This window comes from Halopiger goleimassiliensis, assembly GCF_000455345.1.
Classification (GTDB): domain Archaea; phylum Halobacteriota; class Halobacteria; order Halobacteriales; family Natrialbaceae; genus Halopiger_A; species Halopiger_A goleimassiliensis.
Window position 1 is genome coordinate 819742 of the sequence record NZ_HG315690.1, and the last position, 112577, is coordinate 932318.

A 112577-nucleotide genomic window follows, 5' to 3' on the forward strand; every position below is an offset into this window, starting at 1 on the left:
GGACCGAAGTTCTTCGAGCGCAGCGTCGCCAGCACCTCGGACGTGGTGGACTGTTTCGCGCTCTCGCTGGTCCCGAGCGCCCGAACGAAGTTCGGGAACGCCTCGTCGCGATCCACCACGCGTCGTTCCTCGTGCCAGAAGACGAGCCCGGGAATCAACAGCGGCAACGTCGCGATTGGCAGATACATCAACAGCGGGATCGCATCGAAGTTGATCGACGACGCTCCGGGGAGCAGCCCCAGGAAGCCCAGCGTGAGGACGATGACGATCAGCGCACACAGCGTGAGTCCAACGGCCGTCGAAGCGAGCAGTCGTTTCTGCGTCGTCGTCCGGTAGCCGTCTTCGAGGTACCAGATCGGATCGTCCGGAACGATCGCCCGGATCAGGAAGAAGAACCCGATCTGGACGAACACGAACAACACGATGACGATGCTCGTGGTGAGCGTCGGATCGTTCCCCGTCAGCAACGGGAGCACGACCGCGAACACCAGCGCGAAGGTCATCGAGATAATGATCGACAGGTAGAGGTCCTTCAGCACGTCCAGGTTGCTGAGCGACTGGCGATACACCGTCGAGTACTCGTCGATCAGGACGTCCTGTTCCTGAAAGAGGAACTCGTCGAGTTCCTGACCGGCCTCGAGCGTGTAGGCCATCCGCTCTAAGAGGTCCTCGACGGACTCGCTCGGGACGGCCTTCGCGCGCCGGCGACAGGCGTCGCCGAGGCTCAGGTGCCAGACGTCGACCAGGTCGACGACCCGTTGCATCTCCGTCGCGAGTTCGCCGTACTCCTCCTCGGCGGCGAGCCGGCGCAACACTTCCATCCGGTCGATGTTCGTCGTCGACAGGATCGTCATGTGGATGATGAACAGATGGGAGCGATTCTCCATCTCGATCCGGCGCTGGTCGAGCGCGAGGCGCGGATAGGCGACGGCGGCCAGGAAGACCAACAGGCCAAGCACCGGGAGCAACAGCTGGACGAGGAAGAAGACGTCCAGCACGACCGCGCCGACGATCGTGAGCAGGAAGATCAAAAACGCCGGGATCAGGATCACCAGGGCGTAGATCCTGGTCGGGAGTTCCATCTCGTCGTACGCCCGAATGATGGACTTCCCGAATTCTCCAGCGGCCGCGGATTTATCCGTTATCCCCATAGTACACCGGTCGTTCGTCGGATCAGTCGACGAGATATCGGTCGCCGACCGCGTGCCGGTTCTCGAGCACTACGTCTCGATGGACAGCATACAAAACTTCTGGCCCGCCGTCGGTCGATCAAGCGGCGTCGACGGAATCGATCGCCGACTCGAGGGCCACGTCCCGTCCCTTCTCGGGCGTCGCGATCGCCGAGATGTACTGCAAACTCCGTTTGTGTTCGCTCACCTCGAGCGCCGAGCGCGGTTCGGGATCCTCCTCGGGGACCGCTCCCTCGTCGCCGAACCCGCGCAGTAGGGATCGAAGGTACGTCGCCACCGGGTCGGAGATCCAGCCGATCGACTCGTAGTAGGCGACCGTTCGTGCCGCGCCGTCCACTCCCGCCGTCTCGACGAGATACTGCATCCAGTCGAGGGTCGCGATCTCCGCCCCGTGTCGCGAGGGATGGCGCACCAGATACGGCGGCTCGCCGATCTCGCCGTTGACCTGGTCCTCGATCGATTCCACGTCGCTGGACGTCTCGGTCGATTCGAGTGGGTCCGCTTCGGTCTCGACCGACTCGTCGAGAGCGTCCCCGGTTTCGTCGGCGGACTCCTCCTCGCCGTCGTCTTCGTCCGGTGCGAACGAGTCGTCCTCTTCGTCCGGCAGGAACTGGGTCAGATCCTCGTCGTCCTCCTCGTCCTCCGGTGGCTCGTCGTCCTCGAGGTCGTCCAGTTGCTCGTCCTCGAGCGGTTCGTCTTCGAACTCCACTTCCTCGTCCTCGAATTCGTCCATTTCGTCCTCCATATCGTCCGTTTCGAACTCGTCTTCCAGTGGATCCTCGTCAGCTGTTGCCATCTCGTCATCGAGGTCGTCGAACTCCTCGGCCGCCTCCTCGTCGTCGATCGGCAGATCGTCCTCGAGGAGGTCGTCGGCGTCGGCGTTGGCGATCTCTTCGTCGACCTGGTCGTCGGGATCGTTACCGACGAGTCCACCCTGGCCGGTCGCGCTCTCGAAGGCGTCGCCGATCTCCTGTTCGGCCGCGAAGGGGTTGACGCCGTGGGTGACGATCTCGTAGAGGTCGACCAGTTTGTCGACGTTCTGTTCGACCGTCTCGATCTCGTTGCTGATCTTCTCGTTCTCGCCGCGGACCGTCTCGACCTTCCCCTGGAGGGAGTCGATCTCCTTCTCGACCTCGTCGAGCCGGTAGTTGAGTTCCGAATCGTCCGCTTCGCCCCCATCGTCGTCGTCGAAGAGCTCGTCGCCCCCGGTGAGGCTGTCGTCGCCGCCGGCGAGGAGATCGTCCGCCTCGCCCGCCTCCTCGTCGTCATCGTCCGGTTCGCCGCCGAGTTCGCCGAATAATAACAGTACCATTGTTCGATCAGGTCAGCTCCCGTCGTAGTAGAACGCGATCGTGTCCTCGTTCCCGTCCGCGATGACCGTCACCGTGGTGTCTCCGCTCACCGTCGACTCGGGCGTGATCGTCAGTTCGACGACCCCACCGGGACCCCAGTCGTCGGTTTTATCGACGTCTACCCGCTCGTATTCGTACGTGTTCGTATAGGACCCGTCGACGAGGACGTCGATCTCGGTCCGCGGAATATCGCCGTGTCCGATGTTCTTGGCGAGGATCGTGACTTCGTCACCGCCGTCCGATACGAACGTCTCCGACTGTGATTCGTCGCTGATGATCGCGACGTCGGTCTCGATTTCGTCCGCGATCGACGTCCCTCTCACCTCAATCGTGTCGCTCACCGAGCCGATCTCGACGATGACCGTACCCGCGACTGCCGACGCGATCACGAGACTGCCGATGAACATGATCAGATGGGTCGCTGAAACGCTTGACATTCGTTAGTATCCTCCGTCAGGGCTGGACGTCCTCGAGCTCGGCCGAGTCGGCGATTCCGTACTCGGTCGTCACCTGCACGCGGTCGTCGTGTTCTCCCTCTTCTTCCGTGTCGGGGTCCGCGTTGGGATCGAAGTTCTCGAGGTCGTTGGCCACGATCTCGACCTCGAGGTGCGTGTCGGGGGCCCAGATATTCGTCTCCGTACGCACGTCGTTGCCGTCGACGATCCGGGTGTCGTCCTCGTAGCCGTCCGTCCGATAGTACTCGCCGTTGACCAGCACGTCCGTATCGTGGATCGAGAGCGACTCGGTGCCGGTGTTCGTCACGTTGACCACGGCGACGGGGTCGTCGGGATCGGTGTTGTCCTTGAGTGCGAACCGTTCGACCTCGAGAGCGACGTTCTGCTGTTCCCGTAACTGATCGTGTTGGGCAGCGAACGCCTCACCGGTCTCCGCACCAACGGTAAACAGCGTCGGAACGAGGACCCCGAGCGCGGCGAGAATCCCGATCAGGATGACCAGGACAGCGCCGCTCGTACTGAACCCCATTGGTTCTTCCTGATGCAGCAACCGGTCAAAAGCGTGCTGGCCACCAGGGTCGGAACCGGTCGGCGGTGTCCAGTGACGCGACAGGCGCGGCTGCTCGAGCGAGACGCAATCGCAGCGACGAGCCGTCGCTTCGGCCGCCGTTACAGGCGAACCCCTTGGCCGTCTTTCTGGAACAGGTCCGGGGCCGACAGTTCGACGGAGGTCACTGCGGACGATGGCGAGACGATGTCGAGGGTCGCGTCCTGACTCTCTCCCATCGGACCATCCTCGTTAGCGAACGGTTCCGATTCGGCGTCGAAAACCAGGATGTACTCGCGGTTTTCGTTGTTGAGTACGGCATCGTCACGACCGACGGGATTCATGTCGAGGTCCATCGCGACGAACTCGTCTCCATCGGGAGAAGCGGGATCGGACGCGTACACGAGATTCTCCTGGCCGCCGGGTCCGGTGACCTGGACCACGGTGTCGACGAGGTTGATCTCGCTCGCGCCCGGCGCGGCGGAGACTCCCACCCGGATCTCCGTGAGGTCGCCGTTGGCTTCGTCCCCGACGATTCCGACGGCAGTGTTCGCAGTGAGTCGCTCCGAGACGAGTTCCGTACTCTCCTCACCGGTCGCTTCAGCCTGCGCCTGCAACATGCCCCCTGTATCGATAACCACACCGGCTGCGATTGCAGCGACCAGCACCATCGCGATGAAGATGATGAGGACGCCGATACCAACCTGGCCACGGTCGTTAGAGTCGTAGGGGGTGAACGTGTCTGTCATGGATACCACCTGACGATCGCCCACTCGGGAACCGGCACAGCGGCGAGAGCTGATCTCGAGCTGCCGTGCCAGTTATACGATCAGTTCGGTTGGATGATTCGTTCGAACCGTCTTAGTACTGTTGGCTACCGTACTATTCGAAGACGTGGTCTTCGTGCTAACACTCGACTCAGGCCGTGATACCGACAGCTATCGCCGTCGCTATGCGACGTGATAACCCAAAAGAAAAACGACCGTTCGATCGCGGCGGTCAGTTACAGTCGGACCGCTTCGCCGTCTTCGCTGAACAGGTCGGGTGCGCGGAGTTCGACCTGCGTCGTCGCCGACGCCGGCGAGACGACGTCGATCGTCGCCGTGTCACTCTCGCCGTACGATCCGAATGGGCCCGCGTTGGGGTTGAACACGAGGATGTACTCCCCGTTGTCCGCCGACAGAACCGCGTTCTGCCCGTCGACGACGGTAGTGGGGTCGTTCGGATCGACGACCGCGAACTCGTCCCCGTTGTCCGGGACGGTGTTGGTCACGTCGTCGTCGGTGAACGTGAGCGTATCCTGTCCGCCGGGTCCGACGACTTGCACGATCGTATCCACGAGTGCGATGTCGTCAGCACCGGGTGCAGCGGTCACGCTGACTTCGACCGATCCGAGCTGGCCGTTGGTCGCATCGCTAACGATACCGACAGCACCGGTCGCATCGATCCGCTCGGAGACCAGATCGGTCGAATCTTCACCGGTCGCTTCCGCCTGGGATTGCAGGAATCCCGCCGTGTTGATCAGGACGCCCGCGGCGATCGCGGCGACCAGCACCATCGCGATGAACACGATGAGTGTACCGATCCCTACCTGACCGCGGTCGTCGTCGTTAGTTTCCTTCCCGAACATTGTTACAGCCTCACCGATTCGTCGTCGTCAGTGATCGTCGTCGGAACGCGAAGCTCCGTTTCCGTCGTCGCGCCGGAGTCGGTGGTGAAGACCACCGTCAGTCGTTCACCTTCGTCGAGTTCCGTGTAACCGGTCACGTCGGATTCCAGGTTGAAGGTGACCTCGGCACGGTCGGTGCTGTCCTCGAGGACGGTATCGCTCGAGCCCTGCACCATCTCGATGTTCGTGATGTGCTCGACGGGCGCACCGTCAGAGCCGATGAACTGCACGGTCGTCTGCTCGAGGTCGATCGAGTCCGAACCGGGTGCGGTCGCGGTCAGGAACTCGAGGTCGGTCACGATGTTTTCAGCCGGGAGAACGTTACCGAAGCCGGTCGCGACCTGACTGATGGCACCAGTACTATCAACCGTGAGAGCAGTGTCAGCGACGGTGATGCCCTCCACGTTTCTGATTTCGACGTTGTAAGTACCTTCGTCTATATCCACGTCCGACGGGACGTTGAACTGAGCGTCACCGCTGGCAATCTGGTCGAAGTCGAGTTCGACTTCGTTTTCAGACATTACAACGACCTCGAGGTCCTCGGCGTCTTCCGCTTCCAGCGTCGTTTTGCCGTCGACTTCCGTTACCGTGGCGGCGTGGGTATCTGCGTTGGCACCCGCCGCGGGACCATCAGCAATGTCACCAGCAGTGAAGACGGTGACGTCTGTTCCGACATCAGCTTCGGCAATCGTTTCGGTAACGGCGATAACGTTCTCACCGTCCAGCGTAATTTCGATGTCTCCCGCGTTATTCGGAAGTTCGAATTCGGGGGTCGTAGCGAACGTACCATCGGCTTGGACCGTGATATCTTCTTCGACGGCGACGACCTCACCATCAGCGTCACTGACGGCAGCTCTGATCGTCACGACCTCGTCACTCGCGAGGTTAGTACCGTCGTCACCTGACGTCAGGGTGGTCACCTCGGTTTCTGAATCATCGAAACTCACTGGGTCCCCACCGCCGACGTCACCGGAGACGCTCAGCACTTGCAATCGATCGCTCACCTGTTCTGTACTCTCCTCACCCGTGGCTTCAGCCTGCGTCTGCAGGAAGCCAGCGGTGTTGATCAATACGCCCGCGGCAATAGCAGCGACCAGCACCATCGCGATGAACACGATGAGCGTGCCGATCCCCACCTGACCGCGCTCTCGGTCTGCATCTGTTTCGAACATGTTTCGTAGGGGGGAACACCCGAATCGCTCGGGCGTCGGCATACACTCTAAACGGATGGGTATTAAAGCTGAGCCAGTATTTTCATGTGTGGGAACGGTCGCTCTCGGCGGACAGACCATCTGTACTAAGTATTACGGCCAGTCCGCTACCGCCCCCTGTCGGACCCTCAACCGTTGATTGACCGACACGACCGCCGTCCCTGACCGCGTCGCGAACCCCGTCTCCAACGCTCGTTTCCCGCACGCCCACCCGAGTCCCGGCCATCGCCGAGCCCAGCCGAACCCGCGTCCTCGAGCCTCGAGGAGCCGATTCCCAACGGTGAAAACGGCCGCTCCCGCGGTCCGAATCGGCAAGTACGGTTATGTGGGTCCGGTCGAAAGGCAGGCGCATGGACCCGACCGAGCTCCTGAACACGCTGGGGCAGAAGTACAGCCCCGACATTCTCCGCTCGGCGGACGAGCCCAAGTCGGCCCAGGAGTTGAGCGACGAACTCGACGTTCCCGTCACGACCAGCTACCGACGGGTCGAAACGCTGACCGACCTCGGACTGCTCGAGGACGACGAGGACGACCCCTCGTTCGGTGAGACCGGCCAGAGCAAGACGCTCTACCAGCGCAACGTCTCCGAGATCGTCATCCGCTTCGAGGGCCAGGAGATCGAGATCGAATCGAAGGATCGCGAGGTGGCCGACCAGTCCCTGGCCAGCGTCTGGGACGACCTCAGCCGCAGCGTCGGTGGTGACGACTGAATGCAACTCCTCGAGGCCCTGTACATCGTCTTCAGCGGGACCGTGATCGCGTCCGGACTCGTGATGGCGGGCATGGCCGTGCAGGCGTACGCGGAAACGAGACGACAGTCGATGGTCTACCTCTCGATCGGCTTCACGCTGATCGTCGCCGCCGCCACCGCGACCACGATCAGCGCGTTCGTCAACGACTTCCAGAACCCGCGGACGCTGCTGACGGTCAACTACTTCGTGACGACGCTCGGCTTCACCGCCGTAATCATGAGTCTGTACGCCGATTGACGTGCATCCCTTCCGTTCGCAGTCTGGACTATCCGGATCGATCCTGCTCGAGCGTGTCCACCCAGGCCGTCGATACACCGCGTTGCCCTGCTGCTTCACGTAGCGCGCTGTCCTCGGTCACCAGCGTGAGGGCGTCCCGCCGAGCGACCGCGAGATAGGCTGCGTCGTAGACCGTCAGCCCGGTCTCTCGTGCTACGTCCATCGTCTCCACCCCAGTCGGGCGCTCGATAATCAGTTCCCGCTCGAGTCGATCGAGAATATCGATCGCGTCAGCCATCGCCGAATCGGATAGCTCGTTCCGGACCAGCCCGAGTTTCCGGATCGCGTTGCCCGCTTCGTACCGAGTCAGGTCGAGCACGTGTTCGTCGAACAGGGCGTCGATCGTATCGTCCGCGTTCCCCCGCCCGAGAACGATCGTCACGACCGAACTCGCGTCGAACAGATAGGCCACTCGTTATCGTTCCTCTCGCGTCTCCCGGACAGCCGACACGATCGCGTCCCGTTCGATGTCGTCGCCGAGTGCATCTCCGAGTGAGGCGGCGTCAGTCCGAAGGCGGTCGCGTCTGCGTTCCCGTAGTTCCTCCTCGAGGGCATCTCGGATTACTTCACTGACGTTGATATCCTCGTCTTCGAGGTCCGATTTCAGATCGTCGGGGATTTTCGCGGAGACCGTCGAGTCATACTGTTCCGTACTACGACTCAGTAATACAAAAGTCTTCTTCGGGGGCGTGGACGGATCAGGGCGACGTCGAACCGCCACAGAGCTGCTCGATCAGGGGTCGGGCGTCGAGTGAGCGACTTCGGTGGTTCCATCACGTTGGGCCACGACTCGACGGCCCCTAGTGATCGAAACCCAGCGGCAAGCCGGACGTCGCGGCGACTGTCGTCCGCAGTCACGGTCGTCGGAGCAGGGTATTTCAGTCGACGATTGATCACTCGCCTGACCGGACGAGCTGGAGGGGTTCGGCCGGGACACTTATCCCACCCTCGGAACCAATCTTGCGTCATGAATATCGTAGACGGCGATAAGATCGAGTGTAGCCGCTGTGACGATATCGTCTCTCTCGACGACGCGAACATCCTCGGCAAATCCCACAACCGGAGCTACGCGAAACCGCTCTGTGACGAGTGCCTCGAGAAGGTGGGCGTCCCGCAAGGATACGAACTCGAGCGGGACGTTAGCTACCTCAAAGAGGACTGACATCCACGAGTCGACGCCCGACTGATCCGTTCGGATAGCTAGTCGAACTGTTCTCCGCTCGAGTGCCCCGTTCTGGGCGAGCGTTCCCACGTGTCGAAACCGATCCGCTGCGTCGGATCACACGATCCGTCACGGAATCGGCCCGCAGCGGTCGGTTCGGCCGATCCGAAGCTATTTCGGTCCGGGCAGCGTTCGTAGTATCTATGTCGATACAACGCCGTGAGTTCGTCGCGGCTATCGCGAGCGGTGGTGCCGTTGGGGTCGCCGGCTGTGCGTCATTGACGGGCGACGGTGACGGGGACGACACCGAGGCCGGAATCCGCGGGGAGACGCTGACGCTCGCGACGACGACGAGTACGTACGATACCGGGCTGCTGGACGAACTCAACGCCCCGTTCGAGGACCGATACGGGGTGTCCGTGCATACGATCGACCAGGGAACGGGAGCGGCACTCCGGACCGCACGCAACGGCGACGCCGACGTCGTGATGGTCCACGCGCGCTCGCTCGAGGACGAGTTCATGGAAGCGGGCTACGGCATCAATCGACGCGATCTCATGTTCAACGACTTCGTCGTCGTCGGCCCGCCGGACGACCCGGCCGGCGTCGCCGACGACGAGAGCGTGGAGGCTGCCATGACGTCGATCGCCGAGACGGAGGCGACGTTCGTCTCCCGGGGCGACAGCTCGGGGACGCACACGAAGGAACTCGCGCTGTGGGACGCGGCGGGACTGACCGTCGAGACGTTCGGCACGTGGTACGTCGACGGCGGGGGCGGGATGGGCGAGATCCTGACCCAGGCGAGCATGCAGGCGGCGTACACGCTGGCCGATCGGGGAACCTTCCTCGACATGCGAGACGAAATCGATCTCGAGATCCACCTCGAGGGACCGATCGAGGATGGCCCGGACGAACTGATGAACCCGTACGGCATCGTCGCCGTCAACCCGGCCGTCCACGAGCACGTGAACTACGACCTCGCGATGGCCTACATCGGGTTCGTCACGAGCACCGAGGGACAGGCGATCGTCGAGGACGTCTCCTCGGACGGCGAACAGTTGTTCTTCCCGGAAGCGCTGTCGGCGGAGCCGAACTTTCAACAGTACGTTCCCGAAGGATGGGACCCCGCGAACGGCGAGTGAACGACGACCCATAGCATGACACTCGAGCCCGGTCTCCTGCCGCCGCTGCTGACCGAGTTTCCCTTCGAGTGGCACTACATCCGGAGCATCGTCCGGGTCTCCCTCTACGTGAGCCTGACTGCAGTCGGGCTGAGTACGGTGGTCGGCCTGCCGATCGCGCTTCTCCTGGGGTTCAAGGAGTTTCCCGGGAAGACGCTTCTCACCGCAGTCATCAATACGGGAATGGGGTTTCCGAGCGTCGTCGTCGGCCTCCTCGTCCTGTTCGCGGTGTCGAATCAGGGGCCGCTCGGATCGTGGGACCTCGTCTTTACGACCGAGGCGATGATCCTCTCGCAGTTCGTGCTGGCGCTGCCGGTCGTCACCGGCGTCAGTCTCGCGGCGGTCAGCAGCGTCGACGAAACCGTCCGGGACGCGGCGTACGCGATGGGTGGAACCCGAGCAGACGTCGCCCTGGTCACGATCAAGGAGGCACGGGCCGGAATCGCGACCGCAGTCCTGGCGGGGTTTGGCCGTGCGATCAGCGAGGTGGGCTCCGTCCTCATCGTCGGCGGCAACATCGCCGCCTCCGACGGCACGTCCATCACGCGCACCCTCACGACCGCGATCCAACTCGAGGCGCGACAGGGCCGCTTCGAGACGGCGCTGGCGCTCGGTGCGATCCTCGTGGGACTCGTCCTGATCGTCAACGCCATCGTCGTCCGACTCGGAAACGGTGGTGGTCGGTACGGATGACCGTAGAGGCGATCGACGTTCGCCACGGCTACGGGGACGAGACGGTGTTCGAAGACGTCTCGCTATCGATCAGGTCGGGGGAAGTCGTCGCGATCATCGGCCCCTCGGGCGTCGGGAAATCCACGCTGTTGCGATTGCTGGCTCTCTTCGAACCTCCCGAAGCGGGTGCGATCACCTACGATGCCGAGGACGTCTGGCACTGTTCGGATCGACGGCGACTCGCGTACCGCCGGCGAATCGGCATGGTGTTCCAGGAGGCGAGCCTCTTCGACGCGAGCGTCCGTCGCAACGCGGCGTACGGGCTTCGGGTTCGCCGATCCTGGCCGGATCGGATTCGACAGGCCCTCGCCCGGCTGTTCACCACGCCGAACGGAACCGGCGACGCGCTCGAGGCACTCGAGACCGTCGGGATGCGGGAGCAGGCCGACCAGCAGGCCGCCTCGCTGTCGGGCGGCGAGGCCCAGCGAGTCGCGATCGCACGCGCGCTAGCATACGATCCGGAGGTGCTGTTGCTGGACGAACCGACCTCGGAACTCGATCCGCGAAACACGGCCGTCATCGAAGACGCCGTTCTCGCGGCGAAAAACCGCGGCATCGGTGTGGCACTCGCGACCCACGACATGCACCAGGCCGAGCGGATCGCGGATCGCGTCGCGGTCTTTCTCGGCGACGGCATCATCGAGGTGGACGACGCCGAAACGATCTTCGAGAACCCCGCGGACGAACGCACCCGGAAGTTTATCGAGGGCGAACTGATATACTGATGGCACCACCGATGGATCGGCCGCCGTCACACGCTCGAGGTATCCACCGATGACGATCGAACGGGAGTACACCACGAAACTCGCCGTCGACGGCGTCACGATCGACCGTCGCGACGTCGAGATGCTGGACGCGATCGACCGACACGGCTCGATGCACAAGGCAGCGGAGGCCCTCGGCCGCTCCTACGCGCGACTTCAGAACCGCGTGGTCGAAATCGAGGACGCCGTCGGCCCGATCACCGAGCGTCAGCGCGGCGGCAGCGGCGGTGGGGGGACCGAGCTAACGGAGACCGCACGCGAGTTGCGCCGGCAGTTCGATCGCCACGACGCAGCCCTCGGAGGCGTCGCAGGGATCACAGAGTCGGTCTTCCCAGGTACCGTTCGGGATCGAACCGGGGAGCTCGCGACCGTCGAGACCGAGATCGGATCGATCCTCGCGCTGGTCCCCGACGACGCGACCGAGGTCCAGATCAGCGTCCGCTCCGACGCCGTCGTCCTGACCGACCCCGAGGAGACGCCTCGAGCGGACGGCACGAGCCTCCGGAACCAGTTCACGGGGACCGTCGAGGGGATCGAATCCGGCGACGCGATCACCAGGGTGACGATCCGATTCGCGCCCGAAGGGATGATTCAGGCGCTCGTCACCAACGCCAGCGTCGACCGACTCGCGCTCGAGTCGGGCCAATCGATCACCGCCTCGTTCAAGGCGACCGCCGCGCGGGGCGTTCGACTCGAGCCATCTGCCGACGAGTGACTTCCGGCAGACTCGTGGTGGCAACTGCGACGGACGTTCGACGTGTCACAGAAGCGTGCTCCGTCTGGGATTTGAACCACGCGAAACGCTCGCTGTCGCTCGCGTTTCTCTACTTCAAATCCCAGAGCGTGCGCTTCCTTCTTCACTCACGACGTTCGTTCAGAAGAGTGCTCCGTCTGGGATTTGAACCCAGGTCATCGGCTCGAAAGGCCGAAATGATTGGCCGGACTACACCAACGGAGCTCGTACTGCGTTCGCGTTCCGGGCCTCGACGGACGCGCCGTCGCCCGTGAAACGTACGCACTCAACCGTTGCCGAGGGCTAGTAAAAAACGTTCCGTTCCGAACCGAGGGTGAGATGAGGTGACGCAGTTGGATCCCTGCGGAACGTCGACAGTACCCGACCGAGCTGACGACACCGACGTATCGACGATCGAGATCAGTTTCGGTGTCCGCAGCAGCTAGTGACCGCGTCCCCGCAGGTCGCAGCGCCCCGGAGCCTGACGACGCGAATGTGTTCTCGAGTCCGGAGGGTCCGCAATCGAGACCCGACTCGAAAATCCGACGGCTCGTCGCCGACCGAGTCCGGCTCAGCCGTCGGGGCCGTCGGTTTCGTTCGTCACGTCCGCGTCGGACTCGGTTCCGTCGTCGGACGGGACATCGGCATCGCCGTCGACGGGTTCGGTGTCGTCGCTGTCGGCGGTTTCGTCGTCCCCGTCGGAGTCGTCTCCGCTGGGGAACGCCTCCCCCTCCTCGTCGTCGTCCGGCGCTTCCTCCTCGGGATCTCCCTCGCCGACGACGAACGTGTCCTCAGGTTCGGGGACGGATTCTCCCTCCTCCGCGGGGACGATCTTGTAGATCTCGCCCGTCTCGGGCTCCGGTCGGAAGTCCGTGTTCGCGAGGACGTACAGTTCCCCCTCCTCGTCGCGCTCGATCGAGTAGACGTACCGGTTCAGCGACTCGCCCGCCGCCCCCTCGAACCGGAGTTCGGTCAGGTCCCAGCGCCGGGTCTCGACGAGGTCGCCGTCTCCGGCATCGGTCGCTTCGTCGCCGTCGGGCTCGACCGCCACGAGGACTTCGCCGTCGGCCTCGGCGACCCCCTGGCTGCTCCAGTTGCCGAATACGAAGGCGTCCTCGAGTTCCGGGATCGCCCGGCCGGCGTACCGGTGGCCGCCGACGACGACCGAACTGTCGATGAACGCCTCTGAGATCCGCGTGTGCTGGTACTCGGCGATCGGGTCCCGCAGCGACTCCCCGGCACGCAGGTCACTGACGTCGGCGTCCTCGGGGACCTGGTCGGGACAGTTTTCGATCTCCTCCAGCGGTGAAGCGGGACTGAAGCAGAACGATCCCTCCTTGACGTTCCAGCTGTAGTTGCCGCCCGCCTCGACCGCGTAGAGAGACTCGTAGCGGTGCTGGCCGGCGTCGGAGACGAACACCCGCCCGTCGTCGTCGATCGACATCCCCCACGGGTTGCGAAAGCCCCAGGCCCAGTACTCGTCGCGATCCCGGTCGGAGCCGACCAGCGGGTTGTCGTCCGGGACGCCGTACGTGCCGAACTCGCGGTCCTCCTCGACGTCGACGTCGATCCGGTGGACACCGCCCAGCAGGTTCTCGGTCGTATCCTGGCCGTTGCCGCCCTGGTTCTCGTCGTACCAGTCGTCGACGTGACCGATTCCGATATCGTGGACGTTGCCGCCGTCGCCGTACGACGCGTAGAGGTAGCCGTCCGGACCGAACGCGAGCGGTCCACCGTTGTGGTTGTCCTGGGGCTGGGGGACCTCCATGATCGTCCGCTCGGTGTCCGGATCGGCGCGCTCGAGGCTCTCGTCGGTCTGGAACTCCGCGAGCACGTCGGTGTGATCGTAGCCGAGCCCCTCCCGCTCCGGCGCGCTGTAGCGGACGTAGAACCGACCGTTGTCGGCGAACTGGGGGTGGAGCGCGAAGCCGAGCAGGCCCCGCTCGTCGTAGCCGCCGAGTTCGCCGATGCCGAGGCTGACGAGCCGATCCCCGATGTCGAGGAACAGCTCCATGTCGTCGGGCGTCAGCGCCCCGCCGTCGGCCGGCGCGTCCGCTGGTTCGTCGTCCCCATCTTCCGCCGGCTCGTCGGCCGCGTCAGCCTCCGATTCCGCCTCCTCGACCCGAATGCGCCCGGTCATCGTTCCCGGGTGGACCTCGCAGACGTACCGGTCCATCTCCGGGGTCGCCTCGAACTCCAGGGTCTGAGTTTCCCCGAGTTCGCGAACGATCGCCGTCCGCTCGAGAATGTCGTCGTTGGCGTCGAGGATGACGACGTTGTGCGGCTGGCCGTCGCCGTTCTCCCAGGTGAACCGGTAGGTCTCGCCCGCGGTCAACTCGAGGGTCGGGTTCTCGGTGCCGTCGATCTCGGCCGGCTCCATGCCGAACCAGCCGGGGATGACGCCGTTGAAGACGAACTCACCGGCCCCGTCGTCCGCGGGTGCGTCCTGGTCCGACCCGTCCGCGGCCGCGTCGTCCTGATCGTCGACGTCTGCTTCACCGCCTCGGGTCGCGTCATCGTCTACCCCGGCCTCGTCCGGTTCGTCCGGGGACGCGTCGTCCGCATTCTCCGTCGACTCACCCGCTGTCCGTTCGTGGACGTTGGTCGCGAACACCTGTCCCGTCTGCGTGACGACGAAGTGACGAACCTCGCCGTCTATCTCGACGTAGTCGAAGTCCGTCGGAGCCGGCAGGTCCGCCGCGACTCTCCGCAGCCCGACGGTCTCTCCCGCGGGGAACTCACCCGCGACGGGGACGTCGTCCGCCGCGTCCGCCTCGTCCTGCGCGCCGACGGCCCCGGTCAGGCCGCCGAACGCGGCGACGGATCCCGAGGCAGCCAACGCCTGCAGGACCGTCCGTCGCGAGTGGCCACCGAATCGCGTATCGGCTGTGTGGTTCGTTGGATTCATAGGATGAACGGGGCGGGATCAAACGGTCGGCGCGCGAGGGCAGCGGTAACGCTCGCACCGCAGTGGCGTCGGCCGCCCCGACGGGACCGACGGGCCCCGGTCTCACTCGGCGTCGATTCGGCCGCCGGTCCGCCCGCCGACCCCGAACGACTCGCCCCGTCATGGGTCGTGGTAACACGGTAATAAAGCGCGAGAACCGTTCCGCGCACAACCGGCTCTTGCGTTCCGTTTCACGGGCTAACCGCGAGTTGGAACCGCACGTCGATCGCCGACTCCCCACGGCAACGGCCGGACCGGTACCGTCCGACGCGGTGGGACGTTGCAGTCGAGGACACGCCGACGCGAGACGACCGGTACGCGGCGCGACGTGTAAACGCAATCATTCTCACCGATTCGCGGACGGGCCGTCTGCCATCTCAACGTTTTTCACCCCGCGACCCGACCGCACGCCCATGAAATACGTCCGGTTCCGCGATCCGGCGGGCGCGGTACGACGCGGTGAGTACGAGAACGGGCAGGTCCACTTCGGAACGGAGAGCTACGCGCTCGAGGACGACGCGATCGACGTACTCGCCCCCTGCGAGCCGTCGAAGATCGTCTGTATCGGGCGCAACTACGCCGATCACGCCGACGAGATGGGGTCGGACGTGCCCGATCGGCCGCTGCTCTTTCTGAAACCACCGAACGCAGTCGCGAGCCACGGCGATACGATCACGGCACCCGCGGGCAAGGAGCGCATCGACTACGAGGCCGAACTCGGCGTCGTCGTCGGCGAGCAGTGTCGCCACGTCCCCGAGGACGAGGCGATGGACGTCGTCGAGGGATTCACCTGCGTGAACGACGTTTCGAACCGTGACGACCAGCGCCAAGAGAAAAACTGGATCCGCGGGAAGGCCTTCGACGGCGCAGCACCGCTCGGTCCGGTCCTCGCGACGCCCGACGAGGTACCCGACGACGCTGCGGTGCGCTCCCGCGTCAACGGTGAACTCAAACAGGACGGCCACCGCGGACAGCTCATCTTCCCCGTCCCCGAACTGATCGCCGAGATCACGACCTACCTCACGCTCGAGCCGGGCGACGTCATCGCCACCGGCACGCCCGAGGGCGTCGGCCCCCTCGAGGACGGCGACGAGGTCGAGATCGAAGTCGAGGGCGTCGGTACGCTCGAGCATACCGTTCGGATTCCCTGATTTTCGGACCCGACAGTCGGGTTCACTGGCTCCGAACGCCGGATCGATCGTCCACGGGGAGGGCCGCGATCGAGGAACACGAGAGAAAACCGGTTTTCGTTCCGTCGGTGGCGCTGTTCGAAGCGTACCGCGGTGAGCCGTGTGCCGACGGGAGTGCGGGCGTCCAACGTGTCGCATCGGGACTCGACTGGGCCGACCCGCTTCCGCTAACCGAACCGATGATTCGAGAGGCGGCGGTCATCGAGGCCGAACTGCTCGAGGCCGGCGAGCGGGTCAACCTCGACGAGACGCTTATCGCCGGAATCTGTCGCCACAACGGGGCTCAGGTCGTCACCCGGGACGGCCACTTCGAGCAGATTCCCGACCTGGACGTGCAGTCGTACTAACCGACCGTCACTCGACCGTGAACAGGTGCCCCTCGGTGGGTACGTCGAACAATCCTACGCGTGCGCCCGCGTCGAGCCACGCGTGGCCGTAGGAAAACGACGCCAGGGCGTTGACCGGATCGTCGTTCTCGCGGAAGTGCCGGCCGTCCGCGAGGTAGGACTCGGCCATCTCGTAACACTCCGCGGCGGCCTCGGCCATCGGCGTCCCCGCCGGCGGCGCGACCGTCGCCTCCTCGAGGGCCTCCGCGAGCAGTTTCCCGTAGCGGTCCGTCTTCTCCTCGAGATCGGCGGTCATATCGGATCCTGGTGCGGACCAGCCGTAAACCCGTTGCCATCGCGGGAACGCGCGCACCACCTCGGTACCCCGCGTCGAAGACGGACTACGGACCTGCTGGGAACGCAAGTCGTATACCCCTCGTATCCTTATTCGTGAGCATGAGCGACCAGCCGCGCGTCGAGATTTACACCAAGGAGGACTGCCCCTACTGCGAGAAGGCGAAGGACCTCTTCGACAGCAAGGGGATCGAGTACGAGGAGTACAACGTCACCGGCGACGACGACCGCTTCGAGGAGATGGTCGAGCGTGCGAACGGCCGCAAGACCGCCCCCGAAGTCTTCATCGACGACGAACTCATCGGCGGGTGGGACGACACGAGCGCGCTGAACGAGACGGGCGAACTCGACGAGAAGTTAGGTATTGCAGACGACAGCGACGACGAAATCGTCGAACACCGCAAGCTCATCATCGCGGGGACGGGGATCGCCGGCCTGACCGCCGCCATCTACGCCGGCCGCGCGAACAACGAGCCACTGGTCATCGAGGGCGACGAGCCGGGCGGCCAACTCACGCTCACGACGGACGTTGCCAACTACCCGGGCTTCCCCGAGGGGATCGGCGGCCCAGAACTGGTCAACAACATGAAAGAGCAGGCCAAACAGTTCGGTGCCGACCTGAAAAACGGCATCATCGAGTCCGTCGACGACTCCCAGCGGCCGTTCCGCGTCGAACTGACCAACGGCGACGTCTACACCGCCGACGCAGTCATCGCCGCCTCGGGCGCGAGTGCCCGCACGCTCGACATCCCCGGCGAGGACGAACTGATGGGATACGGCCTCTCGACCTGCGCCACCTGTGACGGCGCGTTCTTCCGCGGCGAGGACATGCTCGTCGTCGGCGGCGGCGACGCCGCGATGGAGGAGGCGACCTTCCTGACGAAGTTCGCCGACACCGTCTACATCGCCCACCGCCGCGAGGAGTTCCGCGCGGAGGACTACTGGGTCGACCGCGTCCAGGAGAAGGTCGAGGAGGGCGAGATCGAGATCATGAAAAACACCGAACTGATCGAGGTCCACGGCTCCCAGGAGGAGGGCGTCGACTACGTCACCCTCGTCGAGAACGAGAAGGGGCACCCGACCGACCGCCTCGACGACCCCGAGACCAACGAGTTCGAGTTCGACGTCGGTGCCGTCTTCCTCGCGATCGGACACACGCCCAACACCGAGTACCTCGAGGACACCGGCGTCGAGATGGACGACGAAGGCTACCTCGAAACACAGGGCGGCGACGGCGGCGGCCAGACCGAGACGGCCGTTCCCGGCATCTTCGGTGCCGGCGACGTCGTCGACTACCACTACCAGCAGGCCGTCACCGCCGCCGGGATGGGATCGAAGGCCGCACTGGACGCCGACGAGTACCTCGAGGACCTCGAACGCGCCGACTCGAGCGCCGAGGAGGCGGAGCCTGCGGCGGCCGACGACTGATCGCGGCCGCTCGAGTGCTGCCGGGCGACGCACGGCCGAGTCGATCGACGCACGATTCGCTTTTTCGATGCACCGCTCGCTTCCCTCACAGCCTGCCGTCGGGTCGTCCGGCCCGACCCGTCGACGAGGACCGCGAAACCCGTCAACGCGCCGGACAGTGCGGGAGCAGGTTGGCCGTGTGAGTTATGTGGGCAGAATCGAAACGAGCCACTCGAATGGCGGGACCCGCTCGGCTCTGCGTGACAAATCAAAAGGGAGGCGTCGGAAAGACCACCGTCGCGATCAACCTCGCCGGTGCGTTGAACGAACTCGACCGCGAGGTCCTGTTCGTCGACCTCGATCCACAGGGGAACGCGACGGAAGGGCTCGGCTTGCTCGAGGCCTACGACGCGGAACCGCCGACCCTTCTCGATGCACTGGTCGAACCGACCGACGTGTCGCGTTCGGAACTCGTCTACGACCACGAGGAGATGGACGTCGTTCCGAGCAACGTCGACATGAACGCGGCCGAGGCGACGCTCGCGCCCGAAGACGACGGGGCGACGCGACTCGATACCCTGTTGACGGAGCTCGAAACGGGGTACGACGTCGTCGTCGTCGACTGTCCGCCGAACCTCGGACAGGTGACCGACAACGCCCTGATCGCGACGGAGAACCTGGTCATCCCGGCGCTGGCCGAGTCGACCAGTAAACGGTCGCTGGAACTGCTCTTCGATTACGTCGGCGCATTGGAGATGGACTACGACGCCGAGATCGAACCCCGGGCGCTGGTCGCCAACCGGATCGAGACCACGCGCGAAGCCGACGAGATGCTCGAGTGGTTCGACGAGGCGCTGCCGGACGTGCCCCTCTATCGCATTCGGAAACGCGTCGCCCTCCAGCGGGCGTTCGCCGAGGGGACGTCGGCCTTCGCCGTCGAGGAGGAGATCGACATGTGCGAGCGGTTCCTCGAGCTCGCCGACCAGCTGGTCGAGACGCTCGAGCCGATGGAGGTAAACGCATGACAGACGACCGAGCACGCCGAATACGAGACCTGCGGAACCGACGGGCGTCGAGTGACGACGACGCAGCCGACGACGAGCAGACGTCGTCGGCGGACGAACAGCCAGCAGTCGCCGACGGGGACGGATCGGATCCGTCCGACGGCTCGACCACCGAGACCTCCGAGACCGACGAATCCGACGAGGCGGAATCCGCGGCCGACGACGCTCCAGAGCGAACCGATGCGGACGACGATCCGGCGGTCGACGAACAGCCGGAGTCCGAGCCCGCCGAGGCGACCGACGGAGCCGAGGAGACCGACGACGCGGAGACGGATCCCGAGCAGGTTCCCGAAGCCGGATCGGAACCCGACGACGCGGATGACGTGCCCACCGAAGCGGTGGCTGAAGCGACCACGGCGGCGGCACCCGCACCGACGGACGCGGACGGGGAGGCGGGCCAGTCGCTCTCGTTCGAGGAATCGGCGGCGATCGGGACCCCGGACTCGAGTGCCGGCGACGGCCTCCAGCCGATGGTCGACGCCGACCAGGCGACCCAGTCGGCGTTCGGCGGTGCGATCGCCAGCGACGACGTCCTCTCGGAGTTCGTCGACGACGTCGGCACGGAGGGCGCGGGAGGCGGAGCGGCGGCGGTCGAGGCCGGCGGCTACGGCAGTCGCGGCGCGGCCGTCTTCGAGCAGGGCGACACCCTCGTCGCGTCGGCACACGACGACGAGGCGATCCAGATGCTCGAGTTCTACCTCAACGACAACCGCTACGCGATCGAGATCGATCGAATCAGCGCGATCGTCGAGATGAAAGAGATCACGCGGTTCCCGCGCGGTCCCGACGCGATCGACGGCGTGACCGACCTGCGCGGCGAGATTACGGCCGTTCTCGATCCGACGGCCCTGCTCGACGTCGAGCGAAACGAACTGAGCGACGACCAGTACATCGTCGTGCTGGAACGCGACGACGACAAGCAGAAGCTGGGAATCCGCGTGACGGACGTCTCGCAGGCGGTCACCTATCGCGAGTCCCAGATCGACGAGACGGCAGCGGCGATGGACTCGGCGAACGAGAGTCAACACGAATTCATCAACGGCATCGTCAAGAAACCGATCGACGACCGGACGGCGCTGGTCACGTGGCTCGACATCGACGCCATCATCGAGAACACGGACTGAGCCCACCACTACTATCACACAATGGCTACGACGAAATCGACAGCGGACACGAGCGAGAGTACGCACGTGCTCGAGTTCGACCTCGGGGAGAATCGGTACTGCGTCGACATCGGCTACGTCGCGGAGATCGTCAACACCGACGAGCTGACGCCGATTCCGAACACCCCGTCACACATCGAGGGCGTGATGGATCTGCGCGGCGAGACGACGAAGATCGTCAACCTGCGGGAGATCTTCCGTGACAGGGCAGGTGACGGCGACGACGTCATCGGAAATCGGATCATCGTCTTCAAGCGCAAGCGCGACTCGAACGAACGGATCGGCTGGTTAGCCGACGAGGTCCACCAGGTTCGAGAACTCCAGACGGACATCGTCGATACCGCCGTCGAAGGCTCCCAGATCGCGGGGATCGTCCGCCGCGAGGACGAGTTCGTGCTCTGGATCGATCCGACCGCCGTCAGGGTGTAGCGCGGGACCATCGACTTCTTCGGTACCGTTCGACACGCTCGACCAGTAGTAGCGGGTCCGTCCTCGATCCGAAGGGCCGTGGGCGGGCGATGGATCGTCGCCCCTCGAGAGCGAAAACCGCAGGCGGGCTCGCGGAATCGGCCATGAGAGCTATAAAACGAACCCCTATTCATGGGTGTAATGGGAACGTCCGTTTCCGACTACAAGATCGACGACGAGAAGCGACGAACTGTCGACGGCGCAGCGCTCACCGACGAACTCGGGATCGACCGCCGCGAGATCGAACGGCGCAAGGCGTTCACCCGATTCGACGACGCCGACGCCGAGCGGCTCGAGTCGCTCGCGCCCATCGTCGAGGAACTTGCCGACGACCTCGTGGACGACTTCTACGATCACCTCCAGTCGTTCTCCGACTCCGCGGCGATTCTGGACTCCTCCTCGAAGGGGCTCGAGGCGCTCGAGCGGACCCAACGCCAGTATCTGACGGATCTCGTCGGCGGCGAGTACGGGCAAGGGTACTTCGATCGACGGGCCCGCGTCGGGAAGATCCACGACATGCTGGACCTCGGGCCGAAGTTCTATCTCGGGAGTTACACGATCTACTACGACGGCATCATTTCCGCGATCGGCGACGACGCCACGGAACGGCTGGATGCGGCGGCCAGCCACGCCGAGGCGGACCGACTCGAGGGTCCTGACGGCCGCAACGGAGCCGACCGACTCGAGCGAGCAGCCGAGCAGAACGCGGCAGAGCAAGCCGAGGGCGACGCCGTCGTCTCCCTCGAGGACGCCCAGCGCGTCGTCGACGACGTCGTCGCGGACGCGCTCTCGGTGCTGAAGCTTCTCACGCTCGATCAGCAGACGGCGATGGAGACCTACATCCACTCCTACGCCGACGTCGAGGCGGAACTCGAGCGACGGCGACAGGTCGCGGAGAACGTCTCGACCGAGGTGACCGAACTCCGGGAGGACTCCGCGGACGTCGGCGACCGCTCGGCCGAGATCGCCGACCTCGCGGACGACCAGTCGGAGACGATGGCGGAGGTGGCGACGGAGGTCTCGAACCTCTCGGCGACGGTCGAGGAGATCGCCTCGAACGCCGAGGAGGTGAGCGCGACCAGCGAGCGCGCGGAGACGATCGCGACGGAGACGGTGGAGACGGCGACGGCGGCCATCGAGCGGATGGAACGCGTGGAAACCGCGGCGGCCGACGTGACCGACGATGTCGAGGAACTCCGAGAAGGGGTCGATCGGATCGACGAGATCGTCGACGTGATCAACGATATCGCCGACCAGACCAACTTGCTCGCGCTGAACGCCTCGATCGAGGCTGCCACAGCCGGCGAAGACGGCACAGGGTTCGCCGTCGTCGCGGACGAGGTCAAGTCGCTGGCCGAAGAAGCACAGGACGAAGCCGCGGAGATCGAACAACTCGTCGGCACGATCCAGGAGAACACCCGCGAGACGAGTCGGAGTCTCGAGACGGCGACCGACGAGATTTCGGCGGGCGTCGATGGCGTGAACGAGACCGTCGAGAACTTGCGGCGGATCGAGGAGACGATCGAGGAAGCCAGCGTCGGGATTCGGGAAGTCGCGACGGCGACGGACGAACAGGCCGCCGGCACGGAGGAGGTCGCGAGCGCGACCGACGCGGCCATGCAACAGGCCGAGGAGGTCGCCGAGGAAGTCACGGCGATCGCGAGCGCCAACGAGCGACTGCGCGAGTCCATCGACGAGATCGACACCGAGGTAGGGCGACTCACGGGCGATGACGACGGGGGTTCCTGATCGCAGGCGGGGTCGGGGCAGGGTAGCCGTCGGGCGGTTCCGGTCCGACTCGTGCGGAACTCGCACGCGCAGTGTGGGGACTTGTCATCCCGTTCCCCAGTGTAAAGAGATATATATGTCGATCCCCGAATGACGGTAACGAACCCTTCACGTTCGTCGCGCAGTGAGTTGACACCGGACCGAACTATGACAGAGGACATCGTCGCAGACTTTACCGCCCGATTCGTGCTGAACGAGGGAGCGGACGGTGCGGGCACGCCGGTCAACGGGCGGATCATCACGACCAAGCGACGACTGGTCCTCGCGACCGGTGACGACAAGACGACGATTCCGCTGTCGAACGTGATCGACATCAACGTCGGATCGGTCCCCAGCCACGTCAAACAGTTCTTCGACGACACGGTTACCATCGGCTTCGAGGGGCCGACCGGCGTCAGGAGCGTCGTCATCGAGAGCGAAGGTGACACGCTCGAGACGTTCGTCGCGATCCTCTTTCGGGTCCTGTTGAACGGCCGCACGGTCGCCGTGAAACACCCGGCACGGGTCGGTGGTCGCGTGAAGGACAGTCCCGTCACGAAGGGGAAACTCCGGATCAAGAAGCGCTCGATCGAGGTCGCGACGAACGGCGAGCGGCTCCGGTTCGCCGTCGAGAGCGTGATGAACATCAACCGGGCGAACAAACTCGGCGAGCGGGACGACCGCGTCACGCTGGTCGTCAAATGGGTCGACGACGACGGCCTGACGAAGACATCGCTGATCGCGCCCGCGAAGAGCCAGTACGTCAATCTGCTCGCTCGGTTCCTCCGCCTCGAGTTCGACGAACTCCGCGAGGAGATCGAGGAGATCGAACTGACCAACCCCGAGAAACGGGTGCTGGTCAGCGTCCACGCGACCGGCGGAGAGATCGACTTCACCAACCTGCTCGACGGCGATCCGGCCTACGTGACCAACGTGTTGAACTCGGTCAAGAACAAGGACCTGATCCTCGAGAACGGCGACGGCATCACGCTGACGCCGAAAGGACGGATCATCGTGAGCCAGCGGATCGAAGACGTCAACGCCTGACCGGCCACCCGGGAGCGTGAACGCATCGGAACGTTTAGCAACCGCAAGCCCGGACGGTGTGATATGGGGCTGCTCGACGCGCTGTTTCGCTCGAACGAAATCCTCGGCATCGCCGAGGAGACGCTCGAGTTCGCCCTCGAGTCCTCGGAGGCGGCCCATCCGAACGAGTACATGGGGTTTTTGCGAGGAACCGAGGCGGACCAACTCGGTCTGGACCGGGACGGACTCGTCATCACGGACGTGCTCGTGATCCCGGGGACCGAATCGAACAGCGTGAGCGCGACGGTCAGGACGAACCAGATCCCGAACGACGTCAAGGCGCTGGGCAGCGTCCACTCCCACCCGAACGGCGTCATCGAGCCGAGCAGTGCGGACCTGGGGACGTTCGGACGGGGCAGCGTCCACATCATCATCGGTGCCCCGTACCGGCGACGCGACTGGCGGGCGTTCGACTCGTCGGGGGAACCGACGAACCTGAACGTAATAGACGTCGAACTGCCCGACACCGAGGAGTTTTTCGACTTCACACAGGAGGACATCGACGAGGAGCTTCGGGGATGATGCGACACCGTATCGCTCGACGCGAGCACGACGGATGGGGTGACGGTCACGAATCAGCGTTCGCCCGACAGGGAACCGACAACCCAGTCGTAACTGGTTCTCCGAGGTGGCGACCGTGACGCGGACGGTCATCGCCCAGGGTACCTTCGACATCCTGCACCCTGGTCACGTCCACTATCTCGAGGAGGCGGCCGCGATGGGTGACGAACTGATCGTTATCGTCGCCCGCAAGGCGAACGTCGACCACAAGGCGAAACCGATCTGTCCCGCCACGCAGCGACGGGACGTCGTCGACGCCCTCGAGGCCGTCGACGAGGCGATTCTGGGCCACGAACGGGACATCTTCGTCCCGATCGAGGAGATCGATCCCGACGTCATCGCGCTGGGACACGACCAGCACCACGACGCCGACGCGATCGAGGCCGAACTCGAAGCGCGCGGCGTCGACTGTACGGTCGAGCGAGCCAGCGCCCGCGAACCCGCGAGCGAGGACGAACTGCTCTCGACCCGACTCATCGTCGACGAGATCCTCGAGCGGCGTGGCTGATCCGCAACCCCCACGTAGATGGGTCCCAGAGAGCGCGTCGCGAACAGTTCGTTCGATTCGGGACCCGGCCCGTTCAGTTCTCGAGGATCTCCGGCGGCGGGAGCCGAAGCGAATCGACGGCGTGGCCCGTCTCGACGAAGTGCTCGATCGCCTGCTTCGACACCTCGGCTTCGGAGTAGCCGTCCGACGTCGACACCTGCCAGCCACACTCGAGACAGTACTTGTACATCCCTCTCGTCGTAGTCGGTGATAGGGGCCGGAAAGGTCAGTGCAGGAAATCGAAGGGAACGAGCCTGCGGTTCCCGATAATGGGTGTGATCGACCTCGATCGACGCCGGGGTTCGGTCGGTGACGCTCGAGCAGTGATCGAACTCCTCGATGGTGGCGGACCATCCACGAAGAGGGTATCCCCGAAGATATTCGCCGGAGAGCGCCGGGATCGTTACGGCATCCGGGGCCTTTATGCGCCGAGGTTTCGTCGCTGTTCGTATGAGCCAGGAGTCACAGGGGGACTCGCCCGTGGAGGGCAAACCCGACGATCTACCGAGCAGCGAAGTCACGGAGGGGACCGAACGGGCACCCCACCGTGCGATGTTCCGGGCGATGGGCTACGACGACGAGGACCTCTCCTCGCCGATGATCGGCGTCGCGAACCCGGCGGCCGACATCACGCCGTGTAACGTCCATCTGGACGACGTCGCGGAGTCGGCCTACGAGGGGGTCGACGAGGCCGGCGGGATGCCCATCGAGTTCGGGACGATCACCATCTCCGACGCCATCTCGATGGGCCACGAGGGGATGAAAGCCTCGCTGATCTCCCGAGAGGTCATCGCCGACTCCGTCGAACTGGTCGCGTTCGGCGAGCGCATGGACGGCCTCGTGACCATCGGCGGCTGTGACAAGAACATGCCGGGCATGATGATGGCCGCCATCCGCGCGGATCTGCCCAGCGTCTTCCTCTACGGCGGATCGATCATGCCGGGCGAACACGACGGTCGGGAGATCACGATCCAGAACGTCTTCGAGGGCGTCGGTGCCGTCGCCGACGGCGACATGAGCGAGGACGAACTCGACGAGATGGAGCGCAACGCCTGCCCCGGCGCTGGAGCCTGCGGCGGGATGTTCACGGCCAACACGATGTCCTCCATCTCCGAAGCGATCGGGTTCGCCCCCCTCGGTGCGGCCTCCCCGCCGGCCGAACACCACGGCCGGTACACGGTCGCCCGCGAGAGCGGGAAACTCGCCGTGGAGGCCGTCGAGAAGGGCATCCGGCCCTCCGATTTCCTCTCCCGGGAGTCTTTCGAGAACGCCATCGCCTTGCAGGTCGCCGTCGGCGGCTCGACCAACGCCGTGCTCCACCTGCTGGCGATGGCCGCCGAAGCCGGCGTCGACCTCGACGTCGAGGACTTCAACGAGATCAGCCGACGTACCCCGAAGATCGCCAACCTCCAGCCCGGCGGCGAGAAGGTGATGAACGACCTCCACGAGGTCGGCGGCGTCCCCGTGGTGTTGCGGGAACTGCTCGAGCACGACCTGCTGCACGGCGACGCGCTGACGGTCACCGGCGAGACGATGGCCGAGGCGCTCGAGCGCGACGACCCGCCCCGCATTTCGGACCTCGACGCCGACTTCCTGCACACCGTCGACGATCCGATCCACGAGCGCGGTGCGATCCGCATCCTGACGGGCAACCTCGCGCCCGAGGGTGCGGTCATCAAGATCACCGGCGAGGACCACCTCCACCACGAGGGGCCGGTCCGCATCTTCGAGAACGAGGAGAACGCGATGAAGTACGTCCAGGAGGGGCGCGTCGAGACGGGCGACGTCATCGGCATCCGCAACGAAGGCCCCCGAGGCGGCCCCGGCATGCGGGAGATGCTCGGCGTCACCTCAGCCGTGGCGGGCCAGGGGCACGCCGAGGACGTGGCGCTCTTTACCGACGGCCGGTTCTCCGGCGCGACCCGCGGGTTCTCGATCGGCCACGTCGCACCCGAGGCCGCCGTCGGCGGTCCCATCGCCGCCCTCGAGGACGGCGACACCGTCACCATCGACATCGACGACCTCGAACTCTCAGTGGACCTCAGCGACGAGGAGATCGAACGCCGACTCGCGGAGCGGGATCTCCCCGAACCGCAGTACACGAGCGGCGTGTTGGCGAAGTACGGTCGCGACTTCGACTCCGCGGCGAACGGTGCCGTGACGAACCCCGCGGCGAAGCGCGACGACTGACGAGACCGATCCGATCGAGTCAGGCTGATGGTAATTCCAGACATCTCCCCTGCGATCCCCGACGACGCCGACGCGCTCGCCGCCGTCTACCGGAGCGCGTACCGGGAGAACCGGGAACTCGGCTTCCCCGCGAAGGCGGAGTCGGTCACGGCCGCGATCGTCTCGACCTGGATCGCGGAGGCGCGCGTCTACGTCGCTACCGTCGAGGACGAACTCGTCGGTGGCGTCCGGATCGAGGAGACGGCCCCGGACCGGGCGAAACTCAGCCGACTCGGCGTCCACGAGGAGTGGAAAGGCAACGGGATCGGGAGCGAACTCGTCGACCACGCCGAGCAGGCGGCTCGAGACCGCGGCTTCGATACGGTGTGGCTGACTACCCCGCCGGAGCACCCGTTTCTCCCCGCGTTCTATCGCGGCCGCGGCTACGAGAAGACCGGCGACTACCCGCTCGAGTACCGCGACTACGACGAGATCGTCATGGAAAAGCGGCTCCGATAATCGAATCGGCTCACCCCTCGGAGCGATCTCCATCCTGCTCGAGTCGTCGCCGCACGTCCTCCAGTTCCGTCCGCGTCTCGACGCTTTCGAACGTCGCCGGACCGACGCAATCGAGGTCCTGCTCGGAGACCGTGACGGTCTCGAGGCGATCGACCGCGTCGAAGACGCGCTCGTCGTCGGACTCGAGGACCTGCTCGCAGGCGGCCCGCATCGCGTCGGTCCGGTAGACGGCCTGGAAGGGTTGTCGGTAACCATCCGTGAGACGAACGAGCGCGCCGTCGTGGCCTCGCGCTCGCTCGGCCAACACCTCGAGCAGGTCCGGATCGACGAAGGGCATGTCGCAGGGGACGACGGCGGCGTACTCCCGGTCGATCGCGGCCAGACCCGCGTGAACGCCGGCGACCGGGCCACGATCCGGAACCCGATCGACCGAGAACCGTACGTCGGCGTGGCCGGCCAGCGCGTCTCGGAACGGATCGACCTGCGCCGGGCGGCAGTTGACCACGACCGGGGCTGTGACCCGAGCCAGTCGGCCGACGACCCGTCGAACTAGCGGTTCGTCGCCGATCCGCGCGAGCGCCTTGTCCCGGTCGCCGAAGCGCGTCGAGAAACCGCCGGCGACGACCAGCCCGGCGAGCGATCGATCGGACGTCACGTCACCGCTTTCCGAGGAACGAAAGATAAGCGTTGGTGATACGTTTCACCATATCGATAGGTTTCGGCGGACGCTCGGGTCGAATCGATAGACTGCGGCGAGTCGTCGCCTCATCTCAACTGTGAGAATCACGGATATTTACACTCTCGAGGGGCTAATTCCCGCGTTCTTACCGTTTCTCGAGCAAGAAAGCTTATACCGACCGATTCGACTCATCGAAGCATGGCACGCGATACTCCGGTACGCAGCCAGACAGCACAGGACGACGACGCACTCCCGAATCTCGTGACAATCGTCGGTCGCGGCGTTCCCTCGAAGTTCGAGATCGCCGTCGACGGCGAACTCGAGATGGTCGGCGACGACCCCGTCGCAGAGGCGACGATCGTCACGGAACAGGTCGCCGAGGGCACGATCGACGTCGGCGTCCAGCGGTTCCGATTCTCCGGCGAGATGGCCAACGTCCGCCTCGTCGACTGGAACGGCGTCCCCGCGCCCGAATCGCCCAGTACCCCGAACGTCCACGTCGACTACAACGTTCCCCAGCGATAAGCCACAGTTCTTCGCTCGAGACGTCGATTTCTCCCGGTTTTTCGTCCCGTCGGCGATAGCCTGACGGTCGACGGCGACGGTTGCATCCGTTCCCAGGCGTTGCCACCGTCGAAACCCCCTTTGATCGGGAGGCGCTACGATCCGGGGAATGCCAACCGCGACCGTCTCGAGCGGTGCCCGCCTCCACGTCGGCTTCCAGAACCTCTCGCTGGCCCGGCAACGGCTCTACGGCGGCATCGGCGTGGGCCTCGCGGAGCCGCGGGTCACCGTCAGCGCCGAACCCGCCTCCGAAATTCGAACGGCGGATCCGCTCGTCCGCGAGTACGCGTCCCGTGCCGTCGACGTCCTCGACGTCCCGGGCGTCTCGGTGTCGCTCGAGGAAGGCCTGCCGCGCCACGTCGGCCTCGGCAGCGGCACGCAACTCGCGCTCTCGGTGCTTGCCGCGACGGCCCGAGCCCACGGCCTCGAGCCCCGCGTTCGCGAGCACGCGCCGGCGATGGGACGAGGCGGTCGCAGCGGCGTCGGCGTCGCCACCTTCGAGGACGGCGGCTTCGTCGTCGACGCGGGCCACCCGACGAACCGGTTCACCACCGAACCGCCCGCGGAGGGCGACTGGACCGTGCCGCCGGTCGTCGCGCGCCACGACGTGCCCGCCGAGTGGCGATTCCTCGTCGTCGTCCCCGACGCCGAACCGGGTCGCAGCGGCGACGACGAGGACGCGAGCATGCGTAGCGTCGTCGAACGTGCCGACCCCGCGGTCGCGGACGAAATCGCCGGCGTCGTCACCCGCAAACTCCTCCCCGCGGCCGCGGAAGGCCGACTCGAGGCCTTCGGTGAGGCGATCGCCGAGATCGGTCGCAAAAACGGTACCTGGTACACCGACGCCCAGGGCGGCGTCTTCCGTCCGCCAGCGGGCGAACTCGTCGAAGCGCTCGCGGACTGTCCCGTCCTGTCGGGCGTCGGTCAGTCCTCGTGGGGCCCGGTCGTCTACGGGGTCACCGATCGACAGCACGCCGGAGAGGCCCGATCCGCGGCCGCGGACGCGCTCGAGGAACTGGGGCTCGAGGGTCGGATCGTCGTCACGACGGCAGCGGACGAGGGCGCACGCGTTCGGTAGCCGTCTGTAGCGGCGGTGAGCACGATAACCGCGAGCAGGGAGCGAGAAGCTTTTGATCGACCGTTTGCCGGGTGCGGTCGCAGAGCGACCTGACACAGAGCAATCGGTCGGCCCACAAACGGTATGCGTCTGCCCGCGTAGTGGTCGGTATGGAGCGGATGCCGCTGGGAGTCTCGCGGCTGGATCGGACGATTGGCGGGGGTGCGCCCGCGGGCAGCGTCGTCCTGGCGGCCGGCGAATCCGGGGCCGGTGCCCGCGAGTTCTGTTATACGAGCGCGATCATGAACGGCCTCGCCATCGCCGGGGACGAGCTGTTCGATCTGCACTACGGAGATCTCACCGGGGCCGCGACGGTCCCGGACGAGATCCATTACGTCTCGTTCACCGACGAACGCAACGCGGTGATCGACGAGATGACGGTCGTGATGGACGACGACCTCGTCAGCGCGGGGATGGACGACGTCGAGTACGTCGAACTGGCCCAGGAGTACTTCCAGCTGACCGCCGTCCCGCGGGAGTGGTACGCACCCGGCCCGACCGACATCACCGAACTCGGGCACAACGCCGGCGGGACGAACGTCCTCGAGGCGTTCGCCGACTACCTGACCGAACACGCGGCCGGCAACCTCGTCGTCGTCGACTCGATCACCGACCTGATCGCGGTCGCCGACCACCACCTCGAGTGGTCCGACCTCACGGTCCTGCTGAAGGGGCTCGCGCGGGCCTCCCACCGCTGGGGCGGGATCATCCTCCTGCTGGTCAACGCAGACGTCCTCTCGGGGACGCAACTCGGGCGACTCAAGGAGGCGACCGACGGGACATTCCGGTTCGAGTGGGAAAGCGGCGGCTCCGAGCGCGCCCGGACGCTCGTCGTCGAACAGTTCCGGGGCGTCCTCTCCCGCCTCGAGGACGAGGACATCGTCCGGTTCGATACGGAGGTCCACGACGGCGGCTTCGACATCAGCAACGTGCGAAAGATTCGTTGACCGATCCCCACGCGTGCAGCGCCGGCAACAACCCTTATCAGCCGCTCGCACCAAGCCGCTGGAAATGGCGAGCGATGACGCGGATGGGGGATCGATCTCCGTGTCGCTTCCGGCCGAGGTCGACGACTGGCTCGCCGCAACCGCCGAGCGACGCGACGAGGACAGGGCAACGACCTGTCGACGGCTGCTCTCTGCCGTCCACGAGGTCACGACGGGGGCGGACGATCCCGTCGACCCCGAACGGATTGTGGACCTCGAGCGCGAACTCGAGGAGCAACGCGAGGAGTACACGGAGTTGATCGAAGACGTCCGCTCGCGCGTGATCCAGGTCAAACGCGAGACCGACGGCCGGGCACCGGCCGATCACGACCACGAGGCGTACGCGAGCGACGCGGATCTCGAGGCGCTCGCGGCGGACCTCGAGTCGATCGTCGCCGACCTCGAGCGCCTCGAGGACCGGCTCGAGGGCGGGTTCGACAACTTCGAGGAGGTGCTCGACCACCTGCTCGATCGAACGGACGCGCTGGAGAACCGCGCGGCGGTCCTCGCCAGAACGATCCTCGACGTGCGCGACCGACAGGAGACGCTGCTGGAACGGGAGCGTCGCCGACGGAGAGTCGAAGAGCTTCAACTCGCCGCGAACCAGCTGGGCGTGCGGACGGCCGCCTGTGAGGAGTGTGGCGCGTCGGTCGACGTCGCCCTGTTGACCGCACCGGAGTGTCCGGCGTGTGCCTCGCCCGTCGCGGACGTCGCGGAGAACACGTCCTGGTTCGGCTCGCACACCCTCGTCACCGGCGATCCGCCGGCGCTCGAGGGCGAGGTGGCCGACGCCGAACCCGCGGAGGAACTCTACGACGTGATCGAGGCCGACGCGACGGACGACGCCGGCCCGACGCCGAGCCTCGAGAGGGAGCAGCGATGAGCGAGGACGACCCGGCGGACGAGACGGGCTCGAGCCCGGAAGAGCGTCCCGATTCCCCGCCGGGATCGAACGGTAGCGACGGCGACCCGGACGCGACGGGCTCGAGCGTCGACGAACCGGACGTCACGGACTCAGTCGACGACTCGCGTGTGCCGGCTCCGACCGCGGCGGACGTCACGGATGGCGGGGGAGAGACGGTCCGATACACTGGCCCCGACGTCGACGCTGCCGGAGAAACGGAGGGCGACGACGATCGCGTCCCCCTGTCGGACCTCGCCGACCGGGTCGCCGATCGCGACGCCGACGGGGCGACCGCCGATCCCGACGGGCTGTTCGAACGGGAAGACGTCGCCGACATCGACCGCGACCGCCTCTGGCAGCGCCTCGAGGAGGAAGACCCACCGGAGCCGGAACCGATGCCGGGCGAACGCGACGTCCGGGAAGTCGACGCCCACGCCTACTGTCACGGCTGCGAGCACTTCGCGGAGCCGCCGACCGTCGCCTGTCGCCACGAAGAGGCGACTATCCTCGAGATTCCTTCCCTGGGAACGTTCCGTGTCGCGGATTGTCCTGTCGTCCGCGAGGAAGAGCGACTCGAGGAACGGGACCACTGACGACCACGCAGTCGATCGAGCGGCGCGGGATCGTGTTAGATACTACCGTGGGGTATCAGTTCTGAACACCACGAAAGCCCCTGCGCCGCTCGACTCCTGCGACTCGCTGCGCGCCGCCTCCGGCGGTGCTTGCGTCGTCTCGTACGTCGAGCGACGCAGCCCCTTTCATTCCCACCCGCGGTGGCTTCCCGGGCAGCCGATACGGATGGGGATGAAAGGGGCTGGCGTTGAGCGAACGCTTTGCGTTCGCGATCCGTGAGGGAGCAGCCTCTCTCGGGGCAGGGAAAGCGTGCAGCAAGCCCATCGACTGGATGGCATCGGGAGCTTCCGTGGTGGTCGCACTCATTTCGGTACTGCAGACGCGGACTCCGACCACCACCGGGGCGCGGGACGTGAGGATTTTTGCTCTCGGATCGACTACCGTCGGACATGCAATTCTGCGACGAGTGCGGTTCGATGATGAAAGCCGACGGCGACCGGATGGTCTGTACGAACGAGGCGTGTGCGGCCTCGAGCGAACGGGACAGCGACCTCGAAGACCAGTTCGTGACGACCGAGAGCCAGTCCGATGACGACGTCATCGAGTCGACCGAGGACGCCAACTTCGAGGGCAAACCCAAATCGACCGACGTCGTCTGCGACGAGTGTGGCACCCAGGAGGCCTGGTACACGCTCAAACAGACCGCCTCCGCCGACGAACCGCCGACGCGGTTTTTCAAGTGTACCGAGTGTGGCCACCGGTGGCGCGAGTACAACTGAGCCGTGCTGGGCAGCCGACCGTGACGACTGATCCGTGATCGTCGGGGGCCGTCCAACCCAGCGTCACCGACTGATCGACCCTGCGCCGACGGGTGGGTTTATAATCGTTCCGCGAGCCACCGCTACGTGATGACAGTTCGGTTCGCAGCCGACGACCCCGGTACGACGGTCGCCATCGCACAACTGCTCGCGTATCTGGTGATCGGCGGGACGGCAGCCGTCTTGCTCTACTACCTGGCGCAGTACGTCCGCCACGTGCTCGCCGACGGCTCCGGCTACCAGTCGTGGTACCTGTTCGTCGGCGTCGGTGCCGGCGTCGTCTACGCCGTCGCCGGAATCGGGTCGGTCCTCCTCGAGTCGACCTGGATCGATTCGTTCGTCGACGGCGCGATCCTGTTTTTCATCCTCTTTCTCGCGTTAGGCATTCGGGCGATGTACCTCGCCGACCCCGGCGGGGTCGGCCGCTCGAGTCGGCTCCCGGTCTGGGTCGACTACGCCGTCGTCGCCGTTTTCGTCGCCGCCTGGTGGGGGACGTTCCTGGTCGATACGACCTGGACGCGACCGGTCGTCGCGGTCGGCTGGATACTCACCTCGATCTGGGCGGTCGGCTACGCCGTGCTGGCGGTCCGACGCCACGAGGGGACGACGTTCGCCGCGCTCACTCGCCACCTCCTGCCGACGATCGTCTGCGTCGTCGCCGTCGTCTTCGTCGACCTGCTCACCCGGTTCGCCGGGGCGTACGTCGCCGTCGCGGACGCCGTCTGGCTCGTCGGCACGACCCTGGTCGGCGCGTTCCTGTTCAACACCGCCGTCGCCATCCGCCAGCAGGGCGGCGAACTCGAGCGGCTGTACGACTGGACCACCTGGCGGGAACAGCGCCTCGAGGACGGCGACTGATACGGGGCGAACCGCCGCCGCGGACGCCTCGTGGGAGTCGATCCCGATGTCGGTATCGATACGTCAGTTCACGACGCGTTCCAGGGTGTCGTGGAAAAGAACGGATTGGCCAATCCCCCGTACTCCCCGCGAGGGGTTTCCCCCTTTGACGGTTTTCCGGGACCGCGTTTCGGGAGCGTCCCGGTGGGTCCCGTCGTCGATCGTCCGGACATCCACCCGGGGCCGAGCGGTGGGGTCTCCACCGTCCCCCGGATTTGGTCTTTCTGATCTCGGTTCCCACTGGTCGAAGACGACCGTTCGACGCGAGCCGATGTGAAACCGTCGACGGCCCGGATCGAAACCGGTCGCAGCCGTACTGCAACTGAGGAAAGCAGCTGCGTTTCCGGCGGTCCCGCGGTGCAGTTAGCCCCGTCTTCGGCATCCTCATCCAGTTTATTTAAATCCACCCGACTCGTGTTAAAGCTAGTCTCTCGAGGGACGACGACCCGTCTCACTCGAGGTACCCCAGATCCGCGAGTCGCTGTTCGACGCCCTCGTCTTCGGTTTCGACGGAAGGAGCGTCGTCGCGGCGGGCATACGTGTCGACGCCCGGGTCGTCGACACAGGGAAGCGGGTCGCCGTCCATTCGCTCGCCGAACGGGACGTCGAGGGTCGCGAGGACGGTCGGGGCGACGTCGAAGAGGTGGGCGTCCCCGACGCCTGCCGCGTGGTCGACGGCGTCGCCGCGGGCCGCGATCGTCCCGTCGCGTTTGTGGTTCCAGGGTTCGGTCGGCGGGCCGAACTGCTCGTCCCGGAGCGTCGCCGAGAGGAAGTGATCGAAGTCGGCGGGGACCGCCACGATGTCGACTGCCCGGTCGGTCTCCGGGCCGTGGAAGTACTCCTCGCGCGGACGGACGGCCTCGAACACCGGCTCGCCGTCGGGCGTCCGGACGGACCTGAGGGCGTCGATCAGTCGCGTCCGGACCGCCTCGTACTCCTCCTGCGGGACGACGCCGTCGGGTTCGCGCCCCTCGAGGTTGATCCGGACGCCACACTCGATCCGCGAGCGGACGTAGGCCTGCGAGTCGGGGAAGTCGACCTGCTCCGCTCCCGCGTTGACCAGCCCTGCCGGCGCGTGTTTCGCGGCGACGTCGGCGAGCCCCAGCCGCTCGAGGACGGCCTCGATGCGCTGGCTCGTCAGGCCGACCCTCGCGGCGACGGCCATCGCTCTGGCAGCCGGTCCGGGGTCGTGATCGGTGGCGTCCTCGCCCGCTTTCAGGGCGTCGTCCCGGACGGTCGCCCAGGTCGGCATCCCGTCGCCGCCCTTGCGCGTCGCGACCAGCCCCTCCTGGCGCAAGAATTCGTTGACGCGAAACTCCCGGCCGTCGTAGGGACCCATCCCGTGGTCGCTGGCGACGATCACGGTGTCCGGGTCGTGTGTCTCGAGGATGGCCGCGAGCTGGCGGTCGAGTTCGCGGTAGATCGCCCGGATCGCCGCTTCGTCCTCGGGTGTCTCGTGGAAGATCGAGTCGGTCGCCTGGAACTCGACGAAGCCGAACTCGGGGTCGAATCGATCCGAGAGGTAGCGAAACGCCTCGCCGCGCATCCGAACGCAGTCCGCGTAGGCGTCGCCGAGGTCGCTCGCGTTCTCCTCCGGATAGACCCGATAGTCGCCGATGGCGTCGCGAACGTCCTCGAGCAGTCCCTCGGGGTGACAGTCGGGATCCTCCGGCGCGGTGTAGCCCGGCAGCAACGCGCCGTCGAACGGCCGCGGCGGGTGCGTGACCGGCGCGTTGACGACGACGCTCGTCAGCCCGTGTTCGTCGAGGATCTCCCACAGCGTCGGCTCGCGAACGTCCGAGGCGTTGACCACGTCCCAGTCGTAACCGTCGAACCGCAGGAAGCCGAAGACGCCGTGTTTGCCGGGATTCTTCCCCGTGTAGAGCGAGGGCCACGCCGAGGCGGTCCACGGCGGGATCTGTGATTCGAGCGTACCGCCCGTCCCGTCGCGGTAGATCGACTCGAGCGTCGGTACCGCGTCGTCCTCGAACAGCGGAGCCAGCACCCGATCGCAGGCGGCGTCGATGCCGACCAGCAAGGTCCGGAGGGAGGAGTCGTCGTCCATCGTCGACCCCTCCCACGGATCGGGCCTTGGTTATCCGCGCGATTACCCGCCGAATCGACTCCTTTCTCGTGCCGATTCGTGGGCTCCGACGTCGCGGGCGACTCGCGGACGGACGCGACCGGCGTTCGCCGGGTGATCCGCGACGCTCCCGCTCGCGAGTAACGGACGCCTCGAGTCCCGGAGAACTGAAACGGCGCTTACTCCTCGGCCGGAGCGCTCCGCGGGGTGATCCACTCACGGACGCGGTCCGAGTAAGCGCCGATGCCGATGCCGGCGAGCAACGACGCGAAGCTGGGCACGAGTATCCAGAGCAGGTCCGGGTGTTCGGAACCGGTGTGGAGTACGGTCTCGAGCATTCGTTCGTTGCGTTCGCCGGCCGGGGTTCTCAAGCTATCGTTTCGGCGTCTGCGCTGGGCCGGCGATTCGGGAAGGCGGGAGCAAAACGGAGAAGTCTCCGCGACGGAGCCGGCGGAGGCCGGTTACTTCACGCTGTCGTACACCGAGGCGATGGCCCGCATCCCCAGCGAGCCGTACTCGAGGCTGTAGTAGGTCTCGAGGTCCGGGTTGAACTTCGCCTTGTAGCGGTTGATCCGGCGGGTGTCGGCCCCGACGAGGTCGTAGACCTCGAGGCCGCGCTCGCGGCCGTCCCGCATGATCGCCCAGTCCAGCAGGTCGTTCGTCGGCACGTCGACGTCGGCCCCGGTCCGGACGCCGCCCATCCACCGGCCGATCCGGTCGCCGTACTCGAGCGCGAGGATGCCGCCGACGAACTCGCCGTCGACGCGCAGCGTGTAGGGTCTGACGGCCCCACCGACGGTCGCCTCCGCGAGGTCGCAGACGAACTCGAGGGGGACGTCGAAGTCGATTCCCTGAGACTCGTAGCGATGCCGAACCTGCTCGTGGATCAACCCGATCTCCTCGGGGCCGCCCACCTCGATCTCGTAGGCGTCGTCGGCCGTGTTGCGGACGTTGCGACGCGCGTCGCTGCTGAACGACGCCAGCAGGTCGTCCTCCTCGCGGGTGAGGTCGACGGCGTAGGTGTACTCCGGCGTCGCCTCGAACGCGTTCCACTTGAACGGGCGCGCGTCCCGAACGCCCGGCGAGGTCCGGACGTGGCCGTAGCGCGGCCCGAGTTCCTCCTCGATCCACTCGAGACAGCCGTCGACGAACCGCTGGCGGCGTTTCTCCCGCTTGCGCTGTTTCAGCTTCCCCATGTTGCAAAACGCCGGCCCGAGATACGGCACCCGGAGGTGTGGCGGCGGGGAAAACACAGTCGTGACGAGGCGTTTGTCGATCTCGAAGACCGGGAAAATGCCAACGGGTTCCTGGCCTTTGAAGCCGACCAGCGGATGCAACGTCGCGTCGGCGTGGTCGGCCAGCACGGAAAGCGCCTCGCGTTCGTGGGGGAGCCGTCCCTGCGGCGAGCGGTCGACGTAGCCGTTCCAGCGCTCGAGGTCCTCGTCGGTCGCGCGCCGTACCTCGATGCTCATTCGATCACCCCGCGCCGTGCCGGGTCGCTATCGGTCGCTCGGTGAGCCATACTCGAGCGGTCGCGCCGGGAGCACTTTGTAATCGCCTCGCTTCCGGGATGCTCCCGGGATCGATCGGTCACAGCGGCGGTCGCGCCGGTGGCTCCCGCGACGGGAGTTGCCCCTCTACAGCCACGTCCTCCCTCGTTTTCGTCGTTTCGAGCGTACTCGGTCCCGTTCCGCCGTATTCGGGGTACAACCGCTCGACGGGAAATGCGGTCTCGCGCGATGAGACTCTCCGTTTGGTGAGTTATGGGACGGCTAACAATAGTTTCTGCCGTCGGTCCATCGGTACCCGAATGAGAGAGCTACTGATCAGAACGGTCCGGCCGTTCTCGGCAGTCGGTCACGGGACGAGGGTTCTCCTCGAGCGTACCCCGGCGGACCTGATCGGCGTCGGCGGTTTCGCCGCGCTCGCGGCAGTGCTACTGGCGGCCCTCGACGTCGCCTCGCCGGTCGTCCGCGGCGCGATCGGGTTCCCGCTACTGTTTTTCGCACCCGGATACGCCGTCGTCTCCGCGCTGTTCCCGCGCCGAACCGTCCCCCGGGACCTGCGGGCAAGCGACTCGAGCGGGGAGACCCGAACGGTGACCGACGTCGAGCGCATCGCGCTTTCGTTCGGACTGAGCGTCGCCGTCGTCCCGCTCGTGGGACTCGTGACGGCGTTCCTCTTCGGGACCGTCACCGGACCGTCCGCCGTCGGCGCGATCGCCACCGCCACCGTCGTCGGCGTCGCGCTCGCGACGGTTCGCCGAGGTCGGGTTCCCCCGGAGGAGCGGTATCGGTTCGACGCCCGGCGCAAACTCGGGACCGCCGCTCGAGCGATCTTCGACGCGCGTTCGACGCTGCACCTGGCGGTCAACCTCCTGCTGGTTTCTACCCTGATCCTCGCGTTGACGACGGTCGGCTACGCGTTCGTCGCCCCGCAGGACGGCGAGGAGTACACGAACGTACAACTGCTGAGCGAGAACGACGCCGGCGAGTACGTCGCCGGCGACTATCCGGAGACGGTCGAGTCGGGCGAGCCGCTCTCGCTCGCCGTCGGCGTCGAGAACCGGGAAGACCGGACGATGGAGTACACGCTCGTCCTCCAGGAGCAGTGGATCAGCGACGGCGACGTGATCGAGCGGACGGAACTGCAACGCACCGGGTACGCCATGAACGACGGCGAGTCGGTGACCGACGAGGTGTCCGTCACGCCCGCAGCCGAGTCGGGCACCGTCCGAATCGCCGCGCTGCTGTACGCCGACGACGTCCCCGAGACGCCGACGCTCGAGAACGCCGACGAACGCGCCTACGTCTGGACCGAAATCGTCGACGAGGTCGGCGGCGAGTGATCACCCGCACGAGCGACCTCCGCCGTCGTGTGGATCGGTGCCGCTTCACGTTCGTCGCCCTGGCGTCACGCTGGCGGTAGTGAGGCCGTACCCCCGACCCAACAGGGACATAACAATTCACCGATCCGGCCTCGTCCGGACCGAGAGGAATGTCATCGCACTCAGCGACTACGACGTCGGCGTTCGACGGCCACCTCGCATCCAAGTTCGCACTCGCCTGTGGCTTTCTCGCCATCGCGCTGGCCGCGCTCGCCGCTCGATCCGCACCGGCGACCGGCTACGAGGTGTCGATCTTCGCGTCGACGCCGACGCCCGTCTGGGCCGGTATCGGGGTCGCCCTCTTCGTGGCGGTCTTCGCCGCGCTGACCGCGACGACCGATCGGGGCGTTCGCGGCTGTGCGCTCGCGCTCGGCGGCCTCGCGACGGTCCTGTTCGCCGGACTGCCGCTCGTTCGAAACTACCTCTACTACGGCTATCACGACGCGTTGACCCACCTCGGCTGGGCGCGCGCCCTCGAGCAGGGGTCGATCCTCCCGTTCGACCTCACCTATCCCGGCATCCACACGACCGGCGTGTACATCGGCTCCGTCCTCGAGATTCCGATCGCTCGCGCGATGGTGTTCGTGACGGTCGTCGCGGCGCTGTTGTTCTTCGTCTTCGTGCCGCTGTCCGTCCGTGCGATCGTCCCCGACGCCCGGGCGACGGCCCTCGCGGCGTTCGGTGCCTTCCTCCTCCTGCCGATCACGACCATCGCGACGCATCACCACCCGCACGCGATGACCCAGGCGATCATGTTCTCGGCGGCCTTCGTCTACGTCCTCACCCGGTACCTCCGGTCGGATCCCGCGGAAAACGGCACCGCGTTTGGGGCCGCGCTGGCGCTCGCGTCGGTCGCAGCCGTCGTCTTCCACCCGCAACTCGTGGCCCACCTGCTCGCCGTCGCCGTCGGCATCTGTCTCGTCCAGTTTCTCGCCCGCCGGTTCAAATCGGAGGGGGCCGTCACCCGGCACCGAACCCTCTACGGCCATACGCTGTTTCTGTTCGCCGTCTTCCTCCTGTGGACGGCGAACAACACCTTCTACTTCGACACGGTGGAGTACATCGCCAGTCGCGCCCTCGAGTTCGTCCTCGGTGTCGGCGAGGCCGGCGCGTCGATCGGTGCCCAGGGGGCGTCGCTGAGCGAGATCGGGGTCAGTATGGCGGAGATCTTCGCCAAACTGTTCGGTCCCCACCTCGTGCTGTCGGTGCTCGCCGCAGGCCTGCTCGCCGGCGTGCTCGTCGGCGTCCGGACGCGATACGACCACCTTCCGGCGATGGCGACCTACTACGGGGTCGGCCTCGTTGCCCTCGGAACGTTGTTCGTCGTCTACTTCGTCGCCTCCGGATCGGAGATTTATTTCCGCGTTCTCGGGCTCATGATGGTGTTCGTCGTGATCCTCGGCTCGATCGCCATCTCGCTCGGCTACGACGCCCTCTCGAGTCGGATTCCGTCCACGGTGGCCGGGTCGGTCGTCGGCCTGACCGTGCTCGCGTTGCTCGTGATGTCGCTGCTCGCGGTGTTCCCGTCGCCGTACATTTATCACGCGTCACCGCACGTCACGGAGACGACCGCCTCCGGGTACGAGACGGCGTTCGCCGCCCAGGACGACGACGTCGAGATGGTCGGGTTCCGCGGGACGACGAACCGGTTCGACGACGCGATCCACGGCAACGAAGAACGGATGCGCGCCCACGGTAGCGTCTCGGAGGAGACCTTCGACGAGGGACTGACGGAGTACTACGACGAGGATCGGTATCTGATCGTCACGGAGGCCGACTACCAGCGGGAGCAGGTAGCGTACCAAGAACTCCGGTACGGCGACGGCGAGATCGAGGCGGCGACGAGCCAACCCGGCGTCAGTCGAGTCCTGTCCAACGACGAGTTCGAACTGTACTACGTTCACGCCGAGGGGACGTTCGCGTGAGCCTTCGACCGGTTCGAACGGCCTCGAGCGGGCGACCGGTTTCGAAACGCGTCGATAACAAAGCCCCTCCCGAGAGCCTCACGAAACGATGGATACGGAAGGGAGCCCGGTAGCCGAATACGACGGTACCGCGACCGCGTCGACTGACCACACCGTCTCCTCGAGCACGCGATTCGATCGTCGGATCGTCGAACGGACACGAACCGAGACCGCGGTGTTCCGCGCAACTAATGTCGAGTAACGAACAGGAACTCTCGGCGTTGCTCTCGAGTGCGGCGCTGGTGATGGTCGGCGGAATTGCGAGTTCGCTCGCCAACCTGGGTGAGCGCGTCGTCGTCGGGCGGCTGCTGTCGCCGGATGCGTACGGTGAGGTGAGCGTCGGGCTCGCGTTACTGACCTTCACGCTGATGATCGCGCTCGCGGGCTGTGAACAGGGGGTCTCCCGATTCATTCCCCGGTACGAGTCAGACGAGGATCAGCGAGGCGTCTGGGTGAGCGGGCTCGTCGTCACGATCTCGCTGTCGGTGGTGTTCGGCGCGGCCCTGTTCGCCGCCGCGAGTCCGATCGCAACTCGGTTGTTCGAGACCGAGGAGGCCGTAACGTTCGTCCGATTGATAGCCGTCTCGATACCGTTTATCGCTGCGTTCCGGATCGCCGTCGCGGTGATTCGCGGCTACGAGAACACGGTCTACAAGACGGTCGTCCAGAGCTTCCTCGATCCACTGTTGCGGATCGGCTCCATCGCGGTACTGTTACTCGCTGGGGTCGGCATCGTCGCCGTCGGCTGGGCGTACCTGCTTGCCGCGGTCGTGACGTTCGTCGTCGCTCACGTCCTCCTCGGTCGGCTGATGGCCCTCCGCGGTGGGTATCGGACCCACGTCAGGGAGCTACTCGCGTTCTCCGCGCCGCTCGTCGTCTCGACCGTTATCGGGACCATGCTGGCCCGAACGGACACGCTCATGCTCGGGTACTTTCGCAGTTCGTACGAGGTCGGCATGTACGACGCCGCGTATCCGATCGCAGCCGGGCTGACGATCGTCCTCTCCGCGTTCGGCTTCCTCTACCTGCCGATCGCGTCCCGTCTCGAAGCGGACGGCGATCGGGAGGTCGTCGACGACATCTACGCGACGTCGACGAAGTGGGTGTACATCATCACGTTCCCCGCGTTCCTCCTGCTGGTCGTCTTCCCGGAGGACGTTATCGCGCTCGTGTTCAGTCCCTCGTATACGGACGCCGCTACAGTGTTGCCCGTCCTCGCCATCGGCTTCTTTTTGAGCGCGACGGCGGGTCGCGACAGGGAGACGCTGTCCGCAGTGGGTGCGACCACCTGGATCGCAGTCGCGAACGGCGTCGGGTTGGCGCTCAACGTGCTCGTCAACCTCGTGCTCATCCCCCAATACGGCTTTATGGGTGCTGGCGTCACCTCCCTGCTCTCGCTTATCGTCGTCCACGGAATCATCTGTGGCGTTCTCGCGATCCAGTACGGTATCACCCCGCTCTCTCGAGAGGCAGTTCGGTGTTACGTCGCCCTCCCGGTGGTGTTCGTACCGCTGACTGGAGCCCTCTCGCCCTGGATCTCCATCACTCCGGTGACGCTCCTCCCCTTCCTCGTCGTCGTCGGCCTGCTGTCGATCGTCGTCACCGGGCTCGCCGGCGGCCTCGAGCCCGACGACGTCGTCGTGGTCGACGTCGTCGAGGACCACACCGGCATCTCACTGTCACCGATCCGCCGATGGATTCCGGATTCAGAGGGGGAGCCGACGGACTCCCTTTCGGCCGACTGATCGTTCGATACTGCCGCCTCGCGGCTCCGGGAAACGTTCATTCGCCGCCTACCGTCCGCGATGCGTCGCTCACCGTCCCGTTAACTATGCCACACCGTCGGGAGGGACGACACGAGCAGATGATACCGATCGTTGCTACGGTCCCGTCCTCGTCAGGCGAGCGGCCGAGCGACCGACCGAGACGACGAGGGGTGTGTGACTGACGTATGGAGCGGAACGTCCCCCTTCGCGGCCTCGAGACGAACGCGATCGAGAACGTCTACGTCTTCGTCGCGGACTCGGTGCGGTACGACGAGTTGCCCGACCGCGTGGCCGACCGCGGCCGATCGTTCAAGATGGCCGCGTCGGCGCTGTGTACGCCCCAGGCGATGTCGAGCATCGCGACCGGCCGGTACGCGCCCCGCCACGGCGTCACCTGGTTCAACGACTCGCTCAACGCGTCGATGCCGACGGTGTTCGACCTCGAGATCGCGTCGGGATACAACGAGGTCGTGTGGGACGGCCGAGCGGTCGGCGACGTCCTCGGCGAGCCGGGCTCAGTAGACCTCGAGACCGTCGAAGAACCGTTCGTCCTCTTCGAACACGACAACGGCGGTCATTCGCCGTACGTCGGGTACGAGGATCGATCGACCGCCGAGATGTTCGCGGAACTCTCCGACTGCGAGGAACTTCGCGACCTGTACCGGCGGACCGTCGAAGCGAGCACGGACCGCTTCGAGGAGCGGCTGCGGCTCCTCGAGGAGCGGGGGTTGCGGGAGAACACGCTCGTGATCTACCTGGCCGATCACGGCGAACTCCTCGGCGAACACGGCGGGTTCGTCGGTCACGGGCTTCCCTCCGCACCCGAGGTCGCCTACGTGCCGGCCGTCTTCGTGCATCCATCGCTCGGGAACGATCACGGTGAGACGTTCCTCCAGCACGTCGACCTGTTCCCGACCATCCGATCGCTCGTGGGTGGGACCGCCGATCGAGTCGAGACCGATGGGAAGTCGCTGCTGTCCCCGATCGAGCCGGATCGGCCGGCCTACACGCAGGGAATCATGCGTCCGAACGAGTCGTACCGCGATACGTTCATGGACCCGAACTACGACGCCCCGAGCGTCTGGACGGCCGACGGGGGGTACGTGTTCAACGAGACGAGCACGCTCGTTTTACCCCTGACCGCGACGTACGATGCGCTCTTCTCCGGGTACACTGGTTCGTTCGCCGGCGGACCGAGCACGCCGAAGCGGCTCCTGAACGCCTACCGTCACTATCTCGCCGGCGAACGAACGTACGGCGAGCCGTCGATCTCGAAAGCCGACGCGCGAGGGATGGCCGAGCGGATCTCGAGCATCACCGTCGAGACGGAGACCCGATCGCTCGACGAGGAGACGAAAGCACATCTCGAACAACTAGGGTACCGGTAGGAGCCGGCCAGTTGCCGGTTCGAACCGAGTTGACCGACGACGACCCGTTCGACGGGACGGACAGTTGTCCTGTTTTGATCGGTAGTGGCCGCTCGAGTGTCGAAGACCGCCGAGCGTGACTATCTAGGTATTGATATTTGCCCGCGCCTAAAGACGCGGGAATTCACGAAGTGGCTGTTCAGGTTGCGCGGTTCTCTCCCTGTAGAAAGATAGTCGACCCGACAGGCAGTAACGGGCGACTTTCTCGTTCGTAGCTCGGTAAATGTGATATGTATTACATAAATTCCAGATAGTTCGCATCGGTATAAAGGAAGCACTGATTAATGGGACGGTGTTTGCACCCTGACTCTCTTCCTCGAAATAGCATGACCGAAAGAGAGTCAGGCCACGGTGATGAATCCGAGAGTTCGCTGTTCAACCGTCGAACGTACCTGAAAGGGGTCGCGACGAGCGCTGCACTCCCGGTCGCCGCCGCGACGTCGGCCGCTGCAGACGATGGCGACTACGAAGAGATCGTCGTTCCGTCGAACCAGCGGTTCACGAAGACCCTCTCGAACGGCGAGACGTGGGGGAACGTCGTCATCGACATTTCGGCGCGGGGCGCGAAGTTCCGCATCAACGCCACCGGTAACGACTGGACGATCCGGAACGTCGGCATCCGTGGCGTCTGGGACGACCCGTCGAAGGACGAACCGATCATTCTCTCCGGCAACGGCCGTGTAGAGAACTTCTACTGGGCTGACGGTACCAACTGGTCGGCCGGTGGCGGGTCCGCCACGGGGATGTTCGTCCCGCCGAGTCACTCCGGACGGATCGTCATCGAGAACGCCCACTTCCGGGACTTCGGGGACAACGCCGTCTACGCCTCGAGTCCGGGGAACCCCCGCCAACACCCGGCGACCGGTTCCGGCGGCGAAGTGATCATCCGGAACTCCTACGCCGCCGAGTGTACGCCGGCCGGCTTCCGGCTCGGAACCGACGGGTCGAAGATCGAGAACTGCGTCCTCTACCGGAACTACCGGAACTACTGGGCGTTCTACCAGCACACCGAAGTGATCGACAGCGACCTGAGCAACGCCGACGGGACGGGCGACATCAGCCACCGAAACGGCCTCGGCGACATCGTCCTCGGCGATAGCTCGTGGTCGGCCTCGGCCCGGGCCCAGGTCACCGCCGAAAACAGCTACTGGGAGTCGGCCGGGAGCCACGGCGGTGCGAGTACGTCGAACATCCACGGCTCACCCGCAAACCGATCGCCACGGACGAAACCGAGCGAAGTCGAGGGCGTTCCCCTGACCCCCGAGGAAGCCGCCTCCGGCACCGCCTCGAGCAACCCGCCCTCCAACCCGCCGAACGACGAACCCGAGGAGAGCCCGGACATCGAGGACGTCTGGAAGGACGACGAACCCAACCACGTCGAACTGACCGGCGGCTCCCCGGACGACATCGCCGAGTATCGGCTCGCCGGCTTCGGCGACGTCGAGTACGGCGGAAACGCCAACACCGGCGAGAACGACCCCTACCGCGAAACCATCTCCGGTACCAGCGACGGATTCACCGTGGAAGGCTACGTCGCCGGCGGCACCGACGACTTCCACGTCACGGGGTCGGTGGTCGACGTGAACGCGAACATCGAGGTCACCGCGACGGTCAACGGCCACGAGTTCGCCCTCGAGGACCTCGAGGGCGTCGGTCCCCGCGACGAGGACGAGTCGGACGACGACGGACCGAAGGTCGAGGAGATCTGGAAGGACGACGCGCCCAACCAGGTCGAACTGACCGGCGGCTCCCCGGACGAGATCGCCGAGTACCGCATCGACGGCCGCGGCGAGGCCGAGTACGGTGACGGAGCCGACACGAATCCGGACGACCCGTACCGCGAACGGATCTCGACCGACGGCGACGCCTTCTCGCTCGAGGGGTACGCCGCCGGGGGCACCGACGACTTCCGGATCAGCGGCGCGGTGACCGCGGTCGACTCCAACGTCGACGTCGTCGCCACCGTCAACGGCCACGAGTTCGCCCTCGAGGAGCTCGAGGGCGTCGGTTCCCGGGATGACGACGACGAAGACGACGAAGAGGAGGCCCCGGAGCTGCCGAACATGCTGATCGTCGACGGTGCCGCGGCCGAGGGGACGACCGAGTACTCCTTCAGCGTCACCGGCGACCTCGTCCAGTCCGAGTACGACGACGCGACGATCGACGCCGACGACGAGGTCGACGGCCGGACCGCCAGCGGCACGGTCGACGACGGCCGTGACGCCTACTGGTTCAGCGGCGACCTCGAGGACTTCACGATCGCCGGCGAGGCGACTGTCACCCTCAAATACCAGGCTCGAGTGATCTAACCCGGGTCACGCGATTCGACCGACGGATTCCGTCTCGAGCGCGGCCTGCACGGTCCGATCGAGGAGGTCCACGTCGACGCGCAGGTCGTCGCCGGTCGTCGGACAGGCGACGTAGCCGTACCAGCCACCGATCTGTTTCGTGAGCATGTAGTAGATGCCGTTGACCCGATCTTCGGGCATCAACTCGACCACCGAGACGTCGTCCGCGTAGATGAGGTCCGTCAGCCCGGCCCCGTGCGGCGTGACGACGCAGTCGGCCTGGGCGAACAGCGCGATCGTCTCCAGGACCGACATCGAGGCGAGCTCGTAGCGTTCGAACCCCATCGGCTCGAGTCGGTCGAGCGCGGCTCCTTCGTTCAGCAGCCGCCGGGTCGCGGCGTCGTCGCGGCTGACGTAGACGCGATCCGCGAAGCGGTCGGTGTCGACCGCCTCGAGCGCCCGCTCGCGGAGTTCCGAGCGCAGCCAGCGGTGGGAGACCGGCGACGGATTGGGCGGATCGATCTCGCGGCGCATCGAGGGCACGACGAGTCGATCGACCCGACAGGTGGCGGCGTTCCAGTGGACGAGGTCGTCCTCGTCGTAACCCAGTAACGCGAGGGTCTCGCGCTGGAAGCCGTTGAGATCCGGACCGACGATCAGTTTCGGGCGTCGCCCGGTCTCCGCCTCGTACCGCTCGACGCCCTCGAGTCGCGTCAGCGTCTCCGCGACCCAGTGGAAGTAGCCGTCCTCCCAGCTGTTGTGCAGCAGGACGGCCTCCTCGAGGTCCTCGCGCCGGCCGTTACCGGCGACGATCCGTCTGGGAGTCTCCCGCAGGGAGTTGACGACGTTGAGCGTCTGGACGTTCGGGCTGATCGAGGCCTCGCCGACGTACTGCCCGTCGGTCACGGCGAGCGGCGGCGAGCCGACGAGGCGCACGTCCTCGAGCGCGCCGACGAACGGCTTCGAGATCGTGTAGGTTCCCGTCCATCGCTCCATCGCGGGGAGTTCCCCGGCGACGGCGTCCGGCGGCGGGACCGTGACCGTCTCGGTCTCGCCGTACTCGATCAGCGAGCCGTTCTCGTAACAGCGGTCGAACAGTTCGACCCTGGTCAGCCGGTTCCGGTCCGCCGCCGTCGCCCTGACCGCGCAGGAAAACCCCTTGCGCTCGATCGCGTCCGCGATCGTCTCGAGGTTCATTACGGGTGTCCACCCCGACGGAACACTTGAGTATGCGCGAACTTACGGGCTCCCGACGGGTTGGGGAGCGGACGCCGTCCGACCCGAGCGGACGTCGGAACGGGACGGTCACCGTTTCGTGACCGTACTCGGCGGCGATAGGCGACGGCTGGTCGCCGGAAGCGCTCCCATAACAAAACCCGAGGCGGGAGTGGGGTCACCCACTGATCTCCGGAGCTATGTCAACACCCACTGCTCACGCCGAGACGGACCGCGCGTTCGTCCTCGGGATCGACGGCGTCCCCTGGGATCGGCTCGCCGGGTGGATCGACGCCGGCCAACTCCCGAACTTCGAGCGTCTCGCCGACGAAGGTGCGTGTTCGCCGCTGTACAGCACGACCCCGCCGACGACGCCGACCGCATGGCCCACCATCGCGACCGGCGTCCGCCCGGACAAACACGGGATCTACGGCTTCCAGCGGCTGAATCCCGACTACACACAGCAGATGTACACCAGCGAGGACCGGACGCGACCGGCGCTGTGGAACCTGCTGTCCCCCGCCGTCGTCGGCAACGTCCCGATGACGTATCCGGCCTCGGAAATCGAGGGCTCGATGGTCGCGGGCATGATCTCCCCGTCGCTCGACGAGCGCGCGACCCACCCCGACGACCTCGCCGGTCGACTCGCGGATCGGGTCCCCGACTACGAGATCGGCCTCAACTGGCAACAGTACTCGGGCGAGGCGGAGCGGTTCGAGCGGGACCTCACGTCGCTGCTCGAGGCCCGCCGGGACGCCATGCGCGAGCTGATGGACGACGAGGACTGGCGGCTCTTTTTCTTCGTCTACACCGCGCCGGACCGCCTCCAGCACCTGCTGTGGGACGACGACGTCATGCTCGCCCACTACGAGCGCCTCGACGAGATCCTCGGCGAGGTCATCGACTACACCGATCGCCTCGGAGCGAACCTGTTCGTCGTCTCCGACCACGGCTTCGGCCCCATCTCGAAATTCGTCAACTTGAATGCCGTCCTCGCGAACGAGGGGTACCTCACTCGACGTGATCGAAGCGCCGCGCAGTCCTCACTCGAGGGGCTGGGCATCACGAAGTCCGCGATCCTCGGGTCGATCCGAAAGCTCGGCATCGACGACGGCCACCTCGTCGACGCGCTGCCGAAGGCCGTCGTCGATCGGGTCGCCTCCACGGTCCCCGGCGATCACGGCCTGTACGACGTCGACTTCGCGGAGACGGTCGCGTTCGCCCACGGGCCGAGTCACGTCTACGTCAACGACACGGAGCGCTTCGAGAACGGAGTCGTCGATCCCGCGGCAGTCCCCGAGATCAAACGGGAACTGACCGCGTGTTTCGCGAACGTCACGGATCCCGAGACCGGGCGGCGAGCGCTATCGGTCTCCGACGGCGACGACCTGTTCCCGACCGACGAGTTCTCCCCGGACCTGGTCGTCGTCGGGACGAACGGCTACGAGGAGAAGACGAAACTGGCCGACGAGGTCTTCACGCCAGCCGGGGCGAAGGCGGCGAGCCACCGCAGCGAGGGCGTCTTCCTCGCCCGCGGGCCAACGATCGAAGCACGCGGCCGGGGTTCGCCGGCGTCCGTGCTCGACGTCGCTCCCACGGTGTTGCACAGCGTCGGCGAACCCCTCCCCGACGACCTCGACGGCTCCGCGCTGACCGCCTGCATCGCCGGTCGCGAGGAGCCCACGACGCGGAGCGTCGACCAGCACGTCGCGGCTCGAGGCGAGTCCGACGACGCCGGACACACCGACGACGAACTCGACGACGTCGAGGACCGACTGCGCGGCCTCGGCTACATGGAGTAACGCTGGCCCAGCCCCGTAGCGAAAGGATCCGTTACTTCCGGTAGTGGGAGCCATACGCCCGAGATGGATTCGTCTCCGAAAGCGAGGCGCGACGCATTCAGCGACTAACTAACCGTGTTAGGGCCGACACCAGGACCAGTCCATGAGAGAGGTCGTCCGTTCTACACAGGCCGCCCACGAAACTCTCGCCGATCGGTCGATCCTGATCACCGGTGGCGCAGGCTTCGTCGGCAGTCACATCGCGTCCCGGCTTCCAGAAGCGTCCGAGGTCAGGGTACTCGATGCCTTTACCACCGGTCGACCGGAGAACGTCCCGGACGACGCAACGATCGTCGAGGGCGACGTACGCGACGACGACGTCGTCGCCGAGGCCCTCGAGGGGATCGACCTCGTCTTTCACGAGGCGGCGCTCGTCAGCGTCGAGCGATCGGTCGCGGCACCGGCGACGAGCCACCGAATCAACGCCGACGCGACGCTGCGGCTGCTCGAGGCGGCCCGGGACCACGACGCACGGGTCGTGCTCGCCTCGAGCGCGGCGATCTACGGCCAGCCCGAGACGGTGCCGATCCCGGAGTCGGCACCCAAGGAGCCGGCGTCGCCGTACGGCCTCGACAAACTGACGATCGATCACTATGCCAGGCTCTACCACGAGCTGTACGGACTCGAGACCGTCGCGCTCCGGTACTTCAACGTCTACGGACCGGGGCAGACGGCCGGCGAGTACAGCGGCGTAATCAGCGCGTTCGTCGACAAGGCCCTGGCCGGCGAGGACATCACGGTCCACGGCGACGGGGGCCAGACGCGGGACTTCGTCTACGTCGAGGACGTCGTCCAGGCCAATCGCAAGGCCGCAGTGACGGACCACGTCGGGACGGCCTACAACGTCGGCAGCGGCGAATCGATCTCGATCCGCGAGCTGGCCGAACTCGTCCGCGAGGTCACCGACTCCGACTCCGACATCGTTCACGTGGACGGCCGAACGGGTGACATCGAACACTCGGAAGCGGACATCTCGAAAGCGAGAGACGGCCTCGAATACGAACCGACGGTCTCGATTCGGGAGGGCCTCGAGCGAACCGTGGAGTGGTACCGAACGCGAGAGTCCTGACGGATCGACGCCGGTTCGGGTGTCGCTTCTGGGACCCCGACGACGGTGTCACTCCGAACGGCACCTATTTGATTTCAGCAATCCAACTGCTTCGTATGACGGCGTCGGAGACGGACGGTTCGAGCATCGGTTCCCGTAACTGGAAACTGGCGATCTTCGGGGTCGCCCACGTACTGGTCGGAATCGGCTTCTTTTACGGCCTCGTGACAGATTCGATAACGCTGCTCACGGCCGTGCTGGTCGGCGTTCTCGGATTTGTCCTGCTCTCGCTGGCCATCGTCGTCCGACGCGAGGGGCTTATCACGCCCGAAAACAAGCTCATCGGCGGTTTCGTGCTGGTCGCGATAGTGCTTCTCTTCGGTCTCGAGACGATCACTGACCTCCCGTCGGAGGTCGTCTTCGGGATCGTGTTCGTCGTCGGCGTCGTCCTCCCGCACCTGGTGCTCGAGTACACGGATTACGGACAGCTAGTGTGAGCCACAGCGTCCAGCCGGCACCCCGAATCGAACCGACGCCCCGATCGCAGTCACTTCAACGATCCGGCCATCCGCTGATACACCGTCTTCGCGACCGTCATCTCCGGCCCCGAGGATTCGACGACGTAGTACGGCCGGAGTTCGCCGTTGAACTTGCCTTTGTACTCACAGAGCCGTTCCGTGTTCGCGCCGACGAGGTCGTACCCCGTCACGGACTCGAGTTCGGGATCGGTGACGACGTCCTCGAGGATCGCTCGATGCAGGAGGTTGTTGACGCTGACGTTGTCGTAGGAGGCGGTGACGCCGCCCTGCCAGTAGTAGGCCAGGTCGTTCGAAATCAGCGTGATGATGCCGCTCTCGTACTCGCCGTCGGGGGTACGCGCGACGTAGACCCGCCAGCGGTCGTCGTCGAGATTCGAGAGGAGATTGCGGAGGAACTGCCGCGACATCGGGGCCTCCTCGCCGAACTCAGCGTACTGCTCGACGACGTCGTCGTAGATCCGCAGCGCCGCGCCGATCCCCTCGGTGTCGATCTCGAGGTCGACCTGGTCGTAGCGGCGCATCTCGTTGCGAAGGCTCTTGGAGAAGCCCATCATCGCGTCGTCGACGTCCTCGGCGTCCGCGAGGTCGACGACGTAGGTAAACTCCGGTTCGACGCTGCAGTCGTTCCAGGTATAGGGGCGCGGATCGTCGTACCCCAGCGGACACGTCATCCGGAACAGCGTCGACCGCCGGCCGACCTCGAGGTCCTCGAGGACGCCCTCCGCGAGGGCCGCGTTGATGCGTTCCGCCTTCCGGCGCTTCGGACTGTTCGGGTCGAGAATCGGTCCCAGGCGGGGCACGCCCAGCGACAGCGGTGGCGAGAAGACGGTCCGCCCGACGGCCCGGTCCGCGACGAAGACCGGCAGCAGGCCGACCGTCTGCTGTCCCTTGAACGCCCCGTAGAGCCGTAACTCGGCGTCGGTGTGCGACTCGAGGACGGCCAGGGCGTCCGGATCGTGGAACACCTCGACGCCCCGATCGGGGAGCGCGTCTCCCCATTCCGTGAGATCCAACCGTTCGACGTCCATGTACGTTCGGGTCCGACGACTATTCGCTTTGTTATCGGATCGCTACCGACCGAGCCCGATCCGGAGTCGACGGGTAGCCGCCGGGTACCGTGCCGGTCGAGATACCCGTCCAGCGACGGCTCTGCGAGACGAGAATCAGCCCTCGAGCGTCGCCAGGATCCGCCACCAGTCCTCGCTCGCCCGGTCCATCGAAGCCGTGTCGCGAACTCCCGTCGCCTCCGCTGCGAGCGCCTCCCGGAAGTCGGTATCATCGAGACAGCGGGCCATCGCCGCAGCGTACGTCTCGGGGTCCCGATCGGGGACGACGATACCGTTCTCGCCGTCGGTGACGACGTCCTCGATCGAGCCGACAGCGGGAACGATCGCCGGCAGGCCAGTGGCCATCGCCTCGAGCATCACCAGCGGCATCGCGTCCCGTCTCGAGGTGAGGACGAACAGCCGCGAGCGGCGGTAGTAGGCCGCCGGTTCGTCCACCCAGCCCGGCAGGTCGACCCGATCCTCGAGGTCGCGGGTGGCGAGTTCGTCCGCGACGTCCTCCCGAAGGGGGCCGTCCCCCACCATGACCGCGCTGAACTCGGTCCGGCGCTCCGCGAGGGCCTCGAGCGCGTCGACGAACCGCAGCGGGTCCTTCTCGGCGCTGAACCGGCCGACCCAGACGAGGTCGTACTCGGGGGAGACGTCCGCGGCGGGCCGGTAGGTGTCGACGTCGATGGCGTTGGTGAGCCGTTCGATCCGATCCGGCGGGACGCCGTAGCGGACCAGCTGTTCGGCGTGAGCCGATCCCGGAACCGACACGGCGTCGAATCGCCTGAACGCCCACCGTGGGATCGGGCCGTACCACTGGTGGACGTGGTGATCGAGATCGATCCCGATGATCCCCAGGTGAGCCGGGTAGCCGTAGACGGCCTTGCAAACCAGCGCGTAGAGGCCGTACGGGAACAGCGAGATCGACGCGACAGCGTCGTACTCGTTGCGATACCCTTCGTAGAGGGCGACCACGAGCAGCATCGCGATCCGGAGGATTCGCGGACCGACGTCCGGGACGGGGACGGCTCGCGCCCCCTCGAGGTCGGGATCGGGGTCGAGACAGACCAGCGTCGTCCGGCCGGCGACGTCGGCCAGCGGGCCGTAGTGGCGCTCGTTCTTGTGAGCCAGCCCCGAGACGACGAGGACGCGTTTCTCGTCGGCTCGAGCGGCCGGCGACCCCTCGAGCCAGTCGTCGCCTTCGGTTTCCTCGGCGGGGGACTCGTCTCGGGATCGGGTCGTCGAATCGTCCTCCGGCCGGGTCGTCGATTCGTCCCCTGAACTGGCTCCGGCGGGATCGATCGAGCCCGATCGGTCGGTCCCGGCCTCGCTCATAGCGAGTGCGGGCTCGAGGGGCCGCCGGTAGCGGCGTCGGCGTCGGTCGCGGCGAGGAGGTACTCCGACGTCGCGTAGCTCATCCAGGCCTGGCACCACCGCATCAGCGTCACGCGCTTGGTGTGGAAGCGGTATTTCCGGTAGTAGAACCGGCCGTCTTCGACCTGGAGGTTGGCCAGCACCCAGCGGAGGATGCGTTCGGCCATCTCGAGGTCGCCCTCGCGGGTGAACACCAGGATGCCCTGCGTGCTGGCGTGGATGTCCCGCGGGTAGGCGCTGGTTTCGTCGAAGTTCGGCGCGCCGTCGAGTTCGAACAGGTCGTTCCGGTAGAACTCGAGGGCGTCAGAGAGCGTGTCGGCGTAGCGATCCGAGCCGACGAGATCGCGGTAGCGCTGGAAGGACTCGATGACGAAGCCGTTGTGGTGGCTGTCCATCGAGAGGTGGGAGGCGTCGGCCGGGAGCCGGTAGGGCCAGCCGCCGACGTCGGTCTGGTTGGCCGCGATGTGATCGAGGACCTTCGTCGCGCGCTCGCGGTACTCCTCGTCGCCGAAGTGGTCGTAGAGGTCGACGAGCATCCCCGCGCCCAGCGCGGCGGCGTTGATCGTATAGGCGTCGTCGGGGTGGTTGAGGTGGTAGTCGACCTTCGCTCCCTCGTCGACCTCCCGGTAGTTGAGGTCCTCGACGAGGAAGTCGGCGGCCGTCCGCGCGATCTCGGCATAGCGGTCGTCGAGGTGTGAGGCCTGGAGCAAGGCCCTGACCGCGTAGGTCGTCGAGACGATGTCCGGATCGCTGGGCTCACCCTTCGTGTGGAGGTGCTGGATCTCGTGGCGATGCCCGCCGCAGAAGCCGCTGTAGCCCTCGATGCGTTCCTCGAGCAGCCAGTCGGCCAGGTAGCGGGCCTCCTCGACCGGATCGAACGCCGGTTCGTCGATCGCGAGGTCGAGCGACTCGAGATCCACGTCGGCCCGTCCCCTGTCGGTTCCGTCACCCTCGGCCGTCGCCGCCCGCCGGGCCAGTTCGTGGTAGTTCAGGTTGGCCATCGTGAACAGCGCCGCGCCCTTGTAGTTGCGACGGTGCTCGACGCGGAACAGCGGCCGAACGTCGACGGGCGCACGCTTGACGACCTCCTGAACGACGAGGTTCACGAACCGGTTCTCGACGGGTAGTGCCTGGAGTAGCTGACTGCTCATCCCGTCGCCGTAGTCGGGGCCGCTGTACTCCCGGGTCCGGGCGTACTCGAGCGTCGAATCGAGAACGGGGAGATACCGCTCGAGTTCCGGCGACGGTTCCGCCACGGCGGTCTCGTCGGTGTCTGGAACGCCTCGTGACTGCATCGGCGACACGTAACACGTTCCGCGGCATTGGTATCCGGCCGCTACCGTCGCTCGAGCGGCTGCTCGCACTCGTTTCTGAGGGTGGCAGGCACGAACTGTGATGGGGTCTGCAGCCCGTTACTGGAGGTACGAGCCCGATAACAAATCCAGTCGGGAACGCAGGAGAGAGCGATGACCGACTCGTCCATGAACTACCTGTTTTTTACGAACACGCCGGCACACGTCCACCTGTACAAACACGCCGTCAGACGGTTACGCGAGCGGGGCCACGACGTCTGCGTCCTCGCCAGGGACTACACCTGCACGGTGGAGTTGCTCGAGTGGTACGACCTCCCCTACGAGGTCTACGGGGGGTGTGACACCTCGAAGGGGTCGCTGCTGAGTCGGCTCCCCGCCCACTACGTGCGGGCGATCCGGTACGCCCGGCGGTTCGATCCGGACCTGATCTTCGGAATGGGGGGTTATGCGGCCCACACCGGCGCGGCGGTCCGTGCGCCGACGGTCCTGCTGATCGACTCGGAGCCGGCGTCGTTCGATCACACGATCTCGACGCCCTTCGCCCGGACGATCCTCACGCCCAACACGTTCCGCAAGGACCTCGGTGAGAACCACTACGTCTTCCCCGGACTCAAGGAGTGTGCGTACCTCCATCCCGACGTCTACGAGCCGGATCCCTCGGTGCGGGACCGACTCGGTCTCGAGCGCGACGAGCCGTTCGTCGTCCTCCGGCTGAACGCCTTCGGTTCGCAACACGACGTCGGCGAGCGGGGGATCTCCGGCGAGTGGCGACGACGCATCGTCGAACGCCTCGCCGAGGACGCGACGGTACTGGTCTCCGACGAGGGCGGCGATACCGATCTCTCCGCGTTGCCCGCCGAACCGTTCGACCTCCACCCGGCGCTGATGCACGACGTCCTCTCCGAGGCGAGCCTGCTGGTCGCCGACACCCAGACGATGGTCACCGAGGCCGCCCTGCTCGGAACGCCCGCGATCCGATCGAACTCCTTCGTCGGCGACGACGACATGGGCAACTTCGTCGCCCTCGAGAACCAGGGCCTGATCCGCAACGTCGAGTCCCCCGCAGCCATCCTCGAGACGGCGACGGACCTGCTCGCTCGCGACGACCTCGAGGAGGAGTGGCAGCGCCGCCGCGAGCAGTTCCTCGCGGACAAGGCGAACCTCACCGAACTCGTCCTCGACGTCGCCGAGTCTCGCGGCCGAGTCGACGACCTCGACGTACTCGAGGGGTACGGGCGCACGACGGAGCCGCAACCGGCGAGTGCGGTCGGCGTGGGAAGCGATTGAAGAACTCCCCCTCTCAGTCGTCGCCTTCCTCGAGAAGGTGGTCGCAGCCGGCGAACTGATCGCCGTCCGTCGTGCTCGGAACGAGCGCGGCGAATCTCACCCGATCGATCGCGGCCTCAGCGAAATCGGATCCGATCCCTGTGGAACGAGGTCGTACTCCGTCCACTTTCCACCGTCGATACGGTCCTCCGTGACGAACGCTCCCTTCACTCGTCGACCAACACGTCTTCGTTGACGACAGCCATCCGGCAGGCACGCGCGGTCTCGTTCCTGCCGGTGATCGGACGCAGGCAGCCACCATTCCGACGACGGACGTACGGATGCTGGATCGGAGAATCGCCCGCCTGTCCATCACCGCGCGGACCGATCGGAAGAGCATAATTCGTGGTCGTAGCCGCGAATCGATCCGATACGCCCGCCGAAAACAGGGTTCGACCGACCTATCGACTACGTCTCGCCAGCGCCAGGGCGGTCAGTAAGAGCGCGCCGATCGAGACGATCGCCGCGAAGCCGGACATCGGTAACGCGGCGCTGTCCTCGTCGGTTCCTCCGGCGTCGGGCGCTGGCGCGACGGTCAGCGCCTCGAGCGAGTCTACCTCGGCCTCGTACCGATAGCTGGTGCCGGGCTCCTCGACGAGCGTCGTGTCGGCGGGGGTCCATTCGCCGTCTTCGGCCGCGTAGAGTGCGACTTCGTCTGCCTCGTAGCCGACGTCGTCGACCCAGTCGCTCTCGACGGTGAACGTGACCGTCGCCGACGCCGACGTCGCGTCGGTGTCGATCGTGAGAGACGCCGGCGGATCGACGTCCTCGTACGGCGACGCGGGGAGGTCGGCCGGTCGGTCGTGGGACACCGTCAGCGTCGCCGTCCCGTCGATGCCGGTCAGCTCGAGGGCGTCGATGCTCGCGTTGTCGCTCGAGCCGACCCCTGGCTGGACGGAGACGACGTCGTCGGGTGAGGCACCGGCGATTCCGATCGCCGTCCCGCCCTCGTACCGATCGTAGGTGATCGAGGGGTCGTCACAGGTGCCGGTCCGGATCGTCACGGGTTCCGCGAGGTCGAGCGACTGGCGGTTCGGCGCGTCTTCGTCGCCCGAGAGGAACTCCCAGTCCTCGATTTCGCCGTCCTCGTACCACTCGAGGTCGTCCAGCATCTCGTCCCCGTGGAAGTCCGACGCCTCGTTGAATCCCGGCTGGATCGTCACGGCGAACTCGCCGTCGAGCCCGCCGTTGATCGCGCCGCCGTCGGTGCGACCCTCGCGCCAGAGCCAGGAGGCGTAGGCCCAGTCGCCCTCGCGGTCCCACTCGACCACGTTGCTCGGGGCGTCGTAGCGGTCGTCCTGGACGGTCCACTCGGCTTCCGCCGGCAAGCCGACGATATCGAACGTGACCATCCCGCCGGTTGATCCCTCCTCGAACCGGTCGTGGACCATCACGAGACTCGTGCCGTCGGTTCCCTCGTGGAGCATGAGGGCGCTCGTGTTCTCCTCCTGGAGGTGGGTCGTCCCGTAAGAACTGTAGAGTCGTTCCTCGTCGGGCAGGTCCGGATGGGTCTCGTGATTGCGGTAGTCGTAGAACGACTCGACGGTCCCGTCGGTCTCGAGTGGTTCGACGGCGCGACACATCTCGCCCTGTTCGACCACGTAGGAGTCGGGCGTCGACTGGGCCGGGTTCGCACTCACGGCGTCGGCCACCCCGAGCGGAGCCACGCCGACCAGCGCACCGGTCACGAACAGCGCGACGATCGCACAGGCTCGTAGCGTGCCGCGGCTCATCCGTCGTTCACCACCGCCGGGGGTCGCGGGTTACGGGTCGCCCCCTCCCCGGCCGTCGGTTCGGGGTCCGTTCGCGCCGGCTCGAGGCCGGTCGCCGTCGATTCGACGTCCGCCCCGGACGCTTCGTCGGCTGGGTTCCCTTCCTCGCCCGTGCTCTTCTCGAGAGCCAGTTCGTCGTACAGGTCGCCCGGCGTGCCGATCCACGCCCCGAGGTCGCGGGCGCGCTGGACGAACCAGCGGTACAGCTCGCGATGGCCCGGGAACTCCCGCTCGTTGAACAGCCGCGGGTGCCACAGCACCGTCATCACCGCGTCGTTGGCCGCGGCCTCCTCGAGCACCGACTCGCAGGTGCGACGCGCGGCGACCGGGTTCGCGCCGGGATCGGGCAGCGCCTGATCCATGATCGTCAGCGGGAAGACGACGAACTCGTCGTCGAACGGCCGCAGCGGCCGATAGCCGTGCTGGAAGCCACACTCGGTCGCCGACCCCAGGCTCGTATCGTACGAGAGGCCGATCCGCCGGTAGTGACGCCACGTTTCGGGCCGCTCGAGTCGGAGGTGGTGCTGTCGCCCGCCCCGGATCGGGCCGTCGAGGATCTCCTCGAGGACGGCCCGCTCCTCGCGCAGTCGTTCGGGGTCGTCCGCCGTGTGGTACGAGCCGTGGAGGCCGACCTCCCAGCCGCCGGCCTCGAGATCGCGAAGTACCGACGCGACGTCCTCGGCCGTCGGATCGTACCGACCCAGATGCTGGATCCAGTTCTCGGACGAGAGCCACTCCCGGACCGGCCGATCGGCCAGCAGGTGCTGTTCGTTGAGGACGTAAAAGGCCGATCGAACGCCGAGGTCCGACTCGAGGGCCATCAGTTCCTCGAACTGCCAGTAGGGGTTCGCGGACGACAGGGCCGTCGAGAGGTGATAGGCCGGTCGTTCCTGCGTGGCGTAAAACAGCGAACGGAGCCCCTTGTACGGCCGGTCGACGTCGTGGGTGAGACAGAGCGCGAACGTGGCGTCGTCGGGGAGGCCGTCGACGCGGGTTGGAGGGCGGTTCGTATCACTCATCACAGGATCACGCTCACGCGAACCGATACGATAGTAAATGACGACATTATCAACTGCCGACGTGCTGGGCCGCGCGTCGTCCGGGCTAGGTATCGGTTACCCGTCGCTGATCGTCTGGAAGCGGGTCGTTACCACGCGGAGTCTCCGTACCCTATCGTCGCTTTCCCACGTCGTTCCACGACCGCCGTCCCGCGTCTACCAGCGCGAACAGGAGGCGTTTCACGCCTACGAGACACTCCCGGAGCACGGGTGCACCGTCGGCGAGCCAGACCAGCGCCGCCGCTCCGGCGAGTCCGACCTGAATCCACAGGTAGGTCGAGGGCTCCCCGGTGAGAAACTCCTGGTGGTAGTTCTCGAACAGCCGCCAGAATTCGTCGGCGAAGGCGGTGTGGTCCGCGGGCGACTCGATCCGCCGCACTGGCCACAGCACCAGCGAGACGTAAATGGTTCCGTCGCCGCGGACGGCAGCGTCGAGGACGTCACCCGGCAGATGTAACAGGTAGCCGACTCCGAAGGCCAATCCCGCTCGAGTCCGTCCGACGCGTCTCGCTACGAGGCCGACGACGATCGACAGCGGCACGGCGACGAAGATCGAGTGGCCGAGCGCGTAGCCGGACTCGAAGACGCCGAACTCCCAGGCCAGGGGTTTGTCGATGACGTCGGGCAACACCGACGCGACGACGACCGTCAGCGCCTCGAGGCCGCCCGGCGGCTCCCGGTAGACGAGCCGCACGAACAGCGAGTACGCGAGGTAGCCGACGATGGCGTGTTCCCACGGCCACATCGGTACCTGCTGGCCGTCGTGCGTGGATAGTTATGGGATCGCTACTGGCGAGCGACCGGACGATGCCCCGGTCAGGTGCGAAGACCGATACGACTCGAGCGACGACTGGGTACCGATGACGGAGGTTCACCGGATTCCGGTCACGGACGACGAGGCGGTCGCCGCCGTCCACCATCCCGCCGACGGCGACGGCTGGTTCGTCCCCTGTCACGGCTTTCGAAGCGACAAATCCGGCAGCTACGAGCGTCGGTGCCGCCGCGCCGTCGAGGCGGGCTACGACGCGATCCGGTTCGACTTCCGGGGCTGTGGCGAGTCCGACGGCGCGTTCGCCGACTCGACGCTCGGCGCACGGCTGGCCGACCTCGAGGCCGTTCTCGAGTACGTCGATCCCTCGCGCTGCGTGTTGTTCGGCTCGAGTTTCGGCGCGAAGGTCGCCATGCACGCCGCAGCGACCGTCGCGGCCGATCGCGTCGAGGCGGTGATCGCCCGCGCGCCGGTCACGTACAACCGGGCGTTCGACGACTACCGCGACACCGTCGCCAGCGACGGCGAACTCACGTTCGAGGACGGCGAGCGGATCGACGAGCGGTTCTTCACGGACCTCGATCGACACCCGTTCACGGCGGTCGAGCGCGACCTCGACGTCCCCGTCGCGATCTTTCACGGCGACGCCGACGCCTCGGTGCCCGTCGCCGACAGCCGACGGGCCGCCGCTGCCCTCGAGACCGACGTGCTCCTGCAGACGTACGCCGGGGAAGGACACCTGTTCTCGAACGCCGCCGAACGTCATCTCCTCGCGGTCGCGTTCGCCTGGCTCGAGGGGATGGCAGTTTGAACCGTAGCTACTACTCGCAACAGTGGGTACGGATCGATCCCTCCCGAGACAGTCGCCCGAGAGCAGTCACCGAACCGCTGCCAGGTCGACGAACGCCGTCCGGTCGGCCGACAGCCAGGTAGTGATTCGCTCGGCGTCGGAGCACTCTCGGGGGGTGATCGTACACCGGTCCGGCTTGTTCTCGTATCGCACGACGATCAGCTCCAAGTCGACGTCGTCGTCCACCCGTTCGGTGGCCGCAGCCAGTCGTTGTCGAACGCCGTCGGAGTCGTACTCGCTCCCGGATCCTGTCATTGGGTGTCAAACGTCAGCGACGTTGTACTCGAGTCCAGACCCGAAATCAACAAAGCTGCTTCTAGTTGGTATCGTGATCGGTATTGATCGCTCCGGATCGATCCATACGTCCCGATACCGTCGCGTCGCCGTGAGCCGCCCTTCGAACGTCGGTGGACGCGCTACCTCCACGAGCCACGTCGGGGCATAGAGCACTATGGACCGCTCCCGTCGGCTACGTAGCCGGTGGCAGCGCTACTAGTTAGCGTTATATGAACGACGTAGCGAGTGTCACGTACTGTGACTGACGCTTCGCCGACGACGACGATCCTCGAGCCGGCGATCGCCGTCCTCGAGCGGGAACGAGAGGAGGTACTCGCCGAACGGCGGGCGTTCGATCGATTCGCCAGTCGAGTCGCGGACCTCGACGCCAGGCCCGCCAGTGCGACCGCCCAGTTCGCCGGACCGGGAGCCGTCACTCACGTCTCCTCGACGGGCAACGACTGTTCGGCCGTCCGGGAGGCTTTCGACGAGACGGTCATGAGCCTCTCGCACTATTCGGACCGGTACGACGAGACGTGGATCGAGAGTATCGCCGCGGAACTCAACCCGGACGTGGCCGCGGCACTGCAACGTCACGAGCGGCTCCATCCCCCGCTGAAACGGTCGCTCCAGTTGGCGGCCGAACAGGCCGTGACGAACCGAACGGAACTGCTCGACCTGCTCGAGACCGAACGCGACGCCCTCGCCGAGTACGAGTCGGAGCTGTCGGACGCCGAAGGCGAACTACAGTCGCTGCTCGACCAGCCGATCTCGAACCTCGAGTTCAACGCGTTACGGCTGACGAGAACCCGACTCGAGGAGTTAGGGGACCGGTGTGATCGCCTCGCAACGGAGCGACAGCGCCAGCTTCACGAGCGTCGGTGCCAGTTGTCCGTGATCGACGGCGACGTCTTCGAGGCGTACCTCTACGGGAACTACGAGCACTCCTACCCCGTCCTCGCGGCGATCACGCTACTCGCCGACCGGATCGAATCGAGTATCGCCGACGTCGACCGGTTGCTGGTGCGGAGCCACTAGGCGATCGGCCGGATCAGTCTCGACGACGAGGTGTCGAAGTATTCACCCCAATAGAGACAGGAAGAATAAGTGAGAATCATAGTTCGTTGGAGAGGTTTTCCCTTCCGAAGACGCCCTGTCCGTTTCGGGTGAAGTTCGCTCGTCCCGTTCGTTTCCAAACGTCCCCGAATACGGCCGGTACAGTAGGAATCACGCAGGTAATGGGTAATGATTGATGGGGTCGACATCGATCCACACGCAGAAACGAATCTTAGTAATAAATACCACTATGTATATCTATACATTATCAGTTCTGTTTGGTTATCCATCAGTAAGTATACTCTGGACAACACTATGTGGGAGAAGTCGAATACGTCCAGATAGCAAATGCGCGAACAGAACGGGCGCGGTACCCACCGGACGGACCGAACGAGGGGAATCGACTCGGCGTCGGATTCGCGGACCCGGTCGGTCGATCGGCTCTCACGACGGTCGACGCTGATGCACCTATCCGCTGCCGTCGGCCTCAGCACCGGATTCAGCGGCTGTCTCGGACGAACGGTCGCCAGGGAAACGGAACTGCCGATCCAGGCCCATCGCTGCTTCGGCAGCGTCTATCCCGAGAACACCGTTCGCGCGGCGGTTCTCGCGGCCGAAGTGGCCGATCAGATCGAGTTCGACGTCCGACGCTGTGGCTCGGGCGAAATCGTCGTCTTCCACGACGAGCGGGTCGATAGACTGACCGACGAAACCGGCCCCGTCTCGGAGTTCGACGCCCAGGAACTACGGAGGCTACACGTCGCCGACAGCGACGAGCGGATTCCACTGCTCTCCGAGATGCTCGAGGCGATCCCCGGGGAGTGTACGGCCAATATCGAACTCAAGGAACCCGGCCTCGCGGCCGATGCGATTCGGAAGGGGCGGGCCGCCGATCCGGATATCGTGATCTCCTCGCTCGAGCCCGACCTGCTCCGGGAAGCCGAGAACGCTCCCGGGCGGGACGACGTCGAGACCGCGCTCGTCGGCGTCGGCACGGTCGGCGACAGCTACGCCGAGGGGATCGCGACGGCGGCCGCGATCGGCTGTGATCGGGTCCACCTGTCGGCCGAACTCGTCGCGAACACCGACGCGGTATCGCTCGCCCACCGTGAGGGGCTGTGGGTCAACAGCGCGACGCTCCGAACCTCGCGGGGGGTGGATCGAATGCGACAGACGCCGGTCGACGGTCTGAGCGGCGATCGACCCGACATCTTCTGACCACGGAGGTGAGCGGCCTCGAGCGCGGCGACGTCGAACCGCTCACGCCCGGTCCAGATCGAGCGTCCAGGAGCCGGCTTTCGCCCAGCCGTCCTGCTGACGGATCCGGAGCCGGTTGATGGTCGCGTCCTCGCTTCGTATCGTGTCGACCTCGGTCCAGGAGCGACCGTGGGATCGCGAGACGAACCCGGAGACGGTGTCCTCCGTGATCGACCAGCCGAACTTGATCCAGCCCCTCCGGCGCTCGATCCCGGTCTCGTGCCACTCGGTGCCGTCGTACCAGCAGTAGCGGTCCCCGTCAGCGGTCGCCGCCTCGTTGCGCCCGATGGCGAACTCGTCGTTCGTATTAGTGACGACGCCGAGGGAGATCTCCGCGCTGGCGCTGCCGCTGTCGAAGAACCAGACGTCGATCCAGCCGACCTTCCGCTCGCCGCTGCCGCGGGTCAGTTCCATCGTCTCGACGCCCGAGGTGTCGAGTACGATCGCGCCGTTGCCGCCGATCGAGCCGTCGGAGGCGTCCCACCGGCTGAACGAGGCGTTGCGGTGGACCCCGTACCGCTCCGTGCCGCGGTAGATGGTGCCGAGCCCGCCGCGGTCGACGAGGTACCAGACGCCCCGCTCCTGATCGTAGACGAGTTGCTCGAGGACGTCGCCGTCCGCGAACTCGTAGGCCCACTCGACGTCGTGGGCGACGAGTTCGTGGCCGTCGGCGAGGCGATCGGCGTACGGGAGTCTGGATTTGACGATCCAGGCGTGGGTGGTCGTGTACAGCCAGCTGTCGTGCCAGGCCATCGTCTGGGGATTCGTCCAGAGGCCGTTTCGAAGTTCGCGGTCGACGTTTCCGGCCGTCGTGCCGTCCTCGAGCGTGTCCTCGAGGTCGACGAGCCAGGCCCTGTCGCCGCGCCACTCGTTGAACAGGAGTTTCCGGGTGCCGTCGGTCGTCGGCACGATCGTTCGCCAGGTGCCGGTCACCGGGTCCGCCTGGTCGAACTCGTCGACGAGTTCCAACTCCTCCCAGTCGACGACGTACGTTTTCATCGTCGAGGAGTCGGACACCCAGAGGTTCCCGTCGACCCAGGCCATGGTGTTGGTGTGGTCGATCCGCAGGTCGTCGAACGTGAACTCGCGTCCGGTGGGCGTTCCGTCGGTTTCGTACTCCCGGATCGTCGCCGGCCCGTCGCGCTCGCCGGTGTAGAGGTTGCCGTCGTGGTACGCGAGGCCTTCCGGCGTGTAGTCGCCGTCGATCTCGACGAGCGGTTCGAAGTCGATACCGAGACCGTCGGGACCGATCCGAACGGTCGACCTCGCGTCGTCGGTGGGGGGTGCGTGCATCGATGTGGACTCCGATCGCCGTTCGGTGGGTTCGGCGTTCGCGTCCGTGAAACAGCCGGCGAGAGCCGCTCCCAGAACGGCGGTACTGCCGCGAAGAACGCGTCGTCTCGTCGCAGGTCGGTCCGTCATCTATGGTTGCGGTCGAACGGGGTCGCTCGAGGCCGTCTCCGGCTCCGACGCGGCGGGATCCGAGTGGTAGAGCGCCTCACCGGTCTCCGGATCGTAGAGGTGGATGCGCTCCCGGTCGACGGTCAGCGACACGCGGTCGTCCGGTTCGATCGACCGCCGCGGGTCGGTCAGGAACCGGAGTTGCTGCGAACCCGTGGTTCCGTAAACGAGCAGCGAGTCGCCGAGCGACTCGTGCATCGTGACCGTAACCTCGAGCGGGGCGTCCGCTCCCGGGTCGTCGTCCGCGAGCGAGAGGTCCTCGGGTCGGATTCCGACGTCGACCGGTCTCGAGTCCGCCGGCGACGGGGGCTCCGGATCGCCCGGGAGGTCGATCTCGTCGTCGTCGACGAGCAGGCGGCTGCGCCCGCCGGCGGTCGAGAGCGACGCCCGGAACACGTTCATGCGCGGGCTTCCGATGAACTCCGCGACGAACCGGTTCTCCGGGTAGTCGTAGACCTGCTGGGGATCGTCGATCTGCTGGATGCGACCGTCGTTGAGAACGGCGATCCGGTCGCCGAGCGTCATCGCTTCCGTCTGATCGTGGGTGACGTAGACGGTGGTGACCCCCAGTTCGCGGTGGAGGTCGAGCAACTCGGTCCGCATCTGATCCCGGAGTTTCGCGTCGAGGTTCGACAGCGGTTCGTCGAGCAGGAACACCTCCGGATCCCGGAGGAGCGCCCGCCCCATCGCGACGCGTTGCTTCTCGCCCCCGGAGAGTTCCGCCGGTTTGCGATCGAGGAGGTCCGCGATGCCCAGCATCTCCGCGACCTCCCGCACGCGGGCGTCGAGTTCCTCGCCCTCGAGGTCGGAACCGCTCGAGCCGAGGCCGAAGGTCATGTTGCGGCGCGCGGTCATGTGTGGATACAGCGCGTAGTTCTGAAACACCATCGCGACGTCCCGGTCCGCCGGGTCGAGGTCGGTGACGTCCTCGTCGTCGAGGACGACCGATCCCGCCGTGGCCGACTCCAGTCCGGCGATCGTCCGCAACAGCGTGCTCTTCCCGCAACCGCTCGGGCCGACCAGGACGACGAACTCGCCGTTCTCGACGTCCAGCTCGACGCCGTCGATGGCCGTTACGTCGTCGAACCGCTTCGTCACGTTCCGCAGTGAGATGCTACTCATGGTGGATCGAGCCTCGGAATGCTGGCGAAATCACAGTTGAGGGGAGGCCAACGCAGATGGATAAAATTTTCGTACGGTTTGGGATGTGTTTTTCATTGGCATACGGATCAGACACGACGAACTAGTACCGACATTGAAAAATCATATAAAGATACTACAGAGCCTGATCGAAATCCGCACTCGCATGTCTCGCAAGGGTACGCGACGCCGGTTTCTGACCGCGGGTGCAGCGACGGTCGGCGTGGCGATCGCAGGCTGTACGAGCAGCGACGACAACGGAGGCGGAAACGGCAACGGTGGTGGTACCGGTGCCGGCGGTACCGAGGTCGATCCGGAGGTAGAAGCGGCCGGCGATTACGAGGTCGACGAGGAGGTCGAAATCGACTTCCTCTACTCGATCGGCGGGGAGAAAGGCGAAGTCGTCCAGGGCATGGTCGAGGACTTCAACCAGCTGAGCGATACGATCACGGTCAACGCGGTTCACGAGGGGGGCTACGGCGACGTCTGGAACGCCACCCTGCAGGGAATCCGTGCCGACGATCCGCCGTCGATCGCCCACCTGAACGCCGTACACACCCTCGAGGCGTGGGGGACCGGCGCGACGGTGCCGGTCGAACGCGTCCTCGGCGACCGGTTCGACGCGAACGACTTCATCGACGCCGCCGGGGACTACTACGTCATCGACGGCGAACTGCAAGGGTTGCCGTTCGCGATGTCGACCGTCGTCGCCCACTACAACGTCGACGCGTTCGAGGAGGCGGGACTCGAGACGGATCCCGAATCGGTGCCGATGGAGACGTTCGACCAGTACCGGGAGACCGCCCAGGCGCTCATGGAGAGCGACGCCACGCCTCACGGGGCGACGTGGCCGAACCACACCTGGTTCTACGAGTCGTGGTTCGCCAACCAGGGCCAGGACTTCGTGAACAACGACAACGGGCGGGCAGCGCCCGCGACCGAGTCCCACCTCGACAGCGACGCGAGCCACCGGCTGTTCGATTGGATGACGACGATGTACGAGAACGACGAGTACCTCCACGCGGAGGGGTGGGGTGACGCCCGCCAGGGGTTCATCAACGAGGAAGCGGCGATCCTCATCGACTCGTCGTCGAACATCGCCGAGATGAGTTCCGGGGCGGCCGAGGCCGGCTTCGAATCGCGCGTGGGCACCGTTCCGGGTTACGACGACTGGAACGGGCTGGTCATCGGCGGCGGCTCCCTGTTCGTCCCGACCGGCGTCGAGGGGACGGAACTCGAGGCGACGGCCGAGTTCCTCCTGTGGATGGCCGAACCCGAACAGCAGGCGCACTTCCACTCGAACACGGGCTACTACCCGACGAGTCACGAGGCGGTCTCGATCCTCGAGGACGACGGCTTCTACGAGGAGAACCCCGGCTTCCATCGCGCCTACCTACAACTCGACCAGTCCGAGGAGAGCACGGCGACGGCGGGGGCGCTCATGATGAACCACGGCGAGGTGCGCGACGAAGTGACCGACGGCGTAACGCGGATGCTCCAGGGCGATCCCGTCGACGAGGCCCTCGAGCAGACGAAAGCCGACGTCGACGAGATCATCGCGGCGGCGGCCGAGGACGACCCGCGGGCCTGATTCGGGCGGAGAGTCACACCAATGTCCGAAACCGATTCTCGGCTGCGAATCTTCGATAGTACCTGGCAAGCGCTGCTGTTGCTGTTGCCGACGCTGTCGTTCCTGCTGGCCTTCCTCTACTGGCCGTTCGCGGAGACGATCTGGCTGAGCCTCCACGAGACGACGCTCATCGGCGAGGAGGTCTGGGTCGGCCTGGAACACTACGTCGACCTGGCGACCTCCGCGGACTACCGCTGGAGCGTGTTCGTCACGGTCGCGTTCGCGGCGCTGACGGTGTCGATCTCGATGCTGATCGCGCTGGTGATCTCGTTTCTCATCTACGAGGTCGACCGCTGGAGCGGTGCCTATCTCGTCGCCGCGATCTGGCCGTACGCGCTCCCGCTGTCGGTCGCGGCGGTGATCCTCGAGTTGATCGTCCACCCCGAACTCGGCATCGTGACCTACGCGATCCAGGAGACGCTCGGCCTCGAGTTCAACTGGTACCTCGACGGCCGACTCGCCTTCCTCGTGATCACGCTCGCCGCCATCTGGCAGGGGCTTGGCTACAGCATCATCTTCATCACCGCCGCGCTGGGACAGCTCCCGTACACCATCACCGAAGCCGCGGAACTGGACGGCGTGAGCAAGTTCGACCGCCTGTTCCGGATCTACGTGCCGCTCATCTCGCCGACGCTCGTGTTCCTGCTCGTCGTTCGGAGCGTGAGCGGCTTCTTCGGCGGGTTCGCGCTCGTCGACCTGATGACCGACGGCGGCCCCGGCGACGCGACGAACATCCTGATCTACAACCTCTACATCGACGCCTTCGAGTACAGCGAGTTCGGCTACGCCGCGGCACAGTCCGTGATCCTGTTCGGCTTCGTCGCCATCCTGATGGTGATCCAGCTGCGCGTCTCCGAGAAGTACGCCTACTACGGAGGTGCCTGAACCGTGTCGACGATTGGCGGCCGGTTCCGGACGCGCCTTCGGAACGCCCTGGAGCGGGGCAGATCCGTCGGCGTCGACCTCGAGCAGTTCGGCATCCACGCCGTGCTGGTGGGGATCATCGTCGTGTTGACGATCCCGATCGGGCTGGCGTTTCTCTTCAGCACCCAGACCGCCGTCGAGGTCTACGAGATCCTGCACCTCGCGCCCGGCGGATCGCTGCTCGAGAACTACCTGACCGTCTGGACCGAGTACAACTTCGGCACGTACATGCGGAACTCGCTGGTCATGACGGTCGTGATCATCGCGGGGAAGCTGTCGTTCTCGTTGCTCGCGGCGACGGCGCTCGTCTACTACGACGTCCCGTATCAGCGGTACGTCTTCTACGTCATCCTGTTCACGCTGATGCTTCCGATCCCGGTTCGGATCGTGCCGCTCTACCAGCTGCTCGTCGACGTCGGCTGGGCGAACACCTTCGCCGGGTTGACCGCGCCGTACATCGCGAGCGCGACGGCGGTCTTCCTGTTCCGACAGCGGTTCAGGTCGATCCCGGCGTCGGTCGTCGAGACGGCGAAACTGGACGGCGTCGGCCCGATCCGCTTCCTGGTGTACGTCCTCGTCCCGATGTCGAAGGGGATGATCGCCGGGGTCACCGTCATCATGTTCATCAGCATGTGGAACAAGTACCTCTGGCCGCTCGTCGTGATCAACGACCAGGGGAGCCAGGTCGTCCAGGTCGGCCTCCGATACATCCAGGGGGCCGCCGCCGGCGGCCTGACGCAGTGGAACCTCGTGATGGCCGGCGCGATGATGGCGTTGCTGCCGCCGCTTGTCGTCCTGATCGTCTTCCGGAACACTCTCCTCAATACGTTCGGCGTCCAGCGGGAGTAACGCCCCCCTGACCGCCTGCTATCGCTCTTCGATCTACCGACTGGTTCTTAGCAGACATCGTTCGGTTCCGGACCGACTTTCACGGGAACCGCCGCCACGGCCGACCCCGGACCGCTTACGCCCGCGACGGGGACCCACTGTCGACGCTCGAGACCAGCGGGTAGAACGTACCGAGGAGGAAGCCGTAGACGAGAAGCCCGAGCAGCAGCAGTTGGTCGACGTACGGGAACGGGAGCGTACCGATGCGGAGGGCGTCGAACCAGAGCGGCATTACGACGGCGACGGTGACGATCCAGAGCACCCCGCCGTAACAGGCCCCGATCAGGGCACCTGTTCGTGGGTCGGCCGTGAGGTTCCGGTACGGGTTCCACGGCCCCTCGACGGCGATTCCGTACAGGAGGGCGAAGCCGACGCTGTGGAGCAGGTGGACGATCCAGCCGTCGATCGCTCTCGTCGCCCCGTACAGTTCGGCGAACGTCGGCATGAAGACGGCCGTCGGAAGCATCGCCCCGAACACCACGCCCGCGATGACGCCCGACGTCGACGCCGAGAGGAGGTCGTCGACGGCCGGCAAGCCGAAGCCGACGTGCTCGAGTCGCGATCGTTCGGCGTCCTCGTCCCGCGGCGTCGATACGCCGGACTCACGCCCGAAGAGACGCTCTCTCAGTCCCATACGACGTGTGGGACGTTCCGACGACTAATAGTTTCGCACTCGAGCGGTACTTCAGGGAAACTGATACGATACGGAGGCGAACGGACGGGGGGTGCCGCCTACAGTTACAAACATACGGGTGTAAACGGTTGGGGGCACTACATATCGCTATTGAGGCCGCCGTGCGGAACCGAGAGTGGCGTTCGTCGGACCGAATCGCACGCGAAAAACGACGACGGCGACCGCACCGCTGGAGGTCGGAGCTATTCAGTTTCTCGGAGCGTCTGTTGCTCGAGGAGTACGCTTCCGATGGCCTGCTTCGGATGCGCGGCGAGCAGGTGGGAGAAAACCGTGTCCCGGGCCTCGTGGGTGAATCCACAGAGCGGGCAAGCGTATTCGTCCGGTTCGCCGTCATCCGTTTCCTCCTCGAGGGGATGGTGTAGCCTCCCGGTTTCGTCGGACGCTCGGCCGTTTCCCGAGGCCTCTTCGTTCGTCTCGACGTCCGCTCCCGTCGCCGGAACCGATGCGGAATCAGGTGCCATTCGAGTACGACCTCACCGACGCGATACAAGAGGATTACTAGGAGCGGTCCCGGGCGTCGGTGATCGCTACGTAGCAGTACTGACCGATCTACACGGCGGTGGGCGTGTAGATAGCCGTGGCGGCCGCGAACCGCCGCTACGTTGGGATCGGTAGCGACAATATAAACGGTATTTAGGTCCAGGATCGTGAAGCCGTCTATGCGCCACCGAACCGACCGAAACGGCGTGCTTCGTCGGACGATCCTCGAGTTCGCTCGCGATCGCGGTCACTGCGCAGGCGGGGGGACGACCGCATGACGGGGCCGCCGAGCGACCTTGGTGACGTCGGTGAACGCGTCCTCCTGGCGCGACTGGAAGAACCGCGCGCCGCGACGACGACCCGGCTCGCCGTCGTCGGCGACCCGCACGTCGCAACCCGTTCCGAGGGCACGTATCGCGTCTTTCACCGGACCGAACAACGGTTACGGACCGCTATCGCTGACGTCAACGAACGCGACGTCGACCTCGTGTTGTTCCCCGGCGACCTCACGAAGGACGGCGAACCCTGGAACTACGACCGGGTCGACGTCCTGCTCGAGGAACTCGAGCAGCCCTACGTCGCTACGCCGGGGAACCACGACCTCCAGAAGACCCACGACGAGCACCGGTGTCCGTCCACGACGGCGTTCGCGGATCGATACGCACCGGAACCGTTCCCGTTTCACCGATCGATCGGCGACGTCGACCTCTTCGTCCTGAACAGCGCCGCAGGGCCGGAGGGACCGTACGCCGACACACACCGCGGTAGCGTCTCGGAACGGCAACTCGCGTGGCTCGACGAGCGACTCGAAGAAGCGGAGACGGCCATCGTCGCCTGCCACCACAACCCGATGCCGATCGTCAGCGACCCTCTGTGTCGAATGGAGCCCTGGAACGTGTTCACGCTACAGAATCGAGAGCGGGTCCACGCCGTGCTGGCAGACCACGACGTCTCACTGGTCGTGTCGGGACACCACCACCTCCCGGCCGTGGTACAGCGATCCGGCCTCACCCAGCTCATCGCGCCGGCGGCGTCCCTCTATCCACAGGCCTACTGCCTGCTCGAGATCGACGAGCGCGGAACGAACGTCTGGCTGGTCTCGCACGCGACCGCGTCGGGCAGGGAAGAGGCGTACCAACTGGCCGCCGAGGGGCCGGCCTACCAGCGAACGCTGCTCGGACTCGTCGAGGACGCGCTCTGTGACTTGCCGCTGTACTACGAACCACCACGGATCCGCGGCACGCCGTTGACGGACTGACCGAGTACGTCGGTCGACCCAACGCGTATCGACGCCACCGGTTCAGTGCCAGTGCCACGTGCCCTCGCGGGCCGCCTCCATAAACGTCCGGTGGGCGTCGACGGCCGAGTCCGCCCCGTCCTCGAGGCCACGGGCGCGCTCGTATTGGCCGTCGGATCGCATGATCCAGCGGTTTTCGGTATCGGCGAGCAGCGTCTCGAGAACGTCGTCGAGTTTCCCCTGGAGTCGGGGGTCGTCGATGGGGGTGACGGCCTCGACGCGGTTGTCGAGGTTTCGGGACATCCAGTCCGCGGAACCAATGTAGTAGCGCTCGTCGCCGCCCGCGCGGAAGTAGAAGATCCGGGAGTGCTCGAGGAACCGACCGACGATGCTGTGGACGTCGATCCGGTCGCTGATCCCCTCGATGTTCGGGCGGAGGCGACAGATGTCCCGGACGACGAGGTCGATGTCGACGCCGGCCATCGACGCCTCGTAGAGCTCCCGGACCAGTTCGGGATCCTCGAGCCGGTTCATCTTGGCGATAATCCGGGCGTCCTCCCCGTTTCGAGCCCGTCGGACCTCCGCACGGATCAGCTCGACGAGCCGCTGGCGCATGTTCCCCGGAGCGATCAGAAGTCGGCGGTACTCGCGGTGCATCGAGTGGCCGGTGAAGTAGTTGAACAGCCTGACGAGGTCCTGCCCGACGTCACGGTCGGCGGTGAGCAGGCCGAGGTCCTCGTATCGCTTCGCGGTTTCGGAGTGGTAGTTTCCGGTACCGACGTGGGAGTAGAGGCGAACGCCGTCGTCTTCCCGGCGGACGACCAGCGAGGTCTTCGTGTGGGTCTTGTAACCGATCGTGCCGTACGCGACGTGGATCCCCTCCTCCTCGAGTTTCTTGGCCCACTCGAGGTTGTTCTTCTCGTCGAAGCGCGCCTTGAGTTCGACCATGACGGCGACCTGCTTGCCGTTCCGGGCGGCCTCGAGCAGGCTCTCGATGACCTGCGAGTCGCTCGCGGTCCGGTAGATCGCGGCCTTGATCGCCAGCACGTCCGGATCGTTCGCGGCCTCCTCCAGGAAACGCTGGACGGTCCCCTCGAAGGAGTGATACGGGTGGTGGACCAGGACGTCCCGTTCGCGAATCACCTCGAAGACGCTACGGCCATCGTCGGGACCACCGAGTCGCGGGTGCGGCTGGGGCGTCCACTCGGGTAACCGCAGGTCGTCCCGATCGAGGTCGGTCAACTCGCTGAAATCCCGGTAATCGAGCGGGCCGTCGAGGTGGAACACCTCCCGATCGTCGAGGTCGAGTTCCCGCGTGAGGATCTCGAGGATCGTCTCGTGGGCGTCGCGTTCGATCTCGAGTCGCACCGCGGTCGCGAACCGCCGCTCCTCGATGACCTCCTCGATCATCTCGATCAGGTCCTCGGCGACGTCCTCGTTGCGCCGGACTTCGGCGTTGCGAGTCACGCGGAACAGGGCGGTATCGACGATTTCGACGTCGGGAAACAGCAGATCGAGGTTCGCCCGGGCGACGTCCTCGAGGGGGACGAATCGGGTCTCCCCCTCGTCGCCGACCGGGACGAACCGGACCTGGTTCCGCGGGATCTTCACGCGCGAGAACGTGAGGTCGGCGTCGGGTCGTTCCCTGGTGAGAACGGCCAGCGAGAGGCTCTGGTTCGAGATGAACGGGAACGGATGGGCCGGATCGAACGTCAGCGGGGTCAGCGTGGGCAACACCGAACTCTCGAAGTACTCCCGGAGCCTGCGTTTCTCGGCCGCCGAGAGGGCTTCGTAGTCGTGGACGTGGATGCCCGCGTCCGCCAGCGCGGGACGAATCTCCTCGCGATAACACCGGCTCTGTCGCTCGAACAGGCCGCGGGCCTCCTCGAGTACTGCCTCCCACTGTTCAGTCGGCGTTCGCCCGTCGGGAGTCTCCTCCGTGACGCCGGCGGCGATCTGTTGTTTCAGCCCGCCGACGCGCTTGCGAAAGAACTCGTCGAGGTTCGTCGTGAAGATGGCGAGGAACTTCACGCGCTCGAGCAGCGGCTTCGACTCGTCGAGCGCCTCGTGGAGGACCCGTCGCTGGAACGCCAGTTCGCTGAGTTCGCGGTTGAGATAGTACTGCGGGTCCGAGAGGTCGACGTCGTCGGGATCGAGGGTCCCGGCCGGGTCCGAATTCGCGTCCGCGTCGCTCGACTCTCCGTCGTCGGAATCCACGTCCAGGGAGTCTCCGCTCTCCGCAGCGGCCGTCTCGTCACCGATCGTGGCGGCGTGATCGCCCGAGTCGGCGTAGCTAGACGAGAACGCGAACTCCGTCCCGTCCTCCGCCGTCGGCGAGTCGTCCCCGTCCGTACCGGCGGTTTCCCCGGCGCTCGGTTCGCGTGATTCCGACTCCGCGTCGGAACCTCGTGTGGGATCCGCTTCGGGACTCGTTTCGTCGTCGGGACCCTCGTCAAGTTCCGACGTAGGTCCGTTCGTGTGATCGTCACCCATCCTCTCACCTCAGCTACCGTTTCTCGACGTCGACGAACTTCGCGTCCGGCCGGTTCTGATAGCCATCTGCGGAGACGCTCACGAACCGCTCGCGGCGCAGGTCGTACGCTGTCAGCGCACCCCCGTAGACGCAGCCGGTGTCGAGTCCGATCACCCACTCCCGTTCGAGGGGTTCCTCGAGGACGGTATGGCCGAAAAACACCCGCGGTGGCCCCTCGTACGCATCGAACCAGAACGGCCCGTCGTAACCGTCCCCGTCGGGCGAGCGCATCGTCAGCACGTCGCCATCCGAGTGCGTCCCGAGCGGGCGGGACGGATCGACGCCGCCGTGGACGACGAGCCCGTCCTCCCAGGCGATGGCGGTCGGTAACGACGTCAGGAACTCACGGTCGGCCTCGTCCAGCTCCGGAAGCGATGCCTCTCCATCGAGCAGTTTCTGTTCGTTGTTCCCGCGAACGGACAGCAACTGCGGGGACGTTCGGATGCGCTCGAGGACCGCGGCGCTCTCCGGACCCTTCCGCACCAGGTCCCCGACGAACACGGCGAGGTCGTCCTCGCCCAGTTCGAGCGTCGATAGTAAGGTATCAAGTGCCTCGTAACAGCCGTGGACGTCGCCGACGACGTAGACGTCCTCGTAGCGCTCGAGGTCGATCACGCGCCGGGAAAACGACGGCCCCTCGTTCGTCCGGGAAGCGGTGTGTATCACGCGTATCCGAGACGAGGAGCACGGCGTGATAATTCCTTTATATGTTCTCAACGTACCGATACGTACTGGTACGTAGGAAACGATGGAGAGTCGACCAAATCGAACCGAACCCGTGAGAGGGACAGCAGTCCGTCACCTGGCTCACTACCGGACGCTTTTTCTGCCAACCACGTATCTGAATAGTAATAAAAGGTACTAAGTGGCAGATATCATACTACTATATCGACGGACAGTGCTTCGCGGATCGAGGTTCGAGGGTAGTGGCAACTAATTAGCCACAGACACCCATCAAACGATCGAATGTCCGCGCTTTTGGTCCTACCCCCGATAGGGAACTCCGGGAAGTAAACCCGTATACCCCACAACACGATTTACGCGTTTCAGTGCGGAAGAGACGTTTATTACGCCCTTTCTCTGCCACACCGGTTACCGATCCCTCTCTGGGGCTAACCGATCGAGTACGCAGAGTACAACCATCATTTCTATTTTGGATATTGTATTTCATTCTGATGGTTATTGTATCTGGCCCAGTGCATCTACTCGAGCGATAGCGTTCCTATCGGAACGCCGAACGAGTAGCTGGCATCCTCGAGCGAGTTCGAATCCGAAACGTGGCCATCGCGAACCTGTTAGCACCCCATCACTACTGGCCACGGCTGGGCCGACATCCGAAGACAGCGCACCGAACTCGGGGACAGAGCGGGTATTTTCTCGGTCAGAAAAACCGGATCGCTTTTCATACCGATGCCGGAACGATGAGGTACAAGTGAGTGAGGATATCGACCTGTCGACGGTCCTCTCGGTCCTCGACGACGAGTACGCCCGTGAGATCCTCACCCATACGAGCGTCGAACCCATGTCTGCCAGTACCCTGAGTGAACGATGTGACGCATCCCTGCCGACGATCTACCGCCGACTCGATCGGCTCGAGGAGTGTCGACTCGTAACCGAAGAGACGGAACTCGCCCCCGACGGGAACCACTACAGCGTCTACAGCGCCAATCTCGAGAAACTCGAGTTGACGCTCGAGGACGGTGGGTTCGATCTCGAACTCACCTACCACGAGGAGGACGTCGCCGACAAGTTCACGCGCATGTGGGAGGGATTGCGATGAGCCAGGACGTCGTTCGCGTCGACGAGGCCACCCTGTTCGAACTGCTGACCGTCGCGAGCCTCTTTCTCGTCGCCCTGTTCGGGACGGTCATCGCCTACCAGGCCTTCAGGGGGTACCGGCGGAACGACGCGACGTCGATGTTCTACCTCGCCGTCGGGCTGCTGTTGTTGACCCTGTTTCCGTTTCTCATCAACGTCGTCGTCAACACGGTCACCGACACCGATCGGATCGTCACTGTCTTCCTCGAGAACGTGAGTCGGCTCGCGGGACTGCTAGCGATTACGTACTCGCTGTACGGACGTCACTAATACTGGCAGACGCGACGGATTCTACGGGACGCTCGTCACCGGGCAGGAACAGTCTCTCGTCGGATACTGGCAACGAGCAGACTGACTACCAGCACGAACCGGCGTACACGCCGGGCCGAAGCGAAAATGGAACGGGGTGTTGGGGAACCGTTCCTGGGGTGGGGTGGGGCGGAATCGGCCGACGTGTCATCTCCCAGACGAGAGCGATGGGGCGAGAGAGGGCGGGCGTCAGCCGATCCGGGTGATCGGGCAGAGGGGGGACCATTCAGGTGGGTTAGATCGGACCTTTTCTCGTCCCCCACGTACGGCTACCGGGGGAGACGTATTAGTGGTGGGCGGGCGTTTTCTGGGTCGGAAAATCCACCCCGACGACGGGCCAGGAATGCAATATCGCCCGGTAACAGCCGTCCGTTTCGGGCGGTTTCTTCATTCCCAGCGCCGAAGGTCGCGTATGCACTACCTCGCCGGCACCGACTCCGTTCACACGACGGCGTCGATCTGTGACTACCTCGAGGATCGGGCGACGGCCGACGACACCGTCACGGTCATCGCGACGGTCCCGCCCGACGAGTCGAACGCCCGCCGCGACGGACGGGAAGCCCTGAACGTCGCGCCGATCAGGCTCCAGGCCGTGGGCGAGGTCGAGACCGACCTCCGGGACGGCGATCCTGCGACCGTGTTACTCGAGGCCGCGGCCGAGTTGGACGTCGACGAACTCGTCGTCGGCGTCCACGGCGGTGCCCCGGATGCCGGCCCCGGAGTTGGAACGACTACGGCGACCGTTCTCGGCGAGGCCGAGCGGCCGGTCGTCGTCGTTCCCCACCCCGAACGGTGACGGTCCCTCGTGCGATTCACTGCAAATCAGCTTCGGCGCACCCACCGCCCGGGTCGTGGGTGCACCAGTATCGGTACAGCAATCCGTATCAATCGTCGCTCGGGGTCGTTTCGGGCCGGTACCCTCGGCTGATGACCTTCCACCGACCCGTCGAGAACCGGTAGTAGTTGATCGCCGCGGGTGCGGCGGTCTCGGCGAAAAACGAGAGATAGAGTCCCCAGAGGCCGATCGCAGGGATCGACAGTTCCGGAGTCGTCACACCGAGGACGGGCAGCGTTTCGAGCGACGGAATCGTGAGTCCGACGGCACCCAGATAGGCGAGCGGGATAGCGAACCCGATCATCCCGAGCAACTGGCCGTAGAACGGCCACCGCGTGTCGCCGCTGGCCTCGAGCGCGCCCGCGACGGCCGTCGAGACACCCCGGAGCAACACGGCGACGCAGGCCGCGTGGACCAGCGCGACGGCCGTCGGCACCGCGAGTTCGGCGGGATCGTCCGCGAACAGCAGCACGATCTGTTCGGCGAAGACGGCGACGAGCGCCGCAGCGACGAGGTAGGTGGCGATGGAGAAGCGAACGATCTCCCGACCGTACACCTCCGCCGTCCGCTCGTCGCCCGTTCCGAGTTCCTGGCCCACCAGGCTGGAGGCGGCCAGCCCGAACCCCCACCCCGGCGTGTTCATCAGTCCGTAGATGCGACGGGTGATGACGTACGCGGCGACGGTGTCCTGGCCGAAGACGTCGACGATGGCCAGCAGCGGGAACTCGGCGACGGTCCAGACCAGTCGCGTCCCGAGAACGGGCAGGCCGATCGTCGTCAGGTCCCAGATCGTCTCCGGATGGACGTAGCTCCCGAACGGATCCACGCTCGTGGGGAAGGTCGCCATCCCCGGGAGTCGGCCCGCGGCCAACCCCAGTGCGAACGTCCCCGTCACGACGACGTTCGAGAGAACGGTTCCCAGCGCCGCCCCGACCACGCCGAGGTCGAGGACGAAGATCAGGACGGCGTTGAGCACGATGTTCGCGACGGCTCCGCCCGCCCGAACGACCATCGGCGTCCAGGCGTCGTCCATCCCGACGAACGTCCGGCTCCCGATCAGGTTGAGGCCGGCGAACGGGACGCCGAGACCGACGATTTGGAGATACCGTGCACCCAGACCGACCGCCTCCGGATCGTTGCTGACCAGCGAGATGAGTTGCTCCGGATAGAACCAGAACGCCGCCGTAATGGGCAGGGTCAACGCGACCACGAGCAGCACACTCGAGCGGATCGCCTGGCCCAACTCGTCGTAGGCCTCTGCGCCGAAGCGCTGTGAGACGAGCGCGATGGTCCCCCCGGCGACGCCGCCGCCGGCGGTAAACGCCAGTCCCCAGTACGGCGATGCAAAGCCCACGCCGGCGATCGCCGCCGGTCCGACGGCGACGCCGACCATCGCCACGTCGACCGCGCTCTTCGACATGCGCGCGAGGCCGGTGACGATTCGCGGCCACGCCAGATCCGCCGTCCGTCGCGCTCGCTCGGCATCGATCAGGCCGAATTTCGCGAGCGCCAGCCCGATCCAGAGGATGGTCGCCCGGACCGGATTCGGAAAGCGTCGAAACACGCGAGACGCTCCCCACTTGCCAACTGTCGTAAAAGTAGCTTCTCGAGGCGGCAGTGGAATCCGGTTTCGTTTCGAAATGGGGTCGGACGACCGAGTTCCCGGTACTCGGCATCGTTTCCTCACGGTTGTTCAACACGACCGAACGAAGAAGACTGGAACTGCGATGACGACACTGCTGTGCTTCCGTCGCTGTCGTCAGACTCACTGTTTGGGAGATAGTATCCAGGTAATGACATAGATATTAGAATTTCATAAATGAGGAAGAAGGGTATCAGACCTATCCAGGTCGTCCCGATAGACGGGCCAGTTTAGGTCGGATCGTCCGTAGTAATACATTCGATCAACCGCCTCAGATTCGGAGAGCGGACATCAGCAAACACGCGAGGAGACTGGCCGGTAGCATCAGCCTCTCGTCGAAGGAACTTCCTCTGGTAGTGTTATAATACTGTTTAATTACAAAAACCATAGTCATTTTGGTAGTAATCGAGACGGAACGTCGATCGCTGGAAACGAGTAGAACCACCAACGGCCACGTTCCACAGTGGTACGGAGCGGACGCCGGTATCCGACAGATCGTTACGATCGTATGGCTGTAAATAGCTCGTTGGAAGCACGCGAGAGGGCGTAGCCAATCTGTTCGACCTATCTGAACACTATGCGAACAACAGGTTGACTTCGATCGTGTTCGTCGCGGAGAGCAACTGGTTCTGCAACTCCTCCACTTCCCACTCGTTCTCGAGGCGCTGCTGCGGGCCGGAGATCGCCACCGCACCGTAGACCGTGCCGTCGTTGTCGAGAATCGGCGCGCCGACGGCACTTACGCCGGGGAGGTACTCGCCGTGGTTGTAGGCGACGCCCTCCTCACGCACCTGCTCGAGTTCGGTCTCGAGCGTCTCGCGATCGGTGATCGTCTCGTCGGTGAACGCCGGCAATCCCCAGTCGTCGACGATTCGGTCGACTTTCGACTCGTCGAAGTGGGCGAGCATCGCCTTTCCGCCGGCCGAACAGTGGAGGTACGTCGGCGTTCCGACGTCGATGTCGGACGTGACCGAGCGCTCGCCGTCGTGAGCGCGGACGATCGTTCCGAGTCCGTGCTGCTCCGTCGAACAGAAGGCGCGTTCACCGGTGCGTTCGGCGAGCTCCGCCACGGCCGATTCGGACGACTCGTACAGCGGTTCGGCCCGTTTGACCGACTCGCCGAAGGAGAGAAACCGGAGGCTCAGTCGGTACTCCTCTTCCTCCTGGACGACGTAGCCCTTGGAGTACAGCGTCTGGAGGTGCGCGTGAACGGTGCTCTTCGCGAGGTCGGTCCGGTCCGCCAGCGCCGTCACCCCGGCACCGCCGGTTTGCCAGAGCGCCTCCACGATGTCGAGAGCCTTCACCACGGCGTCGATCCGATCGACCTCGTCCCGTGCGTCTGCGTCCATACGTGTGCATTCTCGAAGGACCCCTAATGTGTTCTGTTCTGTTGAACGGATGCCGGGTTCGTTCGAAGTGGGACGGTCCCGTCGACCCCCGGGATTGCGTTCGTTGCAACCGTGAGACACGACAACAATTAAATAGGCAGTTCTGTCATATGGGCTATGGACTTCAGCGAGCCGTCGGAAGCCGTCCAGATCAAGCGAGCGATCGACGAGTTCATCGAGCGGGAAGTCGCCCCCCTCGAGTCGGAGTACGACGAGTTCCTCGGCCCGGATTACGAGAAACATATCGTCGACGAGAACCACCGACAGGTCCCCGAGTACCGCGAGGTGATCGAGCAGATCAGAAAGAAGTCCGTCGAGGCGGGCTTCTACGGGATGACGATGCCGGAGGAGGTCGGCGGCGGCGACGTCGACATCCTCACGCGCGCCATCGTCGGCGAACACCTGTCGAACCGACCCCCGGGGTTCCACCGGGCCATCTTCGGCGGCGCGGGCGGGCCCACACCGATCCTGCTCGACTGTGACGAGGCTCAACGCGAGGAGTACCTCGATCCGCTGATGGACGGCGAGATCACGACGTGTTTCGCGCTCACGGAGCCGGGTCACGGCAGCGACGCGCATCACATGGATACGCGGGCCGAACGGGACGGTGACGAGTGGGTTATCAACGGACAGAAGTGCTACATCACGAACGGTCCCTACGCCGACTTCGCGATGGTGTTCGCCCGAACGAGCGGCGACGACGGGGATCTCCACGGGATCACCTGCTTCCTCGTGGACGCCGACAACCCCGGCTACGAGGTCGGAACGATCCACCGGGCGATGGGGATGACGCCGGGTACGCACTCGGAACTCCGGTTCGACGACTGTCGCGTCTCCGAGGACCAGGTGCTCGGGGAGGTCGACCAGGGGTTCCAGTCGGCGATGAGTTGGATCGGCGGCGGTCGGATTAACATCGCCGCAGGCTCCGTCGGTGCGGCGCAGTACCTGCTCGACATATCCGTCGAGTACGCCCGCGACCGGGAGACCTTCGGGAAACCGATCGGCCACCGTCAGGGCGTTTCCTTCCAGCTCGCCGAACTCGCGACGGACATCGAACAGGTCCGCCAGCTCTACCGCTACGCCGCCTGGAAGATGGACAACGGCGAACGGGCCCGCAAGGAGGAGTCGATGGCCAAACTGCGGGGTGCGAAACTCGCGAACAAAGCGGCCGACGTCGCGATGCAGGTCCACGGCGGCGCTGGCTACATGAAGGATCTGCCGATCGAGCGCCACTACCGCAACGCCCGCGTCTATCGCATCTTCGAGGGAACCGACGAGATCCAGAAACGCACCATCGCCCGCGAACTGATCTGAAACCCCGGCTCGAACCGATTCCGCGATCAGACGACGCGATTCTCGAGCGGCTCACCCGAGACGAACCGCTCGTAGTTCGCGACGAACAGGTCCGCACAGCGCTCCCAGTAGTGGGGCGTCGACCCCGCCATGTGGGGCGTCACAAGCACGTCGTCGCGGTCCCACAGCGGCGACGACTCGGGGAGCGGCTCCTCGTCGAAGACGTCCAGCGCGGCCCCGGCCAACTCGTCCGCCTCGAGCGCATCGACGAGCGCGCTCTGGTCGACGACCTCGCCCCTGGCAACGTTGACGAGTACGGCGTCGTCGGGCAGCGTGGCGAGCGCGACGTCGTCGATCAGGCCACGCGTCTGGTCGGTCAGCGGACAGGCGAGCACGAGGTAGTCGCTCTCTGCGAGGACCCTCGGCAGATCGTCGGGCCCGTAGACGGCCTCGAGCGCGTCGGGTGCGTCGCTCGGGTCGCGCTTGACCCCGAGAACGCGGGCGTCGAAGGGGCGACAGTACCGGGCGACCTGCGAACCGATGGCACCGACGCCAACGATGCCGACGGTTCGATCGCCGAGTTCGCCGCCCCCGTAGCGGTCCCACTCGCGACGCCGTTGCTGAGTGACCGCCCGGTCGAACCCGCGTTCGAAGTACAGCAGGTAGCCGAGCACCTGCTGACCGATCGGTTCGGCGTGGATGCCCGAGGCGTTCGTCAGTGCGACGTCGTGGTCGGCGAACGCGTCGTGGTCGTACGAGTCCGTCCCGGCGCTCACCGCCTGGACCCACTCCAGGTTCGGGGCCCGCTCGAGGACGTCCACGGACAGCCGCTGTGTGATGACGACTTCGGCGTCGTCGAGATGGGCCTCAAAGGTTTCCTCGTCTTCGACGTGCTCGAGGTCCAGATCGGAACGTCGCTCTCGAATCTCGTCGGTCAGGGCCGATCCCCCCTCGCCGGCTACGAACGGAGAGACGAAGACGGTCATGCCCACTGCACCCCACCGATCGGCTGTAGACGGCGACGCTCGTTCGCGGTCGGTTCACGGTACTGGAGACGACGGCAGTTCATGACGCGTCGTAACACGAACGGCTACAAGGAACCTGCGACAGCGGTCGATCCAGGGTGCGTCTCAAGCCGGACCCTCACGACGGAGGACCGTTCCGGGATCCGTACACTTTTGGGCATTTCCGAACAACGCCGTCGTGTATGAACGGATCGCTCGGTCTGGCTGAACGACACGGTGGGCACCGGAGGCCGGGGACTCGACTCGAGCGATCCACGGCGACGCGGAGCGTGACCGGACCGTGACTGCGGCGGAGACGTTCTCGGATGCGGAGGTTCGGACCGTTTCGCTGGCGGTCATCGCGGGAATCTTCTTCGGCGGCGTCGCGACCGGCGTCGCGTTTCCGACGCTGCCCTTGCTGGACGAGGAGTTGCTCATCGGTGCGGTCATGCTGAGTCTGATCCTCTCGGCCAACCGGATCGCGCGGCTGGTGATGAACACGCCCGCAGGAACGATCATCGACCGGTACGGTGCGCGAACGCCGATGATCGTCGGCCTGTACACGCAGGCGCTGGCTCCGTTCGGCTACATCGTGGGCTTACTGGCACCGTCGTACGTCTTCGGAACGGTCCCGGTTCTGGGAGCGGTGTCGCTCCCGGGCGTCGTCTTCGTCCTCGCACGGCTGTTCTGGGGTATCGGAAGCGCGTTCGTCTTCCTCGGCGCGTTCGCGACGGTGACGTACGTGACGACGAGTGAGAACCGGGGCCGGTGGGTCGGCTACATGCGCGGCGGCCAGTCGCTGGGCTTTCCGACGGGGCTGGTCGTCGGGGGCGTGATGATGGACGTCGCCTCGATGCAGGCGGCGTTTTTCGTCGCCGGCGTCCTCGCGCTGATCGCGGGCACCGTCGCGACGCTCGTGTTGCCCGAGGTCCACTCCGGAACGGAGTCGGAGACGGCACGACTGCGCGACGTGCCGGGCCTGGTATGGGGCCGTCCGACAGTGCTTTTGATCGGGTTCGGTAACTTCACGGTCCAGTTCCTCTGGGGTGGCATCATCCTCTCGACGCTGGCCCGCTACGCGAACGTCTACGGGCTGGAACTGTCGTTGCTCGGAGCGGCCGGCGTCAGCGGCGTCGTGATGGGCGTCGGCGTGATCACGTCCGGGGTGACGACGGTCGTGACGGGCCGAATCTCCGACGTGATCTCCGACCGGTCGCTGTTGACGGTTCCGGCGTTCGGATCGATGGCCGCCGGGTTCCTGATCGTCGCCTACGTCCCGGTGATCGAGGCGTTACTCCTGGCGATCGTTCTCATCGGTGCCGGGATGGGTGCCGCCGCACCCGCCCTGATGGCCATTCTCGGCGACGTCACCCCCGGCGACGAACTCGGCCGAATGGGTAGCGTCTACAACGTGATGGGCGACGTCGGGTTGAGTCTCGGCCCGCTCGTCGCGATTCCCGCCGTCGACATCTGGTTGGGCTACCAGTGGACCTACGTCCTCTGTGCCGCGCTCGTGTTCTCCTGTCTCACGCTCGTTTCCGTCCCGCTCGTCCGTAACCCGGACGTCTCGAGGGACGCGATCCGGGCCGATTGAAACGGACGACGGACCCCATCGCCGGCAACTCGCGGACGGAGAGACGATCGTGACGAGCCTCGAGTGCAGGCTTAGCCGGGTAACTCGCCGGCCTCCTGCAGGCCCTCGACGATGTCGTCGGCGATCGCTTCGGGGCTATCGTACGGGAACCGTTCGGTGGGATCGCCCTCGCTCGCGCTCTGGATCTGCATGATCGACATCGAGAAATCGCCCGATTCGAACGTCGTCGCCGGACCGTTCGGCAGCGCCGGCAGGAGTTCCATCGGGTTCTCGACGGGGTAGTCCGCGCCCTCGAAGGCGTCGACCAACTGTTCGTGGATTTCGTCCGGATCGGCGTCGGACATAGTTCGACGATACGACGACCCGCCACATAATCGTTGGTCGAACGATACACCGATTCGGCGCTTCCCACCCGGTGGTTACTCCTCGAGGGTCGCGCTCGCGGTACCGGAAAGCAGCGTCTCGCCGCGGTCAGCCCGGGCCTCGAGTTCGACCTCGACCGTCCCATCACCGACGTCGACGACCTCGCCGGTCGCGATCACCGTATCGCCGGGGAAGACCCGCGACTGGAAGCGGACGCCGAAGGAGTCGACGGCGTCGATACCGAACCAGTCGGTGACGACACGGGAGGTGACGCCGGCGGTGAACATCCCCTGGCCGAAGACGCTGGGGTTGCCCGCTTCCCGGGCGTAGGGTTCGTCGTAGTGGATCGGGTTGAAGTCGCCGCTCGCGCCGGCGTACTTGACGAAGTGCTTTCGCTCTACGTCGTCCACCACGACCGTCGGCCCCGAGTCGCCGACTGCGAGGTCCTCGAGCGAGCGAACGGGGTCGACCGAGTCTGGGTCGGCCACTGCGGTTTCGCTTCCTTCCTCGTCGTCGGCGTCGGTCTCCACGTCGTCCGTACTATCCTCATCGTCGACGGCACCCTCGGTTTCGATCGCCGTCGCCCGGGCGGTGAGGACGAGGTCGCCGTCCCGATCGCGGTACTCGGTCTCGAAGACGGCGAAGGTCATCGTTCCCGCGCGGCCACCCTCGCGCTGGAAGACGTCCGCGAGGGTCGTCTCGCCGGTCACCACGTCGCCGACGTACAGCGGCCGTTCGTACTCGTAGGCCTGTTCGCCGTGGAGGACGTACTCCTGGCGAAAGCCAAGGTCGAAGCCGTAGCCGTCGTCCTCGGTCGCACTATATCGGGGAAACCGACTCACGCGCGTGTAGGTCAGCGGCGCGGGAATCCGGTCGTGACCTGCCTCGCGAGCGGCGTCGGGGTCGGAGTAAATCGGGTTCGGATCCGTGATCGCCCGGGCGAACTCCGCGACCTTTCCGCGTTCGATCCGGAAATCCTCGACGGTCACCCGCGACTCCCCGACCAGTCCCTCGAGTTCCGACAGGGGTTTAGTCGGCACGGCGGTCACCTCCCGCGGGAAGACCGTCTGCGAGTCGCTTCACGATAGATCCCCGGGGTCCGGGTGAGCATCGCTCCGGCGTTCCTGTCTCGACTGTCATTTCCCGACTCGTTCGAAGACCTAACCCATAACTGTGTTCCTCGAAAACGCTAGCTGGAATCGACGGAGTGGCTACGGCGACGCCCTCGACTCCGGGACGGAACGGCTATCCGGTTCGCCGCCGTAGGCCGGCGTATGAACGACGCAGTCATCGTCGACGCTGTTCGAACACCGTTCGGCAAGCGAGACGGCTCCTTCCGTGATACCCATCCGCAGGACCTGGCCGCGAAACCGCTCGAGGCCCTCGAGGAGCGAAACGGCTTCGGTCCGGAGACGGTCGAGGACGTGATCTACGGCTGCGTGACCCCGATCGACGAACAGGGACTCAATATCGGCCGCATCGCGCCGATGGTTGCCGGATGGGGCGACGGCGTTCCCGGCGTCCAGCTCAATCGGATGTGTGGCTCCGGCCAGCAGGCGGTCAACTTCGCGGCGACGAACGTCATGGCCGGCCAGCACGACGTCCTCGTCGCCGGCGGCGTCGAGCACATGACCCGCGTGCCGATGGGATCGGACGGGGCCGACGGCGTCGACGGCGACGGCGCGGTCACGGACACCTACTTCGAGCACTTCGACGAGTTGACCCACCAGGGCGAAGGGGCCGAACGCATCGCCGAGAACTACGGCTTCACGCGCCGGGAACTCGACGAACTCGCCGTCGACTCCCAGCGCCGGTGGGCCGAGGCCTGGGAGGACGGCCGGTACGACGACCAGATCGTCCCCGTCGAAACGGAACTCGATGGTGACGGTCTCACCATCGAGCAGGACGAACACCCCCGCCCCGACACCGACCTCGAGACGCTCTCGACCCTGCCGCTGTCGTTCCGCGAGGAGGGCGAGGGCGTCCACCACCCCGGCAACGCCTCGGGCATCGTCGACGGCTCAGCGGCCCTCCTGATCGCCAGCGAGGAAGCCGCCGCGGCACACGGCTGGGAACCGATGGCCCGGATCGTCGCGACCGAGGTCGTCGGCGTCGACCCCGTGACGATGCTCACCGGCCCGATTCCGGCCACCGAGCGCGTGCTGGAGAAGACCGACCTCGAACTCGAGGATATCGACCGCTTCGAGGTCAACGAGGCGTTCGCCTCGGTCGTCGCGGCCTGGCTCGAGGAGACCGGCGTCTCCTGGGAACGGGTCAACGTCAACGGCGGGGCGATCGCTCACGGCCACCCGCTGGGCGCGACCGGCGCAGCACTGCTGACGAAACTGGCCCACGAACTCGAGCGAACCGGGAAGAACCGGGCGCTCTCGACCATGTGTATCGGATTCGGGCAGGGGATCGCGACGATCATCGAACGCGTGTAACCGCTCTCCCGAACGCCGATTCCAGTGTAAACCCACCCTATCAACCGAGTATTGCACTGATTATCCGCGATCCCGACCAGTCTCCGGCCGAACACGTGTCATTCACTGAACAATAATTAATTGGCGGGGACCGCTACGTCGGTCCGTCGATGTCAGACGATCCCATCCAAGACGACAGTCGGTGGAGTCGCAGTCGCCGCACGGTGCTGCGCAGTCTCGGTGTCGCGTCGGCCGTCGGGGTCGTGGGTACCCCGACGGTGCTCGCGGGCGGGGACGACCACGAGATCCCCGAAACGGTGCCGACGCCCCACGTGAGCAGGCTCTCGGGCGGGCACGCAACCGGGCAGCCACAGACGTCGGCGGTTCACGACGTCTCCGAGTACGGCTACGTCGAGGAGGAGTTTATGGTCGCCGGCGAGGCGCGGCCGACGACCCATCCGCCAGTATTCTTCGAGGAGGAAGCCCCGGCCCTCCCCGAAGAGCACGCCTCCTACGCGACCCGAATCCTCGTCTATCGGCCCGCCGATCCCGAGGCGTTCAACGGCGACGTCGTCGTCAACTGGGCCAACGTCTCGACCCAGCGCGACGCGCCGGTGACGTGGGTCAACGCCTACGACTACCTGATGCGCGAGGGGTACGCCGTCGTGGTCGCCTCCGTGCAGAAGGTCGGGGTCGACGACTCGGCCGAGGGACTGGATCTGGTCTCCTGGGACCCCGCGCGGTACGGCGACCTCCACCACCCGGGCGACGAGTACGCGTTCGACATCTTCTCGCAGCTAGTCAAGGCGCTCCGGGCCAGTCCGGACGTCGACCCCATGGGCGGCCTCGAGACGGAGTACGTCTACGCGACCGGGGAGTCGCAGTCTGCCGGCTTCCTCCACCCCTACATCACGGACGTCCAGCCGGTCCACGGGATGGTCGACGGGTTCATGCCGACGGCCGCGGTGGGGTCGTCGGAGATCGTCGACGCTCCAGTGCCGGTCCTGTGGCTCAACAGCGAGGACGAAGCCCCCTGGCTCGATCCGGAAACCGGACGGGAGATTCCAAACACCAAGTCGTTCGTCCTCTGGGAGGTCGCCGGGGCCTCGCACGTCAACTTCTGGCTGTCGGCCTGGTACGACGTGATGAACGCCCGCGACTTCGACGAGGAACCGGACTGGTTCGCGAGCGACGACCCCGAGTGGGACCCCGGCTACGCGGGCCAGTACGGCCAGCTCGAGGACGCCGTCTACGGCGTCTGCGGGACGAACTACACGCCCTCGCGGTACGCCTACGCCGCCGGCGTCGAGCGGTTGCGCAACTGGGTCCGCCACGGCGAGAAGCCCCCCGAACCGCCGCGGATCGAACACGACGGCGACGACGTCGCCAGCGACGAGTACGGCAACGCCTTGGGCGGCGTTCGCTACCCGCCGATCGACGTCCCCGTGGCCACCTACCACGCGCGCGACGAGGTCTGCGGCGGTGCCGAGGGCGAATCCGAACTGCTCGGCGCGACCGTCCGCTTCGACGACGCGGCGATCCGGGAGCTGTACGGCTCCGTCGACCGGTACGTCGCCCTGATGCGCGAGGCGGCCGACGAGGCGGTCGAGCAGGGCTACCTGCTCGAGCCTGAACGCGAGGAGCTGCTGGCTCGAGCGCGGACGATCGACGGCCTCCCGCGGAACTGATTCGCCTCCCTCCGGGTAGGTCCAGCGGAGAGCGGCGGGCTAGTCGTCGAGTTCGTCGATCCGCAGGTCCTCGTCGAATCGCAGTGCGTTCTCGACCTCGGACGTGTCGACGTCCTCGAACGCCCAGCGCGCGATGGTCCGCCGGTGGACCTCGTCGGCACCGTCGACGATCCGGAACGCACGGACGTTCTCGTAGAAGTACGCGATCGGCAGGTCCTTTCCGATGCCGTTGCCGCCGCAGCACTGTAAGGCGAGGTCGATCGCCTCGTTGGTGACGTTCGCCGTGTACATCTTCGCCATCGCGACCTCGATGCGGGCGTCGCTGCGGTCGAGTTCGCGCGCGGCGTGGCGGACCATACAGCGGGCCGCGTGCAACCGCGTCTCGGCGTCGGCGATGCGGTGGCGCAGCGCCTGCTTCTCCTCCAAGCTGGTGCCGAAAGCCTCCCGTTCCTGGAGGTAGGCCTTCGCGATCTCGAGCGAGCGCTGGGCCATCCCGGAGTAGCGCATGCAGTGGGTGAGCCGTCCGCCGCCGAGTCGCATCTGGGCGATCCGGAAGCCCTCGCCTTCCTCGCCGACGGTGTTCTCGACGGGGACGCGGACGTTATCGAACTTCACCTCGGCGTGGCCGCCCGTGCGCTCGGTGATGCCGTGCCCGCCCAGGTGAGGGACGTTTCGGACGACCTCGACGCCGTCGGCGTCCGCCGGCACGAGAATGATCGAGGTCCCTTCGTAGGGGTGAGCGTCGAGGTCGGTCCGGGCCATCACGAGGTAGAAATCGGCCTCGAGACCGTCGGAGGTCCACCACTTGTGGGCGTTGACGACCCACTCGTCGCCGTCCTTGACGGCCGTGCTCTGGAGCATCTTCGGGTCCGAGCCGCCACCCTGCATCGGTTCGGTCATCGCGAACGCCGACTGGAGTTCGCCCTGGACGAGCGGGCGGAGGTACTCCTCTTTTTGCTCCTCGGTCCCGACCATCTCGAGGGTGTGCATGTTACCCTCTTGTGGTGCGTTCGCACGGATGGCGACAGCGCCGGTCAGCGTTCGACCGACCTGTTCGAACGACGGAAGCATGTCACTGAAATCGAGTCCCTGCCCGCCGTACTCCTCGGGGACCTGGGGTGCGAACAGGTCGCGCTCCTTGGCCTGTTCCCACCAGTCTTCGATCTCGTCCATCGGGATAGGCTCGCCCGTCGCCATGGCCTCGCGTTCGCGCGGGATCACGACTTCCTCCATGAAGTCTGCTACCCGTCCCGCGACCGCCTTCGCTTTCTCGGAGTCGTGGTACTCCATATCGAGGCCATATACGTACAACATTGTAAATGTGCAACAACCCGATCAACTACATCGTTGTGAAAGCAACGACGACGTCACACCAGCCAGGGTAGGGATTTCCGCTCGAGTCCCGGAAGCCTCCCAACGGATCGTTGGCAAGTTGCTGGACGCCGGCCCCGTAAACGAACTGTAGTAGATCCTGTAGAAACGTACGAATCCAGCCACAAAATCCATCATACCTAATTATTTATATACCAGACTCGAATGCCTCGTATTACCGTGGTCGATACCGGGAATTGTGGAAAGTCGCCCACGAGCGGTGACTGATTCGGCTGTCGTCTTCGGTTCCGTCACGTGGTTTCGTCGGTTCGAGTTTCTCAGGATCCTTCTGAACACGCGTTTCTCCGGTCCGACGCTAGTCCCTTCGGCTATATCACCAAACACATCATACTACTGACTATCAGGTTGAGATGATACGATTGCGAGTCTAGAGGAACGGCGAGTCACGAGACGCGAAATCGGTCTCGCTTCGAGACGTTTACCATTGGTCGGCCCTAGATACCGGCAATGACGCTGTACTCGCGGGTGCGACCCCTGGCGTTCACGTTGCCCGCCGAGACGGCCCACGAACTGGGCAAGCGAACGCTCCGGGCCGCGCAGTCGACCTGGCCCACGCGGCAGGCGCTTCGGGCGGCCTACCGGTACGAGCATCCCGCCCTCGAGGTCGATCTGTTCGGGACCCGGTTCCCGAATCCGGTCGGGGTCGCGGCCGGATTCGACAAGAACGCCGAGGTGACCCACGCGCTCGAGGCGCTGGGATTCGGGTTCGTCGAGATCGGGACGGTGACGCCCTATCCGCAGGCGGGTAACGAACGACCCCGACTGTTCCGACTTCGGGAGGACGAGGGAATGATCAACCGGATGGGGTTCAACGGCCACGGGATGGAGTCGGTCAAAGAACGCCTCGAGGCCGACGGCACCCCCCGCATCCCGCTGGGGGTCAACGTCGGCAAGATGAACGCCTCGAACGAGCGCGAGGCCGTCGAGGACTACCGGCGCGTCTTCGTCCGACTGGCACCCTTTGCGGACTACGTCGTTGTCAACGTCTCCTGTCCGAACACGCCCGACGAGTTCGACGAGGCCTCGCCCGAGCACCTGCGGACGATCTTCGAGACGCTCGAGGCGGAAAACGAGTGGGACGTCCCCATTCTGGTGAAGATCGGCCCCGACGAACCCGAAGAGGCCGTGCTGGACCTCGTCGACATCGTCCAGGAGTTCGGCCTGGACGGGATCGTCGCGACCAACACCTCTACGTCCCGCGAGGGCCTCGAGTCACCCAATCGCGAGGAGTGGGGCGGACTCAGCGGGAAGCCGATCGCGGATCGCTCGACCGACGTGATCCGAACGATCGCGGCGTACACCGACGGCGAACTGCCGATCGTCGGCGTCGGCGGCGTGGACTCGGCCGAGAGCGCCTACGCGAAGATCCGCGCGGGGGCCTCGCTCGTGCAACTCTACACCGGGTTCGTCTACCAGGGTCCCACGACGGCAAAGCGGATCAATCGCGGGTTAGTCGCGCTGCTCGAGCGCGACGGCTTCGACTCGATCGAAGCGGCCGTCGGTGCCGACCTCGAGTAACTCCGGGGTCGTTCTCCCGATCCGTGGTAACTCGTCGGCCGAAGCGACGGCACTCGACCCATCGAGACGGCGGCTGCGAGGACGTCGTGCAATCGGGCGTTCGTCTCGCGTCCCGTCGGGTTCAGTCGACGTCGACCCGGGTCCCGTACCCCGGATCGCCGACGACGGTTCCGTCCTCGTAGACGACCTCGCCGCGGACGACGGTCGCGACCGCCTTCCCGACGAACGATTCACCTTCGAACGGCGTCACGCAGTTCTTGGAGTGCAGGCCGTCGCTCCCCTCGAGCGTCCACTCCCGGTCGGGATCGACGATAGTGAAGTCGGCGTCGGTCCCGACCTGTAGCGATCCCTTCCGGGGATACATTCCCCAGACCTGTGCCGGCCGGGTCGAGTGCCGACGGACCCACCCTTCGAGCGAGAGGCGGTCCTCGTCGACGAACGTGAGCATCGCGGGCACCTCCGTCTCGAGGCCGACGAAGCCCGAAATAGCGTCCCACGTGTTGCCGAAGGGATCGTCGACTTTCTTCTCCTGGGGGGTGTGGGGCGCGTGATCCGTCGCGATGCAGTCGATCGCCTCGCCGTCGATGCCGACCTCCCAGAGCTTCTCGCGCTCGGCGGCGTCGCGGATCGGCGGCTGGATGCGGGCGGGATTGCCCGTCTCGCGCATCACCTCCTCGGTGAACCAGAGGTAGTGGGGCGTCGTCTCGGCGGTGACGTCGACGCCGCGTTCCTTCCCGCGGGCGACGGCCTCGGCGGCCGATCCGGACGACACGTGGAACATGTGGACCTTCGCACCGGTCTCCTCGGCGAAGGTGATCATCCGCTCGACGGCCTCCTGCTCCGCGATGACGGGCCGGGAGTGGGAGTGGTCGATCGGGTCGTTCCGGCCTTCGGCCTGGAACTGCTCCGTGTAGTGGTCGATGATCTCGCCGTTCTCCTCGTGGAATCCCAGTCGCTTGCCGGTCTCCCGAATGCGCTCCATCGCCTCGAGGATCTCGCCGTCGTTCGGCGGCGGCACGTCGCCGACCGTCGAGCCGAGGAAGATCTTGAACCCGAGCGCGCCCGCCTCGTCGATCTCGGGGATCAACTCGAGGTTCTCGCTCGTGACGACGGCATAGCTCTGGAAGTCGACGTGGGCCGACGCCTCCCCGCGTTCGAACTTCAACTCGAGGTGTTCGGGCCGGTCGATGACAGGATCCGTGTTCGGCATCCCGACGACGGTCGTGACGCCGCCGGCAGCGGCCGCCCGGGTCGCGGACTCCCAGTCTTCCTTGTACTCGAGGCCGGGTTCCCGGTTGTGGATGTGACAGTCGACGATCCCCGGCACGAGGACGCTGCCGTCGGCGTCGAAGACGCGGTCGGCATCGGGGAGGTGGTCGGGGCGGCCGACGGCGGCGATCCGGCCGTCCTCGACGGCCACGCCCGCGTCGGGCACGCGGCCGGCGGCCGTGACGACGGTACAGTTTCGGACGACGAGGTCCACGGTCATTGTGCGAGGCTTGTAAAGGGGCGTGCATATAGCTTCTGCTGGGTGCCCATCGGGCGGTCCGGCGGCGCTCCCGGCACGGATCGACCCCGTCGAACCCCCCGTATCGACGATCGAGTAACGCCACGTTACGTCCGCTCAGATACGAATACCGGTGGCTCGACCGTCGTCCGTCCGAGTCCGCTGTGAGACGCCGAGCGACTGGACTCGAGCAGCGCTCACCGTCGCGTCGTCGTTCCGGTTAGTATCGGAACAGTGGAGGAGCAACCACACGCAGCCCGACACGGAAAACCGGAGAGTCGCAGTCGGCCGGGACGCGTCCGCCACGATTCGCTGCCGATAACTGTCGGTCATCGTTCCGCGAGTACAGACGTATTTCGCCTCGGCCGCCCACTTGGAACGGCCGATTTCGCTACTCCGAGACGTTCTCATTGCCGATCAGGTTCGTGTACGTGGGAGATAACTAACGGAATCGGCTGCCTTATCGAAGACTATGATCGAAACCGCCAGTCTCGGTGCCGTTCCCCTACAGATGGACGGGGTCGGGATCGACAGCCTCATCGTCTTCGGTGTCAGCCTGCTGATCGGCGCGCTCGGGATCTATCTGGGCGCGAAGGTCATCGTCGACGCCGAGGATTACACGTACGCGATCATCACGGCGCTGATCGGTGCCGTCGTCTGGGCAGTGGTCGGCTTCTTCTTCGGCTGGGTGCCGCTGTTGGGTCCGCTGCTGGTCTTCGTCGCCTACCTGGCCGTGATCAACGCCCGCTACCCGGGCGGCTGGGTCGACGCGGCAGCGATCACGCTGATCGCCTGGATTTCGGTGCTGGCCGTCCTCTACGTGCTGGCGTTCATCGGCGTCACCGGGTTCGACGCCATCGGCGTCCCGGGCATCTGACGCCTCGAGGCGTCCGTCCCAGCTGTTCGGCCACCGACAATGCGGCCGTCCCGGAGCAACCCGGACAGAACCCGCTACAGTCGAGGGGAACGTTCGGCCGGGTGTATCCGATTCGAATCTCCGCTCTCGGCGACGAGTTCGATCGCGTGGACCGATGACTGCAGTTTCAGCCCCAACCATCTCACCTCGATCCGTCGAACGAATCTACTGTCATCGACGTAACCGTCTCGGCCACGAGTCGTCCTGCGGTCGAGCGACAGCTACAGGATGCCAATATGATCGATAGTCGAACACTGTCGAGATGAAATAACAACGCATGATCCATAAAAAACACTTTGTGGGACGGCCACGACAGTATCGCACCGAGTGACCGAGTAGAGACCGAATAAGATGCTATGAACGTTCAGGTTCTGGACCCGATGCACGACGTTACCGATTCGATATGGAACGTAGTAAATACCTTTCTTCCGATAGATCTGATGCCGTCGGACGGGTCCCTCGTCCCGTCACAACTCGGCGGTCCTCACATGGCTGCCTTCGCCGGTATCGTCGCCCTCGCCGTCCTCGGCGGCGCACTCGTCGCCCGCAATCGGCTCGGGCGACGCCACTCGTTTGCCGGCGACCACGAGTCCAATCGAGAGGAGTTCGTCACCGACCGGGAGCGGGTCCGGCAGTTGATCCGGGAGAACGGCGGCCGAATGAAGCAGTCACAGATCGTCGACTCCGTCGACTGGTCGAAGGCGAAGGTGAGTCGGTTGCTCGCCGAACTCGAGGAGGACGGCCAGGTCACGAAACTCCGGCTCGGGCGTGAGAACCTGGTCTGTCTCCCGGGCCACGAACCGACGGCCTCGAAGTCTCCCGAGCAGCCAAACGAGTGACGGCAGCGCTCAGGTCAACAGCTGGTAGAGGCTACTCGCCGCGACCAGCAACAACACGAGAACGCTCCAGAGCTGTGGATCGATACTCGAGAGCACCGGGAGGTCCAGCCCCGCGAGCGCGATGACGACGAGTGCGAGCAAACAGAGTCCGAAGTGAAGCTGCAACACCGTCGACCGATCCTGGCCGTGGCCGTCGATGTAGGTGAGGACGTCGTCGAAGTTGGGACCGGGCGTGATCGTCTTCGCGTCCGAGTCGTACTCGATCACTGCGTCTTCCTCGAGTTGCGGGAGGTGGGTCTGCTGGAGGGAGACGTAGACGCTCTTGTAGAGGTTGTTCGGCACCGGCGTCGTATCGGACTCCGTCGACGCGATCTCGGTGGCGACGTCGGAGACGTCGACCTGCCCCGATTCCTCCGCGAGTAACTGGACGATGGCCCGGCGTCGATCGTTGCCGAGGATGTGAAAGACCTCGCTTTCCTCCAACGAATCGGAGCGGCTCGTCTGCACGGACATCTATCAATAGGAGACCCCGTACTCGGCAGGCCGTCCGTCGTCGCTCATCTTGTCTCTCCACTTCATCGACCACCGACTTTAACCTCCGGTAATCGTTCCGGCATTTCCGCAATCGAAAATAAAGGGCCGATACGGTCTCGAGGACGCTACCGGCGTCGGTCGCCCGGCAGGTGGCCGCCGGACTGCATCTCCCGGTAGGTCGTACACGACGGACAGCCGTGAACGACGTCGCCGTTGTCCCCGAAGACGCGGGCGAACTGCTGGGTGACGTGGGTGCCGCAGTTTCGACAGCGTGGGCCTGCCGTCGACGATTCCATCGGTCGCCAGTCTTCCTGTGGTGATCTCATGGGTTACGTGTGACGTACGCGGACGGTATCGAAGCGGTTCTTCGTTCGAAGCGCTGCGTTCGGTTCCCTCGGCGGCCGCCGTTCGAACGATCGACTACCCTCCGCACCGACGGCAGGTGGCGGTCGTCGAACCGGTACGCGCCCGAGCATCACTACAACCGAGGGGAGTAGACCCGAATAAAGGACAGCGACCGTTCACCGGACGGTGATCCGCCGCGGACGGAAATATCCGGTTTCCGGTCGATTCCCGTCCGTAGACCGGTCTTCTCGTCGATTCGTCGAGTCGCGGATCGGCGGATTTCAACGCGAGTTCAGACGGATTAGGCCGGTTTCGTCGTCGAAAGCGACCACTGCGGCCGATCGGGACTGGAGAAACGAGAGCTTTCGCGGAGGTAAGTCCAAATTATTCGCAGGAAGGGGATTCTTTCGCTCGATAAGGTCCATCGTTATAAAATACCGATATCGCTTACCGATCGTCGTGTTGGAACGTAATGCTGGTAGCAACGATCCCGGTTCGCGACACTGCGGCCGACAGCGAATCGTCTCCACTCCGGCGAGCGACCGATCGACTCTCGAACCGACAGTCGGGTGACTACTGAATGTCAACGAAAGCAAGTAACACGCAAACGGAACCGACAGTCGACGCCGCGGCCCAACTCGACGTCCTCGGCGACGAGTGCGCACGAACCATCCTCGTCGCGACGAGCGAGGGACCCAAGACGGCGAAGGAACTGACCAGTCGTACCGATAGCTCGTCGGCGACGGTGTACCGACGGATCAACAACCTCCTCGAGGCGAACCTCATCGCCGAGTGCGTCCGATTCGACGAGGACGGTTCACACACGACCGCGTACGAGGCGACTATCGAGGAACTCTGCGTCCGGATCGGCGTGGACGGCATCTCCGTCACGCGCCCCAGTCCACCGGAGTGAGTGTCACCGGCCCTCGAGTCGAACGTCTCCGACGGTGACCCCCTACGGAGGCCGGGCCGGCACTGCGATCGGCGTGATCGCGAGGCCCAATCCACTTTTACGTGCCGTGAACGGCTGGCTACCGGCCTGTACGAGACGGATAACAAATATTCGTTCAGTAGAACGGTCACCGTGATTGAACGATGCACGACCTGACCGGCTTCCAGCGAGACTTGCTGTACGTGATCGCGGGCGCTGATCGGCCATCGGGCCAATCCGTCAAAGACGAGGTGGAGAAATACTACAGCTCCGAGATCAATCACGGACGACTCTATCCGAATCTCGATACGCTGGTCAACAAGGAACTGGTCGAAAAAGGCCAACTCGATAGACGAACCAATTATTACGCGATTACCGAGGCCGGTCGGGAACGGATCCACGAGCGTCGCGAGTGGGAAGAGCAGTACGTCGATTTTTGAACTCGCTTCGGAAGGGCGTCGTCATCGAGAGCTACAGCGACGGCCCTGCCGATCACGCGGTTTCTGCGAGTGGTGTGGCCTCGGGCACGATTCCGACTCCGATCTCGACGGCGGGTCGATCGACGACCGATCGCCGTCCGAGTGTCCGGCTGCCGTCTCGAGGAATCTATCGCGTGCCTGACCGGACAAGCGGCGAGCGAACCCATCGCTCGCCGAACCGGAACATAACCCGGACATAACAAAGCAACGGACCGGAAAAGACGCGGCCGATAATGGTCATCGGATCGAAAACGGGGAGCGCGGCGACCGATCGACGCTCCCGGGTGAGACGATGAGTTTCAGTACCCGCCGGTGGACGCGACTCGGGGTCGGCTACGTCAGACAGTATCCGTTCGACCTCGCCGTCGTCTCCGTCGCGGCGGTCGGTGCCTACGCGATCGTCGGCGGCCAGCCCGAGGGGACGCCGCTGCGCCTGTTCGGGACCGTCCTCCTCGCGTTGTTTCTGCCGGGATACGCCTTCGTCTCGGTGCTCTTCCCGGCGATCGAACGCCGCAGTCCCGACGCCGCGTCGAACGGCCTCGACTCCACCCCCGGGGGGATCGCGGTCGTCGAACGGTTTGGCCTGGCGTTTGTCCTCTCGATCGCCATCGTCCCGATGGTCGTCCTCACGTTGGCCGTGACCGACTGGGGGCTCGGGACCGAACCCATCGCGGTCTCGCTGACTGCGATTACCGTCGTACTCGCACAGCTGGGCGTGGTTCGGCGACTCCGAACCCCGGCCGGGAAGCGGTTCACCGTTTCGCCCATCGCCGCGATCGACCGCTTTCGCCGGGCGGAAAACTCCCTCGCGACGGTGTCGTCGATCCTGCTCGTGGGTGCAATCGTCGTCGCGTCCGGTGCCTTGCTACTCGGCATGTTCGCACCGGCGTCGGCGGGTGGGTTCACCGAACTCGGCCTCTACAGCGAGGACGAGGACGGCGACCTCGTCCCCGGCGCGATCCCGGACGAGGTCGAACCCGGCGAGTCGGTACCGGTCACGATCGCGATCGAGAACGAAGAAGGAGAACGAATGGAGTACACGGCCGTCGTCCAACAGGGGCTCCTCGAGGACGGCGAGGTCGTCGAGCGGACGACGCTCGAGGAACTGAGCGCGACGGTCGCGGACGGGGATACGGCGAGGACGCAGCACCAGGTGACGCCGACCGTCGAAGACGGCGAGAGCGTCCGCGTAAACGTGTTGCTGTACTACGGGGACGCCCCGGACGACCCAGCGCCGGGCACCGCCGTCGAAGACGCACACTTCTGGACGACGGTCACCGAGGACACCGACGACGGCTGATCGCGGCCCTCTTGGAGCCGAGCAGCGTACCGCGGCGATTCGCGTCTCGGACTCGAGCCGAGACGCGCCCGCTGTGGCCGTTTCGATCCCACCCGTAGGTGATCGTCGGCCGTCGTAGCTGTGCGTTGTTCGATCGGTCCTGAAGGCCTCAGAGAGCCTGTCGAACGCCGTCTTCGACGAGTTACACGCCGAGTACCCGTCCCGCGAAGAGGGAGGGAGCCGACTCACCCGAGAGAACGTCCTCCCTGACAGGGTACTACCAGCGACACGTTGCCGCAGTGCGGAGAAACAGCCCGTGACGAACCGACTAGTGGCTCGCACGACCGATCGGAAGGCCGAGGTCGGAGCGTCGAGAGACGAACTGGACGAGCGATATCGCGAGCACGACGAGACACAGCGCGAGGACGACGATGGGGACAACGGCGCTCGAGATCGGCGCGATCCAGGTCGCCGCGACGATGGCCGCCCCGAGGACGGTCACTCCGAAGTACGCGAGGTGCCACCGACGGCTGCCCTCGAGGTGGCGATCCAGGTAGGGTTCGAAGACCTCCTCGCTGGGGAGGAGTTCGATCGTGTGGGCGTCGGGGTCCCAGTCGACGATGCCGTGCTCCTCGAGCATTGGCAGGTGGGTCTGGTAGAGGGAGATGTACACGCGCCGCCGTTGCGTGCGGGTGACGTCGTCGGGGTCGGTGTCGTTCTCCCAGGCTGCGACCTGCTCGACGAGCGAGGACAGCTCGCAGTGACCTCCCTGCTGTTTGAGGTACTGGACGGTTCGTCGACGCCGTGCGTTACTGAACACGTCGAACAGTTCGGCCTGAGTGAGTTCGTGGTCAGACATGGATGCCCTCGTGGTCCCGATCCTGGTCTCGGTCGGGGGTGGACGGATACCTCACACCACGTGTGCCAGTTCCGCACCCTTTACTATCGCAGGGCTACCCTGTCGAAAGCGAATTATACCCGTTAGCAGCCGTGACTGACGCGATATGCGACGTTTCAACGATCGAATGCTGTTCGAACGGACGGCCCGATGTTGGGGTCGATTGCCCCCGACGGACGATCGGTCGGGCGCGTGGAACGGCTGTAGTTCGTCGCTACGAGGGCTCAGGCCCGGGATAACAAAACCTCGGTATCGGCTGTATCAGGACGATTCCCACCCGGGTATCGAGTAACCGATGATACAACCACATCGACGACACGACGTTCTCACGCCGTCGGACGACGCGATACGGATCGCACGCGGCGGATCGTCGCCTGCGACGACCAGTGCGACGCGAACGGGTGTGTACGGGTCGTCGTCCGGCCCTGTCGCGCGACGGTCGGAGCGATCGAGACGTCACGCCGACACGAACGGAGGTGGCCGTGCATGACCCAGTCCGCTCTCGGTGACGGCTGTGCGATCGACGACGGCGCGACGATCGGCTACGGAGAGTTCGACGAACCGACCCGCATCGGTCGCGACGCGACGATCAGAGAGGGATCGATCGTCTACGGCGACGTGACCATCGGCGACGGTCTCGCCACCGGTCACGACGTGTTGATCCGCGAGGGAACGACCATCGGCGACGACGTCCTCGTCGGCACGAAGACGGTCATCGACGGGCAGACGACGATCGGCTCGCACGTGAGCCTCCAGACCAACGTCTACGTGCCGACCCGGACGACCATCGAGGACAACGTCTTCGTCGGACCGGGTGCCGTCCTGACCAACGACGAGTACCCCGTTCGGACTGACGACGACCTCGAGGGACCGACGATCCGCGAGGGCGCGTCGATCGGCGCGAACGCGACCCTGCTGCCCGGCGTGACGATCGGCGAGAACGCCTTCGTCGCCGCCGGCGCGGTCGTCACCGAGGACGTCCCGGCCGACACCCTGGCCGTCGGAGCGCCCGCAACTACCCAGCCGTTACCGGACCCCCTCGAGGGGCCGAACGATCTGGCATGAGCGACAGCGAGACCAGCACCGACAGCGGGATGGACGCCCCCGGGACCGAGACGGACGTTGCCGACGAGCGCGACGATGACGCGACCGAACCGGAGAACGACGACGTCCCGATCGCGGCCCCTGACGTCGGCGCGGCGGCAATAGAGCGCATCGGGTCCGTCCTCGAGAGCGGAGTCCTCGCCGCCGGAGACGAAGTCGCCGCCTTCGAATCGGCGTTCGCCACCTACTGTGGGGTGAGCCACGCCGTCGCGACGTCCAACGGGACGACCGCGCTGCACGCCGCCCTCGAGGCGCTCGGCGTCGAGGAGGGCGACGCCGTCGTCACCTCGCCGTTCTCGTTCGTCGCGAGCGCGAACGCGATCCGGCTGGCCGGCGGCAAACCGGTGTTCGCCGACGTCGACCCGGAGACGTACACGCTCGATCCGGTCGACGTCGAGCGGGTGCTCTCGCGGCGCGACGACGTGGTGGGACTGCTCCCGGTCCACCTCTACGGCCTGCCCGCCGAGATGCCTGCCCTCACCGATATCGCCGACGAACACGACCTGTTCGTCCTCGAGGACGCCTGCCAGGCCCACGGCGCGTCCATCGAAGGGCGACGGGTCGGGGCCATCGGTGACGCGGCCTGTTTCTCCTTCTATCCGACGAAGAACATGACGACGGGCGAGGGCGGGATGGTCACGACCGACCGGGCGGACGTCGCGGATCGGATCGCGAGCTACATCAACCACGGCCGCGCGCCGGACGACGACGGCGGCTACGAACACCGCCGACTCGGCCACAACTACCGGCTGACCAACGTCGCCGCCGCCATCGGCCGGTGCCAACTCGAGCGCCTGCCCGAGTTCGTCGAGGCCCGCCGGGAGAACGCGGCGGCGTACGACGAGGCGTTCGCCGATCTGCCGGTTCGGACGCCGACAGTACCCGACGGCTACCGGCACGTCTACCACCAGTACACGATCCGGTACGACGACCGCGACGGACTGGCGCGGGCGCTCGCGGACCGGGGCGTCGATACGGCGGTCTACTACGATCCGCCGATCCACCGCCAGCCCGCGTACGAGACGGTCAGCACGGCCGCCGTGGAGCTTCCGCGAGCGGAGCGGGCGGCCGAGACGGTGCTGTCGATTCCGGTCCACCCGGGGCTCTCGGAACGCGACCGACGGACGGTCGTCGAAGCGGTCCAGTCGTACGTCGATTCAGATCCCACATGAGTACACCAACACGCGATCAGCCACGGTCGATTCGCGCCGGCGTCGTCGGCGTGGGTGCGATGGGCGAGAACCACGCGCGCGTCTACAGCGAACTCCCGGCCGTCGACCTGGTCGGCGTCAGCGACCGCGACGCCGCCGTCGCGCGGGAGGTCGCCGCCGAGTACGGCACCGACGCCCTAGACGTCGAATCGCTGCTCGAGCGGTGTGACGTCGTGACGGTCGCCGTCCCGACGCCCGCCCACTACGAGACCGTCTCGCGGTGTCTCGAGGCGGGGGTCCACGTCCTGGTCGAGAAGCCGATCACCGAAACCCTCGAGCAGGGTCGACGGCTGGCCGAGCAGGCCGACGAGGCGGGCCTGGTCCTCCAGGTCGGCCACATCGAACGGTTCAACCCCGCGGTACAGACCGTCGACGACCTGCTCGACGACCTCGAGGTGATCAGCCTCGAGGCCGAACGGCTCGGCCCGCCGGTCGATCGGACGAACCGGGGGAACGTCGTCTACGACCTGATGGTCCACGACGTCGACATCGTGGACTCGCTGCTGGGCGATCGGCCGGACTCGATCACCGCGATGGGGACCGACGACGGCCAGTACGCGACGGCGACGCTCGCCTACGACGACGTGCTCGCCTCGTTGACGGCCAGCCGGGTCACCCAGAAGAAGGTCCGGAAACTGACCGTCACGGCCCGCGAGTGTCTCGTCGAGGTCGACTACCTCGAGCAGTCCGTGCTGATCCACCGGGATTCCTACCCCGAGTACCTGAACGACGACGGAACGCGGCGCTACCGCCACGAGAGCGTCGTCGAACGACCGCGCGTGGACAACGGCGAACCGTTGCGCCACGAACTCGAGGCGTTCGTCGAGGCGGTCCGCACCGAGTCCGAACCGGAGGTGACGGCCCAGGACGGCATCGAGGCCCTCGAGACGGTCCAGCGGATCGACGCACTGGTCGACGACCAGCCGGAGCGCGAACGGGAGGTGGAAGCCCGATGACGCGGGCCTCGAGCGACGAACGGAATCCGGACGCCGAGAGCCCGAACGACGCGCCCCCGCTCTACGGGACCGACGCGTCCGAGGAGCGACAGCGCGACCTGCTGACGGGCGGCGAGATACCGGTCGCCGTCTACGGACTCGGTAAGATGGGACTGCCGCTGGCGGCCGTCTACGCGGAGACGACCGGGAACGTCACCGGCGTCGACGTCGATCCGTCGGTCGTCGAGTCGGTGAACGCGGGCGGGAGCCACGTCGTCGGCGAACCCGGCCTCGACGACCTCGTCGGCGAACAGGTCGACGCAGGGCGGCTCGAGGCGACCACGGACGGCCCCGAAGCGGCCGAACGCGCCCGCATTCACGTGATCATCGTCCCGACGTTGCTCGACGAGGACGACGAGCCGGAGCTGGCGACCGTCGAGTCGGTCGCCGACGCCATCGCCGCCGGGCTGGCTCCGGGCGACCTCGTGATCGCCGAATCGACGCTGCCGCCGGGCACCTGTCGGGACGTCCTCGAGCCCCACCTCGCGGCCGAGTCGGGGCTCGACCCCGAGGCATTCGGCCTCGCGTTCTGTCCCGAACGGACCTCCTCGGGGACGGCCCTACGGGACATCCGCGGCCAGTACCCGAAGGTCGTCGGCGGGGTCGACGACGAGAGCACCCGCGCAGCGGCGGTCGTCTACGACGAACTCTCGAGCAACGAGGTTCACCCGGTCTCGGACGCGACGACCGCCGAGGCCGTCAAGGTGTTCGAGGGCGTCTACCGCGACGTCAACATCGCGCTCGCGAACGAACTCGGACGGCTCGCGGACGAACTGGACATCTCCGTCCGCGAGGCTATCGAGACGGCCAACGAGCTGCCGATGTGTCAGCTCCACGACCCCGGCCCGGGCGTCGGCGGCCACTGCATTCCCTTTTACCCGCACTTCCTGCTGTCCGGCGCGGACGAGCCGATGGACCTGACCCGTACCGCACGCCGGGTCAACGACGCCATGCCGTCGGTCGTCGTCGACCGCCTCGAGCGGGAACTCGCGGCGGCCGCCCGTTCGGACGGTTACCCGGACGTCGAACCCGACCTCGCCGACGCGTCGGTGGTCGTCCTGGGACTGACCTACCGCCCGGGCGTCGAGGAGACCCGCGCCTCCCCGGCGCTCGGCGTCGTCGAGGCGCTCCGCGACGCCGGCACGGCGGTCGCCGGCGTCGATCCGCTCGTCGATCCCGCCGAGTTCGGCGTGCGCGCCGTCGACTGCGACGCGCTGTCGGTCGAATCGTTCGACGCAGCCGTCCTCGTCACCCCCCACGAGGAGTTCGGGCGGATCGACTGGACCGACCTCGAGCCGATGGTCGTCGTCGACGGTCGCGACGCGCTGACCGGATACGACGGCTGGCCGGCACACGACGGCGACGCGACGGACCACCGCGTCTACACGCTCGCGGGCTCGGCCACCGGTGCGCCGCCGGGCGGCAGTCGCGACTCGAGCGACCGGACGGAACCGGAACCACCGCGAGCGACGGACGGTACCGCTTCGGGTAGGACTCCCGGAGACGCCGGGCGGACCGACGGTGGCAACGATGTATAGGGGCAAGCGCATCGGGGTGGTCGTGACCGCCTACAACGAGGAGGGGTTCGTCGGGAACGTCATCGAGACCGTTCCCGAGTTCGTCGACCGGATCTACGCGGTCGACGACGCCTCGAGCGACGAGAGCTGGGCGGAGATCCAGGCGGTCGCCGAACGGATCAACGACGCCGAATCGGAGCCCGAACTGGCGGTCGCCGACGGCGGCGAAGACGCCCGCCGCGTCGTCCCGATCCGTCACGAGGAGAACAAGGGGTACGGTGGCGCGGTCAAGACGGGCTACCGGCGCGCCGTCGCCGACGAGATGGACGTGGTCGCGGTGATGAACGGCGACGGGCAGATGGATCCCGAGATCCTCGATCGGATCGTCGACCCGGTCGCTACCGGCGAAGCCGACTACGCGAAGGGCAACCGCCTGCTCCGGCCGGAGGATCGCGAGGGAATGTCGACGTTCCGGTTCGTCGGGAACGCCGTACTCACCGGGCTCACGAAGTTCGCCTCGGGCTACTGGACGGTCGGCGATCCCCAGAACGGCTACACCGCCATCTCCCGGGAGACGATCGAATCGCTCGACCTCGAGTCGATCACCGACCGGTACGGCTTCCTGAACCACCTGCTGACTCACCTCAACGTCGAGGACCGCCGCGTCGCTGACGTTTCCATGTCGGCCGTCTACGGCGACGAGACCAGCAGTATCCGGTACGTACCCTTCGTTCGGTACGTCTCGGTGTTGTTGCTCAGGAGTTTCCTGTGGCGGCTCAAACGGGAGTACGTCGTCGAGGGGTTTCGGCCGACCGTCCTGTTCTACGGCACCGGAACCGCGGGGCTGGCTGGCGGTACGGCCGGGACGCTGGCCTCGCTCCGGCGGCGGGTTCGAGGCGACGACACCGGCGCGTTCGTCGGGTTGCTCGCGTCGTTCGTCTCGCTCCTGCTCGGCCTCCTCTCGCTCGGACTCGCCATCGCCTTAGACGCCGCCGAGAACGACTCGCTCGAGGTGACGCGCTACGAGTACGACGATGCCGACGGCGACGACGGACGCGAACCCACGCGGACCGGGGACGGTCAGTCGATGGAGTAGACCGCGATGTCAGCGGCGTCACAGACCGGGCAGCGGGTCGTCCCGGCCGAGACGTTCGTCCCGCAGTTGCGACACTCTCGAACCACCGTTCGATCGTCTTCCGATTCTGATCGCCCCTCGGAGTCGGACGAATCGGCGGGACCCCGCAACCCCGAGAGTAGTTTGGAGAGGGCCATCGGTAGATCCCGTATTCCGGGACCCCGGATAAGTGTTGGCGGACTAATCGTCACGTAACACGACGTAACCGTCGGTTCCCGTCCGAAACCGTCGGTCACGTTCCACTCGAGTGCCACGCCCGCCGACGATTTCCGTCGAACCGAACCGCGACAGGCGCGATCGAGGGCTACGGATGCTCGCGACGCGGCGGCGCGTCTTCACGGTGGCGTAACTGACGTCGCGTCGACGCCCCGAGTCGATCGACCGCTCCGCGGACCTCGGCGACCGAGACGATGACGTCCGTCAGGTCGACGAGGTCCCCGACGTACTCCCGCCTCCGCTTCTCCCAGCGGTCGGTCGCCCCCTCGGCGGCCGCCAGGGCGAGCGCGCGGTCGCGGACGCCCTCATAGGCGTCGAACTGTTCGGCCAGGCCGACCCGCTCGAGTTCGCGGAACTCGCCGTAGACGTGGTCGTCCGACCCCCGGTAGCGAAGCGCCGGCGTGCCGAGCAGGCCGGCCTCGGTCACCATCGTTCCGGTGTCGGCGACCAGCAGGGCCGCGTCGGCCATCGCGTCGTGCATCAGCGCCGGGTGGAGGTCGTAGGGCCGTGCGGGCAGGTCGGCGAGGTCCAGGTCGTCGCCCTCGTCGGAGACGAAGACCGTCAGTCGCTCGCTCAACCGCTCGATCAGGTCCCGGCGCTGGGCGAGCGAAAAGCCCTCGAGCCCGGCGTCGTGTAACGCCTCGAGGGCGTTGAACCGGACGATGGCGTAGGGCTCGTCGGGACCGACCCCGAGGTACTCGCGGACCGCCGGGTCGGGGTCGAAGACGTCGGGGTGGAGGTACGCACACTCGACGAACCCGTCGAACGTGTAGTGGTCCGCACCCAGGTCCCGCCGCGTGACCCGCGGCGAGAGGACGGTGTCGGCGAACGGCTGGGAGACGACGTGGTTGACGTCCGCGGGTTCGTCGTCGAGGACGAGGACGGTCGGCGCGCGCGCGAGCGTTCCAGCGGCGGCGGCGTAGGGACCGCGGCCGAAGACGACGTCGGGCCGGAACCGGACCGCCGTCGTCGCAATGTGACGGAACTGGTCGGCCACCCCGCCGACGAGACCCACGAGCGACCCTTCCCCGGGATCGTGCTCGCCGTAGCTCCGGTAGGGGAGGCCGTAGAACTCGAGCAGATCGGTAGTACACTCGTACTCCCGGCCGAGTACGAGCACCTCGTGACCCCGCTCTTCGAGGCGGGAGACGGCGTGGCGATACAGGTGGACGTGTGCGGGCGTGTTCGCGAAGACCAGAATCCGCATCGGCGACGACTACGCCGACGTGACGTTTTGTAATGGGAGGGGTACACCGGCCGACCGCCGATCGGGGCCGGCGTGAAGCGTGTTCGCCCGACTAGGCCGTCCGTCCTCAAAAGACTTAATGGCGACATGCCGTTATCGATAGGTAATGGCTTTTGAGGAGCTGCTCGAGGATCCGGTGATCCAGAAGTACTTACACGAGTTGGTCGGTCCCAAGGGGATGCCCGTCGCGGCCGCGCCGCCGGACGGGGAAGTGACCGACGAGGAACTCGCGGAGGAACTGGACCTCGAGTTGAACGACGTGCGGCGGGCGCTGTTTATCCTGTACGAGAACGATCTGGCGACCTATCGCCGGCTGCGCGACGAGGACTCGGGGTGGCTGACCTACCTCTGGACGTTCGAGTACGAGAACATCCCGGAGAACCTAGAAGAAGAGATGTACCGCCTCCACGACGCGCTCGAGGACCGCCGGGAGTACGAACGCAACCACGAGTTCTACCTCTGTGAGATCTGTTCCATCCGGTTCGAGTTCGGCGAAGCCATGGACTTCGGCTTCGAGTGTCCCGAGTGTGGTTCGCCGCTTGACTCGATGGACAACGACCGCCTCGTGAACGCGATGGACGAGCGCATCGACGCGCTCGAGGACGAACTCAACATCGACGCGGACGCCTGATGGTCGTACTCGCAACCAAATGCTACGTGGAGGGGGACGCTCGGCAACGGGCGACCGACTCGCTGCGGTCGCTGATCGACAACGAGATCGGCGACCTCGCGGTCGCGTTCGAGCTCTCGATCCGCGAGGACGATTTCCCCGAGGTGACCCTCGAGGGCGAGGACGCCACCGTCGCCGCGAACGTCCTCCGGGAGGAGTTCGGCGAGATCGCCGACGCGTTCGAGCCCGGCGAGACCTACGTCGGCACCCTCGAGTCCTGGGACGAGGACGGCTTCGTGCTCGACGCCGGGCGGCCGGTCCGGATCCCGGCCGACGCGCTCGATCTCGGCCCCGGGTCGCCGGTCCAGTTGCGCGAGCGGTTCGGCCTCGTCCAGCACATGCCGCTGCGGTTCGTCTACGAGGGCGACGCCGAGAGCGAGGACGTGGACGAAGCCGGATCGACCACCGCGAACGCGGCCGAGGGCGAGGGGGTCGTCGTCGCCGCCGGCCTCGCCGACGAGGACGTCGACAGGCTCTACGAGTGGACCCGCGGCGACGGCCGACTCAACGTCAACAGCGCCACGCGCGCGGAAGTCCGGGCGACGCTCAACCGCGCGGGCCACGCCCAGGACTACGTCACCGTCGAGCGACTGGGCCTCCTCGAGCAGAGCGTCGTCTGTACCGAAGATACCGACCCGCCGGGACTGCTCGCCAGCGTCGGCGACTACCTCCCCGCGGAACTGCGCTGTGTCGTTCCCTGATATGAATCGCCGGATCCTCCTCGCGACGGTCGTGGTCGCCCTCCTGGTCGGTTTCGCCGGCTGTTCGGCGTTTTTCGGCGGCATCTCGGACGAGGATCTCGACCGCGAGCAGGAGTACGACGATCTCCGCGATAGCGACGCCGACGTCGCCATCGGCATCGAAAGCGGCAGCATGATCAGCGACGGCGAGTTCCGCGCCGTCTACGACCTCAACGACACCGCGGAGCTGTCGATGTACCGCTCGAATTTCTACCGCGACGAGGCGCTGGACGTCTACGCCGTCCGCTACTGGTATCCGAACGGGACCGAACTGACCGGCTCCGAACTCGAGGTCGAACAGGAGGGGACGAGTACCGACATCCGGGTGCCCGACGGCAACGGGACGCTCGCGGTCTCCGGGAGCGCCGGCAGTCGAACGTTCCAGCTCCCGGCGTACGTCGAGGGGTCCTACGAGGTCACCCTGCCGGAAGCCTACCGGACGTCGAACTTCCTGCTCGGCGACGTCAACCCCGGCGACTACGAGCGCGAGGTCGTCGACGACCGCGAACGGCTGTGGTGGGACGAACTCGAGGGGACGATCTCGCTTCGGTACTACCAGTCGCGGGACATCCCGCTGTTCCTCGGACTGGTCGCGATCGTTACCCTCGTCGGCGGTGCGGGGATCGCCTACTACTACCGACAGCTCAAGCAGCTACGGAAACAGCGCGAGGAGATGGGGCTGGACGTCGAGATCGAGGACGACGATCGAGGGCCGCCGCCGGGACTCCGGTGAGCGGTCGGACACCAGCCTGCTGTCGGTCACGCGTGGATCGCCTGTTCGTCGAGTAACAGCGCCGGCCCGCTCTCGAGGTCGAGTCGCCCACGGACGATCTGCGCGCTCGGGAGCGTCGATTCCACCTCGTCCGGCCGAACGGTCTCCGTGTCTCCGATGTCGTCGACCAACCAGCCGAACCGCGCCGTCTCGCCGATCGCGTCGTCGAGGACGAGCAACGCCGCCTCCGCCGGACGCTCGACGGACGCCGACGGTGAGGCGACGACCCGTGGGAGGTCGACGACGCGAACCGACGTCCCGTCGATCGAGACGGTCCCCGCGTTCCACGGGTCGGCGGCCGCCTCGAGCGAGTCGGGCGATTCGACGCCGACCACGGAGTCGACGGACGCGAGGCGAACGCAGTACCGGTCGCCAGCGAGGAAGAAGGTCAGCAGCGACAGCGTCTCGCGGTCGTCGTCGACGTTGGACCGGTCGGAGGTGGTCGTCATCTCTTCCTGGAACTCTCGGCACGAGCGCGTAATAATTGTTGTGAGATGGCTTTCGATACGAACGGGACGGCGCTGTGGCGGCGGTCGGTCCCGAGCGGATCGGCGAAAACTGGCGACCCACTGCGCGCCAGTGGAGTGGTCGATGGCTCGAACGGGCCGAGGAGGGAGGTCGGTTTCGTTGGCCGCTCAGACCGGGGAACTGAGCGGGTACTCGAGATCGCGTTCGGAACGGGTTCCGTCTCGAACGGTGACAGTCGCGGGAGTCAAGGTTTTGTCGCTCGAACGAGACGGTGAACCACGAACGATGGCCCCGGACCTACCCGAGAAACTCCTCGGAATCGACATCGACCCGGTTACAGACCGCGAGGATTCGGCCCGTACGTCCGCCGACGAGGACGCCGAGGACCGCGAGCGGTTCGTCGTCTTCACCGTCGGGGACAACCGTCTGGCCGTTCCCATCGACGACGTCGTCTCGATCACCGACCTCCCCGACGAGGTGACGGACGTGCCACGGACACCCGACGCCATCGAGGGCGTCACGGACCTCCGGGGCGAGATCACCGCCGTCATCGATCCGCGGGTGTACTTCCCGACCGCGGCGGATCGCAACGAGTACGAACAGTTGCTCGTCTTCGACTCCCCCGACGACCAGCAGTCAGCCGCGCTCCGGATCGACGACGTGATCTCGGTCGAATCGATTCCCGAAAGCGACGTCCTCAGTGCCGACGACCTCGAGTCGCGACCGGTTTCGGGGGACGCGCTCGAGCACCCTCTCGTCGAGTCGCTCATCGAGCGCACCCGCCGCCAACGGGGGAGTATCGAACTCGCCGACCGAACGGCACCCGCCGACGGCGAGACACCCGCGGACGGTCCGGATCCGACCGTCGCTGCGGACGCGGGCGAGCAGCGTGAGGTGCTCGAGGTCGTCCCCGTCATCGAACTCGACGCACTCCTGTCGGCGTCCAGCTATCGGGTGTCGACGGCCGACGCCGCTACGTGAGCGAGCGACGGTCGCGTTTCGCGTATAACAGCGGATTCGAGACTCACGTCGTCGACTCTTCGTCCGATCGACCGAGAATCCGGCAGCGCCGGGCGGTGTGTGTAGGTTATCACGAATGATAATCGAAAGACAGGGTTTATAGTTGCGCTATCGGTACTTCCGTTCGGTGTACCAGTGAATGTCGACAGGGGTTCTCATCGTGGACGACTCTCATTTTATGCGGAATCTGCTTCGGCAAATCCTAGAGCAGGACTACCGCATCGTCGGAGAGGCCACTAACGGTGCCGAGGCCGTCAAATTATACAAGGAACACGACCCGGACATCGTCATGATGGACATCGTGATGCCGAAGTGTAACGGCATCAAGGCGACCGCGGCGATCAAGAAAATCGACCCGGACGCCCACGTCATCATGTGTACCAGCGTCGGTCAGCGTGAGAAGATGAAACTCGCCGTCAAGGCCGGTGCGGACGGCTACGTGACGAAGCCGTTCGAAGAACCGAACGTCAAGAAAGCCCTCACGGACGTCGCCGCGGCATGACGACCGTACTCGTTGTCGAGGACTCGCACGCGGTGCGATCACTCGTCGACGACGCGCTCGAGACGGCAGGCTACGACGTCGTTACGGTCGATCCCGAGGCGGGCCTCGTCGAGGCCGTCTCCCAGGTCGACCCCGACGTCGTGATCGTCGACCTCGAGACGTATCCGTCCGATGGGGCAGCGGTGCTCGAACGGCTCATGTCCCGAAACCCGACTCCGACGCTCGTACTCGCGTCGCCCGACGCCGATCCGGCCGCGTTGGACGCCTTCGCGTACGGTGCCGTCACGGTCGTCCGAACGCCCAGCGACAACGACCGGGCGTCGGTCGCGGCGTTCGTCGACGACGTTCGCACGGCGGTCGAGGACCTCGACGCCGTCGACGTATCGGCGCTGGCGGTCGCACAGACGACGGCGACCGCCAGATCGATCCGAACGGCGTCGGCAGTGGAGACGACTGCCGGCTCGTCCGGCGACGCCGTGAGTGCCGAATCCGCCGTCGCCGGCGTCGAAACCGGAACGGTGCGGCCGACGACCGCAGGGGAACCGACGACGGTCGAATCGACGGACGAGCCGATCACGGTCGAGAGAACCCCGTCCGAGCCGCCCACGATCGTCGTCGGGGCGTCGACCGGCGGCCCGAGCGTCGTGGAAGGGTTGCTCGAGCGGCTGCCGACCGCGCTGTCGGCGCGCGTGTTCGTCGTCCAGCACATGCCCGCGGCGTTTACTCCGCGGTTCGCCGATCGCCTCGACGCGAGAAGCGAGTACCGTGTGCGCGAAGCCCGAGACGGCGACCCGGTGACCCCTGGAACCGCCGTCGTCGCCCCTGGAGACGACCACCTCGGGGTGACCGTCGACGACGACGGCCTCTACGTCCGCCTCGAGGACGGCGATCCGGACCACGGCGTCCGACCGTCGATCGACCACACGATGAGACGGGTCGCCGAGCGGTGTCCCGGCCCGCTCTGTGGCGTCGTCCTCTCCGGCATGGGCCGGGACGGTGCCGCGGGCATCGAAGCGATCGACGACGCGGGCGGACACACGATCGCCCAAGACGAAGCGACCAGTTCGGTCTTCGGTATCCCGTTCCGGGCGATCCGGACCGGCTGCGTCGACGAAATCGTCCCCGCGAGCGCCCTGGCCGACAGGATTACCGCCGCGATGGCGGGTGAGAACGATGAGTGACGGCTGGACCGACTTCGTCGCCGAGACCGAAGAGCGGATCACCGAACTCAACAACGAACTGCTCGCGCTCGAGCGCGAGCCCAACGACGAGGAGGCGATGCGACGGGTCTTCCGGATCGCCCACACGCTCAAAGGCAACTGCGGGGCCGCCGGCTTCGAGGCGGCGAGCGACGTCGCACACGCGATCGAGGACCTCCTCGACGCCGCCCGGGCCGGTCGCCTCGAGTTGACGTCCGACGTGATGGACGTCGTCTTCGACGCCGTCGACGAACTCGAGACGATGGTCCGGGAGGTCGAGACCGGTGGCGAGATCGAAACCGATCCGACGGAGACGATCCAGCACGTTCGGGACGTTCTCGAGCGCGAGACTCGTGCCGGGGCGACGTCGGTCGAGCGACCGACGCCGCAGGAGATCGATCGGGTCCTGTCGTCGGTGTCGCCGCCTGACGACGGCAGCCACCGGGGGTTCCTCGTTCGGTTCGCGGTCGTCGAAGAAGACGCCGGCGACCCCTCGAACGGGAGCCTGG

Annotated in this window: 108 protein-coding genes, 1 tRNA gene and 1 pseudogene (1 of these 110 running past the window's edge); 67 read left to right on the forward strand and 43 right to left on the reverse strand. The window is 65.8% G+C overall.

From position 1 onward, the window contains the following. From TX79_RS04055 to TX79_RS04085, 7 genes are all read right to left on the reverse strand, one after another. A partial coding sequence (locus TX79_RS04055) for a type II secretion system F family protein (RefSeq protein ID WP_049928264.1) occupies positions 1–1151 on the reverse strand: 1151 nt, incomplete at its 3' end. Between the two features lie 118 nt (positions 1152–1269). Beyond that, the gene (locus TX79_RS04060; RefSeq protein ID WP_049925869.1) at positions 1270–2502 is read right to left on the reverse strand and encodes a FlaD/FlaE family flagellar protein; all 1233 of its coding nucleotides are present in this window, start codon (positions 2500–2502) and stop codon (positions 1270–1272) included. A 12-nt stretch (positions 2503–2514) separates the two neighbouring features. Beyond that, a complete protein-coding gene (locus tag TX79_RS04065; RefSeq protein WP_049925870.1) occupies positions 2515–2979 on the reverse strand; it encodes a flagellin in 465 nt (154 codons plus the stop codon). A gap of 16 nt (positions 2980–2995) precedes the next feature. After that, positions 2996–3526, reverse strand: coding sequence for a hypothetical protein (locus TX79_RS04070; protein ID WP_049925871.1), 531 nt, complete (start codon positions 3524–3526; stop codon positions 2996–2998). Positions 3527–3666: 140 nt separating this feature from the next. After that, a complete protein-coding gene (locus tag TX79_RS04075; protein WP_049925872.1) occupies positions 3667–4293 on the reverse strand; it encodes an archaellin/type IV pilin N-terminal domain-containing protein in 627 nt (208 codons plus the stop codon). Positions 4294–4547: 254 nt separating this feature from the next. Next, positions 4548–5174, reverse strand: a complete 627-nt coding sequence (locus TX79_RS04080) for an archaellin/type IV pilin N-terminal domain-containing protein (protein ID WP_049925873.1) — start codon at positions 5172–5174, stop codon at positions 4548–4550. 2 nt (positions 5175–5176) lie between these two features. After that, complete coding sequence (locus TX79_RS04085; protein ID WP_081655481.1) at positions 5177–6385, reverse strand: archaellin/type IV pilin N-terminal domain-containing protein; 1209 nt, start codon at positions 6383–6385, stop codon at positions 5177–5179. Positions 6386–6774: 389 nt separating this feature from the next. Here TX79_RS04085 and TX79_RS04090 point away from each other — a divergent pair, with 389 nt between their 5' ends. Continuing rightward, positions 6775–7134 (forward strand): winged helix-turn-helix domain-containing protein, encoded by a 360-nt coding sequence (locus TX79_RS04090; protein ID WP_049925875.1) that lies wholly within the window; start codon positions 6775–6777, stop codon positions 7132–7134. Then, on the forward strand, positions 7135–7413 hold the full coding sequence (locus tag TX79_RS04095) for a DUF7521 family protein (protein ID WP_049925876.1): 279 nt from the start codon (positions 7135–7137) through the stop codon (positions 7411–7413). 28 nt (positions 7414–7441) lie between these two features. Here the strand turns inward: TX79_RS04095 and TX79_RS04100 are convergent, their stop codons facing one another. Beyond that, the gene (locus TX79_RS04100; RefSeq protein ID WP_081655482.1) at positions 7442–7864 is read right to left on the reverse strand and encodes a type II toxin-antitoxin system VapC family toxin; all 423 of its coding nucleotides are present in this window, start codon (positions 7862–7864) and stop codon (positions 7442–7444) included. 555 nt (positions 7865–8419) lie between these two features. Here TX79_RS04100 and TX79_RS04110 point away from each other — a divergent pair. The 5 genes from TX79_RS04110 to TX79_RS04130 all read left to right on the forward strand — a co-directional run bounded on the left by TX79_RS04110 (position 8420) and on the right by TX79_RS04130 (position 12006). Next, positions 8420–8614, forward strand: a complete 195-nt coding sequence (locus tag TX79_RS04110) for a hypothetical protein (RefSeq protein WP_049925877.1) — start codon at positions 8420–8422, stop codon at positions 8612–8614. A gap of 203 nt (positions 8615–8817) precedes the next feature. Further along, on the forward strand, positions 8818–9756 hold the full coding sequence (locus TX79_RS04115) for a substrate-binding domain-containing protein (protein ID WP_049925878.1): 939 nt from the start codon (positions 8818–8820) through the stop codon (positions 9754–9756). Positions 9757–9771: 15 nt separating this feature from the next. Further along, positions 9772–10488, forward strand: a complete 717-nt coding sequence (locus TX79_RS04120; protein ID WP_049925879.1) for an ABC transporter permease — start codon at positions 9772–9774, stop codon at positions 10486–10488. Further along, positions 10485–11252 (forward strand): amino acid ABC transporter ATP-binding protein, encoded by a 768-nt coding sequence (locus TX79_RS04125; protein WP_049925880.1) that lies wholly within the window; start codon positions 10485–10487, stop codon positions 11250–11252. The genes TX79_RS04120 and TX79_RS04125 overlap by 4 nt, the downstream gene beginning before the upstream one ends. A 49-nt stretch (positions 11253–11301) precedes the next feature. Further along, positions 11302–12006, forward strand: a complete 705-nt coding sequence (locus TX79_RS04130; RefSeq protein WP_049925881.1) for a TOBE domain-containing protein — start codon at positions 11302–11304, stop codon at positions 12004–12006. 168 nt (positions 12007–12174) lie between these two features. Here TX79_RS04130 and TX79_RS04135 read toward each other — a convergent pair. Next, a tRNA-Glu gene (locus tag TX79_RS04135) sits at positions 12175–12249 on the reverse strand. A 346-nt stretch (positions 12250–12595) separates the two neighbouring features. Continuing rightward, entirely contained in the window at positions 12596–14932 is a 2337-nt protein-coding gene (locus TX79_RS04140) for a PQQ-dependent sugar dehydrogenase (RefSeq protein ID WP_081655483.1), read from the reverse strand. 452 nt (positions 14933–15384) lie between these two features. Here TX79_RS04140 and TX79_RS04145 point away from each other — a divergent pair, with 452 nt between their 5' ends. Next, entirely contained in the window at positions 15385–16122 is a 738-nt protein-coding gene (locus TX79_RS04145; RefSeq protein WP_049925882.1) for a fumarylacetoacetate hydrolase family protein, read from the forward strand. A 107-nt stretch (positions 16123–16229) separates the two neighbouring features. After that, on the forward strand, positions 16230–16508 hold the full coding sequence (locus tag TX79_RS04150) for a type II toxin-antitoxin system VapC family toxin (protein WP_230198540.1): 279 nt from the start codon (positions 16230–16232) through the stop codon (positions 16506–16508). Between the two features lie 7 nt (positions 16509–16515). On the opposite strand, the gene TX79_RS04155 is transcribed toward TX79_RS04150, so the two are convergent. Beyond that, complete coding sequence (locus TX79_RS04155) at positions 16516–16803, reverse strand: DUF357 domain-containing protein (RefSeq protein WP_049925884.1); 288 nt, start codon at positions 16801–16803, stop codon at positions 16516–16518. A gap of 140 nt (positions 16804–16943) precedes the next feature. Here TX79_RS04155 and grxC point away from each other — a divergent pair, with 140 nt between their 5' ends. From grxC to TX79_RS04195, 8 genes are all read left to right on the forward strand, one after another. Further along, the gene (gene grxC / locus TX79_RS04160; RefSeq protein ID WP_049925885.1) at positions 16944–18269 is read left to right on the forward strand and encodes a glutaredoxin 3; all 1326 of its coding nucleotides are present in this window, start codon (positions 16944–16946) and stop codon (positions 18267–18269) included. A 215-nt stretch (positions 18270–18484) separates the two neighbouring features. Then, positions 18485–19273 (forward strand): ParA family protein, encoded by a 789-nt coding sequence (locus TX79_RS04165; RefSeq protein WP_049925886.1) that lies wholly within the window; start codon positions 18485–18487, stop codon positions 19271–19273. Further along, positions 19270–20436 carry a chemotaxis protein CheW gene (locus TX79_RS04170; RefSeq protein ID WP_049925887.1) on the forward strand — a complete coding sequence of 389 codons (1167 nt, stop codon included), beginning with the start codon at positions 19270–19272 and terminating at the stop codon, positions 20434–20436. The genes TX79_RS04165 and TX79_RS04170 overlap by 4 nt, the downstream gene beginning before the upstream one ends. 21 nt (positions 20437–20457) lie before the next feature. After that, positions 20458–20904, forward strand: coding sequence for a chemotaxis protein CheW (locus tag TX79_RS04175; protein WP_049925888.1), 447 nt, complete (start codon positions 20458–20460; stop codon positions 20902–20904). A 180-nt stretch (positions 20905–21084) separates the two neighbouring features. Beyond that, complete coding sequence (locus tag TX79_RS04180; RefSeq protein ID WP_049925889.1) at positions 21085–22692, forward strand: globin-coupled sensor protein; 1608 nt, start codon at positions 21085–21087, stop codon at positions 22690–22692. 186 nt (positions 22693–22878) lie between these two features. Beyond that, a complete protein-coding gene (locus tag TX79_RS04185) occupies positions 22879–23757 on the forward strand; it encodes a CheF family chemotaxis protein (RefSeq protein ID WP_049925890.1) in 879 nt (292 codons plus the stop codon). A 63-nt stretch (positions 23758–23820) separates the two neighbouring features. Further along, positions 23821–24318 (forward strand): Mov34/MPN/PAD-1 family protein, encoded by a 498-nt coding sequence (locus TX79_RS04190; RefSeq protein WP_049925891.1) that lies wholly within the window; start codon positions 23821–23823, stop codon positions 24316–24318. A gap of 115 nt (positions 24319–24433) precedes the next feature. Beyond that, a complete protein-coding gene (locus tag TX79_RS04195; RefSeq protein ID WP_049928267.1) occupies positions 24434–24865 on the forward strand; it encodes an adenylyltransferase/cytidyltransferase family protein in 432 nt (143 codons plus the stop codon). Positions 24866–24938: 73 nt separating this feature from the next. Here TX79_RS04195 and TX79_RS19565 read toward each other — a convergent pair whose 3' ends face one another. Next, positions 24939–25094 (reverse strand): hypothetical protein, encoded by a 156-nt coding sequence (locus TX79_RS19565; RefSeq protein WP_195892453.1) that lies wholly within the window; start codon positions 25092–25094, stop codon positions 24939–24941. A gap of 260 nt (positions 25095–25354) precedes the next feature. On the opposite strand from TX79_RS19565, the gene ilvD reads away from it, so the two are divergent. Continuing rightward, positions 25355–27094, forward strand: a complete 1740-nt coding sequence (ilvD, locus tag TX79_RS04200) for a dihydroxy-acid dehydratase (RefSeq protein WP_049925892.1) — start codon at positions 25355–25357, stop codon at positions 27092–27094. Between the two features lie 27 nt (positions 27095–27121). Further along, the gene (locus tag TX79_RS04205; protein WP_049925893.1) at positions 27122–27592 is read left to right on the forward strand and encodes a GNAT family N-acetyltransferase; all 471 of its coding nucleotides are present in this window, start codon (positions 27122–27124) and stop codon (positions 27590–27592) included. 10 nt (positions 27593–27602) lie between these two features. On the opposite strand, the gene mobA is transcribed toward TX79_RS04205, so the two are convergent. Next, positions 27603–28247, reverse strand: a complete 645-nt coding sequence (mobA, locus tag TX79_RS04210; RefSeq protein ID WP_049925894.1) for a molybdenum cofactor guanylyltransferase — start codon at positions 28245–28247, stop codon at positions 27603–27605. Positions 28248–28469: 222 nt separating this feature from the next. Here mobA and TX79_RS04215 point away from each other — a divergent pair, with 222 nt between their 5' ends. The 7 genes from TX79_RS04215 (at position 28470) to TX79_RS04245 (ending at position 34091) form a co-directional block, all read left to right on the forward strand. Next, positions 28470–28796 carry a hypothetical protein gene (locus TX79_RS04215; RefSeq protein WP_049925895.1) on the forward strand — a complete coding sequence of 109 codons (327 nt, stop codon included), beginning with the start codon at positions 28470–28472 and terminating at the stop codon, positions 28794–28796. Positions 28797–28944: 148 nt separating this feature from the next. Further along, positions 28945–29913 (forward strand): beta-ribofuranosylaminobenzene 5'-phosphate synthase family protein, encoded by a 969-nt coding sequence (locus TX79_RS04220; RefSeq protein ID WP_049925896.1) that lies wholly within the window; start codon positions 28945–28947, stop codon positions 29911–29913. 149 nt (positions 29914–30062) lie between these two features. Further along, positions 30063–30899: an RAD55 family ATPase gene (locus TX79_RS04225; protein WP_049925897.1), complete on the forward strand. Its 837-nt coding sequence runs from the start codon at positions 30063–30065 to the stop codon at positions 30897–30899. A gap of 64 nt (positions 30900–30963) precedes the next feature. Then, positions 30964–31821 carry a hypothetical protein gene (locus TX79_RS04230; RefSeq protein WP_049925898.1) on the forward strand — a complete coding sequence of 286 codons (858 nt, stop codon included), beginning with the start codon at positions 30964–30966 and terminating at the stop codon, positions 31819–31821. Next, positions 31818–32435, forward strand: coding sequence for a hypothetical protein (locus tag TX79_RS04235; RefSeq protein WP_154660452.1), 618 nt, complete (start codon positions 31818–31820; stop codon positions 32433–32435). The genes TX79_RS04230 and TX79_RS04235 overlap by 4 nt, the downstream gene beginning before the upstream one ends. Positions 32436–32864: 429 nt before the next feature. Continuing rightward, a complete protein-coding gene (locus TX79_RS04240; protein WP_049925899.1) occupies positions 32865–33194 on the forward strand; it encodes a transcription factor S in 330 nt (109 codons plus the stop codon). A gap of 129 nt (positions 33195–33323) precedes the next feature. Further along, positions 33324–34091 (forward strand): hypothetical protein, encoded by a 768-nt coding sequence (locus TX79_RS04245; protein WP_049925900.1) that lies wholly within the window; start codon positions 33324–33326, stop codon positions 34089–34091. Positions 34092–34581: 490 nt separating this feature from the next. Here TX79_RS04245 and TX79_RS04250 read toward each other — a convergent pair whose 3' ends face one another. From TX79_RS04250 to TX79_RS04255, 3 genes are all read right to left on the reverse strand, one after another. Beyond that, positions 34582–36195 (reverse strand): alkaline phosphatase family protein, encoded by a 1614-nt coding sequence (locus TX79_RS04250; protein ID WP_049925901.1) that lies wholly within the window; start codon positions 36193–36195, stop codon positions 34582–34584. A 197-nt stretch (positions 36196–36392) separates the two neighbouring features. After that, positions 36393–36551, reverse strand: coding sequence for a hypothetical protein (locus tag TX79_RS19570; protein ID WP_195892454.1), 159 nt, complete (start codon positions 36549–36551; stop codon positions 36393–36395). Between the two features lie 123 nt (positions 36552–36674). Further along, entirely contained in the window at positions 36675–37685 is a 1011-nt protein-coding gene (locus TX79_RS04255) for a lipid II:glycine glycyltransferase FemX (protein WP_049925902.1), read from the reverse strand. Positions 37686–38023: 338 nt separating this feature from the next. Between TX79_RS04255 and TX79_RS04260 the strand changes: the two genes are divergently transcribed. The 5 genes from TX79_RS04260 to TX79_RS04280 all read left to right on the forward strand — a co-directional run bounded on the left by TX79_RS04260 (position 38024) and on the right by TX79_RS04280 (position 46566). Then, entirely contained in the window at positions 38024–39061 is a 1038-nt protein-coding gene (locus TX79_RS04260; protein ID WP_049925903.1) for a DUF1616 domain-containing protein, read from the forward strand. 149 nt (positions 39062–39210) lie between these two features. Next, a complete protein-coding gene (locus tag TX79_RS04265) occupies positions 39211–41025 on the forward strand; it encodes a hypothetical protein (protein WP_049925904.1) in 1815 nt (604 codons plus the stop codon). Positions 41026–41255: 230 nt separating this feature from the next. Beyond that, complete coding sequence (locus tag TX79_RS04270; RefSeq protein WP_049925905.1) at positions 41256–42809, forward strand: flippase; 1554 nt, start codon at positions 41256–41258, stop codon at positions 42807–42809. A gap of 206 nt (positions 42810–43015) precedes the next feature. Further along, positions 43016–44218, forward strand: a complete 1203-nt coding sequence (locus tag TX79_RS04275; RefSeq protein ID WP_049925906.1) for a sulfatase-like hydrolase/transferase — start codon at positions 43016–43018, stop codon at positions 44216–44218. A gap of 365 nt (positions 44219–44583) precedes the next feature. Further along, on the forward strand, positions 44584–46566 hold the full coding sequence (locus TX79_RS04280) for a hypothetical protein (protein ID WP_049925907.1): 1983 nt from the start codon (positions 44584–44586) through the stop codon (positions 46564–46566). A gap of 6 nt (positions 46567–46572) precedes the next feature. Here the strand turns inward: TX79_RS04280 and TX79_RS04285 are convergent, their stop codons facing one another. Beyond that, positions 46573–47742: a glycosyltransferase family 61 protein gene (locus tag TX79_RS04285; protein ID WP_049925908.1), complete on the reverse strand. Its 1170-nt coding sequence runs from the start codon at positions 47740–47742 to the stop codon at positions 46573–46575. 218 nt (positions 47743–47960) lie between these two features. Here TX79_RS04285 and TX79_RS04290 point away from each other — a divergent pair, with 218 nt between their 5' ends. From TX79_RS04290 to TX79_RS04300, 3 genes are all read left to right on the forward strand, one after another. Next, a complete protein-coding gene (locus TX79_RS04290; RefSeq protein WP_049925909.1) occupies positions 47961–49562 on the forward strand; it encodes an alkaline phosphatase family protein in 1602 nt (533 codons plus the stop codon). A gap of 142 nt (positions 49563–49704) precedes the next feature. Continuing rightward, positions 49705–50670, forward strand: coding sequence for an NAD-dependent epimerase/dehydratase family protein (locus TX79_RS04295; RefSeq protein ID WP_049925910.1), 966 nt, complete (start codon positions 49705–49707; stop codon positions 50668–50670). A 95-nt stretch (positions 50671–50765) separates the two neighbouring features. Then, positions 50766–51146, forward strand: a complete 381-nt coding sequence (locus TX79_RS04300; protein ID WP_049925911.1) for a hypothetical protein — start codon at positions 50766–50768, stop codon at positions 51144–51146. 50 nt (positions 51147–51196) lie between these two features. On the opposite strand, the gene TX79_RS04305 is transcribed toward TX79_RS04300, so the two are convergent. The 3 genes from TX79_RS04305 to TX79_RS04315 all read right to left on the reverse strand — a co-directional run bounded on the left by TX79_RS04305 (position 51197) and on the right by TX79_RS04315 (position 54909). Further along, positions 51197–52216 carry a GNAT family N-acetyltransferase gene (locus TX79_RS04305; protein WP_049925912.1) on the reverse strand — a complete coding sequence of 340 codons (1020 nt, stop codon included), beginning with the start codon at positions 52214–52216 and terminating at the stop codon, positions 51197–51199. Positions 52217–52351: 135 nt separating this feature from the next. After that, positions 52352–53575, reverse strand: a complete 1224-nt coding sequence (locus tag TX79_RS04310; protein WP_049925913.1) for a glycosyltransferase — start codon at positions 53573–53575, stop codon at positions 52352–52354. Next, positions 53572–54909 (reverse strand): prenyltransferase/squalene oxidase repeat-containing protein, encoded by a 1338-nt coding sequence (locus tag TX79_RS04315; RefSeq protein ID WP_049925914.1) that lies wholly within the window; start codon positions 54907–54909, stop codon positions 53572–53574. The genes TX79_RS04310 and TX79_RS04315 overlap by 4 nt, the downstream gene beginning before the upstream one ends. Positions 54910–55095: 186 nt before the next feature. Between TX79_RS04315 and TX79_RS04320 the strand changes: the two genes are divergently transcribed. Then, positions 55096–56214, forward strand: coding sequence for a DUF354 domain-containing protein (locus TX79_RS04320; RefSeq protein ID WP_049928269.1), 1119 nt, complete (start codon positions 55096–55098; stop codon positions 56212–56214). Between the two features lie 440 nt (positions 56215–56654). On the opposite strand, the gene TX79_RS04325 is transcribed toward TX79_RS04320, so the two are convergent. The 3 genes from TX79_RS04325 to TX79_RS04335 form a co-directional block, all read right to left on the reverse strand. Continuing rightward, positions 56655–57986, reverse strand: a complete 1332-nt coding sequence (locus TX79_RS04325) for a PGF-pre-PGF domain-containing protein (protein WP_049925915.1) — start codon at positions 57984–57986, stop codon at positions 56655–56657. Next, the gene (locus TX79_RS04330) at positions 57983–59044 is read right to left on the reverse strand and encodes a polysaccharide deacetylase family protein (protein WP_154660453.1); all 1062 of its coding nucleotides are present in this window, start codon (positions 59042–59044) and stop codon (positions 57983–57985) included. The genes TX79_RS04325 and TX79_RS04330 overlap by 4 nt, the downstream gene beginning before the upstream one ends. Positions 59045–59195: 151 nt before the next feature. Beyond that, positions 59196–59828: a metal-dependent hydrolase gene (locus TX79_RS04335; protein WP_049925917.1), complete on the reverse strand. Its 633-nt coding sequence runs from the start codon at positions 59826–59828 to the stop codon at positions 59196–59198. Positions 59829–59943: 115 nt separating this feature from the next. On the opposite strand from TX79_RS04335, the gene TX79_RS04340 reads away from it, so the two are divergent. Next, the gene (locus TX79_RS04340; protein ID WP_049925918.1) at positions 59944–60663 is read left to right on the forward strand and encodes an alpha/beta hydrolase family protein; all 720 of its coding nucleotides are present in this window, start codon (positions 59944–59946) and stop codon (positions 60661–60663) included. A 66-nt stretch (positions 60664–60729) separates the two neighbouring features. Here the strand turns inward: TX79_RS04340 and TX79_RS04345 are convergent, their stop codons facing one another. Beyond that, positions 60730–60957 (reverse strand): DUF7511 domain-containing protein, encoded by a 228-nt coding sequence (locus TX79_RS04345; RefSeq protein WP_049925919.1) that lies wholly within the window; start codon positions 60955–60957, stop codon positions 60730–60732. A 279-nt stretch (positions 60958–61236) separates the two neighbouring features. Between TX79_RS04345 and TX79_RS04350 the strand changes: the two genes are divergently transcribed. After that, positions 61237–62016: a DUF7260 family protein gene (locus tag TX79_RS04350; RefSeq protein ID WP_049925920.1), complete on the forward strand. Its 780-nt coding sequence runs from the start codon at positions 61237–61239 to the stop codon at positions 62014–62016. Positions 62017–62496: 480 nt separating this feature from the next. Beyond that, entirely contained in the window at positions 62497–63252 is a 756-nt protein-coding gene (locus tag TX79_RS04355) for a glycerophosphodiester phosphodiesterase (protein WP_195892455.1), read from the forward strand. A 42-nt stretch (positions 63253–63294) separates the two neighbouring features. Here TX79_RS04355 and TX79_RS04360 read toward each other — a convergent pair whose 3' ends face one another. Together TX79_RS04360 and TX79_RS04365 are read right to left on the reverse strand one after the other, a co-directional pair. Then, positions 63295–64584, reverse strand: a complete 1290-nt coding sequence (locus TX79_RS04360; protein WP_154660454.1) for a hypothetical protein — start codon at positions 64582–64584, stop codon at positions 63295–63297. 129 nt (positions 64585–64713) lie between these two features. Next, the gene (locus tag TX79_RS04365) at positions 64714–65874 is read right to left on the reverse strand and encodes an ABC transporter ATP-binding protein (protein WP_049925923.1); all 1161 of its coding nucleotides are present in this window, start codon (positions 65872–65874) and stop codon (positions 64714–64716) included. A gap of 184 nt (positions 65875–66058) precedes the next feature. On the opposite strand from TX79_RS04365, the gene TX79_RS04370 reads away from it, so the two are divergent. From TX79_RS04370 to TX79_RS04380, 3 genes are read left to right on the forward strand one after another with little or no spacing between them, the layout of a single operon-like run. Continuing rightward, the gene (locus TX79_RS04370) at positions 66059–67483 is read left to right on the forward strand and encodes an extracellular solute-binding protein (protein ID WP_049925924.1); all 1425 of its coding nucleotides are present in this window, start codon (positions 66059–66061) and stop codon (positions 67481–67483) included. 21 nt (positions 67484–67504) lie between these two features. Then, entirely contained in the window at positions 67505–68407 is a 903-nt protein-coding gene (locus tag TX79_RS04375) for a carbohydrate ABC transporter permease (RefSeq protein WP_049925925.1), read from the forward strand. A 12-nt stretch (positions 68408–68419) separates the two neighbouring features. Then, on the forward strand, positions 68420–69295 hold the full coding sequence (locus TX79_RS04380) for a carbohydrate ABC transporter permease (protein ID WP_081655589.1): 876 nt from the start codon (positions 68420–68422) through the stop codon (positions 69293–69295). 115 nt (positions 69296–69410) lie between these two features. Here the strand turns inward: TX79_RS04380 and TX79_RS04385 are convergent, their stop codons facing one another. Next, positions 69411–69968, reverse strand: a complete 558-nt coding sequence (locus tag TX79_RS04385; protein ID WP_049925926.1) for a hypothetical protein — start codon at positions 69966–69968, stop codon at positions 69411–69413. 242 nt (positions 69969–70210) lie between these two features. Beyond that, positions 70211–70489 (reverse strand): hypothetical protein, encoded by a 279-nt coding sequence (locus tag TX79_RS04390; RefSeq protein ID WP_049925927.1) that lies wholly within the window; start codon positions 70487–70489, stop codon positions 70211–70213. Between the two features lie 293 nt (positions 70490–70782). Between TX79_RS04390 and TX79_RS04395 the strand changes: the two genes are divergently transcribed. Further along, a complete protein-coding gene (locus tag TX79_RS04395) occupies positions 70783–71766 on the forward strand; it encodes a metallophosphoesterase family protein (RefSeq protein ID WP_049925929.1) in 984 nt (327 codons plus the stop codon). Positions 71767–71808: 42 nt separating this feature from the next. Here TX79_RS04395 and ppk1 read toward each other — a convergent pair whose 3' ends face one another. Next, entirely contained in the window at positions 71809–74238 is a 2430-nt protein-coding gene (gene ppk1 / locus TX79_RS04400) for a polyphosphate kinase 1 (protein WP_049925930.1), read from the reverse strand. A 13-nt stretch (positions 74239–74251) separates the two neighbouring features. Continuing rightward, positions 74252–74944: a metallophosphoesterase family protein gene (locus TX79_RS04405; RefSeq protein WP_394324992.1), complete on the reverse strand. Its 693-nt coding sequence runs from the start codon at positions 74942–74944 to the stop codon at positions 74252–74254. Positions 74945–75710: 766 nt separating this feature from the next. Here TX79_RS04405 and TX79_RS04410 point away from each other — a divergent pair. The 3 genes from TX79_RS04410 to TX79_RS04420 all read left to right on the forward strand — a co-directional run bounded on the left by TX79_RS04410 (position 75711) and on the right by TX79_RS04420 (position 77201). Then, positions 75711–76058 (forward strand): ArsR/SmtB family transcription factor, encoded by a 348-nt coding sequence (locus tag TX79_RS04410; protein WP_049925931.1) that lies wholly within the window; start codon positions 75711–75713, stop codon positions 76056–76058. Continuing rightward, entirely contained in the window at positions 76055–76366 is a 312-nt protein-coding gene (locus TX79_RS04415; RefSeq protein WP_049925932.1) for a DUF7521 family protein, read from the forward strand. Before TX79_RS04410 ends, TX79_RS04415 begins: the two co-directional genes overlap by 4 nt. A gap of 451 nt (positions 76367–76817) precedes the next feature. Further along, positions 76818–77201 (forward strand): universal stress protein, encoded by a 384-nt coding sequence (locus TX79_RS04420; RefSeq protein ID WP_049925933.1) that lies wholly within the window; start codon positions 76818–76820, stop codon positions 77199–77201. A gap of 88 nt (positions 77202–77289) precedes the next feature. Here TX79_RS04420 and TX79_RS04425 read toward each other — a convergent pair whose 3' ends face one another. Then, positions 77290–78804: an MATE family efflux transporter gene (locus TX79_RS04425; RefSeq protein ID WP_049925934.1), complete on the reverse strand. Its 1515-nt coding sequence runs from the start codon at positions 78802–78804 to the stop codon at positions 77290–77292. A gap of 653 nt (positions 78805–79457) precedes the next feature. Continuing rightward, complete coding sequence (locus tag TX79_RS04430; protein ID WP_049925935.1) at positions 79458–80231, reverse strand: IclR family transcriptional regulator; 774 nt, start codon at positions 80229–80231, stop codon at positions 79458–79460. Between the two features lie 156 nt (positions 80232–80387). On the opposite strand from TX79_RS04430, the gene TX79_RS04435 reads away from it, so the two are divergent. Beyond that, the gene (locus TX79_RS04435; protein WP_049925936.1) at positions 80388–81584 is read left to right on the forward strand and encodes an acyl-CoA dehydrogenase family protein; all 1197 of its coding nucleotides are present in this window, start codon (positions 80388–80390) and stop codon (positions 81582–81584) included. Positions 81585–81610: 26 nt separating this feature from the next. Here TX79_RS04435 and TX79_RS04440 read toward each other — a convergent pair whose 3' ends face one another. Continuing rightward, positions 81611–82549 (reverse strand): D-2-hydroxyacid dehydrogenase, encoded by a 939-nt coding sequence (locus tag TX79_RS04440; RefSeq protein ID WP_049925938.1) that lies wholly within the window; start codon positions 82547–82549, stop codon positions 81611–81613. Between the two features lie 319 nt (positions 82550–82868). Here TX79_RS04440 and TX79_RS04445 point away from each other — a divergent pair, with 319 nt between their 5' ends. Next, positions 82869–84161: an MFS transporter gene (locus TX79_RS04445; RefSeq protein WP_049925939.1), complete on the forward strand. Its 1293-nt coding sequence runs from the start codon at positions 82869–82871 to the stop codon at positions 84159–84161. Between the two features lie 71 nt (positions 84162–84232). Here the strand turns inward: TX79_RS04445 and TX79_RS04450 are convergent, their stop codons facing one another. Next, entirely contained in the window at positions 84233–84505 is a 273-nt protein-coding gene (locus TX79_RS04450) for an MTH865 family protein (protein ID WP_049925941.1), read from the reverse strand. 75 nt (positions 84506–84580) lie between these two features. Continuing rightward, the gene (locus tag TX79_RS04455) at positions 84581–85564 is read right to left on the reverse strand and encodes an FAS1-like dehydratase domain-containing protein (protein ID WP_049928272.1); all 984 of its coding nucleotides are present in this window, start codon (positions 85562–85564) and stop codon (positions 84581–84583) included. Between the two features lie 234 nt (positions 85565–85798). Between TX79_RS04455 and TX79_RS04460 the strand changes: the two genes are divergently transcribed. Continuing rightward, entirely contained in the window at positions 85799–86968 is a 1170-nt protein-coding gene (locus tag TX79_RS04460; RefSeq protein WP_049925942.1) for a thiolase family protein, read from the forward strand. Positions 86969–87117: 149 nt separating this feature from the next. Continuing rightward, positions 87118–88635 (forward strand): alpha/beta hydrolase domain-containing protein, encoded by a 1518-nt coding sequence (locus TX79_RS04465; protein WP_049925944.1) that lies wholly within the window; start codon positions 87118–87120, stop codon positions 88633–88635. Between the two features lie 39 nt (positions 88636–88674). On the opposite strand, the gene TX79_RS04470 is transcribed toward TX79_RS04465, so the two are convergent. Beyond that, positions 88675–89925 (reverse strand): acyl-CoA dehydrogenase family protein, encoded by a 1251-nt coding sequence (locus TX79_RS04470; RefSeq protein WP_049925945.1) that lies wholly within the window; start codon positions 89923–89925, stop codon positions 88675–88677. Between the two features lie 549 nt (positions 89926–90474). On the opposite strand from TX79_RS04470, the gene TX79_RS04475 reads away from it, so the two are divergent. Then, positions 90475–91545, forward strand: a complete 1071-nt coding sequence (locus TX79_RS04475; RefSeq protein ID WP_049925946.1) for a quinone-dependent dihydroorotate dehydrogenase — start codon at positions 90475–90477, stop codon at positions 91543–91545. Between the two features lie 121 nt (positions 91546–91666). Here TX79_RS04475 and allB read toward each other — a convergent pair whose 3' ends face one another. Beyond that, complete coding sequence (gene allB / locus TX79_RS04480; protein WP_049925948.1) at positions 91667–93034, reverse strand: allantoinase AllB; 1368 nt, start codon at positions 93032–93034, stop codon at positions 91667–91669. Between the two features lie 490 nt (positions 93035–93524). On the opposite strand from allB, the gene TX79_RS04490 reads away from it, so the two are divergent. Next, positions 93525–93929 (forward strand): hypothetical protein, encoded by a 405-nt coding sequence (locus TX79_RS04490; RefSeq protein WP_195892456.1) that lies wholly within the window; start codon positions 93525–93527, stop codon positions 93927–93929. A gap of 503 nt (positions 93930–94432) precedes the next feature. Further along, positions 94433–94807, forward strand: a pseudogene (locus tag TX79_RS04495) (helix-turn-helix transcriptional regulator); the annotation flags it as partial. A 9-nt stretch (positions 94808–94816) separates the two neighbouring features. Here the strand turns inward: TX79_RS04495 and TX79_RS04500 are convergent. Both TX79_RS04500 and TX79_RS18950 read right to left on the reverse strand, forming a co-directional pair. Continuing rightward, positions 94817–95320, reverse strand: a complete 504-nt coding sequence (locus tag TX79_RS04500; RefSeq protein ID WP_049925950.1) for a DUF7344 domain-containing protein — start codon at positions 95318–95320, stop codon at positions 94817–94819. Positions 95321–95466: 146 nt separating this feature from the next. After that, positions 95467–95667 carry a DUF7563 family protein gene (locus TX79_RS18950; RefSeq protein WP_081655485.1) on the reverse strand — a complete coding sequence of 67 codons (201 nt, stop codon included), beginning with the start codon at positions 95665–95667 and terminating at the stop codon, positions 95467–95469. A gap of 599 nt (positions 95668–96266) precedes the next feature. Between TX79_RS18950 and TX79_RS04505 the strand changes: the two genes are divergently transcribed. From TX79_RS04505 to TX79_RS04515, 3 genes are all read left to right on the forward strand, one after another. Then, positions 96267–96599 (forward strand): winged helix-turn-helix domain-containing protein, encoded by a 333-nt coding sequence (locus TX79_RS04505; protein ID WP_049925951.1) that lies wholly within the window; start codon positions 96267–96269, stop codon positions 96597–96599. Positions 96600–96781: 182 nt separating this feature from the next. Continuing rightward, positions 96782–97057 (forward strand): PadR family transcriptional regulator, encoded by a 276-nt coding sequence (locus tag TX79_RS04510; protein ID WP_049925952.1) that lies wholly within the window; start codon positions 96782–96784, stop codon positions 97055–97057. Positions 97058–97388: 331 nt separating this feature from the next. Next, complete coding sequence (locus tag TX79_RS04515; protein ID WP_049925953.1) at positions 97389–98396, forward strand: DUF1616 domain-containing protein; 1008 nt, start codon at positions 97389–97391, stop codon at positions 98394–98396. Positions 98397–98703: 307 nt separating this feature from the next. On the opposite strand, the gene TX79_RS04520 is transcribed toward TX79_RS04515, so the two are convergent. Further along, positions 98704–99234 carry a DUF7344 domain-containing protein gene (locus TX79_RS04520; protein WP_049925954.1) on the reverse strand — a complete coding sequence of 177 codons (531 nt, stop codon included), beginning with the start codon at positions 99232–99234 and terminating at the stop codon, positions 98704–98706. 525 nt (positions 99235–99759) lie between these two features. Here TX79_RS04520 and TX79_RS04525 point away from each other — a divergent pair. Genes TX79_RS04525 through TX79_RS04545 form a run of 5 tightly spaced genes read left to right on the forward strand, consistent with a single transcriptional unit; the run spans position 99760 to position 105196 of the window. Then, positions 99760–100338 (forward strand): acyltransferase, encoded by a 579-nt coding sequence (locus tag TX79_RS04525; RefSeq protein ID WP_049925956.1) that lies wholly within the window; start codon positions 99760–99762, stop codon positions 100336–100338. Continuing rightward, positions 100335–101549, forward strand: coding sequence for a DegT/DnrJ/EryC1/StrS family aminotransferase (locus TX79_RS04530; RefSeq protein ID WP_081655486.1), 1215 nt, complete (start codon positions 100335–100337; stop codon positions 101547–101549). Before TX79_RS04525 ends, TX79_RS04530 begins: the two co-directional genes overlap by 4 nt. Beyond that, positions 101546–102544, forward strand: a complete 999-nt coding sequence (locus TX79_RS04535) for a Gfo/Idh/MocA family protein (protein WP_049925957.1) — start codon at positions 101546–101548, stop codon at positions 102542–102544. The genes TX79_RS04530 and TX79_RS04535 overlap by 4 nt, the downstream gene beginning before the upstream one ends. After that, a complete protein-coding gene (locus TX79_RS04540) occupies positions 102541–104121 on the forward strand; it encodes a nucleotide sugar dehydrogenase (RefSeq protein ID WP_049925959.1) in 1581 nt (526 codons plus the stop codon). Before TX79_RS04535 ends, TX79_RS04540 begins: the two co-directional genes overlap by 4 nt. Next, the gene (locus TX79_RS04545; protein WP_049925961.1) at positions 104114–105196 is read left to right on the forward strand and encodes a glycosyltransferase family 2 protein; all 1083 of its coding nucleotides are present in this window, start codon (positions 104114–104116) and stop codon (positions 105194–105196) included. The genes TX79_RS04540 and TX79_RS04545 overlap by 8 nt, the downstream gene beginning before the upstream one ends. On the opposite strand, the gene TX79_RS04550 is transcribed toward TX79_RS04545, so the two are convergent. Together TX79_RS04550 and TX79_RS04555 are read right to left on the reverse strand one after the other, a co-directional pair. Beyond that, on the reverse strand, positions 105181–105372 hold the full coding sequence (locus TX79_RS04550) for a hypothetical protein (protein WP_049925962.1): 192 nt from the start codon (positions 105370–105372) through the stop codon (positions 105181–105183). The two genes, TX79_RS04545 and TX79_RS04550, sit on opposite strands and share 16 nt — an antisense overlap. Positions 105373–105539: 167 nt before the next feature. After that, positions 105540–106658, reverse strand: a complete 1119-nt coding sequence (locus TX79_RS04555) for a DUF354 domain-containing protein (RefSeq protein WP_049925964.1) — start codon at positions 106656–106658, stop codon at positions 105540–105542. Between the two features lie 145 nt (positions 106659–106803). Here TX79_RS04555 and tfe point away from each other — a divergent pair, with 145 nt between their 5' ends. Genes tfe through TX79_RS04570 form a run of 3 tightly spaced genes read left to right on the forward strand, consistent with a single transcriptional unit; the run spans position 106804 to position 108840 of the window. Next, positions 106804–107328 carry a transcription factor E gene (tfe, locus tag TX79_RS04560; RefSeq protein WP_049925965.1) on the forward strand — a complete coding sequence of 175 codons (525 nt, stop codon included), beginning with the start codon at positions 106804–106806 and terminating at the stop codon, positions 107326–107328. After that, positions 107328–108068 carry a DUF2110 family protein gene (locus TX79_RS04565; RefSeq protein ID WP_049925968.1) on the forward strand — a complete coding sequence of 247 codons (741 nt, stop codon included), beginning with the start codon at positions 107328–107330 and terminating at the stop codon, positions 108066–108068. Before tfe ends, TX79_RS04565 begins: the two co-directional genes overlap by 1 nt. A 1-nt stretch (position 108069) precedes the next feature. Continuing rightward, positions 108070–108840: a DUF5803 family protein gene (locus tag TX79_RS04570; RefSeq protein ID WP_049925969.1), complete on the forward strand. Its 771-nt coding sequence runs from the start codon at positions 108070–108072 to the stop codon at positions 108838–108840. 26 nt (positions 108841–108866) lie between these two features. Here TX79_RS04570 and TX79_RS04575 read toward each other — a convergent pair whose 3' ends face one another. Next, a complete protein-coding gene (locus TX79_RS04575; protein WP_049925971.1) occupies positions 108867–109328 on the reverse strand; it encodes a chemotaxis protein CheW in 462 nt (153 codons plus the stop codon). Positions 109329–109632: 304 nt separating this feature from the next. On the opposite strand from TX79_RS04575, the gene TX79_RS04580 reads away from it, so the two are divergent. From TX79_RS04580 to TX79_RS04595, 4 genes are all read left to right on the forward strand, one after another. Beyond that, positions 109633–110328 carry a chemotaxis protein CheW gene (locus tag TX79_RS04580; protein WP_049928276.1) on the forward strand — a complete coding sequence of 232 codons (696 nt, stop codon included), beginning with the start codon at positions 109633–109635 and terminating at the stop codon, positions 110326–110328. 178 nt (positions 110329–110506) lie between these two features. Then, positions 110507–110869, forward strand: coding sequence for a chemotaxis protein CheY (gene cheY, locus TX79_RS04585; RefSeq protein ID WP_049925972.1), 363 nt, complete (start codon positions 110507–110509; stop codon positions 110867–110869). After that, complete coding sequence (locus tag TX79_RS04590) at positions 110866–112050, forward strand: chemotaxis protein CheB (protein ID WP_049925973.1); 1185 nt, start codon at positions 110866–110868, stop codon at positions 112048–112050. The genes cheY and TX79_RS04590 overlap by 4 nt, the downstream gene beginning before the upstream one ends. Next, positions 112043–112577, forward strand: the 5' end (the start) of a protein-coding gene (locus TX79_RS04595; RefSeq protein ID WP_049925975.1) for a chemotaxis protein CheA. It continues 3266 nt past the right edge of the window; 535 of the gene's 3801 nt are visible here — the first part of the coding sequence; the start codon lies at positions 112043–112045; the stop codon falls past the right edge of the window. Before TX79_RS04590 ends, TX79_RS04595 begins: the two co-directional genes overlap by 8 nt.

What these genes read in the sequence shown, in the direction of transcription:
- TX79_RS04060 (WP_049925869.1), bottom strand. Translation starts at nt 2,502, where the DNA reads ATGGTACTGTTATTATTCGGCGAACTCGGCGGCGAACCGGACGATGAC.
- TX79_RS04065 (WP_049925870.1), bottom strand. Translation starts at nt 2,979, where the DNA reads ATGTCAAGCGTTTCAGCGACCCATCTGATCATGTTCATCGGCAGTCTC.
- TX79_RS04070 (WP_049925871.1), bottom strand. Translation starts at nt 3,526, where the DNA reads ATGGGGTTCAGTACGAGCGGCGCTGTCCTGGTCATCCTGATCGGGATT.
- TX79_RS04075 (WP_049925872.1), bottom strand. Translation starts at nt 4,293, where the DNA reads ATGACAGACACGTTCACCCCCTACGACTCTAACGACCGTGGCCAGGTT.
- TX79_RS04080 (WP_049925873.1), bottom strand. Translation starts at nt 5,174, where the DNA reads ATGTTCGGGAAGGAAACTAACGACGACGACCGCGGTCAGGTAGGGATC.
- TX79_RS04085 (WP_081655481.1), bottom strand. Translation starts at nt 6,385, where the DNA reads ATGTTCGAAACAGATGCAGACCGAGAGCGCGGTCAGGTGGGGATCGGC.
- TX79_RS04090 (WP_049925875.1), top strand. Translation starts at nt 6,775, where the DNA reads ATGGACCCGACCGAGCTCCTGAACACGCTGGGGCAGAAGTACAGCCCC.
- TX79_RS04095 (WP_049925876.1), top strand. Translation starts at nt 7,135, where the DNA reads ATGCAACTCCTCGAGGCCCTGTACATCGTCTTCAGCGGGACCGTGATC.
- TX79_RS04110 (WP_049925877.1), top strand. Translation starts at nt 8,420, where the DNA reads ATGAATATCGTAGACGGCGATAAGATCGAGTGTAGCCGCTGTGACGAT.
- TX79_RS04115 (WP_049925878.1), top strand. Translation starts at nt 8,818, where the DNA reads ATGTCGATACAACGCCGTGAGTTCGTCGCGGCTATCGCGAGCGGTGGT.
- TX79_RS04120 (WP_049925879.1), top strand. Translation starts at nt 9,772, where the DNA reads ATGACACTCGAGCCCGGTCTCCTGCCGCCGCTGCTGACCGAGTTTCCC.
- TX79_RS04125 (WP_049925880.1), top strand. Translation starts at nt 10,485, where the DNA reads ATGACCGTAGAGGCGATCGACGTTCGCCACGGCTACGGGGACGAGACG.
- TX79_RS04130 (WP_049925881.1), top strand. Translation starts at nt 11,302, where the DNA reads ATGACGATCGAACGGGAGTACACCACGAAACTCGCCGTCGACGGCGTC.
- TX79_RS04140 (WP_081655483.1), bottom strand. Translation starts at nt 14,932, where the DNA reads ATGAATCCAACGAACCACACAGCCGATACGCGATTCGGTGGCCACTCG.
- TX79_RS04145 (WP_049925882.1), top strand. Translation starts at nt 15,385, where the DNA reads ATGAAATACGTCCGGTTCCGCGATCCGGCGGGCGCGGTACGACGCGGT.
- TX79_RS04155 (WP_049925884.1), bottom strand. Translation starts at nt 16,803, where the DNA reads ATGACCGCCGATCTCGAGGAGAAGACGGACCGCTACGGGAAACTGCTC.
- grxC (WP_049925885.1), top strand. Translation starts at nt 16,944, where the DNA reads ATGAGCGACCAGCCGCGCGTCGAGATTTACACCAAGGAGGACTGCCCC.
- TX79_RS04165 (WP_049925886.1), top strand. Translation starts at nt 18,485, where the DNA reads ATGGCGGGACCCGCTCGGCTCTGCGTGACAAATCAAAAGGGAGGCGTC.
- TX79_RS04170 (WP_049925887.1), top strand. Translation starts at nt 19,270, where the DNA reads ATGACAGACGACCGAGCACGCCGAATACGAGACCTGCGGAACCGACGG.
- TX79_RS04175 (WP_049925888.1), top strand. Translation starts at nt 20,458, where the DNA reads ATGGCTACGACGAAATCGACAGCGGACACGAGCGAGAGTACGCACGTG.
- TX79_RS04180 (WP_049925889.1), top strand. Translation starts at nt 21,085, where the DNA reads ATGGGAACGTCCGTTTCCGACTACAAGATCGACGACGAGAAGCGACGA.
- TX79_RS04185 (WP_049925890.1), top strand. Translation starts at nt 22,879, where the DNA reads ATGACAGAGGACATCGTCGCAGACTTTACCGCCCGATTCGTGCTGAAC.
- TX79_RS04190 (WP_049925891.1), top strand. Translation starts at nt 23,821, where the DNA reads ATGGGGCTGCTCGACGCGCTGTTTCGCTCGAACGAAATCCTCGGCATC.
- TX79_RS19565 (WP_195892453.1), bottom strand. Translation starts at nt 25,094, where the DNA reads ATGTACAAGTACTGTCTCGAGTGTGGCTGGCAGGTGTCGACGTCGGAC.
- ilvD (WP_049925892.1), top strand. Translation starts at nt 25,355, where the DNA reads ATGAGCCAGGAGTCACAGGGGGACTCGCCCGTGGAGGGCAAACCCGAC.
- TX79_RS04205 (WP_049925893.1), top strand. Translation starts at nt 27,122, where the DNA reads ATGGTAATTCCAGACATCTCCCCTGCGATCCCCGACGACGCCGACGCG.
- TX79_RS04215 (WP_049925895.1), top strand. Translation starts at nt 28,470, where the DNA reads ATGGCACGCGATACTCCGGTACGCAGCCAGACAGCACAGGACGACGAC.
- TX79_RS04220 (WP_049925896.1), top strand. Translation starts at nt 28,945, where the DNA reads ATGCCAACCGCGACCGTCTCGAGCGGTGCCCGCCTCCACGTCGGCTTC.
- TX79_RS04225 (WP_049925897.1), top strand. Translation starts at nt 30,063, where the DNA reads ATGGAGCGGATGCCGCTGGGAGTCTCGCGGCTGGATCGGACGATTGGC.
- TX79_RS04230 (WP_049925898.1), top strand. Translation starts at nt 30,964, where the DNA reads ATGGCGAGCGATGACGCGGATGGGGGATCGATCTCCGTGTCGCTTCCG.
- TX79_RS04235 (WP_154660452.1), top strand. Translation starts at nt 31,818, where the DNA reads ATGAGCGAGGACGACCCGGCGGACGAGACGGGCTCGAGCCCGGAAGAG.
- TX79_RS04240 (WP_049925899.1), top strand. Translation starts at nt 32,865, where the DNA reads ATGCAATTCTGCGACGAGTGCGGTTCGATGATGAAAGCCGACGGCGAC.
- TX79_RS04245 (WP_049925900.1), top strand. Translation starts at nt 33,324, where the DNA reads ATGACAGTTCGGTTCGCAGCCGACGACCCCGGTACGACGGTCGCCATC.
- TX79_RS04250 (WP_049925901.1), bottom strand. Translation starts at nt 36,195, where the DNA reads ATGGACGACGACTCCTCCCTCCGGACCTTGCTGGTCGGCATCGACGCC.
- TX79_RS19570 (WP_195892454.1), bottom strand. Translation starts at nt 36,551, where the DNA reads ATGCTCGAGACCGTACTCCACACCGGTTCCGAACACCCGGACCTGCTC.
- TX79_RS04255 (WP_049925902.1), bottom strand. Translation starts at nt 37,685, where the DNA reads ATGAGCATCGAGGTACGGCGCGCGACCGACGAGGACCTCGAGCGCTGG.
- TX79_RS04260 (WP_049925903.1), top strand. Translation starts at nt 38,024, where the DNA reads ATGAGAGAGCTACTGATCAGAACGGTCCGGCCGTTCTCGGCAGTCGGT.
- TX79_RS04265 (WP_049925904.1), top strand. Translation starts at nt 39,211, where the DNA reads ATGTCATCGCACTCAGCGACTACGACGTCGGCGTTCGACGGCCACCTC.
- TX79_RS04270 (WP_049925905.1), top strand. Translation starts at nt 41,256, where the DNA reads ATGTCGAGTAACGAACAGGAACTCTCGGCGTTGCTCTCGAGTGCGGCG.
- TX79_RS04275 (WP_049925906.1), top strand. Translation starts at nt 43,016, where the DNA reads ATGGAGCGGAACGTCCCCCTTCGCGGCCTCGAGACGAACGCGATCGAG.
- TX79_RS04280 (WP_049925907.1), top strand. Translation starts at nt 44,584, where the DNA reads ATGACCGAAAGAGAGTCAGGCCACGGTGATGAATCCGAGAGTTCGCTG.
- TX79_RS04285 (WP_049925908.1), bottom strand. Translation starts at nt 47,742, where the DNA reads ATGAACCTCGAGACGATCGCGGACGCGATCGAGCGCAAGGGGTTTTCC.
- TX79_RS04290 (WP_049925909.1), top strand. Translation starts at nt 47,961, where the DNA reads ATGTCAACACCCACTGCTCACGCCGAGACGGACCGCGCGTTCGTCCTC.
- TX79_RS04295 (WP_049925910.1), top strand. Translation starts at nt 49,705, where the DNA reads ATGAGAGAGGTCGTCCGTTCTACACAGGCCGCCCACGAAACTCTCGCC.
- TX79_RS04300 (WP_049925911.1), top strand. Translation starts at nt 50,766, where the DNA reads ATGACGGCGTCGGAGACGGACGGTTCGAGCATCGGTTCCCGTAACTGG.
- TX79_RS04305 (WP_049925912.1), bottom strand. Translation starts at nt 52,216, where the DNA reads ATGGACGTCGAACGGTTGGATCTCACGGAATGGGGAGACGCGCTCCCC.
- TX79_RS04310 (WP_049925913.1), bottom strand. Translation starts at nt 53,575, where the DNA reads ATGAGCGAGGCCGGGACCGACCGATCGGGCTCGATCGATCCCGCCGGA.
- TX79_RS04315 (WP_049925914.1), bottom strand. Translation starts at nt 54,909, where the DNA reads ATGCAGTCACGAGGCGTTCCAGACACCGACGAGACCGCCGTGGCGGAA.
- TX79_RS04320 (WP_049928269.1), top strand. Translation starts at nt 55,096, where the DNA reads ATGAACTACCTGTTTTTTACGAACACGCCGGCACACGTCCACCTGTAC.
- TX79_RS04325 (WP_049925915.1), bottom strand. Translation starts at nt 57,986, where the DNA reads ATGAGCCGCGGCACGCTACGAGCCTGTGCGATCGTCGCGCTGTTCGTG.
- TX79_RS04330 (WP_154660453.1), bottom strand. Translation starts at nt 59,044, where the DNA reads ATGAGTGATACGAACCGCCCTCCAACCCGCGTCGACGGCCTCCCCGAC.
- TX79_RS04335 (WP_049925917.1), bottom strand. Translation starts at nt 59,828, where the DNA reads ATGTGGCCGTGGGAACACGCCATCGTCGGCTACCTCGCGTACTCGCTG.
- TX79_RS04340 (WP_049925918.1), top strand. Translation starts at nt 59,944, where the DNA reads ATGACGGAGGTTCACCGGATTCCGGTCACGGACGACGAGGCGGTCGCC.
- TX79_RS04345 (WP_049925919.1), bottom strand. Translation starts at nt 60,957, where the DNA reads ATGACAGGATCCGGGAGCGAGTACGACTCCGACGGCGTTCGACAACGA.
- TX79_RS04355 (WP_195892455.1), top strand. Translation starts at nt 62,497, where the DNA reads ATGCACCTATCCGCTGCCGTCGGCCTCAGCACCGGATTCAGCGGCTGT.
- TX79_RS04360 (WP_154660454.1), bottom strand. Translation starts at nt 64,584, where the DNA reads ATGCACGCACCCCCCACCGACGACGCGAGGTCGACCGTTCGGATCGGT.
- TX79_RS04365 (WP_049925923.1), bottom strand. Translation starts at nt 65,874, where the DNA reads ATGAGTAGCATCTCACTGCGGAACGTGACGAAGCGGTTCGACGACGTA.
- TX79_RS04370 (WP_049925924.1), top strand. Translation starts at nt 66,059, where the DNA reads ATGTCTCGCAAGGGTACGCGACGCCGGTTTCTGACCGCGGGTGCAGCG.
- TX79_RS04375 (WP_049925925.1), top strand. Translation starts at nt 67,505, where the DNA reads ATGTCCGAAACCGATTCTCGGCTGCGAATCTTCGATAGTACCTGGCAA.
- TX79_RS04385 (WP_049925926.1), bottom strand. Translation starts at nt 69,968, where the DNA reads ATGGGACTGAGAGAGCGTCTCTTCGGGCGTGAGTCCGGCGTATCGACG.
- TX79_RS04390 (WP_049925927.1), bottom strand. Translation starts at nt 70,489, where the DNA reads ATGGCACCTGATTCCGCATCGGTTCCGGCGACGGGAGCGGACGTCGAG.
- TX79_RS04395 (WP_049925929.1), top strand. Translation starts at nt 70,783, where the DNA reads ATGACGGGGCCGCCGAGCGACCTTGGTGACGTCGGTGAACGCGTCCTC.
- ppk1 (WP_049925930.1), bottom strand. Translation starts at nt 74,238, where the DNA reads ATGGGTGACGATCACACGAACGGACCTACGTCGGAACTTGACGAGGGT.
- TX79_RS04415 (WP_049925932.1), top strand. Translation starts at nt 76,055, where the DNA reads ATGAGCCAGGACGTCGTTCGCGTCGACGAGGCCACCCTGTTCGAACTG.
- TX79_RS04420 (WP_049925933.1), top strand. Translation starts at nt 76,818, where the DNA reads ATGCACTACCTCGCCGGCACCGACTCCGTTCACACGACGGCGTCGATC.
- TX79_RS04430 (WP_049925935.1), bottom strand. Translation starts at nt 80,231, where the DNA reads ATGGACGCAGACGCACGGGACGAGGTCGATCGGATCGACGCCGTGGTG.
- TX79_RS04435 (WP_049925936.1), top strand. Translation starts at nt 80,388, where the DNA reads ATGGACTTCAGCGAGCCGTCGGAAGCCGTCCAGATCAAGCGAGCGATC.
- TX79_RS04440 (WP_049925938.1), bottom strand. Translation starts at nt 82,549, where the DNA reads ATGACCGTCTTCGTCTCTCCGTTCGTAGCCGGCGAGGGGGGATCGGCC.
- TX79_RS04450 (WP_049925941.1), bottom strand. Translation starts at nt 84,505, where the DNA reads ATGTCCGACGCCGATCCGGACGAAATCCACGAACAGTTGGTCGACGCC.
- TX79_RS04460 (WP_049925942.1), top strand. Translation starts at nt 85,799, where the DNA reads ATGAACGACGCAGTCATCGTCGACGCTGTTCGAACACCGTTCGGCAAG.
- TX79_RS04465 (WP_049925944.1), top strand. Translation starts at nt 87,118, where the DNA reads ATGTCAGACGATCCCATCCAAGACGACAGTCGGTGGAGTCGCAGTCGC.
- TX79_RS04470 (WP_049925945.1), bottom strand. Translation starts at nt 89,925, where the DNA reads ATGGAGTACCACGACTCCGAGAAAGCGAAGGCGGTCGCGGGACGGGTA.
- TX79_RS04475 (WP_049925946.1), top strand. Translation starts at nt 90,475, where the DNA reads ATGACGCTGTACTCGCGGGTGCGACCCCTGGCGTTCACGTTGCCCGCC.
- allB (WP_049925948.1), bottom strand. Translation starts at nt 93,034, where the DNA reads ATGACCGTGGACCTCGTCGTCCGAAACTGTACCGTCGTCACGGCCGCC.
- TX79_RS04490 (WP_195892456.1), top strand. Translation starts at nt 93,525, where the DNA reads ATGATCGAAACCGCCAGTCTCGGTGCCGTTCCCCTACAGATGGACGGG.
- TX79_RS04500 (WP_049925950.1), bottom strand. Translation starts at nt 95,320, where the DNA reads ATGTCCGTGCAGACGAGCCGCTCCGATTCGTTGGAGGAAAGCGAGGTC.
- TX79_RS18950 (WP_081655485.1), bottom strand. Translation starts at nt 95,667, where the DNA reads ATGAGATCACCACAGGAAGACTGGCGACCGATGGAATCGTCGACGGCA.
- TX79_RS04505 (WP_049925951.1), top strand. Translation starts at nt 96,267, where the DNA reads ATGTCAACGAAAGCAAGTAACACGCAAACGGAACCGACAGTCGACGCC.
- TX79_RS04510 (WP_049925952.1), top strand. Translation starts at nt 96,782, where the DNA reads ATGCACGACCTGACCGGCTTCCAGCGAGACTTGCTGTACGTGATCGCG.
- TX79_RS04515 (WP_049925953.1), top strand. Translation starts at nt 97,389, where the DNA reads ATGAGTTTCAGTACCCGCCGGTGGACGCGACTCGGGGTCGGCTACGTC.
- TX79_RS04520 (WP_049925954.1), bottom strand. Translation starts at nt 99,234, where the DNA reads ATGTCTGACCACGAACTCACTCAGGCCGAACTGTTCGACGTGTTCAGT.
- TX79_RS04525 (WP_049925956.1), top strand. Translation starts at nt 99,760, where the DNA reads ATGACCCAGTCCGCTCTCGGTGACGGCTGTGCGATCGACGACGGCGCG.
- TX79_RS04530 (WP_081655486.1), top strand. Translation starts at nt 100,335, where the DNA reads ATGAGCGACAGCGAGACCAGCACCGACAGCGGGATGGACGCCCCCGGG.
- TX79_RS04535 (WP_049925957.1), top strand. Translation starts at nt 101,546, where the DNA reads ATGAGTACACCAACACGCGATCAGCCACGGTCGATTCGCGCCGGCGTC.
- TX79_RS04540 (WP_049925959.1), top strand. Translation starts at nt 102,541, where the DNA reads ATGACGCGGGCCTCGAGCGACGAACGGAATCCGGACGCCGAGAGCCCG.
- TX79_RS04545 (WP_049925961.1), top strand. Translation starts at nt 104,114, where the DNA reads ATGTATAGGGGCAAGCGCATCGGGGTGGTCGTGACCGCCTACAACGAG.
- TX79_RS04550 (WP_049925962.1), bottom strand. Translation starts at nt 105,372, where the DNA reads ATGGCCCTCTCCAAACTACTCTCGGGGTTGCGGGGTCCCGCCGATTCG.
- TX79_RS04555 (WP_049925964.1), bottom strand. Translation starts at nt 106,658, where the DNA reads ATGCGGATTCTGGTCTTCGCGAACACGCCCGCACACGTCCACCTGTAT.
- tfe (WP_049925965.1), top strand. Translation starts at nt 106,804, where the DNA reads ATGGCTTTTGAGGAGCTGCTCGAGGATCCGGTGATCCAGAAGTACTTA.
- TX79_RS04565 (WP_049925968.1), top strand. Translation starts at nt 107,328, where the DNA reads ATGGTCGTACTCGCAACCAAATGCTACGTGGAGGGGGACGCTCGGCAA.
- TX79_RS04570 (WP_049925969.1), top strand. Translation starts at nt 108,070, where the DNA reads ATGAATCGCCGGATCCTCCTCGCGACGGTCGTGGTCGCCCTCCTGGTC.
- TX79_RS04575 (WP_049925971.1), bottom strand. Translation starts at nt 109,328, where the DNA reads ATGACGACCACCTCCGACCGGTCCAACGTCGACGACGACCGCGAGACG.
- TX79_RS04580 (WP_049928276.1), top strand. Translation starts at nt 109,633, where the DNA reads ATGGCCCCGGACCTACCCGAGAAACTCCTCGGAATCGACATCGACCCG.
- cheY (WP_049925972.1), top strand. Translation starts at nt 110,507, where the DNA reads ATGTCGACAGGGGTTCTCATCGTGGACGACTCTCATTTTATGCGGAAT.
- TX79_RS04590 (WP_049925973.1), top strand. Translation starts at nt 110,866, where the DNA reads ATGACGACCGTACTCGTTGTCGAGGACTCGCACGCGGTGCGATCACTC.